This is a genomic window from Planomicrobium sp. MB-3u-38, assembly GCF_002836425.1.
In the GTDB taxonomy this organism is placed as follows: domain Bacteria; phylum Bacillota; class Bacilli; order Bacillales_A; family Planococcaceae; genus Planococcus; species Planococcus okeanokoites.
This window is the reverse complement of sequence record NZ_PJBO01000037.1, coordinates 1-115,343: the sequence shown is the minus strand read 5'-3', so window position 1 is coordinate 115,343 and position 115,343 is coordinate 1. Positions and strand designations below refer to the sequence as shown.

The 115,343-nt window shown below is 46.6% G+C and carries 103 protein-coding genes, 1 tRNA gene, 3 pseudogenes and 2 riboswitches (1 of these 109 running past the window's edge); of the genes and pseudogenes, 36 read left to right on the top strand and 71 right to left on the bottom strand.

Features of this window, described 5'->3' with window-relative positions; translation table 11 throughout:
- A protein-coding gene (locus CXF70_RS08600; RefSeq protein WP_233208584.1) for a catalase crosses the window boundary here: on the bottom strand, window positions 1-184 show its start. 1,439 nt of this gene lie to the left of the window's left edge; only the first 184 of its 1,623 coding nucleotides appear in the window; the start codon lies at window positions 182-184; its stop codon lies off the left edge, out of view.
- A gap of 165 nt (window positions 185-349) precedes the next feature.
- On the opposite strand from CXF70_RS08600, the gene CXF70_RS08595 reads away from it, so the two are divergent.
- Window positions 350-1,537, top strand: a complete 1,188-nt coding sequence (locus CXF70_RS08595) for a CDP-glycerol glycerophosphotransferase family protein (protein WP_101802295.1) — start codon at window positions 350-352, stop codon at window positions 1,535-1,537.
- 40 nt (window positions 1,538-1,577) lie between these two features.
- Here the strand turns inward: CXF70_RS08595 and CXF70_RS08590 are convergent, their stop codons facing one another.
- On the bottom strand, window positions 1,578-2,330 hold the full coding sequence (locus CXF70_RS08590) for an exodeoxyribonuclease III (RefSeq protein WP_101802294.1): 753 nt from the start codon (window positions 2,328-2,330) through the stop codon (window positions 1,578-1,580).
- Window positions 2,331-2,517: 187 nt separating this feature from the next.
- Between CXF70_RS08590 and CXF70_RS08585 the strand changes: the two genes are divergently transcribed.
- A complete protein-coding gene (locus CXF70_RS08585) occupies window positions 2,518-3,798 on the top strand; it encodes an MFS transporter (protein ID WP_101802293.1) in 1,281 nt (426 codons plus the stop codon).
- A gap of 154 nt (window positions 3,799-3,952) precedes the next feature.
- Window positions 3,953-4,894 carry a nuclease-related domain-containing protein gene (locus CXF70_RS08580; RefSeq protein ID WP_158241171.1) on the top strand — a complete coding sequence of 314 codons (942 nt, stop codon included), beginning with the start codon at window positions 3,953-3,955 and terminating at the stop codon, window positions 4,892-4,894.
- 185 nt (window positions 4,895-5,079) lie between these two features.
- Here the strand turns inward: CXF70_RS08580 and CXF70_RS08575 are convergent, their stop codons facing one another.
- Both CXF70_RS08575 and CXF70_RS08570 read right to left on the bottom strand, forming a co-directional pair.
- Window positions 5,080-5,892 (bottom strand): YkuS family protein, encoded by an 813-nt coding sequence (locus tag CXF70_RS08575; protein WP_101802291.1) that lies wholly within the window; start codon window positions 5,890-5,892, stop codon window positions 5,080-5,082.
- A gap of 168 nt (window positions 5,893-6,060) precedes the next feature.
- A complete protein-coding gene (locus CXF70_RS08570; protein ID WP_101802290.1) occupies window positions 6,061-7,191 on the bottom strand; it encodes an ABC transporter ATP-binding protein in 1,131 nt (376 codons plus the stop codon).
- 247 nt (window positions 7,192-7,438) lie between these two features.
- Between CXF70_RS08570 and CXF70_RS08565 the strand changes: the two genes are divergently transcribed.
- From CXF70_RS08565 to CXF70_RS08555, 3 genes are all read left to right on the top strand, one after another.
- On the top strand, window positions 7,439-8,761 hold the full coding sequence (locus CXF70_RS08565) for an ABC transporter substrate-binding protein (RefSeq protein WP_101802289.1): 1,323 nt from the start codon (window positions 7,439-7,441) through the stop codon (window positions 8,759-8,761).
- A gap of 18 nt (window positions 8,762-8,779) precedes the next feature.
- Window positions 8,780-9,691: a carbohydrate ABC transporter permease gene (locus CXF70_RS08560; RefSeq protein WP_233208583.1), complete on the top strand. Its 912-nt coding sequence runs from the start codon at window positions 8,780-8,782 to the stop codon at window positions 9,689-9,691.
- A 114-nt stretch (window positions 9,692-9,805) separates the two neighbouring features.
- A complete protein-coding gene (locus CXF70_RS08555) occupies window positions 9,806-10,618 on the top strand; it encodes a carbohydrate ABC transporter permease (protein ID WP_199172813.1) in 813 nt (270 codons plus the stop codon).
- A gap of 77 nt (window positions 10,619-10,695) precedes the next feature.
- Here the strand turns inward: CXF70_RS08555 and rlmN are convergent, their stop codons facing one another.
- Complete coding sequence (gene rlmN, locus CXF70_RS08550; RefSeq protein ID WP_101802287.1) at window positions 10,696-11,769, bottom strand: dual-specificity RNA methyltransferase RlmN; 1,074 nt, start codon at window positions 11,767-11,769, stop codon at window positions 10,696-10,698.
- A gap of 157 nt (window positions 11,770-11,926) precedes the next feature.
- On the opposite strand from rlmN, the gene CXF70_RS08545 reads away from it, so the two are divergent.
- Window positions 11,927-12,403, top strand: coding sequence for a VOC family protein (locus CXF70_RS08545; RefSeq protein ID WP_084243885.1), 477 nt, complete (start codon window positions 11,927-11,929; stop codon window positions 12,401-12,403).
- Window positions 12,404-12,465: 62 nt separating this feature from the next.
- On the opposite strand, the gene CXF70_RS08540 is transcribed toward CXF70_RS08545, so the two are convergent.
- From CXF70_RS08540 to CXF70_RS08530, 3 genes are all read right to left on the bottom strand, one after another.
- Window positions 12,466-13,980: a succinyl-CoA:acetate CoA-transferase ScpC gene (locus CXF70_RS08540; RefSeq protein WP_101802286.1), complete on the bottom strand. Its 1,515-nt coding sequence runs from the start codon at window positions 13,978-13,980 to the stop codon at window positions 12,466-12,468.
- A gap of 622 nt (window positions 13,981-14,602) precedes the next feature.
- Window positions 14,603-15,247: a LytTR family DNA-binding domain-containing protein gene (locus tag CXF70_RS08535; RefSeq protein ID WP_101802285.1), complete on the bottom strand. Its 645-nt coding sequence runs from the start codon at window positions 15,245-15,247 to the stop codon at window positions 14,603-14,605.
- Between the two features lie 76 nt (window positions 15,248-15,323).
- Window positions 15,324-16,823, bottom strand: coding sequence for a succinyl-CoA:acetate CoA-transferase ScpC (locus CXF70_RS08530; protein ID WP_101802284.1), 1,500 nt, complete (start codon window positions 16,821-16,823; stop codon window positions 15,324-15,326).
- Window positions 16,824-17,187: 364 nt separating this feature from the next.
- On the opposite strand from CXF70_RS08530, the gene CXF70_RS08525 reads away from it, so the two are divergent.
- From CXF70_RS08525 to CXF70_RS08510, 4 genes are all read left to right on the top strand, one after another.
- The gene (locus CXF70_RS08525) at window positions 17,188-18,423 is read left to right on the top strand and encodes an MFS transporter (RefSeq protein WP_101802283.1); all 1,236 of its coding nucleotides are present in this window, start codon (window positions 17,188-17,190) and stop codon (window positions 18,421-18,423) included.
- Between the two features lie 218 nt (window positions 18,424-18,641).
- Entirely contained in the window at window positions 18,642-19,838 is a 1,197-nt protein-coding gene (locus CXF70_RS08520; protein ID WP_101802282.1) for an MFS transporter, read from the top strand.
- A gap of 136 nt (window positions 19,839-19,974) precedes the next feature.
- The gene (locus CXF70_RS08515; protein ID WP_101802281.1) at window positions 19,975-20,877 is read left to right on the top strand and encodes a MerR family transcriptional regulator; all 903 of its coding nucleotides are present in this window, start codon (window positions 19,975-19,977) and stop codon (window positions 20,875-20,877) included.
- A gap of 114 nt (window positions 20,878-20,991) precedes the next feature.
- Complete coding sequence (locus tag CXF70_RS08510) at window positions 20,992-21,573, top strand: hypothetical protein (protein ID WP_101802280.1); 582 nt, start codon at window positions 20,992-20,994, stop codon at window positions 21,571-21,573.
- A gap of 43 nt (window positions 21,574-21,616) precedes the next feature.
- Here CXF70_RS08510 and CXF70_RS08505 read toward each other — a convergent pair whose 3' ends face one another.
- Both CXF70_RS08505 and CXF70_RS08500 read right to left on the bottom strand, forming a co-directional pair.
- Window positions 21,617-21,802, bottom strand: a complete 186-nt coding sequence (locus tag CXF70_RS08505; protein ID WP_084243877.1) for a hypothetical protein — start codon at window positions 21,800-21,802, stop codon at window positions 21,617-21,619.
- 398 nt (window positions 21,803-22,200) lie between these two features.
- Window positions 22,201-23,499 carry an NCS2 family permease gene (locus CXF70_RS08500; protein WP_101802279.1) on the bottom strand — a complete coding sequence of 433 codons (1,299 nt, stop codon included), beginning with the start codon at window positions 23,497-23,499 and terminating at the stop codon, window positions 22,201-22,203.
- A 336-nt stretch (window positions 23,500-23,835) separates the two neighbouring features.
- Between CXF70_RS08500 and CXF70_RS08490 the strand changes: the two genes are divergently transcribed.
- Window positions 23,836-24,795, top strand: a complete 960-nt coding sequence (locus CXF70_RS08490; RefSeq protein WP_233208582.1) for a nuclease-related domain-containing protein — start codon at window positions 23,836-23,838, stop codon at window positions 24,793-24,795.
- Between the two features lie 112 nt (window positions 24,796-24,907).
- On the opposite strand, the gene CXF70_RS08485 is transcribed toward CXF70_RS08490, so the two are convergent.
- From CXF70_RS08485 to CXF70_RS08455, 7 genes are all read right to left on the bottom strand, one after another.
- The gene (locus CXF70_RS08485) at window positions 24,908-25,153 is read right to left on the bottom strand and encodes a hypothetical protein (RefSeq protein ID WP_101802277.1); all 246 of its coding nucleotides are present in this window, start codon (window positions 25,151-25,153) and stop codon (window positions 24,908-24,910) included.
- 359 nt (window positions 25,154-25,512) lie between these two features.
- Window positions 25,513-26,724, bottom strand: a complete 1,212-nt coding sequence (locus tag CXF70_RS08480; RefSeq protein WP_101802276.1) for a NupC/NupG family nucleoside CNT transporter — start codon at window positions 26,722-26,724, stop codon at window positions 25,513-25,515.
- A gap of 209 nt (window positions 26,725-26,933) precedes the next feature.
- Window positions 26,934-28,283, bottom strand: a complete 1,350-nt coding sequence (locus CXF70_RS08475) for a DHA2 family efflux MFS transporter permease subunit (protein WP_101802309.1) — start codon at window positions 28,281-28,283, stop codon at window positions 26,934-26,936.
- 209 nt (window positions 28,284-28,492) lie between these two features.
- Window positions 28,493-31,552, bottom strand: a complete 3,060-nt coding sequence (locus CXF70_RS08470) for an efflux RND transporter permease subunit (RefSeq protein ID WP_101802275.1) — start codon at window positions 31,550-31,552, stop codon at window positions 28,493-28,495.
- Window positions 31,553-31,811: 259 nt separating this feature from the next.
- Window positions 31,812-32,978, bottom strand: a complete 1,167-nt coding sequence (locus tag CXF70_RS08465; RefSeq protein ID WP_101802274.1) for a TraB/GumN family protein — start codon at window positions 32,976-32,978, stop codon at window positions 31,812-31,814.
- Between the two features lie 456 nt (window positions 32,979-33,434).
- A complete protein-coding gene (gene ypfJ, locus CXF70_RS08460) occupies window positions 33,435-34,292 on the bottom strand; it encodes a KPN_02809 family neutral zinc metallopeptidase (RefSeq protein ID WP_101802273.1) in 858 nt (285 codons plus the stop codon).
- A 56-nt stretch (window positions 34,293-34,348) separates the two neighbouring features.
- Entirely contained in the window at window positions 34,349-34,969 is a 621-nt protein-coding gene (locus CXF70_RS08455) for a class I SAM-dependent methyltransferase (protein ID WP_101802272.1), read from the bottom strand.
- A 129-nt stretch (window positions 34,970-35,098) separates the two neighbouring features.
- Window positions 35,099-35,279, top strand: a riboswitch (Lysine riboswitch).
- Between the two features lie 147 nt (window positions 35,280-35,426).
- Between CXF70_RS08455 and dapA the strand changes: the two genes are divergently transcribed.
- The gene (dapA, locus tag CXF70_RS08450; RefSeq protein WP_084243868.1) at window positions 35,427-36,308 is read left to right on the top strand and encodes a 4-hydroxy-tetrahydrodipicolinate synthase; all 882 of its coding nucleotides are present in this window, start codon (window positions 35,427-35,429) and stop codon (window positions 36,306-36,308) included.
- Window positions 36,309-36,365: 57 nt separating this feature from the next.
- Here the strand turns inward: dapA and CXF70_RS08445 are convergent, their stop codons facing one another.
- The 7 genes from CXF70_RS08445 to CXF70_RS08415 all read right to left on the bottom strand — a co-directional run bounded on the left by CXF70_RS08445 (window position 36,366) and on the right by CXF70_RS08415 (window position 44,212).
- A complete protein-coding gene (locus CXF70_RS08445) occupies window positions 36,366-37,211 on the bottom strand; it encodes an STAS domain-containing protein (RefSeq protein ID WP_158241170.1) in 846 nt (281 codons plus the stop codon).
- 119 nt (window positions 37,212-37,330) lie between these two features.
- The gene (locus CXF70_RS08440) at window positions 37,331-38,152 is read right to left on the bottom strand and encodes an alpha/beta fold hydrolase (protein WP_101802270.1); all 822 of its coding nucleotides are present in this window, start codon (window positions 38,150-38,152) and stop codon (window positions 37,331-37,333) included.
- Window positions 38,153-38,302: 150 nt separating this feature from the next.
- Window positions 38,303-39,232, bottom strand: coding sequence for a GGDEF domain-containing protein (locus CXF70_RS08435; protein WP_101802269.1), 930 nt, complete (start codon window positions 39,230-39,232; stop codon window positions 38,303-38,305).
- A gap of 11 nt (window positions 39,233-39,243) precedes the next feature.
- Window positions 39,244-40,041, bottom strand: a complete 798-nt coding sequence (locus CXF70_RS08430; protein ID WP_101802268.1) for an alpha/beta fold hydrolase — start codon at window positions 40,039-40,041, stop codon at window positions 39,244-39,246.
- A 209-nt stretch (window positions 40,042-40,250) separates the two neighbouring features.
- A complete protein-coding gene (locus CXF70_RS08425; protein WP_101802267.1) occupies window positions 40,251-40,886 on the bottom strand; it encodes a YIP1 family protein in 636 nt (211 codons plus the stop codon).
- Between the two features lie 225 nt (window positions 40,887-41,111).
- The gene (locus CXF70_RS08420; RefSeq protein ID WP_101802266.1) at window positions 41,112-42,476 is read right to left on the bottom strand and encodes a copper amine oxidase; all 1,365 of its coding nucleotides are present in this window, start codon (window positions 42,474-42,476) and stop codon (window positions 41,112-41,114) included.
- 275 nt (window positions 42,477-42,751) lie between these two features.
- Window positions 42,752-44,212 carry a SulP family inorganic anion transporter gene (locus CXF70_RS08415; RefSeq protein ID WP_101802265.1) on the bottom strand — a complete coding sequence of 487 codons (1,461 nt, stop codon included), beginning with the start codon at window positions 44,210-44,212 and terminating at the stop codon, window positions 42,752-42,754.
- Window positions 44,213-44,386: 174 nt separating this feature from the next.
- Between CXF70_RS08415 and CXF70_RS08410 the strand changes: the two genes are divergently transcribed.
- Complete coding sequence (locus CXF70_RS08410; RefSeq protein ID WP_101802264.1) at window positions 44,387-44,929, top strand: recombinase family protein; 543 nt, start codon at window positions 44,387-44,389, stop codon at window positions 44,927-44,929.
- 52 nt (window positions 44,930-44,981) lie between these two features.
- Here the strand turns inward: CXF70_RS08410 and CXF70_RS08405 are convergent, their stop codons facing one another.
- Entirely contained in the window at window positions 44,982-45,401 is a 420-nt protein-coding gene (locus CXF70_RS08405; protein WP_084243860.1) for a universal stress protein, read from the bottom strand.
- Between the two features lie 153 nt (window positions 45,402-45,554).
- Here CXF70_RS08405 and CXF70_RS08400 point away from each other — a divergent pair, with 153 nt between their 5' ends.
- Window positions 45,555-46,424, top strand: coding sequence for a patatin-like phospholipase family protein (locus CXF70_RS08400; protein ID WP_101802263.1), 870 nt, complete (start codon window positions 45,555-45,557; stop codon window positions 46,422-46,424).
- Between the two features lie 82 nt (window positions 46,425-46,506).
- Here CXF70_RS08400 and selA read toward each other — a convergent pair whose 3' ends face one another.
- The 3 genes and pseudogenes from selA to selB form a co-directional block, all read right to left on the bottom strand.
- Window positions 46,507-47,919: an L-seryl-tRNA(Sec) selenium transferase gene (gene selA, locus CXF70_RS08395; protein WP_101802262.1), complete on the bottom strand. Its 1,413-nt coding sequence runs from the start codon at window positions 47,917-47,919 to the stop codon at window positions 46,507-46,509.
- A 30-nt stretch (window positions 47,920-47,949) separates the two neighbouring features.
- Window positions 47,950-48,132: pseudogene (locus CXF70_RS18560) on the bottom strand (Rdx family protein); the annotation flags it as partial.
- Window positions 48,133-48,199: 67 nt separating this feature from the next.
- Window positions 48,200-50,098 (bottom strand): selenocysteine-specific translation elongation factor, encoded by a 1,899-nt coding sequence (selB, locus tag CXF70_RS08385; RefSeq protein WP_101802260.1) that lies wholly within the window; start codon window positions 50,096-50,098, stop codon window positions 48,200-48,202.
- Between the two features lie 136 nt (window positions 50,099-50,234).
- On the opposite strand from selB, the gene CXF70_RS18145 reads away from it, so the two are divergent.
- From CXF70_RS18145 to CXF70_RS08360, 6 genes are all read left to right on the top strand, one after another.
- Window positions 50,235-50,331, top strand: a tRNA-Sec gene (locus CXF70_RS18145).
- 566 nt (window positions 50,332-50,897) lie between these two features.
- The gene (locus CXF70_RS08380; protein WP_199172810.1) at window positions 50,898-51,908 is read left to right on the top strand and encodes a glycosyltransferase; all 1,011 of its coding nucleotides are present in this window, start codon (window positions 50,898-50,900) and stop codon (window positions 51,906-51,908) included.
- Window positions 51,909-51,929: 21 nt separating this feature from the next.
- Window positions 51,930-52,979 (top strand): selenide, water dikinase SelD, encoded by a 1,050-nt coding sequence (gene selD / locus CXF70_RS08375; RefSeq protein ID WP_199172809.1) that lies wholly within the window; start codon window positions 51,930-51,932, stop codon window positions 52,977-52,979.
- 116 nt (window positions 52,980-53,095) lie between these two features.
- Window positions 53,096-53,851 carry a phosphonate ABC transporter, permease protein PhnE gene (phnE, locus tag CXF70_RS08370; protein ID WP_084243855.1) on the top strand — a complete coding sequence of 252 codons (756 nt, stop codon included), beginning with the start codon at window positions 53,096-53,098 and terminating at the stop codon, window positions 53,849-53,851.
- Window positions 53,852-53,864: 13 nt separating this feature from the next.
- Window positions 53,865-54,626 (top strand): phosphonate ABC transporter ATP-binding protein, encoded by a 762-nt coding sequence (gene phnC / locus CXF70_RS08365; protein WP_101802258.1) that lies wholly within the window; start codon window positions 53,865-53,867, stop codon window positions 54,624-54,626.
- A 67-nt stretch (window positions 54,627-54,693) separates the two neighbouring features.
- Window positions 54,694-55,302: a polysaccharide deacetylase family protein gene (locus CXF70_RS08360; RefSeq protein WP_233208581.1), complete on the top strand. Its 609-nt coding sequence runs from the start codon at window positions 54,694-54,696 to the stop codon at window positions 55,300-55,302.
- A 286-nt stretch (window positions 55,303-55,588) separates the two neighbouring features.
- On the opposite strand, the pseudogene CXF70_RS08355 reads toward CXF70_RS08360, so the two are convergent.
- Both CXF70_RS08355 and phnD read right to left on the bottom strand, forming a co-directional pair.
- Window positions 55,589-55,795 (bottom strand): annotated as a pseudogene (locus tag CXF70_RS08355) (thioredoxin domain-containing protein); the annotation flags it as partial.
- Between the two features lie 171 nt (window positions 55,796-55,966).
- Window positions 55,967-56,869: a phosphate/phosphite/phosphonate ABC transporter substrate-binding protein gene (gene phnD, locus CXF70_RS08350; protein ID WP_101802256.1), complete on the bottom strand. Its 903-nt coding sequence runs from the start codon at window positions 56,867-56,869 to the stop codon at window positions 55,967-55,969.
- 295 nt (window positions 56,870-57,164) lie between these two features.
- On the opposite strand from phnD, the gene CXF70_RS08345 reads away from it, so the two are divergent.
- Complete coding sequence (locus tag CXF70_RS08345; RefSeq protein ID WP_101802255.1) at window positions 57,165-58,421, top strand: YeeE/YedE family protein; 1,257 nt, start codon at window positions 57,165-57,167, stop codon at window positions 58,419-58,421.
- A gap of 57 nt (window positions 58,422-58,478) precedes the next feature.
- On the opposite strand, the gene queE is transcribed toward CXF70_RS08345, so the two are convergent.
- Genes queE through queC form a run of 3 tightly spaced genes read right to left on the bottom strand, consistent with a single transcriptional unit; the run spans window position 58,479 to window position 60,270 of the window.
- Window positions 58,479-59,186, bottom strand: a complete 708-nt coding sequence (gene queE, locus CXF70_RS08340) for a 7-carboxy-7-deazaguanine synthase QueE (protein ID WP_101802254.1) — start codon at window positions 59,184-59,186, stop codon at window positions 58,479-58,481.
- Window positions 59,183-59,608 carry a 6-carboxytetrahydropterin synthase QueD gene (gene queD / locus CXF70_RS08335; protein WP_101802253.1) on the bottom strand — a complete coding sequence of 142 codons (426 nt, stop codon included), beginning with the start codon at window positions 59,606-59,608 and terminating at the stop codon, window positions 59,183-59,185. Before queD ends, queE begins: the two co-directional genes overlap by 4 nt.
- Window positions 59,605-60,270: a 7-cyano-7-deazaguanine synthase QueC gene (gene queC, locus CXF70_RS08330; RefSeq protein ID WP_101802252.1), complete on the bottom strand. Its 666-nt coding sequence runs from the start codon at window positions 60,268-60,270 to the stop codon at window positions 59,605-59,607. Before queC ends, queD begins: the two co-directional genes overlap by 4 nt.
- A 7-nt stretch (window positions 60,271-60,277) precedes the next feature.
- Window positions 60,278-60,321: riboswitch (PreQ1 riboswitch) on the bottom strand.
- 156 nt (window positions 60,322-60,477) lie between these two features.
- Between queC and CXF70_RS08325 the strand changes: the two genes are divergently transcribed.
- Window positions 60,478-62,346: a heavy metal translocating P-type ATPase gene (locus CXF70_RS08325; protein ID WP_101802251.1), complete on the top strand. Its 1,869-nt coding sequence runs from the start codon at window positions 60,478-60,480 to the stop codon at window positions 62,344-62,346.
- Window positions 62,347-62,578: 232 nt separating this feature from the next.
- Here the strand turns inward: CXF70_RS08325 and CXF70_RS08320 are convergent, their stop codons facing one another.
- The 11 genes from CXF70_RS08320 to CXF70_RS08270 form a co-directional block, all read right to left on the bottom strand.
- Window positions 62,579-63,355 (bottom strand): sulfite exporter TauE/SafE family protein, encoded by a 777-nt coding sequence (locus tag CXF70_RS08320; RefSeq protein WP_101802250.1) that lies wholly within the window; start codon window positions 63,353-63,355, stop codon window positions 62,579-62,581.
- A gap of 58 nt (window positions 63,356-63,413) precedes the next feature.
- Entirely contained in the window at window positions 63,414-63,641 is a 228-nt protein-coding gene (locus CXF70_RS08315) for a sulfurtransferase TusA family protein (RefSeq protein ID WP_101802249.1), read from the bottom strand.
- 307 nt (window positions 63,642-63,948) lie between these two features.
- Window positions 63,949-65,076, bottom strand: a complete 1,128-nt coding sequence (locus CXF70_RS08310) for an MBL fold metallo-hydrolase (protein WP_101802248.1) — start codon at window positions 65,074-65,076, stop codon at window positions 63,949-63,951.
- A gap of 45 nt (window positions 65,077-65,121) precedes the next feature.
- Window positions 65,122-65,517 (bottom strand): DsrE/DsrF/DrsH-like family protein, encoded by a 396-nt coding sequence (locus CXF70_RS08305; protein ID WP_101802247.1) that lies wholly within the window; start codon window positions 65,515-65,517, stop codon window positions 65,122-65,124.
- A gap of 39 nt (window positions 65,518-65,556) precedes the next feature.
- Window positions 65,557-66,126, bottom strand: a complete 570-nt coding sequence (locus CXF70_RS08300; RefSeq protein WP_101802246.1) for a sulfurtransferase TusA family protein — start codon at window positions 66,124-66,126, stop codon at window positions 65,557-65,559.
- 59 nt (window positions 66,127-66,185) lie between these two features.
- On the bottom strand, window positions 66,186-66,482 hold the full coding sequence (locus tag CXF70_RS08295) for a rhodanese-like domain-containing protein (protein WP_101802245.1): 297 nt from the start codon (window positions 66,480-66,482) through the stop codon (window positions 66,186-66,188).
- A 19-nt stretch (window positions 66,483-66,501) separates the two neighbouring features.
- On the bottom strand, window positions 66,502-66,867 hold the full coding sequence (locus tag CXF70_RS08290) for a rhodanese-like domain-containing protein (RefSeq protein ID WP_101802244.1): 366 nt from the start codon (window positions 66,865-66,867) through the stop codon (window positions 66,502-66,504).
- 20 nt (window positions 66,868-66,887) lie between these two features.
- Window positions 66,888-67,367 carry a DsrE/DsrF/DrsH-like family protein gene (locus CXF70_RS08285; protein ID WP_084243838.1) on the bottom strand — a complete coding sequence of 160 codons (480 nt, stop codon included), beginning with the start codon at window positions 67,365-67,367 and terminating at the stop codon, window positions 66,888-66,890.
- A 156-nt stretch (window positions 67,368-67,523) separates the two neighbouring features.
- Window positions 67,524-67,784: a metal-sensitive transcriptional regulator gene (locus CXF70_RS08280; protein ID WP_084243837.1), complete on the bottom strand. Its 261-nt coding sequence runs from the start codon at window positions 67,782-67,784 to the stop codon at window positions 67,524-67,526.
- A 169-nt stretch (window positions 67,785-67,953) separates the two neighbouring features.
- A complete protein-coding gene (locus CXF70_RS08275) occupies window positions 67,954-69,072 on the bottom strand; it encodes an MBL fold metallo-hydrolase (RefSeq protein ID WP_101802242.1) in 1,119 nt (372 codons plus the stop codon).
- A gap of 70 nt (window positions 69,073-69,142) precedes the next feature.
- The gene (locus tag CXF70_RS08270; RefSeq protein ID WP_101802241.1) at window positions 69,143-69,526 is read right to left on the bottom strand and encodes a DUF302 domain-containing protein; all 384 of its coding nucleotides are present in this window, start codon (window positions 69,524-69,526) and stop codon (window positions 69,143-69,145) included.
- A 519-nt stretch (window positions 69,527-70,045) separates the two neighbouring features.
- On the opposite strand from CXF70_RS08270, the gene CXF70_RS18450 reads away from it, so the two are divergent.
- Window positions 70,046-70,255, top strand: a complete 210-nt coding sequence (locus tag CXF70_RS18450) for a thioredoxin family protein (RefSeq protein ID WP_233208580.1) — start codon at window positions 70,046-70,048, stop codon at window positions 70,253-70,255.
- A gap of 39 nt (window positions 70,256-70,294) precedes the next feature.
- On the opposite strand, the pseudogene CXF70_RS08260 reads toward CXF70_RS18450, so the two are convergent.
- Window positions 70,295-70,990: pseudogene (locus CXF70_RS08260) on the bottom strand (aspartate/glutamate racemase family protein).
- Between the two features lie 264 nt (window positions 70,991-71,254).
- On the opposite strand from CXF70_RS08260, the gene ytvA reads away from it, so the two are divergent.
- A complete protein-coding gene (gene ytvA, locus CXF70_RS08255) occupies window positions 71,255-72,049 on the top strand; it encodes a YtvA family blue-light photoreceptor (RefSeq protein WP_101802240.1) in 795 nt (264 codons plus the stop codon).
- Window positions 72,050-72,111: 62 nt separating this feature from the next.
- On the opposite strand, the gene CXF70_RS08250 is transcribed toward ytvA, so the two are convergent.
- The 4 genes from CXF70_RS08250 to CXF70_RS08235 form a co-directional block, all read right to left on the bottom strand.
- Complete coding sequence (locus CXF70_RS08250; protein ID WP_101802239.1) at window positions 72,112-72,837, bottom strand: nucleotidyltransferase domain-containing protein; 726 nt, start codon at window positions 72,835-72,837, stop codon at window positions 72,112-72,114.
- 29 nt (window positions 72,838-72,866) lie between these two features.
- Window positions 72,867-73,460 (bottom strand): kinase, encoded by a 594-nt coding sequence (locus tag CXF70_RS08245; RefSeq protein ID WP_233208585.1) that lies wholly within the window; start codon window positions 73,458-73,460, stop codon window positions 72,867-72,869.
- Window positions 73,461-73,892: 432 nt separating this feature from the next.
- Window positions 73,893-74,765, bottom strand: a complete 873-nt coding sequence (locus CXF70_RS08240; protein ID WP_101802238.1) for an anti-sigma factor — start codon at window positions 74,763-74,765, stop codon at window positions 73,893-73,895.
- Window positions 74,758-75,324, bottom strand: coding sequence for an RNA polymerase sigma factor (locus CXF70_RS08235; protein ID WP_084243828.1), 567 nt, complete (start codon window positions 75,322-75,324; stop codon window positions 74,758-74,760). The genes CXF70_RS08240 and CXF70_RS08235 overlap by 8 nt, the downstream gene beginning before the upstream one ends.
- A gap of 430 nt (window positions 75,325-75,754) precedes the next feature.
- On the opposite strand from CXF70_RS08235, the gene CXF70_RS08230 reads away from it, so the two are divergent.
- The 3 genes from CXF70_RS08230 (at window position 75,755) to CXF70_RS08220 (ending at window position 79,511) form a co-directional block, all read left to right on the top strand.
- Window positions 75,755-77,086, top strand: a complete 1,332-nt coding sequence (locus CXF70_RS08230) for a hypothetical protein (protein WP_101802237.1) — start codon at window positions 75,755-75,757, stop codon at window positions 77,084-77,086.
- Window positions 77,087-77,110: 24 nt separating this feature from the next.
- Window positions 77,111-78,076: a class F sortase gene (locus CXF70_RS08225; protein WP_101802236.1), complete on the top strand. Its 966-nt coding sequence runs from the start codon at window positions 77,111-77,113 to the stop codon at window positions 78,074-78,076.
- Between the two features lie 157 nt (window positions 78,077-78,233).
- Window positions 78,234-79,511: an ATP-grasp domain-containing protein gene (locus tag CXF70_RS08220; RefSeq protein WP_101802235.1), complete on the top strand. Its 1,278-nt coding sequence runs from the start codon at window positions 78,234-78,236 to the stop codon at window positions 79,509-79,511.
- Between the two features lie 78 nt (window positions 79,512-79,589).
- Here CXF70_RS08220 and CXF70_RS08215 read toward each other — a convergent pair whose 3' ends face one another.
- On the bottom strand, window positions 79,590-81,869 hold the full coding sequence (locus CXF70_RS08215) for a putative bifunctional diguanylate cyclase/phosphodiesterase (protein ID WP_233208579.1): 2,280 nt from the start codon (window positions 81,867-81,869) through the stop codon (window positions 79,590-79,592).
- Between the two features lie 339 nt (window positions 81,870-82,208).
- On the opposite strand from CXF70_RS08215, the gene CXF70_RS08210 reads away from it, so the two are divergent.
- The gene (locus CXF70_RS08210) at window positions 82,209-82,820 is read left to right on the top strand and encodes a hypothetical protein (protein ID WP_101802234.1); all 612 of its coding nucleotides are present in this window, start codon (window positions 82,209-82,211) and stop codon (window positions 82,818-82,820) included.
- 396 nt (window positions 82,821-83,216) lie between these two features.
- Here CXF70_RS08210 and CXF70_RS08205 read toward each other — a convergent pair whose 3' ends face one another.
- The 4 genes from CXF70_RS08205 to CXF70_RS08190 all read right to left on the bottom strand — a co-directional run bounded on the left by CXF70_RS08205 (window position 83,217) and on the right by CXF70_RS08190 (window position 85,421).
- Window positions 83,217-83,639: a MaoC/PaaZ C-terminal domain-containing protein gene (locus tag CXF70_RS08205; RefSeq protein ID WP_101802233.1), complete on the bottom strand. Its 423-nt coding sequence runs from the start codon at window positions 83,637-83,639 to the stop codon at window positions 83,217-83,219.
- On the bottom strand, window positions 83,636-84,085 hold the full coding sequence (locus tag CXF70_RS08200) for a MaoC family dehydratase N-terminal domain-containing protein (protein WP_101802232.1): 450 nt from the start codon (window positions 84,083-84,085) through the stop codon (window positions 83,636-83,638). Before CXF70_RS08200 ends, CXF70_RS08205 begins: the two co-directional genes overlap by 4 nt.
- A gap of 16 nt (window positions 84,086-84,101) precedes the next feature.
- Window positions 84,102-84,866 (bottom strand): 3-oxoacyl-ACP reductase FabG, encoded by a 765-nt coding sequence (gene fabG / locus CXF70_RS08195; RefSeq protein ID WP_101802231.1) that lies wholly within the window; start codon window positions 84,864-84,866, stop codon window positions 84,102-84,104.
- Window positions 84,867-85,055: 189 nt separating this feature from the next.
- Window positions 85,056-85,421, bottom strand: coding sequence for a YolD-like family protein (locus CXF70_RS08190; protein WP_233208578.1), 366 nt, complete (start codon window positions 85,419-85,421; stop codon window positions 85,056-85,058).
- A gap of 74 nt (window positions 85,422-85,495) precedes the next feature.
- On the opposite strand from CXF70_RS08190, the gene CXF70_RS08185 reads away from it, so the two are divergent.
- Window positions 85,496-85,810, top strand: a complete 315-nt coding sequence (locus CXF70_RS08185; protein WP_101802230.1) for a hypothetical protein — start codon at window positions 85,496-85,498, stop codon at window positions 85,808-85,810.
- 23 nt (window positions 85,811-85,833) lie between these two features.
- Here the strand turns inward: CXF70_RS08185 and CXF70_RS08180 are convergent, their stop codons facing one another.
- The 8 genes from CXF70_RS08180 to CXF70_RS08145 form a co-directional block, all read right to left on the bottom strand.
- A complete protein-coding gene (locus CXF70_RS08180) occupies window positions 85,834-86,214 on the bottom strand; it encodes a YhjD family protein (RefSeq protein WP_101802229.1) in 381 nt (126 codons plus the stop codon).
- A 116-nt stretch (window positions 86,215-86,330) separates the two neighbouring features.
- On the bottom strand, window positions 86,331-87,302 hold the full coding sequence (locus CXF70_RS08175; protein ID WP_101802228.1) for a LysM peptidoglycan-binding domain-containing protein: 972 nt from the start codon (window positions 87,300-87,302) through the stop codon (window positions 86,331-86,333).
- 45 nt (window positions 87,303-87,347) lie between these two features.
- On the bottom strand, window positions 87,348-87,797 hold the full coding sequence (locus tag CXF70_RS08170) for a DUF4357 domain-containing protein (protein ID WP_101802304.1): 450 nt from the start codon (window positions 87,795-87,797) through the stop codon (window positions 87,348-87,350).
- 172 nt (window positions 87,798-87,969) lie between these two features.
- A complete protein-coding gene (gene glpK, locus CXF70_RS08165; protein ID WP_101802227.1) occupies window positions 87,970-89,493 on the bottom strand; it encodes a glycerol kinase GlpK in 1,524 nt (507 codons plus the stop codon).
- A gap of 13 nt (window positions 89,494-89,506) precedes the next feature.
- A complete protein-coding gene (locus CXF70_RS08160; RefSeq protein WP_101802226.1) occupies window positions 89,507-90,382 on the bottom strand; it encodes an MIP/aquaporin family protein in 876 nt (291 codons plus the stop codon).
- 132 nt (window positions 90,383-90,514) lie between these two features.
- The gene (locus CXF70_RS08155) at window positions 90,515-92,170 is read right to left on the bottom strand and encodes a glycerol-3-phosphate dehydrogenase/oxidase (RefSeq protein WP_101802303.1); all 1,656 of its coding nucleotides are present in this window, start codon (window positions 92,168-92,170) and stop codon (window positions 90,515-90,517) included.
- Window positions 92,171-92,332: 162 nt separating this feature from the next.
- On the bottom strand, window positions 92,333-93,853 hold the full coding sequence (glpK, locus tag CXF70_RS08150; RefSeq protein ID WP_369916931.1) for a glycerol kinase GlpK: 1,521 nt from the start codon (window positions 93,851-93,853) through the stop codon (window positions 92,333-92,335).
- 220 nt (window positions 93,854-94,073) lie between these two features.
- On the bottom strand, window positions 94,074-94,625 hold the full coding sequence (locus tag CXF70_RS08145; RefSeq protein ID WP_101802224.1) for a glycerol-3-phosphate responsive antiterminator: 552 nt from the start codon (window positions 94,623-94,625) through the stop codon (window positions 94,074-94,076).
- A 367-nt stretch (window positions 94,626-94,992) separates the two neighbouring features.
- Here CXF70_RS08145 and CXF70_RS08140 point away from each other — a divergent pair, with 367 nt between their 5' ends.
- The 4 genes from CXF70_RS08140 to CXF70_RS08125 are packed head-to-tail and all read left to right on the top strand — an operon-like array spanning window position 94,993 to window position 99,647.
- Window positions 94,993-95,598, top strand: coding sequence for a TetR/AcrR family transcriptional regulator (locus tag CXF70_RS08140; protein ID WP_158241169.1), 606 nt, complete (start codon window positions 94,993-94,995; stop codon window positions 95,596-95,598).
- Between the two features lie 23 nt (window positions 95,599-95,621).
- Complete coding sequence (locus CXF70_RS08135) at window positions 95,622-96,947, top strand: cytosine permease (protein WP_101802222.1); 1,326 nt, start codon at window positions 95,622-95,624, stop codon at window positions 96,945-96,947.
- Between the two features lie 14 nt (window positions 96,948-96,961).
- Window positions 96,962-98,056 (top strand): S-methyl thiohydantoin desulfurase family protein, encoded by a 1,095-nt coding sequence (locus tag CXF70_RS08130; RefSeq protein WP_101802221.1) that lies wholly within the window; start codon window positions 96,962-96,964, stop codon window positions 98,054-98,056.
- Between the two features lies 1 nt (window position 98,057).
- A complete protein-coding gene (locus tag CXF70_RS08125; protein WP_101802220.1) occupies window positions 98,058-99,647 on the top strand; it encodes a hydantoinase/oxoprolinase family protein in 1,590 nt (529 codons plus the stop codon).
- Window positions 99,648-99,740: 93 nt separating this feature from the next.
- Here CXF70_RS08125 and CXF70_RS08120 read toward each other — a convergent pair whose 3' ends face one another.
- The 5 genes from CXF70_RS08120 to CXF70_RS08100 all read right to left on the bottom strand — a co-directional run bounded on the left by CXF70_RS08120 (window position 99,741) and on the right by CXF70_RS08100 (window position 106,195).
- The gene (locus CXF70_RS08120) at window positions 99,741-100,118 is read right to left on the bottom strand and encodes a hypothetical protein (RefSeq protein WP_101802219.1); all 378 of its coding nucleotides are present in this window, start codon (window positions 100,116-100,118) and stop codon (window positions 99,741-99,743) included.
- A 43-nt stretch (window positions 100,119-100,161) separates the two neighbouring features.
- Window positions 100,162-101,208: a 5-methylcytosine restriction system specificity protein McrC gene (locus CXF70_RS08115; protein WP_101802218.1), complete on the bottom strand. Its 1,047-nt coding sequence runs from the start codon at window positions 101,206-101,208 to the stop codon at window positions 100,162-100,164.
- Window positions 101,195-103,300 carry an AAA family ATPase gene (locus CXF70_RS18355; protein ID WP_199172808.1) on the bottom strand — a complete coding sequence of 702 codons (2,106 nt, stop codon included), beginning with the start codon at window positions 103,298-103,300 and terminating at the stop codon, window positions 101,195-101,197. Before CXF70_RS18355 ends, CXF70_RS08115 begins: the two co-directional genes overlap by 14 nt.
- A 158-nt stretch (window positions 103,301-103,458) precedes the next feature.
- Window positions 103,459-105,876 (bottom strand): DEAD/DEAH box helicase family protein, encoded by a 2,418-nt coding sequence (locus tag CXF70_RS08105; protein ID WP_101802217.1) that lies wholly within the window; start codon window positions 105,874-105,876, stop codon window positions 103,459-103,461.
- Window positions 105,869-106,195 (bottom strand): nucleoside triphosphate pyrophosphohydrolase, encoded by a 327-nt coding sequence (locus CXF70_RS08100; protein WP_101802216.1) that lies wholly within the window; start codon window positions 106,193-106,195, stop codon window positions 105,869-105,871. Before CXF70_RS08100 ends, CXF70_RS08105 begins: the two co-directional genes overlap by 8 nt.
- 149 nt (window positions 106,196-106,344) lie before the next feature.
- On the opposite strand from CXF70_RS08100, the gene CXF70_RS08095 reads away from it, so the two are divergent.
- Together CXF70_RS08095 and CXF70_RS08090 are read left to right on the top strand one after the other, a co-directional pair.
- Window positions 106,345-106,770: a very short patch repair endonuclease gene (locus CXF70_RS08095; protein WP_101802215.1), complete on the top strand. Its 426-nt coding sequence runs from the start codon at window positions 106,345-106,347 to the stop codon at window positions 106,768-106,770.
- Between the two features lie 170 nt (window positions 106,771-106,940).
- On the top strand, window positions 106,941-108,179 hold the full coding sequence (locus CXF70_RS08090; RefSeq protein WP_101802214.1) for a DNA cytosine methyltransferase: 1,239 nt from the start codon (window positions 106,941-106,943) through the stop codon (window positions 108,177-108,179).
- A 29-nt stretch (window positions 108,180-108,208) separates the two neighbouring features.
- On the opposite strand, the gene CXF70_RS08085 is transcribed toward CXF70_RS08090, so the two are convergent.
- The 4 genes from CXF70_RS08085 to drmE form a co-directional block, all read right to left on the bottom strand.
- Window positions 108,209-108,874, bottom strand: a complete 666-nt coding sequence (locus tag CXF70_RS08085; protein WP_101802213.1) for a phospholipase D-like domain-containing protein — start codon at window positions 108,872-108,874, stop codon at window positions 108,209-108,211.
- 1 nt (window position 108,875) lies between these two features.
- A complete protein-coding gene (gene drmB / locus CXF70_RS08080; protein ID WP_101802212.1) occupies window positions 108,876-110,630 on the bottom strand; it encodes a DrmB family protein in 1,755 nt (584 codons plus the stop codon).
- Entirely contained in the window at window positions 110,627-113,956 is a 3,330-nt protein-coding gene (gene drmA / locus CXF70_RS08075; protein ID WP_101802211.1) for a DISARM system helicase DrmA, read from the bottom strand. The genes drmB and drmA overlap by 4 nt, the downstream gene beginning before the upstream one ends.
- Window positions 113,953-115,343: DISARM system-associated protein DrmE (drmE, locus tag CXF70_RS18140; protein WP_233208577.1), on the bottom strand; the 1,391-nt coding region annotated here is incomplete at its 5' end. The genes drmE and drmA, both read right to left, overlap by 4 nt.

The following is a 115,343-nucleotide window of genomic DNA, read 5'->3' as shown; positions in this document are numbered from 1 at the left end:
CTTCACGGTCGAAGTGGGAAATTTTTTCTATGAAATGATAGTTTTCCAATGTAGCCGGACCACGGTTTCCGACAGTCCGTATATTCTGATTGTCTTTAACTGGATGGCCTTGACGGGTCGTCAGAGTTTCTTCGTTCTCTCCGGTTCCCATTTTCCGATGTTTCTCTTCATTGTTTTCCTTCATAATAGAATCCTCCTTCGCATACTTGTATCACCTTATATTCTTCCCATTATTAAAATTATTAAACCTCACTTTGAATGAAAAATGATTATTTGCCTGCAGATGGACAAAGAGCCGAGGATATGAAAAAATTAGGAATAGAACAACCATATGAAAGCAGGGCTGAACATGAGCATCGAGTTGAAAGAAAGAGGGAGATTTGATCCCCTGAAAGTTTTTTTGAAAGTTACGGCAGCTTATTTACTTTCTTTCTTCCCCACCTTCAAAGGTGATAAGAAAATAGTTTTGGTCGGTGGTAACCTTGGAGAGAAGTACGAGGACAATGCGGCCGTCTTCCATAAATACCTGATCGCCAATCATCAGGATAAAGTCACGGCATACTGGATGTATGATCCGAAAAAATCCTACGCACAAGACAAGCAGCTCGCCAACGCTGTCCCGCTCGGAAGTTTCCGGAACTACCGCCTTTTTTTCAAAGCCGATTATTCATTCCATGGCCATTCGCTGATGTATGACATTGCGCCATCCGTCGATAAATTCCTGTTCCTTAACCGGAAAACGATCATCACCCATGTCAGCCACGGAATCGAAGGATTCAAGAAAATATTGATCCAAAAAGAAGATGTTCCTTTATTGGCGCGGACGGATTACTTTAACTGCGCTTCAGAATATGAAAAAGATCTGAAGCTCAATCAATGGAAGATTCCGGAGAATAAACTGATCGTCACCGGATTTCCGCGTTTCGACCGTTTTCAGACAAATCAGCCTGCGCCGCAAGTCCGCAAGATTTTAATGATGATGACTTGGCGTGAATGGCTCTTTGATTTGACTGAAGAGGAATTCGTCGAAAGCGATTATTTCAATAACACGCTTGGACTTGTTAGCCACGAAGGCATACGCCGACTGATTTCCGAAAACGATCTGCATATGCGCGTCGCACTGCATCCGTTCATGCGAAAATTCGAAAAGCACTTTACCGGCCTGGACCATCCGGAGAGCGGCATCGAATTCCAGGATTTCAACCATGCCTCCATTGAAAAAGCCATTGTCGAAAATGACATGCTCCTCACCGATATCACAAGCGTCTCCTGGGATTTCCTTTATCTCAATAAACCCATCATCTTCAATATGTTTGATAAAGAGGAATACATGGCGCGGCGCGGGACTTACCTGAGCCTCGACACAGATCTTTACGGCTATAAAGCCGATTCGCTCGAAGAAGTGTATCAATATCTTAAAAAGATCGTCGAAGAAAATATCACGACGAACGAGTGGTACCCGAAAGCACCGCTTTACATCGATTATTTCGATCAGAACAATTGCGAGCGTTTGGCAAAGCACGTCATAGGGATTTAAATGAAAAGAGCGTCCGGAGAATTTCTTCCGGACGCTCTTTTCATTTAAGTTGAAGTTCAATCGGACAATGGTCGGAGCCGAGAATATCTTTATGGATTTCCGCCTGTTTCATTTTCGGCGCCATACGGTCAGAAACGATGAAATAATCGATGCGCCAGCCGATGTTACGTGGGCGGCAATTGGTGCGGTATGACCACCACGTATAAGCTCCGCTCAAATCAGGATGGAAATAACGGAACGAATCAGTGAATCCGCTTGCCAGAAATTCCGTCATCTTCCCGCGCTCTTCCGGTGTGAATCCAGAGTTTTTCAGATTCGCCTTGGGATTCTTCAAGTCGATTTCCTGATACGCCACATTCAAGTCGCCGCAGAGAATGACCGGCTTCCGGCTATCAAGATCCTTCACGTAATCGAGCACCGCTTCTTCCCATTCAAGGCGGAAATCGAGGCGCAGCAACCCGTGCTGGGAGTTCGGCGTGTAGACATTCACCAAGTAAAACTCTTCGAATTCCAGGGTGATGGCGCGCCCTTCACTTTCGTGATTTACATGGTTGATGCCATATCTCACAGAAAGCGGTTCATATTTTGTAAAGATGGCCGTCCCTGAATAGCCTTTCTTTACCGCGTAATTCCAGAAAAGATGGTATCCGGGAAGATCCATTTCAATTTGCCCTTCCTGCAATTTAATCTCCTGCAGGCAGAATATGTCCGCGTCCGCTGCCTCGAAAAACTCCATAAAGCCCTTTTTCACGACAGCGCGCAGCCCGTTGACGTTCCAAGAAATCATTTTCAAAAGCCATTCTCCTCATTTCGCAATCTTTTATCAGTGTAACGGAATGGAAGGCACGGCTCAAATGATGATATTTTGTTCCCCTTCCGCCTGGAATTATGTAAAATTTCAGTAAATATCTTCAAAAGTGATTCTTTTCCCGTGTAGTTCTTGTACAATGAAATTATCATTCACTAAGGGGAATCAGGAGATGAAAAAGTTCACAAAGACAGAGAAAAGCTGGGCATTGTACGATTGGGGAAGCTCAGCCTATTCGATCATCATCACAACGGCCGTCTTTCCGCTCTATTATAAAGCTGCCGCGACGGATGCGGGAGTCAGTTTATCCGATTCCACCGCCTATCTCGGCTACACGATTGCCATCTTCACATTTATCCTTGCGATGATCGGTCCGATTCTTGGGACAATCGCAGATTATGAAGGAATGAAGAAGAAATTTTTCACCGCTTTCTTCCTGTTGGGTACGTTTTCGACTGCAATGCTGGCTTTTGTCCCGAGCGACAATTGGCTGCTGATGCTGGTCTGTTACATATTCGCTGCACTCGGCGCGACGGGATCCAACCTATTCTATGATGCTTTTATCGTGGACGTTGCAACAGAAAAACGCATGAACCGCGTTTCTTCATTCGGCTACGGCCTCGGCTATATCGGTTCCACCATCCCATTCATCATTTCAATTGCCATTATTTTATTAGCGCAAAACGGTGTGCTGCCGCTATCCGTCACCAACGCGAGCCGCGTTGCCTTTTTGATCACAGCTGTATGGTGGGTCTGCTTCTCGATTCCAATGTTCAAAAATGTCCATCAGCGTTACTTCATCAAACGGGAACCGAATCCGGTCGGGCAAAGTTTCAAACGACTCGGCAAAACCTTGAAGGAAATCAGAAAATACCGCGCCATCGTCCTGTTTTTAGTCGCTTATTTCTTTTACATCGATGGCGTCGGCACAATCATTGCAATGTCGACAGCGTATGGCACGGATCTTGGCCTTACTTCAACCAGCTTGCTGATTGTCCTGTTCGCAACACAGGTCGTCGCTGCACCTTTCGCACTTCTTTACGGCCGTCTCGCTGACCGCTTTACCGGCAAAAAGATGCTGTATGTCGGCATCTGCGTCTACATCGTCGTCTGTATCTACGCCATGTTCATGGAAACGATCGGCGACTTCTGGGTTCTCGCGATGCTGGTCGCTTCCAGCCAAGGCGGCATCCAGGCATTGAGCCGCTCTTACTTCGGCAAGCTCGTGCCGAAAGAGAATTCCAATGAGTTCTTCGGTTTCTATAACGTCTTCGGTAAATTCGCAGCCATTATGGGACCAATTTTGGTTGCCGTCACTGCGCAATTAACCGGCGACTCCCGCTTCGGCGTCTTCAGTCTCGTCATCCTTTTCATCATCGGACTGATCGTCCTGTCGCGCGTGCCGGAACCGGAACCGCACGACTCCGTTGATGAAGTTGCTTTGGATTCTTAAATTTATTATGCACCTGCCCGTTATGGGCGGTGCATTTTTTGTGGCGTAAATTCTATTTTTGGTGCCTATACGGCGATCAAATTTTTATTTTAAATGAAAGGATGGGCACGGATCTGGTTAAGTGCTATGGTCAAAGTAAAAAAGAGGGATGCCGGTGATTCGGAAAGAGCGCGAGGGATCGCGAACCAAAGAAGAGTTGGAAGTATTGCTGCGGCGTTTGCCGAAACGGCATGCCCATTACGGACAAGCCGAAAAGGATCATTACGCGGAAGTTGCCGGGCAAGCCGGCGAAGAGCGTTTTGACCATTATTACGCGGCGAGCCGGGTGACGTTTCCGCATCTGATGCTGCATAATGTCAGATTGAAATCGTTCCGTATATTTCAGATGGATTCAGTGATGATTACCCGGTGGGGCGTAATTGTTTTTGAAGTGAAGAATATGAATGGCCGCATGCTTTTTAACAGCCACCCTGTCCAGATGCTGCAGATGAAAGATGACGGGACCGTCATCGGACGGAAATCGCCACTCGAACAGATGGCTGACAATGAATGGCTGCTGGAAGAGTGGCTGAGAGAGCGGGAGATGTTGTTTCCGGCGCGCTCTGTACTGGTCTTATCCTATTCCAAACAAATCGCTGAAAATGTACCGGCTTCGCAGCCCATCATTTTCTCGCACCAGCTGCCCCGGTTTCTTTACACGCTGCCAGTGGAGAAAGCCATTTTCAGTCTGGATGAAATGAAGGAGCTCGCGGACATGATGATTGCGGCGCTGGTCCATTTCGTTCCGAAGCCACTTTGTGACGATGCAAGATATCCTATCGAGACGATGCGCCGCGGCGTCTGGTGTGCCGCATGTGACCGGATCGGCATGGTGCGGCGCTATGGAGCTTGGGTGTGCCCAGGCTGCGGCGTTTTAGATAAAAACGCTCACATTCGTACGATCCGCGATTGGTTCCTGCTGACCGGCGAGCCCATGACGAACCGGCTGGGGCGGGAGATTTTGTGTGTGGATGATCGAAGATTAGTGACGCGATTGTTAGGTGGTATGGATTTGATAAAATCTGGCTCAAACAAGGGTTCAATATACCGATTATAAGTGAGTTGGGCATATTTCCAGCGAAGTTGGGCATAAAACCTTAAAAGTTGGGCATATATCAACATAAGTTGGGCATATAACGTTACAAGTTGGGCATAAATAAATTTCCACCCTAAAATCAGCCACGCCTCACCAGTCAAACGAAAAAAAACCAGCGCCCCCATCCGGAGGCGCCGGTTTCATCATTACTTCTTATCTTTGCCGGCAGGGTGGATGTTTACATCACCGCTGTCATTTTTTTCGACAGCTGAGCTGCCGAACTCGACGACTTCGATGCCGCCGCTTTCTTTCTTCTCTTCTTTTTCAGCTTTCTTTTCTTCTTTTTCAGCTTGCTTCACAGCTTTTTCATGTTCTTTTTTAGCTTTTTCTTCTTCTTTCGCTTCTTTTTCAACAGCTTTTTGCTGCTTCTTCAATTCTTTATCTTCTTTTTTCTCTTCGCGTTTCGCTTTTAGCTCATCCGCTTTGCCTTTTGCTTTTTCAGTCACGCCGTTTGTTTTTTCTTTCACCTGGCCAAGCTTATCTTTTACTTGGTCCAGTTTGCCGGGACCGGAATTTTCACCGGATTCAGCTTTCGCCTCTTTCTTCTCTTTCATTTCAGCGGCTTTATCTTTCACTGTCTGCTGCAATTCCTTGCCGCTCTTCGGTGCCAGCATTAAACCGGCAGCTGCGCCAATCAATGCGCCAGTTGCTGCGCCGGCGATAAATCCTCCGCCGCCACCAGACTTATTATCAGATGTGATCGGAGATGGAGGCATAATTTTTCCGCTGCGCACCAGACGTTCTTCGACTTCTTCAACGATTTCGAAAAGCGTGCGGCCTTTCGCTTCCACCAATGGAGCATTCATATGGAAGTCGGCAAAATCCTCTTTGTCGCGAACAACGACACAATCATAGCTTGTAGCATCTGTTTTATCCTCAATCATGTCTGCTTTATACCCTTTTTTCACTAATGCTTGCTGCACGGATGTAAACGGTTCTTCAACTGCGATTTTTACCATCAATATCACTGCTCCTTTTCCAAAAATGTCTATTACTTTATTTTCCCTAAAGAATAAAAGTTAAACACTCTCCGCTTTATTGTTAGAAAATTCTTTTAAAAATGGCGAAATATCTCTATGTAATCAATAAAAGCCATTCCACTAAAAGGAATGGCTCAACAAAGGGAATTATACAGTTTCTCCAGCCGCTTGCAGTTCTCCGGCTTTCAAGCGCGCTCCGGTTTCGATATCAAAGAAATGGACGTGCGACATATCAAAAGCCAGCGTGGCGGTATGGCCTGCTTCAATAGCAGTATCCGCGTCCACTCGAGCGATGAATTCCTGATTGGCGTATACGGCATAGAGGATCGTTTCCGCTCCCGTCAGCTCCGACACCGTAATTTCCGCTTCGAATTCACTTGCCGGCACACCGCTCAGGTCTTCGTTGTTCACATGGATGTGTTCCGGACGGATCCCCAGCGCAATCGGTTTGCCGTCATAGCCCAGGTCTTTCAGCAGAGCTGCAGTTTCTGGCGGAATCGCCACTGATTTATCATCGACAAGAAAGTTTCCGTTGGAAATGGTGCCTTCGAAGAAGTTCATGGCCGGTGATCCGATAAATCCGCCCACGAAACGATTGGCTGGAAAATCATAGACTTCTTTCGGCGTGCCCACCTGCTGAATGACACCGTCTTTCATAATGACAATCCGTGTAGCCATCGTCATCGCTTCCGTCTGGTCATGTGTTACGTATATCGTGGTCGTCTTGAGGCGCTGGTGCAGTTTAGCGATTTCCGCGCGCATCTGCACGCGAAGTTTTGCATCCAGATTCGATAAAGGCTCATCCATTAGAAATACTTTTGCGTCCCGTACAATTGCACGACCTAGAGCTACACGCTGCCGCTGCCCGCCTGACAGCGCTTTCGGTTTCCGGTTGAGATAATCTTCCAGCCCCAGGATCTTAGCGGCCTCTTCCACACGACTTTTTATTTCTGCCTTCTTAAATTTCCTTAATTTTAGTCCAAAAGCCATGTTTTCATACACGGTCATATGGGGATATAAAGCATAGTTCTGAAAAACCATCGCAATATCCCGTTCTTTGGGTTCAACATCATTCATGCGCTTGCCGTCGATGAAGAATTCGCCTTCCGTAATTTCTTCCAGTCCCGCAATCATCCGCAATGTTGTTGATTTACCGCAGCCGGACGGTCCGACAAAAACGATGAATTCCTCGTCTTTTATATGAAGATTAAAATCGGTCACAGCTAAAGCGCCTTTATCATATCTCTTGCCCAGATTATTGATCTTTATTTCAGCCATATGCGACTCCCCTTAACTCATTTTTATTTTAATTATAGAGAGTTATTTGTAAATTACAAATCTGGGTTGAAAATGGAAAGAGAAGTACTGTATACTCCTCTTTAATAAGTAAATTGAATTTTTAGTTAATTTGTCATAATTTTCGATAATGGCGCATTACTGTTCTGAAAAGAAAGTCGCAGGACCATCACTTCGGAAGTCGAAGTTTTTCAGATTCCATTTCAAATTAAAAAGGAGTGTCGAGCAAATGAAAAAACTGCGTATGCCTCTGCTGGTTTTGACCAGCACCACCCTTATGCTCAGTGCCTGTGCAGGTTTCCAGACAAATAACAGCAGCGAGGAAGAAACGAATGAGGATGGCAAAACCGTTGTCGACTTCTGGTCATTCTGGGGTTCTGAACTTAGACGCCCGGTCATTGATAAGATCGTAGCCGACTTCAACGCTTCACAGGATGAAATAGAAGTGAAGCACACATACAGCCCTTGGGGTGACATCTGGACCAAGGAGCTTGCGGCGATTGCTGCGGGAAATCCTCCTGACGTCGTCATCAACGACATCAACGCCACCGCCATCCGAGGAAAAGAAAATCAGGCGATGAACCTCTCTGAGTTCATGGATGACAGTTTTTCTGAGAAATTCTACCCTGAGCTATGGAATGCCACCCTTTACGAAGGCGACTCTTACGGCATTCCCTTCAACACGGATACACGGGTTCTTTTCTATAATAAAGACGCGTTTGAAGAAGCCGGCCTTGATCCTGAAGATCCACCGTCAACTTGGGCCGAACTTGAGGAATATGCAGCTAAGCTTGATGTGAAAAACGGCGATGATTATGATCGTCTCGGCTTCTATCCTTTATGGGGCGTCGGCTATGATGTATGGCTCTTAAATGCGAATGGCGAAAACTATTTCGGTGAAGATAATAATGTCGATAACGTAAATATCAATACAGAAACGAATGCTGAAGTGTTGAACTGGCTTAAATCGTGGAGAGACCGTATCGGCGAAGATGTCGTCAATTCATATCAGGCTCAAATCGACAGCCAGCAAGGCAATCCGTTCTTCAGCGGCGACCTGGCGATGCTGGTGCAGCAGCCGACTTTCTATACACAAATCAGTGAATATGCCGAAGATCTGAATTTCGGTGTGGCACCGCTTCCTGAATATGAACCAGGAAACGGCCATACGAGCTGGGGCGGCGGATTTGTCGCAGAAATTCCGGAAGGTTCAAGCGATCCTGAAGCTGCCTGGGCATTCATCGAATATCTGACTGGTGCTGAAGCTCAGGAATATTGGGCAGTCCAAAACTTTGATAATGTAGCGAATATTGAAGCTGCGGAAGCCGCAGCAGAAAACGACGAATTGTCTGAAGAAGGGCAAATGGTCTATCAGATGGCCGTCGAAAGTATGGAAAACACCTTGCTGACGCCGGCGCCGGTGGAAGCTCCAGGATTTTATAATTACATCAACCCGCATGTCGATGAATTCTTCCTCGGGTCGATGACCGCCGAAGAAGCTTTGGCACAGGCACAGGCGGATGTTGAAGATCTGATCCAGAAAAACCAGTAAACAAGGGGGAGAAGTCCTTTGAGGAAAAAAAGATTGACCATCAGGCGTAAGGAAAGCATCTACGGCTATATTTTCATCATGCCGTTCATTGTCGGCTTCTTCGCTTTCACCGCTGGGCCATTATTGTTTTCTTTAGCCGGAAGTTTCACAGATTATAATATTACATCCAGAATGGATTTCGTCGGAGTGGAAAACTATCAAACGCTCATCGTTGATGATGGTCTTTTCAGGACTTCCCTTTGGAACACAATCTATTATGTCGCTTTTTCAGTTCCTTTGACGACACTCGGTGCCATCTTCATTTCAGCGTTGCTGAACCAGGATGTTCCAGGCATTCGTGTTTTTCGGACATTGTATTATCTGCCCGCCGTCCTTTCAGGCGTCGGCGTCTATCTTTTATGGATGCAATTGCTTGAACCGGGGACCGGTATGGTGAACCTGCTGCTTGGGTGGGTCGGCATCGACGGACCCAATTGGCTGTATGATCCGGATTGGACGAAACCTTCACTGATTCTGATGAAACTTTGGAGTGTGGGCGGTTCCATGCTTCTCTATCTGGCAAGTATGCAAGGGGTCTCCAAATCCCTTTATGAAGCGGCGGAAATTGATGGTGCCAGCCGGTGGCGCCAGTTTGTCCACATCACCATTCCAATGATTACGCCCGTCATCTTCTTTGATGTCGTAACCAGCCTCATTGGCGGTTTCCAAATTTTCCAGGAAGCGTATATCATGTCCGGCAACGGTGAAGGCGGCCCGGCAAATTCACTGTTATTCTACAACCTTTATATGTGGAATCAGGCATTTGAAAACTTTGACATGGGCTACGCCATGGCCATGTCGTGGATTTTATTCGTCATCGTTTTCGTGCTTACCCTCATCAACCTGAAACTCGCTCCCCGCTGGGTGCATTATGAAGGGGAGGAGAAATAAATGGCTAAGACAGATGATCGTTCAGATTATTTAACTGGCGCGGAACAAGAGGAAAGCCGATCTGCATTAAATACGAAGCTGCGTTATTGGGAACATCGCGGAAACCGCAACAATATGTGGCGTTTGTTTAATTTCGTTTTATTGGCGGCTGGCAGCCTGCTGATTCTGTCACCGCTCTGGTGGATGTTTGCCACTTCGCTTAAAACGATGGGGGAAGTCATGTCCTATCCCCCTTCCTTCTTTCCGGAATCCTGGGAATGGGCCAATTACATCAGAGCCTGGCAGGCAGCTCCATTTACAACTTATACAATCAACACCATCACTATCACGACACTGGTTGTAATCGGCAGCGTGCTCGCCAACTCTTTTATCGCGTATGGGTTTGCGAAAATCCCATTCCGCGGTAAAGGGATCTGGTTTGCAATCGTCTTGTCGACGATGATGATTCCGGGATTCGTAACACTGATTCCGCAATATGTGCTGTTCGCGAATCTGGGCTGGGTCAATACGTACTATCCGCTGATCGTCCCGCATTTCTTCGGAAGTGCTTTCTATATTTTCCTGCTGCGTCAATTCTATATGACGATTCCCACTGAATTGATTGAAGCGGCGAAAATCGAAGGCGCCAGCCATTTCTATATCTGGTGGAAGATCGGCCTCCCGTTAACGAAGCCAGCTCTTGCTACAGTAGCGATTTTCTCATTCAACGGTGCATGGAATGATTTCCTCGGTCCCCTGCTCTATTTGAATGACGAAAATCTTTATACCCTGCAACTCGGGCTTGCCGTATTCAAAGGACAGCTCAGCACGCAGTGGAATTACCTGATGGCCGGATCGCTGCTTGTGCTGCTGCCCGTCATCCTGCTGTTCTTCTTCTTCCAGAAATACTTTATCCAGGGGATCAACCTTTCTTCTGGAGGGAAATAAAGAAAAGCGCTTCTTATTGTGCATACTAAAAATAAACAGCCCCCGAAAAAATATTCGGGGGCTGTTTTTTCATGCTATTAAACTGTAGCTGGCTTTTTCTCTTTTTTGATTTGCTTGCTTCGAAGCTGACCGCAAGCAGCGTCGATGTCCGCACCTTGCTCGTGGCGCACGCCGCAATTGATGCCTTTTTTCTTCAATGCATCGTAGAAAGCCGAAATCGCTTCCGGTGTGCTTTGCTGATACTGGTCATGTTCGCTGACCGAGTTGTACGGAATCAAGTTGACGTACGAAAGATGGCGTTTGTCTTCGAGAAGTTTCGCCAATTTATTGGCTTCTTTGACATGGTCATTGACGTCACGCAGCAAAATGTATTCAAACGTGATGCGTCGGTTTGATTTCTCCAAATAGTAATCGATGGCATCCATCAATTTTTCGATCGGATACGCTTTGTTGATTTTCATGATGCGCGAACGCAATTCATTTGTCGGTGCATGGATCGAAATAGCCAAATTGACCTGCAGGCCTTCATCCGCGTAATCGTAGATTTTCGGAACGATGCCGCTTGTGGAGACTGTAATATGGCGCGCGCCGATGGCAAGGCCTTTTTGTGAGTTGACCACATGCAGGAAGTCCATCAGGTTCGTGTAGTTATCGAACGGTTCGCCGATACCCATAACCACGATATGGCTGACGCGCTCCTCTTTTTGCTGAGCATCGAAATGCGCTTGCACTTGCATGATCTGTTCGACGATTTCGCCCGCGTTTAAATCGCGGCTCTTTTTCAAAAGTCCGCTCGCGCAGAAACTGCAGCCGATATTACAGCCGACCTGAGTTGTTACACAGACCGAGTTTCCGTATTTAAAGCGCATTAATACAGTCTCGATCAAGTTGCCGTCCTGAAGACGGAACAGGAATTTAATCGTGCCGTCAGCAGATTCCTGTTTCACCGCTTCTTCCAGTGTGCGGATGGCGAAATTATCTTCCAGCAGCTGAATGACTTCTTTGCTCAAGTTGTTCATTTCAGAAAAATGCGATACGCGTTTGATATATAACCAGTCCCATACCTGTTCAGCACGGTACTTTTTCTGTCCATTTTCCAGGAACCATTCTTTTAGTTGGTCTATCGTTAATCCATATATGGAATTTTTCATTTTAGAACCCTCATTTCGGAATTTCACAATTGCTTATTATAATACTAAAAATAGATGTTTACAACAACTATTTTCGTTTAAACAGAAAAGTCTGCCTTTTAGAAGGCTTAAAAGGCTATGCCCGCGGGTATGAAAAATTAAAGAGGAGGTTTTACATATGACTTCTGTAGTCACCCATATCGGCCTGGCGGTGCCTGATCTGGACCGGGCCATCGACTGGTACAGTAAAGTATTCGGCTTCTACGTACTGGCCGGCCCTTTCGAATTCGATGAAAGAAATGAAGAGCTCTTTACGATGACCCAGGATCTGCAAGGACCTGAAGTAAAACAGATGCGTAACGTGCATTTGATGACCAATAGTGGCGTGGGCCTTGAATTATTCGAATTCCAGCAGCCTGAATTCGCTGATGAAAAACCATATCCGCATGCCGGCTTCTTCCATATTTGCCTGATCGTCGAAGACATCGTAGAAACGATTGAGAAAGTGGTGCTCCACGGCGGCAAACAGCGCAGCAAAATTTGGAACATCAATAAAGGCAAGCCGCATTACCTGGTCTATGCCGAAGATCCTTTCGGGCATATCATCGAGCTTTATACCCGCAGCACTGCCGAAATCTATGGCAATAGCCAATAGCAAGAGCCAGCTCCCTTCTATTTAAAAGGGAGCTGGCTCTTTTTTGATTATATATATTCTGCTTACACCAATTGCTCTTTTTCCTGCAGCATTGAACCTTTTTCCGCTAGTGCAGTATGCCAGGAGAATGCTTTTTCAAGGACATGCGGCGTCTGGCCGCCGCGTGTCAGCGCTTCTTCGTAATACTCGCGCATCTGAGCTTTGTAATCCGGATGGATGCAATTTTCGATAATCGTTTCGACACGCTGGCGAGGTGCCAGGCCGCGAAGATCCGCATAGCCCTGTTCAGTCACGAGCACATCGACATCATGTTCCGTGTGGTCAACATGCGAAACGAATGGTACGACGCTCGAGATCTTGCCGCCTTTGGCAATGGACTTCGTAACGAAAATAGCCAGGCGCGCATTGCGGGCAAAGTCTCCGGAACCCCCGATGCCGTTCATCATTTTCGTGCCGGACACATGCGTCGAGTTTACGTTGCCATATATGTCGAATTCAAGCGCTGTATTGATGGAAATTAAGCCGAGGCGTCGGATCAGCTCTGGATGGTTCGAAATTTCCTGTGGGCGCATGACGATTTTATTGCGGTAATTTTCAAATTCACTGAAGACCTGTTTCATTTTCTGTTCGGACAATGTAATCGAACAGCAGGAAGCGAAATCCACTTTGCCTGCGTCGATCAAGTCGAATACCGCATCCTGCAGCACTTCGGAATAGACTTCGAGGTTTTCAAATTCAGAGTCGATCATGCCGTGCAGCACGGCATTCGCAACAGAACCGATGCCGGACTGCAGCGGCGCCAGTTTTTCAGTCAGGCGGCCGGCGCGGATTTCCGAACGGAAAAATTCCAACAGATGATCAGCCATGATCTTCGTTTCCGCATCCGGCGGCACGATATTCGACGGGGAATCCTTCTGTTCCGTAAAGACGATGCCGCGGATCCTCTCCATGTCCACCGGGATGCCGATCGTCCCGATGCGGTCTTCAACAGACGTCAACGGAATCGGATCGCGTTCACCCTGTTTGCCGGTATCGTAGATGTCATGCAATCCTTCGAACAGTTCCGGCTGTGCCATATTGATCTCCACGATAATATTGCGCGCGTGTTTCGCGAAAACAGCCGAGTTGCCGACAGAAGTGGTCGGAATGATCATGCCGTCAGCAGTAATGGACAGCGCTTCAATGATGGCGAAATCGATCGGTTCAATGACATTGGATCGCACCCATTCAGCTGTATGGGAAAGATGATGATCGACAAAGAACATTTCCCCCGAATTGATTTTGCTGCGCATGGCAGGTTCAGCCTGGAACGGCAAACGCTTGCCGACGATTCCCGCTTCCGCAAACAGGCGGTCGATATCCGAACCGAGTGAAGCACCTGTGAATACATTCACTTTAAAAGTTTCAAACTCCGCTCGCTCCACTAACGCGAAAGGAACCGCTTTCACGTCGCCAGCGCGCGTAAAGCCGCTAAGTCCAAGCGTCATGCCGTCCTGTATCCATGAAGCCGCTTCCTGCGGGGAAACCACACGGTCCTGAAGTTCTGCTGCTTTGACCCGGTTATTGTTGTTCGTCATATCAATCACTCTCTTTCTGGAAGGTTTTTTATCTGATAAAGTCCGTCTGCCAATAAAAATAAAGCGTTTTCATTGTATGGAAGAAAATGAAGGCAGATTCCGGCGTTAATTATTAGATAATTTTAAACTATTCAGAGAGCGTTTTGAGTGATTTGTGTATGGATAAGCAGTTATTGCGCTAAAGCAGAAAATCCCTTGCCTGAGCAAGGGATTTTCACAGAATGTCGAGTTAACTTCTTTTTAATACAGATTCATAAAAGATGAACTTATAGAAATCTAGCTTAGATATGGAGTAAAACAGCGAAGACTCCCAGGGGATTAGAAACACAGTTGGCTTCCAACTGTGTTTCGAGCGAAGTGCTGAGATCCACTCGGACGAAGGGTAGCGAGTCCGAGTTAGCTCAGTGCAAGCCAAGCGCGGCCCAAGGTCCTCCGGCCAGCGCTTTGCGACGAAGCTAGCGCAGCGATGCAGGAGCAGCCTAAAAAAATGTGCTCCTGCAGTGCTGCGCACTTCGTCGCAAAGGCATTCTCCGTGCAAGACACGGCTAATGCCTTCGAAGCTGTTTTACGTAATATCGATTATCTTTTTTATTCTCCCCAAACCGAGAAAATTATTTACTTATCAAAACCCAAGCAGCTTCCTGAAATAACTCGAATAGGATTGGCTGACCGGGATGCGGCTGCCGTTATCCATTGCGAGCACAAATGTCGAGTGGGTGTCCGGATAGATTTCTTCTATATGATGGACATTCACGATGAACGACCGGTGGCAGCGGATGAACGTTTCCCGCGGCAGCGAATATTCGAATTCCTGGAGCGAGTTTTTATTGGTGCCTGAAAAGCCCGCGGCATGAACATGTGTCTTCCGGTCTTTGACTTCAAGACAGACGACATCGTCAAAAGGCACCGGCTTCCAGCCATCCGGGCTCTTTACGGTCACCACTGATTTCCCTTCGGTGTAGGAAGGATAAATCGCCAGGACACAGCCCTGCAGTTCCCCATTTTCTTCAAACGGAACAGCCATGCCGTGATAGGGAACGCCGAATACTTCGCGGTCGATGAACTCGGAAGCTTTCTGATTCGTCATCAGCGCTTTATGCGCAATGGTCCCTTCCTTCACCGGATCGCCCGGTTTGATCTTCAGATCGATGCGTTTGCTCGGCCTGTAATAGATATACTGCTCCGTGTCCGCTACTGCAATTGAAATTTCATCAGAGAACAGTTCCCCCATGACATCCAGCAGCGAACCGAAAGTGAATTTTTCCATGTGAATCCTCCTGTCCGAACTGATTGCTTCATTATAATGTATTTTCGGCAATCAAGGGTGCAGAAGGATGCCGAGATTATTTTTCAAGCATGCTACCGGTTTCAGCCAGACGCTGATGCCAGGAGAATGCTTTTTCAAGTACATGCGGCGTCTGTCCGCCGCGAGTCAGCGCCTCTTTGTAATAATTCCGCAATTGATCCCGGTAGGCCGGATCCGCACAATTTTCAATGATCAGACCGGCGCGTTCCCTTGGAGCCAGTCCGCGGAGATCAGCGTAGCCGTGCTCGGTAATAAGTACGTCCACGTCATGCTCCGTATGATCGACATGCGTAACAAACGGCACCACACTGGAGATATTGCCGCCTTTGGCAGTCGATTTTGATACGAAAATCGACAACCTTGAGTTGCGGGCAAAATCACCGGATCCTCCGATGCCGTTCATCATCTTCGTTCCGGATACATGCGTGGAATTCACATTGCCGTAAATATCAAATTCGAGAGCTGTATTAACCGCAATCAAACCGAGCCGCCGTATAAGTCCCGGATGATTCGTGATTTCCTGCGGCCGCAGAATAATCTTATCTTCGTATTTTCGGAAATCAGAATAGACCTGTGCCATTTTCTCTTTGGACAATGTAATCGCTGAACCGGAAGCAAAACGGAGGACATCTGCATCGATCAAATCAAACACTGCGTCCTGCAGCACTTCCGAATACATTTCAAGGTCATGGAATTCGGAACCGATGAGCCCGCGCAGAGCCGAGTTGGCAACCGAACCGACTCCCGACTGGATCGGCGCCAATTTTTCCGTCAGCCGACCAGCACGGATTTCCGATCGCAGCAGCTCCAGCAGATGGCTGGCGATCGCTTCCGTTTCACTGTCAGGCGGAACGATCGTCGACGGCGAATCTACCTGATCTGTAAAAACAATGCCTTTTATCTTTTCCATATCAACCGGAATTCCTGTCGTTCCGATGCGGTCGGCAACATGCGACAGCGGAATCGGATTGCGGCCTTCGTGTGTGCCTGTGTCATAGATATCATGTATCCGGTAAAGGCGCTCCGGCTGTTCCGTATTTATTTCCACAATGACATTCTTTGCGTATTGGGCAAAAATAGCCGAGTTGCCGACAGAGGTCGTCGGAATGATCATGCCGTCTTTTGTGATTGAGATCGCTTCGATAATGGCATAATCGATTGGCGTGATGACCCCCTCACGGATCCATTCAGCCGTGTGGGACAGATGATGGTCGGTATAGAGAATTTCCCCTTCATTGATTTTTCTGCGCATCACCGGATCCGATTGAAACGGCAGCCTTTTGTTGACGATGCCGGTCTGCGCGAACACTGTATCGATATTGGAACCGAGAGAAGCTCCCGTATAGACATTCACCTTGAATTTCTCGAATTCCGCACGTTTCGCCAGCGCCAAAGGCACCGCTTTTGCATCTCCGGCTTGTGTAAATCCACTTAAACCGAGGGTCATGCCGTCCTGTATCCATGAAGCCGCCTCTTCAGCACTGACCACCCGTTCCTGCAATGCTGACGCTTTGATGCGTTCGAATCGTTTATCCATATCTTCATCCCCTTCACTTACTGAATTGAATAGCGTTAGACGGTTTACCTATACCCCAAATAACGCTGTTTAAATAAACTCTTCGGCATCTCCCCTCAATTACCCTTCCCATTCACAAATTCGCAACAACTTTTAAGTATTTTCGTATAACTTAGAGTCCCGAAGAAATCAAAAAAGGCTTGAAATCAAGGTTTCTGAAATTATAAGAAAATTCCTTTTATACAATAATATTATCTATGAAATTCGTGATAAAAATGTGAGTTTTTCTCATTGACTTTACGTTTTTTCTATCATAATATATGAAAAGTTGTCAAAACGATTAGCGTTTGTACAATAATTTTAAATTGAAAGAAGGCTTTTTTAATTGTCTACCAGCCAACGTAAAAAAATGTCCATATTGATGATCAATATGTTTATTGCTATAGCAAGTTTCGGAATTGTTGTCCCTATTCTCCCTGCCTATCTTGTATCTATCGGCCAAGGCGGCACAGCAGCCGGCCTGATGATCGCGATTTTCGCAGGAGCACAGCTCCTGTTCTCTCCGCTTGGCGGAAACTGGGCCGATAAATACGGTCCCCGCAAAGTCATAATCCTTGGTCTTGCGCTACTGACAATCTCGATGCTCATGTTCTACTCGACCGATTCGATCTGGGTCATCTACGCTTCCCGCGTTGTCGGCGGTATCGGTGACGCCTTCCTTATCCCGGGCGTCTTCACTTATGTAGCCGGCATCACCACTGCAGCCCAGCGCGCTAAAGGAACCGGCCTTGTGACGGCTTCCATGTCGCTCGGACTTGTAATCGGACCTGGCTTCGGCGGATTCCTCGCTGACATCAGCTTGAAATTGCCGTTCTTGATCGCCGCCGGAGTGACATTCAGCGCCATGATTTTCTCGTTGATCATGCTGAAGGAAATTGCCCCTAATGCAGAAAGCAAAAAGCAGGCGGAGGAGTTTTCAAAAGACGAGTCGATGCTGGAACAAATCGGCCGCTCCACCCGCATGCCATATTTCATTCCGTTGCTCATCATCTTTATCATGAGCTTCGGCCTTGTTGCATATGAATCTGTTATCGGCATGTACCTGACGACGCAATATGGCTCGACTTCAGCCGATATTGCCATGATGATTACGGCTACCGGAATTGTCAGCGTAACGGTTCAATTCTTTATCGTCGACCGTCTTGTCCGCCGTTTCGGTGAAGTCAAAACAATGATTGCATTCCTGGGTCTTGCAACGGTCGGATTCCTGATTTCACTGACCGCAGGAAGCTATGGCGCTTTCTTCGGCGTCTCCCTTGTGATTTTCCTGGCGATGGCTATCCTGCGTCCGGTTCTTAACATCCTGGTATCGAAAATGGCGGCCGGCGAAATCGGTTTTGCCATGGGTATGGCAACTGCCTACATGAGCCTCGGCAATGTCCTTGGCCCGATTTCCGCAGGCATGCTGTATGATATCAATATCAATTATCCGTTCATCCTGGGCCTTGGTCTTTTGGTAGTCACGCTGTCGATTGCCATGGCTTGGCGCAAAACGAATAATGCGAAATCTGTGGTTATTGACTCCGCCAATGAAACCCCTGAAGCTGAACCTTTGACATAAAGGTTCAGTTTTTTATTTGAACGAGGTCCAAGTGATTGACAACACCATGGAGCCGGCATAATATGTAAAATTGAGTGTAAAAAGTTTAGTGGCAATGAATGATATTCGAGAACCTTCTCCCTTCCCTTTCATACATATGAAATCCGATTCCACGTCGTTCGTTTTGTTGCCGTTCTATATAGGAGAAACTCCACCCATAATAAGAAAAGAGGAACACCATGTCAGCAGATCAACGCAAAAAGATCATCATCCTGATGATCAATATGTTTATTGCCATCGCCAGTTTCGGGATCATCATCCCCATCCTTCCTTCATACCTTGAATCCATCAACCAGGGCGGCATGGCCGCAGGGCTGATGATCGCCATTTTCGCGGCAGCCCAATTCCTGTTCTCACCGATTGCCGGCAAATGGGCGGATCAGTACGGCCGCCGGAAAATGATCATCTACGGACTTATCGGCCTGACCCTGTCAATGTTCGTCTTCTACGCTTCCGACTTTATCTGGGTACTTTACTTTTCCCGTGTCATAGGGGGAATCGGTGCAGCTATGCTGGTGCCTGCCATTTTCGCCTACATCGCTGACATCACGACATTCGATCAGCGGGCAAAAGGCACAAGTCTTGTATCAGCGGCCATGTCGCTTGGAATTGTCGTCGGTCCCGGAATCGGCGGATTCCTTGCCGATTACAGCATCAAGCTGCCATTTTTAGTGTCTGCCCTGGTATCGCTTGGCGCTGTCGTCTTTTCACTTGTGCTGTTGAAAGACAGCGACGCGGCAAACGCGGATGCAAACCTTGCGATCGACATGACCCAAACGGAATCGATGCTGTCCAAAATTGCGTCTTCCACCAAAAAGCAGTATTTCATTCCATTGGTTATCACGCTCGTAATGAGTTTCGGTCTGCTTGCTTATGAATCCGTGGTCGGACTTTACCTGGACAATCAATTCAATTCAACCGCCAAAGACATCGCGTTCATGATAACAGCGACAGGCGTAGTCAGTGTCATCGTCCAATTGTTCATCGTCGACCGGATCGTCCGCCGCTTTGGCGAAGTCGCGATTCTTGTGACGTTCCTGGGCGTCGCCGCCTTCGGGTTCCTGCTGTCGTTGTTTGCGGGCAGCTACGCTATGTTCTTCGGTGTTTCACTTGTCATCTTCCTGGCAACTTCGATCTTGCGTCCCGTATTGAATACGCTGATCTCCAAAATGGCGGACGGCGAAGTCGGGTTCGCGATGGGCATGAACAACGCCTATATGAGTATCGGCAATGTCGCCGGGCCTCTGCTTGCAGGCTTGCTTTATGACGTCAACATCATCTTCCCGTTCATCCTGGGTCTGATCATGCTGATGATCACGATCTCCATTACGCTGGTTTGGCAGCGTTCACGCGCCGTCAAAGCGGCAACAGCTTAATATGGCACAAAGGAGAAAGGGCTTCGGCTCTTTCTCTTTTTTACTGGTTAAAACCCTTGACCCCTAAAGCTTTACGCATTGTATAAGTACTTGTATAATAAATATACAACTAACTTATAGAAATGTGGGTCCTGCCATGTACAATATAAAAGCTGCTGCAAAGATCCTTGATATGCCCAAAGTGACGATCCGCTCTTGGGAAACACGGTATAATGCGATTACTCCAGCTCGCACAGAATCCGGCCACCGCCTGTATTCTGATCAGAATCTGGAGGATTTGAAGTGGCTTAAAATCCAGGTTCAGGAAAACGGCGTCAAAATCAGCGAAGCTGTCAAACAACTCCATGCTTCCCGAAAGAAATTCGTGAAGACCGCTGCTGAGCTGCCTCAATCTCCGGAAGGCTCCATCGAGTACGAGAAGCAGATTGAAGAACTTTATAATGCCGGCGCCGAAATGGACAGTGAACGTTTCCAGTACTTGCTGGATTTGAACTTTTCCATGTTCCATTACCGCACTGTATTCTTTTCCATATTGGCGCCTTTGATGGTGCGGATCGGTGAAGAATGGGAAAACGGCACCATCACCGTAGCGCATGAACATATGCTGAGCCATATGGTGCTGCAGCGCTTCACTCAGTTTTTCCGTATTTTCCCGACGTCAGAAACGCTGCCGAAAACCTTGGCTTTCTGTCCGAGTGGCGAACATCACCAGCTTGGCTTGCTTCTATTTACACTTTTCCTACGGGAACGCGGTTACCCGGTCGCTTATATAGGACCGGACACGCCGCTCGAAGGCCTGCCGGAACTTGTCCGCAAACAGGATTTCAGGTTGGCCTGCATGTCCATTGGCCACGAACGGCTTCTGCCGATCGCCCATGAATATATAGACGCATTGACTGCTGTTAAACCGGAGCTGCATTTCGTCATCGGCGGACGCGGCCTTGGCCACCTTGAAAACACCGCCAACCAATACTATATCGGCACTACGTATGAGGATTGGGAGCGCTGGCTCGAAGATACCCAAAAGTCCAGAAATTAAAATGACCTTGTCAGACTGTATGCCTGACAAGGTTTTTTATGTTGTTTGATACTTTTCTTTTAACTTATGGTAAAATTTAGTTATCAGAATTTTCTGCACCTGAAGGGAGCCCGCATGAAAAAATATGTGAATATGAATACTTTATATCTAGCTGCCGCCATTATTGCAGTCAGTGCTTTTCTGCTGCCGCGTGTCATTGAAGCGGTCCATCTGCACCTGAATGGCATCTCCTATATCGCCGATCAAACAGAAGAATATTACAAAATTACAGAACCCGTTGAAGGGGAATATACGGTTGAACTCGATCTGAATAATTTGGAAAATAATGAAGGCAAGATCCTCTATGATGACGGAGACAGCCAAATTTCCGTAATGAAAGTAGTTGAACAGGAAGAAATGGGGTATGAAGTGGTTTTCCGCTCGCACGCAAAGGAACTTCCTGATGGAGCCGTCCTGGTTTCAGGCATTGCCCATGACTATACTCAGGGTGGTTCAACGCATTCCATCGAAGCGGAAGCAACCGCCGGTAAGGACGCTCAGCAACTGTCCCCATCCACCGCGACCGGATTAAGCTATAAGGACGGGGACCATTTCGGATTTTACCTGGATGCTCCTGCGGAAGATGCTGACAAAGTCGCGGTGACTTTGACGAATCTGCAATTGAATTTATGGATGGAAAAAGCGATTTTCGAGTGAGCTGCAGCGCCGCAGATTCAGCTCATAAAAAAAGACCCGCTCCTTAGAGCAAGTCAAGGTCCTGATAGGCGGACTGATAAGGCCCGTTGTCTGTCACTTCTGAATGGTAAAGTGCTTTCAAAGCGAAATTCTTTTCCAGGTCCATATCCTTCATGAGTGTTTTCAGGCGTTTTTTCAATTCCGGATTTTCACTCACAAGAGTTTCCATCTTCGATTTCGTGTATTTCATAACGTGTCGCTCCTTTCGGTTGCTATTGGTTTTATTGTAACATCTCTAACTCCATTTAATGAAAAAACGCACTTGCTAACGGGCAAGTGCGTTTGTTTTTATTGGACAAGAAAGCAGATAACTTTTCTAGTATGAAAATCCTTAAAAAATGTGTTTCCTTGTCCAGACTCCGGCGACCCAGCTCTTCGAGTCATAAGTCAGCTTAGCTGCGCGGCCAAGGCCACTTCGCTAATCTGTCTTATGCTTTTCAGAGCTAAACGGCTGCCGTCGCTTTTCTAGTGTCCAGTCTCCGGCGACCCAGCGTTTAGGGGGACAAGGCTGCTCCTGCATCGCTGCTTCGTCGCAAGAGATAGGCCCAAACAAGTTTGGGCCTATCTCTTGCCGTCGCTTTTCTTTAATCACCCAATGACCTGGAAAATATAATTCGCGAGGAACAATGCGGCGATCACATAAAGCGCCGGTGTGACTTCGCGCCATTTGCCGAGACCGACCTTCAATAACGGATACATGATAAAGCCGATGGCGATGCCGTCAGCGATACTGTACGTAAACGGAATAAGGACGATGATCAGAAACGCCGGGATGCTCTCGCTCATATCTTTCATATCAAGGTCCTTGATGTTCTGCAGCATCAATGCGCCAATGATGATCAGGATCGGTGCAATCGCACTGTCCGGGATCAATTTGATGACAGGAATGAAAAATGCAGCGCCAAGAAACAGCAAGCCGGTTGTAATGGCCGTCAAACCTGTGCGTCCGCCTGCCGCCATGCCCGCTAAAGTTTCGACACTGGCAACTGTCGGACTGGTTCCAAAAACGCCGGAAGCCATCGAACCGATGGACGTTGCCTGGAATGCACGCTTGTATTTCTCCGGACGTTCAATGAAATTAACCTGTCCATGAACAAGGCCGATGTTCTCAAACACCAGGACCATTGTCAGCGAGAAAACCGCTACCCAGAATCCCATGGTCAGGAAGCTGGTGAAACTTAACGCGCCGAATCCGGCAAACGCTTCTGATGCGCTCATCGCCGGTTCATTCAGCTGACTGAGATCGATCATGCCGAATAAAAAGGCGATCACTGTCCCGGCCACAATCGTGATGAGGAAATTCCCCGGCACATTGCGGATGAACAAAACGATGGCGATTACGAACGTCAAAGCGGTCGACAGCACCAGCGGATCGGAAACCGATCCAAGCGCCAAAATTGAACCTTCGCCATTGATGACGATTCCGCCTTTTTCAAGGCCCAGCAGCATCAGGAATAAACCCAGACCTACTGTAATCGCCTCTTTCAGCGAATGCGGCACCGCAGCACTCAGCACTTTGGCAAAACGCGTAAACGCCACAGCGACAAAAATCGCGCCGGAAACGAATACGACCGCGAGCGCTTCCTGCCAGGTAAGGCCCATCGCCTGCACCAGCGTATACGAAAACAATGCGTTGATGCCCATGCCTGGAATCAGCAGGATCGGAACGTTGCCCCAGAATCCCATGACGAGCGCACCAAAAACAGATGCCCCGATTGTCGCGATGATGGCCGCTTCAATCGGCATGCCGGATTCCGACAGGATCAGCGAATTGACCGCGATAATATACACCACGGTGAAAAAGCCGATCAGCCCTGCCAATAGCTCACGCCTAACCGATGTACCATTTTCTTTAAGACCGAAAAAACGATCCATCCAATTATACATATCGATAACCTTCTATTAAATTAGCCCTCTCCCTACCCGCTCTGCCTGAATAAATTCAGGTAAGCCAAGATAGAAGTGTAATCCAAAAACAGCGTTGCGTCAAGGGTTTGGGGTTGGTCCGAATAAGGCAAAACGCAATAGCCGATTTCCGGTTTTATCGCATTTCGCGCAGTGAAATGCAGGGCATTCGGTGGTTTCGGTTTTAAACGCATTTCACGCAGTGAAATGCCATCCGAGCAACGGTTTCGGTTTGCTTTCAACTATATTTTTAAAGGGGCGATTCATTCTCGCAGACAAATGCTATACTTCAAGTAATATTTGGAAAAGAGGTGTTATATGGAAAAAGAATGCTTGGATTTACTGTGCACGGAAGATGCAATCGGATTTTTGATTGGCCGCTTGACGAATGCACACCCACAGCGCCATTATCTTGCAGGCGAGCAGCGGCAAATTGCAGCAGGTGTCCGAGGAGAAGATCGGATGAGGAAACACTTTGTTGAATTTCATTCGCATGAAGAATTCCATGTACTCTGGGACGTCAGTCTTGCGATGGGCGACTGGAAAATACAGATGGACGGCTTGCTGTTGACCGAACGCTGCGCTATCATCATGGATTCAAAGAACATCAGCGGCAAAATCCATTTTGATGGGCAGACCGGGGAATTCTACCGTTTCGACGACGAAAACGTCAAAAATGTAATGAAGGATCCCCGTATCCAGTTAAACAAGAATATCCGCTTCCTGGCGGCATGGTTCCAGCTGAAGAAAATCAAACTGCCTGTCAGCGGACTTATCATTTTCACCCCGAAGAGCTGTGAATTCATTGTCAGGCCAAAAAGCAAACACATCTGCAAAGTCTACCAGATGCCTGAATATCTATTGCAAATCCTAAAGGCTTTCCCCCTTGAAGCCGAACCGCTGAAACTGCCGAAAATCAAAAAGCAGCTGATCAGCGCGAATTCCCCTTATCTGAGAACCCCTTTATGCAGTAAATATTATATTGAAGCGAATGAAATCCGCCGGGGCATTCAATGTACAGAATGTCAGAAGTACGGCATGAAACGAATAAAGAAAAGCTGGCAATGCGCGGGTTGTGGGCACCGGGATCGTCAGGCGCATAAATTTGCGTTACGAGAATATTTTTCACTGATCGACACCCATATTACCAATCAGGCATTTCGTGAGTGGTGTGGTGTGGAATCGCGATCAGTTGCTACGAGGTTATTGACGCAATATGATTTGGAAACCTCAGGAGAGTCTAAAGCCAGAAAATACAGCTTAAAGAAGAGAGATTAATGTGTCTCTCTTCTTTTTTTCGCCTTTTTTACCGGAACGCGCATAAAATATTTTAATCGCTCGCAAATTTTTTTAATCGTGCATATTCTTTTCTAATCGCGCATATAAATTTTTAATCGCGCGTATTTTTTTCTAATCGCGCATAACCATTTTTCTTACCCCAATCCCACCTCTCACCACCACCCAATAACCCCAAAAAGAAGCTTTTCGCCGAGCGAAAAGCCTCACATCCCCCCTTAAAGCTTCTTCTCATACAAAAAACATCGCATTCCAACCCAATTCTCTTTAAAAAACCCAATTCTCCATCATCATTCCGTCCTTCATCGCATTTCGCCCAGCGAAATGCAAATCCATTCAATCACTTGAGCTTTCCTTTAACATCTCTTCAAAAAAGGAACCTTTTCCAACCCATTCCCCCTAAAAAAACCACTCGCCCATCACCATCCCGCCCTTCCTCGCATTTCGCCCAGCGAAATGCAAATCCATTCAACGGTTTTCGATTTACCCGCACGCCCGCTGAATTCGCCACAATCCACCATCTAATATCGCACACCCAAAACCCTCGAACGGATGCTTTCCGCCACGGCGAAAAGCGAAAAAGCGGGAAACCGAAAAACCCACAAACTTACAAAGTCACTGATCCTGTGATCACTTCCCCAAAATTTCCCCATCAAAAAAACCACACGCAAAAATGCGTGTGGCCGATTATTTTATTGATTAGAAGAACATACCAGCGATCGAAGCGCTCAAAAGTGAAGCGAGTGCTCCGGCAGCTACTGCCTTCATACCGAGTTTTGCGATTTGTGGACGGCGGCTTGGTGCAAGTGCGCCAAGTCCTCCCAGCAAGATTGCCAGGGAACTCAAGTTTGCGAAACCACATAGTGCGAAGCTGACAATAAGGACAGTTTTTGGTGACAAGTCTGCCATTTCCGCAGTAAAGGAAACGTAAGCGACAAATTCGTTCAATACGAGTTTTTGTCCGATGAAGCTTCCTGCCTGGACTGCTTCAGCCCAAGGTACACCGATTGCAAAAGCAAGCGGGGCAAAGACGAAGCCAAGAATTTGCTGGATAGTCAGACCTTCGAATCCGACAACACCTCCGACAAAGCCAAGCAATCCGTTGAGTAAAGCGATGAGCGCGATAAATGCCAAGAGCATCGCACCGACGTTCAATGCTAATTGCAAACCGTCAGATGCTCCGCGTGCGGCAGCATCTACTACGTTTGCAGATTCTCTGTCTTTTTCAAGCTTAAATTCTTTTTCCTCAATTTCCTCTTGTTCCGGAATCATGATTTTCGCCATGATTAATCCGGCTGGAGCCGCCATGAAACTTGCCGCAAGCAAGTATTCAAGAGGAACGCCAAGAAGTGCGTAACCCGCAAGTGTAGAACCTGCGACCGAGGCAAGTCCACCCGTCATAACTGCGAACAACTCTGATTTCGTCATTCCTGCAAGGAACGGACGCACAACAAGCGGTGCTTCCGTCTGGCCAACGAAAATGTTCGCCGAAGCGGAAATCGATTCCGCTTTACTTGTTCCAAGCAATTTCGAAATCGCGCCGCCGAGAAAACGGATGACGAGTTGCATGATGCCAAGATAATACAGCACAGAAATTAAAGAAGAGAAGAAGATGATGATCGTCAGCACTTGGAAAGCGAAGACGAAGCCAAACCCTTCTGTGTCGGCTGCTGGACCGAATACGAAGGCAATCCCTTCCCCCGCGTAACCGATTACATTATTGACAACGTCAGAAAGCTGATTAAGTTTTTCGCGGCCGTATTCCCATTCCAGCACGATGAACGCGAAGCCGATTTGAATCGCTAATCCACCTAAAATTGTCCGTGGCTTAATGGATTTTTTCCCGTCGGATAAAAGGAAGGCAAGTCCCAGAACGACGAAAATGCCGAAGATGCCCCATAATATATTCACAACTTCACCTCATAAATAGTATTTTATCAGAAAATTAGGCTAATAAATGTCTAACTCATCCGTCGTCTGACATCTTATCAAAGCAAATCGAATAAGTAAATGTACATTATGTTACAAAACGATAAATTAACCGTATTTCCAATCGGATGAAAATTCATAATTGAATTGATATATCCCGGGAAATGTTGGCGTTGCCGTCATTCCCGGTTTTATTCGCCTTCAGCTGCCGGCGCTGCTTTCTTAAGGAAAAAGGAAAGAAATACACCGATAAGACTCAGAATTCCAGCTACGATAAAGGAGATATTCACACCACGGATCAGCCCTTGTACCCCGAATTGCTCAGGATCGAGCGCAGTGCTGGTCATGATGGTGACAAGCAAGGCGGTTCCGATCGAACCCGAAACCTGCCTCATCGTATTGCTCATGGCAGTGCCGTGCGGAATGAGCCTTTCAGGCAGCTGATTGAGTCCAGCGGTCGTCACCGGCATCATCACCATGGCAACGCCGAACATCCGGATGGCATGCATCACCGTTAAATAAGTGAATGAAGTTTCAGCAGTCAGCACCGTAAATTGGAAGGTGCTGACGGTAACAATCGAGAGGCCAATGATGGCCAGCCATTTGCCGCCGAACGCGTCGAAAACGCGGCCGGTAATCGGGTTCATGATTCCCATGATGATGGCGCCCGGCAGCAGCATCAGGCCGGATTCGAGCGCAGTGAAACCGTGCATATCCTGCATATAGATCGGCAGGATTGTGGCACTTCCGATCATGGAAATAAAAACGATGACACTGAGGATTGTAGATAACGTGAATATCTTGTATTTGAAGACACGGAATTCAAGAAGCGGTTCCTTCAAACGGCCCTGCCGCTGAATGAAAAGGAACAGTGAAACCGCTCCGATTGCGATTGACACAAGAACCGGTAAACTTCCCCATCCGGTCGTGCCGGCACTTGAAAAGCCGTACAGTATACCGCCGAAACCGAATGTCGACAGCATAACCGACAAAATATCCAATTTAGGGAAAGTCTGCTTCGTGACATTCTTCAGGAAGAAATAAGCAAAGATCAAATCGATCAGGGCAATCGGGATGACAATATAGAATAATGCGCGCCATGGATACTGACCCACAATCCAGCCCGACAACGTCGGTCCGATGGCCGGCGCGAAGGAAATGACGAGGCCGAACAAGCCCATCGCCTGCCCTCTTTTCTCAATCGGGAAAATGACGAAGAAAATGGTCTGGGTCAGCGGCATCATAATACCCGCTCCCGAAGCCTGGATGATACGGCCGATCATCAAAATCGAAAATCCAGGCGCAAATGCCGCTACGATTGTGCCGATGGTGAATAGGCCCATCGCTGTCAGGAATAAAGACCGCGTGGAAAATTTGCCGATTAAAAAGGCGGTTACCGGAATCATGACGCCATTGACGAGCATGAACACCGTCGTCAACCACTGCGCAGTATTCGCGGTAATCTCCAAATCATCCATAATATGCGGCAATGCCGTTGCCAGCAAGGTCTGGTTCAGGATTGCGACAAAGACGCCTGCCATCAGCACCGCAAGCAGCGGCCCTATTTTTATATCTTTTTTATCGTGGACATCGTGCTTACTTGCCAATAGCTTCACCTCTTTGTATCAATAATCCGCTTTTTTTAGTCTAATCCGCGTTCTATTATCCTAGTTACCCTCATCGGTTTCAACTAATCGCCATCGCGAATTAAAAAAGCAGCACAGCCCGTCCCCGGCTGTGCTGCGAAATGTTAAGCTTTCGCGTTCTCTCTACGGTGGCTGATGCGGTAGAACACCAGGTAAAGAGCCGGAATCATCACTAATGTGAATAGACTCGAGAAAGCCAGTCCGGCAATGATTGTAACCGCAAGCGGTTCAAATAACGGATCACCCGACAAGGCGACCGGAATCAATGCAACAATCGAAGTGATCGTTGTCAAAATGATCGGCTTGATGCGCGCGTAACCGGATTCCAAAATCGCTTCTTTAATGGAGAAGTCGCCTGACAAACGTCGTGTCTCCACGAAATCGATCAGCACAACTGCGTTACGGACGACAATCCCCGTCAAGGAGACAATCCCCATGACACCCAGGAAGCTTAGCGGTGTCTGCGTCAGGAACAAACCAAGGATCGCGCCTGAAATTCCGAGATAGACCGCAATCAGTACCAGGAATGGCAAAGCGAATGATTTGAACTGGAACGCGATGACCAGATAAACCAGCAGCAATACAACCAGGAAGAGAATGCCAATTTCCGCAAAGAACGCTTCCTGATCGGAATTTTCGCCGCCCGTGGAAATTTCATACCCTTCCGCTAGGTCAGCCCTTTGAGCATCGACCACTTCCAGCATGTCAGCTTCAAAATTATCCGTGCTCCCGAATGCACGCAATGTAATAGCGCGGTCGCCGTTTTCATGCGGCACTTGGGCGATTGCAGTCGTCTCTTTCACATCCAGCAGCTCATTCAGCGGGATCAATTGCGGCGGCCCTTGCTGCGGAGCTTGTCCTCCAGCTGCGGGTACTGCAAATTCCGAAAGGTCGATTTCTTCCCCTTCCTCTATCCCCGCCTGTTTCAGGACGACGTTATAGAATTCATTGTTCTCATAGATCGAATAAAGCGGAATGCCTTGCGTCAACAGCTGCAGCTGGTTCGTTACAGTGCTGAGCGCAATGCTGTTGCTTTCAAGGACGTCAGTGTCCGGCTGATATTCAATGGCCGGCACAGGATCGCCCAGGTTATCCGTAACGATATCCGCTCCATTATCCAGCATCTGCTCTTTCAATGTATCACGGAGACCTTCAAGTTCCTCAATATCTTCGCCTGTAATAGTGACTGTCACCGGCGCTCCGACTGGAGGGCCCTGGACAATCGTATCAAGGAAAATTTCTGCATCCCGATACCGTTCGCGCAGTTCCGGTTCCCATTTATCGATGAACGCGGAAGCGGATGTGTTGTCGCGATTAACGCGGATCGCAACCTGACCGGTATTTGAACCCGTGTTATCCATCGATGAGGCAAACAGATTCGGCAGCCCGTCACCTGTAAAGATTGCCAGCTCTTTGATATTTTCATCCTCTTCTGCAAGAGTTTCGGTGACATCCGTGATAAATGCGTCCGTTTCTTCAATCGGCGTTCCTTCCGCCAGGCGGACATTCATCGTCACTTCCTCACGGTCAGCTTCCGGGAAGAATTCAAACGGTGTGAACAACGCGAGTGATAATAAGCCTGTCGCAATCACAAGTCCGCCGATCCCGACCCACAATGGCCGTTTCAACACGCCGCGCAATACTTTTTCCGAATAGAATACAGCCAGCTTTTCCAATGGTTTGCCAAGGAATCCCGGTGTATCGGAGATTTTTTTCGCTTTTCGTTTCGTTTTCAAATATTGCATCATCGGCACCAAAGTAATCGACAGGACTGTCGATGCAATGATTGTTGTGATCAGAATACTTGGCAGCGCCTTGATGAATGCTCCGTTGCCGCCTGATAACAGCAATAATGGTGAAAATGTTACAACAATCGCCAAACTGGACGAAATAATGGATGGATAGACTTCACGCACGCCGTTAATCGCTCCTGCACGCGCAGAGTCGCCCAATTTATAACGCCGCTGGATATTATCATTGACGACAATGCTGTCATCCACCAGTATCCCGATGGCGATGATGAGGCCGATGACCGAAATCTGGTTCAAATCGACGCCCATGTAAGGAATCGGAATCAGCCCGATCAATACCGAAGCCAATACCGTCAATGCCACTGCGAAGGCGCCAAATAAAGTAAGGCCCGCGGTCGTGGTGATAAGTACGGCTAAAACAGCTATCAACAATGAAATATAGAGCCCGCTGAAGATTTCATTAACATTATCAGCCTGGGATTCGTATTTATTGGCCTGTACACCGGCTGGCAGATTTTCATTGAACTCTTCAATCACGTCTGTCACACGTTTATCAACAGATGGCACGTCCTGGCCGGTCTGAAGGAAAACGGTATAGGAGATGGCATCTTCTCCTTCAAAAGTGACAATGTCGGAAGTTTCCTGGTCCACGGTTTCAATCACCGCCACTTCACTAAGCGGCACAGCAGCCTGGCCGACCTGCAATTGCTCCAGTTTTTCAATGCCTTCTTCCTGGCTGACCGTCAATACAAGACGCTCATTGCCATTATCATGCGTGCCAAGCGACAGCGGCTGATTGGCCTGCTGCAGCGATTCGAGCACGGCAAATGGCTGAAGATTATTCTCGGCGAGGGCTTCACTGTCCAGTTCGATCAGAATCTGCTGATCGTTCAGTCCTTTGACGGTAGTGCCTGCGACTCCAGACACCGCTTCCACGTCTTCAGACAAATCAGCCAGCGCCTGTTTCATGCCTTCCAGTTCAGTGCGGTCGCCGTAAAACATATACGACACCAGCGGGAATGTCAGATCAAGCTTTTCGACAGAAGTTTCCTGTGCCTGATCCGGAAAATTGCCCGAGGCGCTCTGCGCTTCCTGCTGGATTGAATTGATCAGCCCGTCCGGCTCAACGCCATCTTCAATTTCCAGTGTGATGATGGAAGCCGAATTGGAAGAAATGGATTGGATGGATGAAATTCCATCCACTTTCTGGATTTCGTTTTCCAGCGGCACAGTAATCGACCGCTCCACTTCTTCAGGTCCGGCGCCCGGCAGAATCGTCGACACCAGCACAAGTCCCGGCGGTGTTTCCGGAATTTCACGCTGCGGCAAAGTCAGAAAGGTATAAACCCCCACCAGCATAAAGATGAAAATCAGAAAAATAAACAATTTGCTCCGCTCTAATATGTAATTCATAATATAACCTTCCTTCTTTTCTTGTATAAGTATTGTATAACTTAATCGTTTGAAATGTCCACTCTATAAACTTGAAAATGCTGTAAATGTGCAAATCTTTTTTTCTTCTTCATATGTATATAATCCTTGCATAACCTATTTACATTTGGGACAGCTTTCTTTTCCAATAAAACGGAGAAGTTGGATGTTTGTATTGTTCTCCATTGTTTTTCCACATTAAAAAACCTGCCCGCTGTTAAAGCTGGACAGGTTAGCAGTATCAGATATTCTCAAAAAACAGCCGGATGACATCTGCGCCGCCGATGAACGTTCCAAGGGAACTGCCGAGATTCGTCAGAACAACAACAAGCAGGACACGCGTGACTTTATTGTCCCAGAAACCCTTGAGGGTAAAAACATCTTTTGACAGCGTTTCGAAATCACCGACATTCGGCTTGCGGATCGACGCCTGCGTCAGTCCCGAGAACCAGCCTGCCGCCACAAGCGGATTAAGCGAAGAAATCGGGGCAGCGACAAACGCCGTCAGGATGGCGAGTGGATGGCCGAATGCTATGGTGGCGCCGATTGCGGCCAATGTACCATTCCACAGAATCCAGCTGATCGTCTGGTCAAGTCCTGCTGCGGGATTGGCGACAAAGGTATAAGCGATGATTCCGATGATGAGCAGCGGAATCGCCCACCCGATGATTTTTGGCCATTTCGATTTTGGCGGCACTTCAGAAAGTTTTTCAAGATCATGTTCGTTGTGGATTTCTTTCGTGATCCCCGGCACATGAGCCGCGCCGAGCACTGCGACGATTTTTTTGCCTGGTGCCTCTTTGATTTTCTGCGCAAGATACTGGTCACGTTCATCGATCAACGGCGTTTTCAGGCGCGGGAAGGCTTTCGTGAAATCGTCCATAACTGCACTCAGTGTATCCTGGGATTTCATCTTCTCGAGATCTTCTTCAGAAATCGTTTCTTTTGAGAAGATGCTGAAAAATACCGACGACAGCAGCTGCACTTTGCCCCATAGACCGATATTGCCCCAAATCCGTGAAAACGTCACTTGGATATTGCGGTCTGCCAGCACAAGTTCGGCGCCCGTTTCTTTTGCCGATTCGATGCCCTGAATCATCTCCTGCCCCGGTTTGATGCCGAATTGATCGGCCAACCGGTTCTGGAACGAAGAGATTGCCAGGTTCATCAACAGGAGACTCGATTTCTTTTCTTTGATCACTTTAAAGATATCGGTTTCTTTCCATTTACTGTTGTCCGTGACCGATTGATAGCGCTGGGCATCTAATTCGATGCAGATGGAATCCGGCTGTTCAGCGTCAACCACTTCTTTAACTTGTTCGGCGCTCCGTTTGGAGACGTGGGCTGTACCGATCAGGATCAATTCTTTATCGCCATATTGCAGGCGTGTGATATTTTCTTCTTGCATGGGTTTACTTCCTTCATAGAATTTATTTCTTCTCATATTAACTATATTAAATTAAAACATCATTTAGAATGACGCTTCGGCGCTTAGGACAAGGCTCCCGCAATAAGCCAAGAAGTACACTTGTCTTATTGCTTCGCCCAGTCCAGAGGCGCGCCGGCGCTAGAGAAATCTCTAGAGATATGGAGCAAAACAGCGAAGACGAAGAGTTTGTTCCTGCATTTCCACGACTTAAAAATCGTGCTCCTGTCTCTGCATCGCTGCGCTTCTTCGTCACAAAGACTTAGCCTCGCATGCTTCGGCTAATGTCTTCGTAGCTGTTTTGCGCAATATCGGTTTCTCTAGCCTGTTAATTTAATATATTTAATTAAGAAAAGACTGTCTATTCTATATAATGGATTACTGGGCGGAAAATATCAATCCTGCGCATCCCATTTCAGCAGGTTTCACAAAAGCTTCTTATAATCCGTCTGCGCTGAAGGTGTCGCCTTCATCGAGGTTGCCCGCTTCAAAGCCTTTGTAGAACCATTCCTTGCGCTGTTCGCTGGTGCCGTGCGTAAAGCTTTCCGGCACAACATAGCCGCGAGACCGCATCTGGATAGTGTCATCTCCGACTGCCGCCGCAGCCGTCAGCGCTTCTTCAAGGTCGCCTTCTTCAAGATAGCCCATCTGCTGGGCATGATGCGCCCAGACGCCCGACAGATAATCCGCCTGGAGCTCGAGCTGCACTTGCACCTTATTGTATTCTTCTTCACTCAATTGATTGCGCAGCGGCTGCACTTCCTGCATCACGCCGAGCAGATTCTGCACATGATGCCCGACTTCATGGGCAATGACGTACGCCATGGCAAAATCACCAGGCGCATTGAATTGACGCTGCAATTCACCGTAAAAATCCAAATCGATATAAAGCTTATAATCTGCAGGACAATAAAAAGGACCCACCGACGCACCGGCAGTACCGCAGGCGGACTGTACACTGTCCGTAAAGAGGACAAGTGTCGGCTCTTCATATTGCATGCCTTCTTCTGCAAAAACTTCGGTCCACACTTCTTCCGTATCCGCGAGTACGACAGATACGAAGTCAGCCAATTCTTCTTCCTGTTCGGTCGCCTGATAAGGTTCACCTGTACTGCTGCCGCCGGAACCATTTCCGCCCATACCATCAAGCAGGATGCCCGGATCTCCTCCGAGGAATGTCACGATCAGGATCAGCACAATACCGCCGAGCCCGCCGCCGACTGCCAATCCTTTACCTCCGCCGCTTCCTCTTCTGTCTTCTACATTCGCACTGCCTCTCCGGCCTCTCCACTTCATAGGACCACATCCGTTTCTGTCTCATTTCAATTGTTTATACCCATTTGTAAGATTCGTTAAATCTCTTGCTGAGTATATTTGTAAATTAAAAATTGCTCTGAAGGATCTTTATTGAATTCCGGCAAACCAATTTGTTCCTTCAATTTAAACAGGTTGCCGCGTTCCAGATAGTCGATGTATTCGGTGGAAGGATAATAGAGGATGATTGTCAGATCTCTCGGAAAGTTTTCAGCGGACAATAGAATATTGTCTACGATTTTCATGAATATCTGCTCAGAAAAAGGGTTGAAAAAGTAAAAGACCGTATCTTCCGGTTGAATATGATAGTCCTGAGCTAAGCCTTCACGGAAGTCGATGCGCCCTGCAGCTCTATGATTTTTTCCTTTACGGTTATAAGTTTCGAGGTTTTTCAGCGCCTCCGTAAAAAAGCTGGTATTCAGCTCAATGCCTGTGGAACGGCAGCCGAAGCGGTCGTGCGCATAAAAATTCAGCCGTCCTTTGCCGCTGCCGAAATCCACCAGTCCATCGTCGACGCCAAGAGGATGGCGATTGAATAATTCCTTTAAATGCAAATATGGGGTTGGTTCATACCTGTTGTGGTGAAGTGTGGCTTCAGAAATCCACTGTGTGCCTTCTGTCGCGATATTCAAATATTGGTCGCCTTCAAATTCCTTCATGCTGTTCTCCCCCAATTCTGCTTGCCCTGAGTGCTGGCCTTGTCTTTCAATACCCGATTCTTCTTGCAAATAACAGCGTATTTTGATAAAGTCGAGCTAATTCAATAGTTCTTGCTTCCTTTACAGGGAAGTGAGGATAGAGGCGCAATTATCATCAGTAAGCAGATTGAGGAGCACGGGCTCCGCCGACTTCTGCCGGAAGGGATATTTGCCGAAGCGGCGGAAAGCCCCTGATTTCCGTTGCTGGTCCTGCATTTAAGAGATGCCGGATTGTCATGCGGCTTTTGACGCATGGAGGGCTATCTGACGCACAGCAACACATCCCGTTTGTGTTTGCGCAGCAGCAGCGGCCCTTCGCCGCTGCTTTTTTTATGGCCATAGATAATTTCTGATGTGGCACTAAGCAGATGACCACACCTCGGATCGAACTAAAAAAATTAATAAAGGATGGGATATTATGAACTTCGGAAAAATCATCACTGCGATGGTCACGCCTTTTGACGCAAACGGCGATATTGACTTTCCAGCCACAGAAAAATTGATAGAGCACCTCATCGCCAACGGTTCTGACGGCCTCGTCGTTGCCGGCACTACCGGTGAATCGCCGACTTTGACGGCAGCTGAAAAATTGGCGCTGTTCAAATTTACTGCAGAGAAAGTGAACGGCCGCATTCCCGTCATAGCAGGAACCGGTTCAAACGATACCCGTTCATCGATTGCGTTGACAAAGCAAGCGGAAGAAGCAGGTGTCGATGGCATCATGCTTGTCACGCCTTATTATAATAAGCCCGCGCAAGAAGGCTTATTCCAGCATTTCAAAGCCATTGCCGAAGCAACTCGCCTGCCGATCATGCTTTACAACATCCCCGGCCGCAGCGCTGTCAATATGGCACCTGAAACAATCATCCGTTTGTCCGCTGTCAGCAACATCGTCTCTGTCAAAGAAGCCAGCGGCAACCTTGACGCTGCGTCAATGATCATCGATGGCACGCCGGACGGCTTTACGGTATACAGCGGCGACGATGGTTTGACGCTTCCGCTGATGGCAATTGGCGCGGATGGCATCGTTTCCGTGGCTTCCCATATCATCGGCAATGAAATGCAGGAGATGATCACAAACTTTACAAGCGGCAACATCAAAGAAGCGGCAGCCCAGCACCGCAAACTGCTTCCGGTCATGAACGCGCTGTTTGCAGCACCAAACCCTGTACCGGTAAAAACTGCTTTACAATTACTCGGCGTCGAGACGGGCAAAGTCCGCTTGCCGATGATTCCGTTGAACGACGAAGAAACTGTCACCCTACGTCAGCTTCTCGAAGCCGGCAATATCCGGGCTTAATTCATATGAACGAAAAAAACGCTGGAGCATCGCGCTTCAGCGTTTTTTCGTGTTCAATTATAATTTAGTGAAATCAAGCTTCTCAAGTGTCTGCTTCAAGCTGCCGCCCGTTACGAGTGAACGCGTGTCGATAGCCAATTGGGACAGCGTAATCGCAATTTCTGAACGGATGCCGGTCAAAATCGCTTTAACACCCACCATATTGAGTGCCTGAACAATCTTAATGATTTGTTCAGCCACCATTGAATCCACTTTGACTACGCCGGACAGGTCGATCACCAATGTGGAAATCCGGAGTTTATTGGCAGCTGTCAGTGTTTTCTCAAGGATGAACTGAGCACGGTCAATTTCAAGATCTCCAACAAGCGGCAAAATCGCTACTTTATCAGCGATCGGCACCACTGGAGCGGAAAGTTCGAAAAATTCCTGTCGCGCTGCAGTGAGTCTTTCCTGATATGCATCGATATAGGCGCTGCTGTAAGAATACATAGCGTGATCCAAAAGTGTATGGAAAAATTCCATCCCATCGAACAAAGTCTCCATAGGGATACTTTGAAGTTTCCCTTCACTTCTGATCAATTTCGCCAAATGTTTGCGGTATAAAGAAGATTCAGCAAGAGCTGCGTCCAGCATCATATTCGCTTCCAGGAAATAGCGGCCAGTTGCGAAGCCCCAGGAATCAATGGCTTCGTAAACCTTTTTTTCGTCACAGGAATTTATCAGGGAAGTTCCGAGCAATTCTACGAAACCTGCTCGGGCTTCTATGACCTGCTTGATGAATTGTTCATTTTGGACCATATCGTCAGGTTCCGAATCCTTCATGACTTCTTCGTTGATCAGTTCCGCAATCAGGTATTTATCATCTATGACACGCTGTCCCAAAACTTCATAATATTTATCCATCAGTACCTCCATGAGCTAGCATTCAATGTTATTTGAATTTATTATACCTGTAGAGTGAAGTTCAGTGTACTGCTTTTAGATAAACTCGAAAAAATATTATCTTGTAAAAAGCGAAAGACTCAAGAAACAGATAGGTATTCAGCTATTTTGCTGATGGTTTCTTCCGCATCGCTTACATGCGGGCTATGGCCTTCGGCATCCATCAATTTATACTCGCTGTTTTCAATCCGGCTATGTACGTATTCACCGACAGCTTCAGGTGCGACCGCGTCACCCCGTGTCTGCAGGATCAAAGTCGGCACTTTCACTTTCTCCAATTCTTCACGAACATCCGCCAGGAAAGTTGCTTCCGCAAAATCGCGCATCACTTCCGGATCGTTCGCACACAGCAGTTGTTCAAACTCAGCTGCCAGATGTGGCCGGGCAGCGTTTTGCATGACAACTGGGGATAAGAAACGCGCGAACTCGTTATAGTCACCTTCAATCATCTGCAGCATGCCTTCAATATCAGCTTTTTCAAATCCGCCGTGATAACCGGGTTCATTCAAAAAGTATGGAGATGGCCCGATCATGATCAGATTTTTCATCAGTTCAGGACGTTCGACTGCGGCAAGAGCGCCGATCATACTGCTGACTGAATGGCCGATAAACACTATATTTTCAAGCGACAAGGCATCGCATAATTCCAGAAGGTCCTGTTTATAACCTTCCAATGTCCGGTATCTTTCCTTATTATATGCAGATTTATCGCTTTGACCGGAACCGACGTAATCGAAAAGTACAACTCTATATTTTGTTTCGAAAGCTGGCGCAATTTTATCCCACACATATTGGTCGCAGCCGAAGCCATGGGCAAACACTAGAACTTTCTGTCCTTGTCCCCCAATTTTAACGTTATTCCTTCTGACCAGCTGAGCAGCGGACTCTTTCGTTTCAGTCATTTACGTCATCACCCCTTGCAATAAAATCGCTATTTTCCTTTTACAATGCTAATTTCATACTAACAAACTTAAGACCAATCTCCTAAGATAAGAGCTTAAAAATTATACAAAAATAAAAATAAACCTTGCCACGGTGGCAAGGTTCGACGTTCAGGAAGAAACCGATACACGGTTCCGTCCTGCATTTTTAGAATTATATAAAGCTGTATCCGCTTCATTCAGTAAATCGGGAAAAGAAATACAGTCTGAATTGCTTGCCACGCCGATGCTGACGGTAATCGGCTGATAGGGCCAGTCATGCATTTCCACGTTAAAGCGAATTTTTTCCGCAATTTCTTGAGCCTCGCTCAGCTCCATTTGAGGTAATACGGCAACAAATTCCTCACCGCCAAGACGCGCGGCAAAACCATCATCTCCAATCGTCCTGGTCAGCACTTCTGCTAATTCCTTCAGAACCACATCTCCCGCATGATGGCCGAATGTATCGTTGATCCTTTTAAAAAAATCAATATCGATTATCAATAATGTCAAATTGCTTTCTGCAATGAGACCTGGCAGGAATTCCTCCAGATAACGGCGGTTTTTGAGTCCTGTCAATACATCTGTATTTGTCATTTCCCTCAGCCGCCCATTCATTATATTCAATTCTTCCTGTTTGTATTTCACTTCATCCAGCAATAATTGAAGCTCGCTGTTCGCTTCTGCTGTCGCATGGCTGATTTGTTCCGCTTCCCGTTTGGCGTTCAATAATTCATTTTCATATTCATTTCGGATGGGCACCTGCATAAAGGCACATTCAAAGAGCTCATTCCGTTTACGGGTGTTCATCAATACAGGGATCGGTCCATCAGGGCCTTTCAACCTCAAAAACATTTCACTGACAGCCCCGTGCGTAATGATTGCCGGAATGAAATAAGTTTGAAAGTAGACTCTTGAAGCAATGGTCAGCAAATCATGCATATGAGTGGGAGCGGATTCAACATGGGACATTTCAATCATTGTCCGGTTCATCTCAATAATCTTCAAGTCCTGGTCCATCACCAGATAGCCCACTGGGGCGAAATTCAATTGTTCCTCCATCAACTCATCTCCTAACCAGCCAAATACTCTTTGATGACTGCGGCCGTTTCTGCGGCATCGCTTATGTGCGGGTTGTGGCCCATGGCTTTCATGATGACCAGCCGGCTATCGGCAATATGGTCGTGCACATACTGCCCCACTTCAAGGGGTGCAATGGCATCGAATTGAGTTTGCATGATTAATGTCGGCACTGTGAGTTTGCTGAGCTCCGAACGCATATCGGAAGTAAAAGTCACTTCCGCAAACTGACGGGCGATCTTCGGATCATTTGAACAAAGCAGCTGCTCAAAGTTTTCCGCCAGCTCTGGACGGTCCTCGTTGCTCATTACTACCGGCGCTAAATATTTTGCCCATTCTTTATAATTCACTTCCATCATATCCAGCAGCTCGCTAATATCCGATTTATCGAAGCCGCCCTGATAGCCGGGTTCATTCAGATAATGCGGGGACGGCCCGATCATCACCAGCTTGCTGAATAATTCAGGACGTTCAATCGAGGCAAGCATCCCGATCATGCTGCTGACCGAGTGTCCGACGAAGATGAAGCTATCGTCTTCGAGGGAATCACAGACATCCAGCAAATCCTGTTTGTAACCGTACAAATCACTGTACCGCTCTTGTGAATAAGCTGTTTTATCACTTTGGCCGGAACCGACGTAATCAAATGTGATCACTTTATAATCGTTTTTAAATTGATCAATGACTTCGTTCCACACCAATTGGTCGCAGCCGAAGCCGTGACCGAATATAATCGCTGTTTTTCCTTGCCCCGTAATTTTCACGTTATTTCTTTTAGCAACATCCATCATGCGAGTCCACCCATTCCCTTTATTGTGCACAAATCCTTTGAAACTTTTCCAATGGGACTATCATATCAAAGAAGCCGTTTAAACTATATGAAGAAATTATATATATGTGTATGTATAACCTTAAACAATACTAAATACCCTGGTTCCCTCCGGAACTAATCTTCATAAATACAAGCCTTTCTCCGTTTTGACCGGAAAAGGCTTTATTGTCATAGCGAAAAAATCATAGGCACAAAAATCAGTGATAATAATACAATGACCGCTGCAATTGGAATCAGGATAATGAAAAAGCCTTTCCAGGCAGACAGTCCGTGTGCTTCACCTATCGCTTTGCTCTGGTAGAACAAGGTGCACATCGACAGGACAAATAAAATCACCGATAATACGATATTCAGCCCTAAATCCATTCCGCTGTATTGTTCTTCAAAAGATTTGAAATAGCTTGAAGGCAGAAAGAAAATCCAAATCAGCAACACAGGAATCAACCACATCTGCGGAATTTGGCCAGCAAGCTGGGCGCGGTACATTTCATCAAAAGTGGCGGTCCCTTTAAAAATCTTGCCCACCAGTATGGAAATCAAAGATCCGATTGCAAGACCGATTGCTCCCAGTAAAGGGCTGATGATCAATCCGCCGATCAGAAGCCCAGGGATTCCAAAGGTTTCATCTGCATCAGTATCTAGGGCAGTGGTTAATATAGCCGTGTAGCCTGACAGTACCACCAGCAGAAAAATAAGGCGTGAATTCTTTTCTTCAATCATTTGGCGCACGGTTTGGCGCGGCCTCGTCCATATTGATATAAACGGATTCAAACGTGATTCAGGTGTTTCTTTGGAAAGGTTCATGAATTGTCACCTGCTGTAAATCTGGTTTTCGAATGTTTCTCTCTAATCATCTTTTGGATCCCCCTTGTTTTTCCATTATTTAGAACCTCCTTTAAAATGTCAATAGTTTCTGAAAAACATCCTTTTTTTATCAAAAAAATCCACTCTTTAATTGTCGTCCGAGATTTTATTATCCAAAGAAAAAACCGGCCATCAGCTGGCCGGTTTATAACTTTCTGCTATATATTATTGTTTGCGTGCTCTGAACGCCATAGTTGTTGTCAAAGCTGCAAGCATCAATCCAGCGAAGATCCATAGGTAAGGGATTGTTCCGCCTTCAGCTCCGCCAAGACCAGTTGCAGGCATTTTCTCAGGCATTTCAGCTCCACCGAATTGTTCAGGGAATTGATCCGTGATGGCTGCTGACAATCCAGCTGCCGGCATTGTCATATGTGCATATGCAGAACGCATTTCAGCGTAAGCTGTTTCATAATCACCAGCTACATAAGCATCAAATGATCCAAGCAATTGGCTGACGTGTGTTGTCAAACCTTCTTCCAAAGCATCAGCCGGAACACGTCCTTCTGTTGCTGCATCAAGCAATGCTGCCTGTTCCACAATGTACTCATCAAGATCAGCTTTCGCCTGCTCCTGTGCTTCAGTGTCCCCAGCTCCAGTCGCTTTCACATAATCAACGAAGTAGCCGATATGCGAGCCCCAGATTTCAGCGAATTGTGCTCCTGCTTCTTCACCATAAACCGAAGCTACTGCTGCTGAAAGGTCATCAGCGTTAGCCATCAATGCTCCAGCCGCCTGATCGAAACTTGCTGCGCCATCAGCACCGTCCTGCATAGCCATTACAGCCAGCCCTGCGTGCTCAGTGAATGTGTAATTCAAAGTTGCGCGCAAATCGATTGCCGGAGTATCAGGGTTTGTGCCATCCACCAATTCCGGGAATTGATCAGCGATTGCGATTGATAATGTTTCAGCAAACATGCTCATATGGTGAATTGCTTCACGCTCTAAAGTGTATGCAGTTTCGAAGTCTTCTGTAGCGTATGCGTCAAATGCTTTGATCAGCTGATCAACGTGCATGTCCAATCCTTCTTGAACTGCTGCTGCAGGTAAACGTCCTTCAGTTGCTGTATCGAAGAACTCTGACTGTTTTTTCTTGTATTCTTCAAGTTGAGCCAAAGCTTCGTCTTTTGCAGCCTGGTCATCTGCAGCTGTTGCTTTTACATAGTCAACGAAATAGCCGATATGCGAGTTCCAGATTTCCTGGAATGCCGCTCCGCCTTCTTCACCGTAGACTGAAGCTACTGCTGCTGTAAGATCATCTGAATTTGCCAATAATGCGTTTGAAGCATTTTCGAAGTCATCAGCGCCGTCAACACCTTTTCTCATTGCTTCAACTGCCAGGAAAGCATGTTCCGTAAGAACCGTATCCAATTGGATGCGAAGTTCAGCCGCTGCTGTATCCGTCGCTACAGCTGTTTGCGCTGATTCATTGGTTCCGCTCGAATGTGATCCGTGGCTGTCGGCAAGAGCCGCCGTTGGTACCAACATTGCCAAGCTAAGTGGAAGTGCTACTAAAAGTTTGTTCATTTTCATCATGAATCTCTCCTTTTTCCTGTTTTATTTTTTCGTTCTGACTGTATAACGCAGGCGGATCATTTTTAGATCACATTTTTTTCAATAAAATCTGAAAAAGGTTTTTTCCTGATTGGAATCATGCAGATTTATGCTTGGAGAGAGCGGGACAAAGGGGTTGCGGGCGATTAGCGCAATCCACTCGATTTGCAGATACAGAATTGTCCCTACGCCATTTTTTGCCCATAGAAAAACAGCCTTTCTACTATATAAGAAAGGCTGTTACATAAAGCTATTTAATGTGTCGGCAACTTAGCTGTATCACTCTTGAAGATCGCCAGCTGGTCAATCAGCTGCTGGCTGCCTGTATCGAGTCCGACAATATCGACTTGATTGCCATTCTCCCTGAACTTCAGGACGACACGGTCAACGGCGCCGACGCCAGAATCATCCCAGATGTGGGCATCGGTGAAATCGACGACCACTTTCTCACCCGTGATGCCGTAGTCGAATTTCTCAAGGAAATCTTCGACAGAAGCGAAGAACAATTGGCCTTCCACATGATAATGCGTGGCATCAAGCAATCGTTTCTGCACTTTGATCTTCGAAATTTTGGCCACGAAGAAAATCGCACTCAATAATACACCAGCCAGTACACCCATTGACAGATCGTGGGTATAAACGACAATCGCCACTGTAGCCACCATTACAATCGAATCCGCTTTTGGCGCTTTTCTCAAATAAGAGAACGACTTCCAGTCGAATGTTCCGATCGATACCATGATCATGATGCCGACAAGTACCGGCATCGGAATTTGAATGACAACGTCACCCAATACGATGATCAGGAACATCAGCAAGGCACCGGCGACCAGAGCCGACAAACGGCCTCTGCCCCCCGATTTAACATTGATGATCGACTGGCCGATCATGGCACAGCCCGCCATTCCGCCGAAGAATCCCGTTACGAAGTTGGCTATTCCCTGGCCGCGTGCTTCTTTATTTTTATTGCTTTCCGTATCAGTCATGTCATCGACGATATTCGCCGTCAATAAGGTTTCAAGCAATCCGACAACCGCCAATGCCAATGAATACGGCAGGATGATCATCAAAGTTTCCAGATTAAAAGGCACATTCGGCAATAAAAATGCTGGAAGTGTCTGGCTGATGGTTCCCAAATCTCCCACTGTGCGCATCTCGAAACCCGAATAGATTGCTACAGCTGTAAGCAATACAAGCGCAATCAGCGGTGCCGGAATGGCTTTGAAAAACCGTGGAACGATATAAACGATCGCCAAAGTAATGGCTACAAACACATACGTAATGGTATTGATGCCCAGGAAATGCGGCACTTGCGCCATGAAGATCAGGATGGCGAGTGCATTGACGAAGCCGATCATGACCGCGCGCGGGATGAACTTCATCACTTTTGCGACTTTGAAGACGCCGAACAAAATTTGAATGACCCCTGTCAGGATGGTTGCTGCAAGTAAGTATTCAAGTCCGTGATCCTGCACCAATGGCACCATCAACAGTGCCATAGCGCCGGTTGCTGCTGAAATCATGCCGGGCCGTCCACCGACAAAAGCGATGATGACGGCTATACTGAATGATGCATACAAGCCGACCATCGGATCGACGCCTGCAATGATTGAAAATGCAATGGCTTCAGGGATTAATGCTAAGGCAACGACAGTTCCCGCCAGAATATCGCCCCGTATATTTCCGAACCATTCTTTTTTTAAAGTTTCACCCACGATATTTTTCTCCTCTTGTTGTCTAATTTTGAGTGTTGCCCCGAATTACGGAACTACGATTTCACAATGAGAATAGTGTATCATCCGTAATCCGAAAATGGAACCTTTTTGGTCCTTTCATTTCAAATAAATATGTTATAATGAAAGCAATATGCTAGACGAGGAGTTTTAACCGTGAAGATTGGCTATGCGAGACCCATAGAAGGGGATATTGATTGCGGCAAGCAAAAAGAGCTGTTCACTAATATGAACTGTGCCGAAACTTATGTTGAAAGCCACTCTTCTCCAAAGAAAAGAGAGGAACTGAAAAAGCTGCTGGATCATCTCAAATCTGATGACCAGCTGATGGTGAAAAGCCTTCATGTGCTGGCTGATTCAACGCGTCACCTGATGGAACTGCTGGATTTACTGGAGCAGAAAGGGTGCACATTATATTCGCACAGGGAACAGATCGATACCGATCCGGATAAATTATACAGTTTCCAGAAAATCGTCCAATGCCTCGCGGATTTTCAGAGCGATTCGATCAGTGCCAAAACAAAAGCCGGCCTGACTGTAGCCAAGGAAAAAGGCATGCACGCGGGACGGCCGAGAAAACCGGACGCTAATGTAAAAAAAGCGATTGAGATGTATGAAAGCAAGAAATATAGTCTTGCAGAAATCAAGGAAAAGACCGGCATCAGCAAATCCACCTTATATCGCTACCTGGAAAACTAGACCCTCCAGATTATGAAGAAAAGAGCGCCTCGGCGCTCTTTTTAATCTTCTACTATTTCACAATCAGCACAGGACAGTTTGCGCGTTTCACCACTTTGTGGCTGACGCTGCCCAGCACCATTTCCTGCAGCGAGTTCAGACCGCGGCTGCCGATGACCAGAATATCGAAGCTTTCCGAATTAGCATACTCGACTATAGCCGGCCCCGGACTGCCATGCAAAATCTTCACACGATATTTAATTGCTGCTTCAGCAATTTTTTCCTCCACTGGCTGAAGTTTCTTACGGCGCTGGAGGTCCAGTTCCACTGAACTTCCGCTGTGCAGCACATCGTTTTTTGCATCGTCGTGGTCTGCTACATATACGATGGTGATTTGTGAATCCCCATTGTTTCCCGCAATAGTGATTGCCTCTTTTGCGGCGCGAAGGGAATGGTCCGAACCATCCACCGCCAATAATATTTTGCTGTACATCTGCCAACACTCCTTTTAGCTGCTTCCCTTTTCTTCACAGTGTACCATCAAAATTCCCAAAAAATAACCTTTATAGGAAGAATAAATTATGTGTTATGATGTAGGAAAATAAATGGAAATGCAGATCCGTTAACTTGAGATGGAGGGATCGATATGTACGACAGTGGATTAGTTTTGGAAGGCGGCGGCATGAGAGGGATTTATACCGCCGGCGTACTGGAATATTTCATGGAAAAAGACCGTTATTTCCCGTATGTCATCGGCGTATCGGCCGGCGCCTGCAATGCGGCTTCCTATATCTCCAGACAGCCGGGAAGAAACAAATCGGTGATGGTCGATTTCGTGCGCCACCCTGATTACATTTCACTGCGCAACCTCATGCAAAAAAGAGAGTTGTTCGGAATGGATTTGATTTTCGATCAGATTCCGAACAAACTTGTGCCGTTCGATTTCCCTGCTTTTCATGAAGCAAAAGAGCGGTTTGTCATCGGCACGACGGATTGCGTAACCGGGGAACCGGTTTATTTCGAAAAAAATGGCAGCCCGAAAGACATCCTGTCGATCATCCGCGCTTCCAGTTCCCTGCCTTTCATGTCCAAAGCCGTTACATACAATGGCCATCAGCTGATGGACGGCGGCGTAGCAGATCCGGTACCGTTCAAAAAGGCGCTCGCGGACGGTGTAGAGAAGCCGGTGATCGTGCTGACGAAAAGCAAAGGGTACCGCAGGAAACCTTCGCGCTTCAGAAAAACGGGCCGCTATTTTTACAAGGACTATATGGGACTTACTCATGCACTTGAAATCCGCTGGAAACATTATAATGATCAATTGGAAGAAATCGAACAGCTTGAGCGGGAAGGCAAAGTGTTCGTCATCCGCCCGTCACAGGATATTAAAGTAAAACGGGCAGAGCGTGATCCCGTGAAACTTGATCAGCTCTACCGTCAGGGCTACTCGGATGCGCAGCATGCTTTTGAAGCGATGGAAAACTGGCTCCAGGCGAAAGCTGTGGAATCCAGCTGAATTTGCTGGCCCACTTTACGCATGCGTTTAAAAAACCCCGGTCACTCCACTGTTTTTCAGTGTGAGCTGACCGGGGTTCTTTTTATTCTTCTGCCGCAATAGCAATGAATGCCTGTATGACTTCGTCCATTTCATCTTCACGGACCGTCCGGAAGTCGACACACACTTTTTCATCTTGGATTCTCGCAATGACCGGCGGACGATTTTCTCTGAGACGCTTCGCCAGTTGCTGCGCCGGCATCCCATCATGGCTGATCGCCGCCAGGTATGTCGGAATTTCGACTTCCGGCATGGTGCCGCCGCCGATTTGTGAAACCCCCTTCAGCAAATCCACATTGTAATCACCCGTGCGTGATTCCAGTGCTGTGATAAAACTCCCTGCCTGCCGCTTAATGTCATCTGAATTTCGCATAATATCCCGGACGGTCGGAATTTCTTTTACGGCATCCCCACCAGCCACATAGGCTTTCAGCGTTTCTTCCAATGCGGCGAATGTCATTTTATCGACACGCAGCACGCGCGCCAGCTGATGTTTTTTGAGCTTGCCGATCAGCTCTTTAGTGCCGGCGATGATACCGGCTTGCGGGCCGCCAAGCAATTTGTCACCGCTGAAGCTGACGAGATCCGCTCCTGCAGCAATCACATCCCGCACATGCGGTTCGCTGCCGATACCGTGCTTTTGGAAGTCATACAGCGCGCCGCTGCCGAGGTCTTCATAAAACACCAGCTCCTCGTAGCGATTCTTCAATTCCACCAACTCTTCGGTTTCAACCGTTGCTGTAAAGCCCGACATGAAGAAATTGCTGGTATGGACTTTCATGATCATCGCTGTCTCTTCATTAATCGCGTCTTCATAATCGAATAAATGCGTTTTATTGGTCGTGCCGACTTCACGAAGGTGCGCCCCGCTTTCTTCCATAATGGAAGAAACCCGGAACGATCCGCCGATTTCTACAAGCTGGCCGCGGGATACAATGACTTCTTTCCGTTTCGCCAATGCGCTTAAAATCATAAACACTGCCGCAGCGTTATTGTTCACGACCATAGCCGCTTCTGCCCCTGTCGCCTGTTTGATCAGGTCTTCCAGGATGTCATGGCGCGAACCGCGCTTTCCTTCGGCGATCCGATATTCCAGATTGGAGTAATCACGCGCTGCCCGTGTGACGTGTTCGACTGCCCGTTTGCTCAGGCGCGAACGTCCCAGATTGGTGTGCAGCACCGTGCCGGTCCCGTTGATGACACGCAAGAGCCGGTCTTCATTCCATTCAGCTGCTTTTTCCCTGGCGTTGCTGAAAATCAGTTCGCTGAACTTTTCCTCAGCAGGCGATACATCCGATTTTCCCGCAAGCAGATTTTCACGCAGCACACCCAATTCCTGCTGGATGTACTTCGTACCCTGTTCGGCAGTCAGCCCGAAAGAAGTTAAAAATTCTTCAAAACGCCTGTCTTTCTGCAATTCATGGACGGGCGGTAATAGGCGCAAATATTGCTTCATCGCAAATCCTCCATCTGCCGTGTTGGTAAGCTATTTTTCAATGATCCGGATGATTTCACTGAGCTCCGGGTACTGCCTCGTTTCCAATTTCGAGTGGATTTTTGTTCCATCCACTGTGATTTCGAATGCGCCGCCGGAACTCGGGACGAGTTCAAGCGCTTCGATGTCGGGCTTGAAATGGCTGAATAATTGTTCCGCAAAACTTGCGGCTTTGGGTGCGTAATTTCATTGCATGCAAAACTCGATTACGATTTTCATTGCCATCACACTCCCTTCTGCGCTATTTTCCGGTCCAGCGGCGCTGGTCTTCAGCGCGCTCGGTGATTCCAAGCGAATCGAACAGTTCCAATAATGGAATCAGGTATTTCCTTGATAAATCCAGCGAATCTTTGGCTTCCTTCAAATCGAATGCCGCTTCTGTATTCTGCTTGAGTCTGGCTGCAGCCTCTTCAACTGCGCTGCGGTGAATCATCGTATCCTCCTGCAGCGGGTAAATCTGTTTCATTTCCAATAAATACAACGTCAAATCCGAAATTTCGCTTTTCGGCAGCGGCGAGCCTTCAAAGTACTGCTCCCATTTCTTCACTTGGATGCCGTCCTTTTCAAGTGCGGCAATGATCCCTTCCATCCGCACCTTCCACTGCTTCGGCAAATGCGGTTCGAAAGTGCCGAGCGCGATAAACTGCCCGACTTTCTTCAGGTCTCCTTGATCAGTCAATCGGTTCAGGCTGTACTCAATGAAAGGCTTCGGATAACCGGCACTCAGCGACTGGCTCAATTCCGCCTTGCTCATGCCGGGTCTCATCGGAAAGTCTGTATGATAGGTTTCAACGCGCTCTACGAATTCCCCTGTGATCTTTGAAAAAGTTTTCGCCAGGGTGAATTTCTGCGAACCCGTTTCCAGCAGGCTGCCATTCTCCAAACCTGCCGCAATCGTTTCTTTCAGGACCAGTTCATCCAGTGAAGTTTGCTGGATCAGCTGCTTTAAATCCAGCAGGATATTTTTCGCCAGCGCTTCTTCCACAAGATCTGTTGGTGTCCCTTTCATGACATTCCGCAGCATCTCAATCGTTTCCGTACCGAAACGGTATTTGCCGCCTTTCGGCTGGATCACCCAGCCGCCGCCAAGTGTTTCAACCGGCGTCGGCCGCCGCAGGATGAATCGGTCGCCGCGCCGGACCACGATTTCTTCATCAAGCCGGATCTGGCACATCACTTCTTCATCGGTCTGCTCCAGTTCATTGCGGTCAAAAAAGACGATTTTCCCCATCACTTCCGAAGTTCCCACATGCACTTTCACCGGTGCCCGCTGCTTGAGCGGCGTGAATGAGCCGCCGGTAAGATTCAATACGATATCAATGGTGTCAGTCACCAGAAAATGGTCGGATGCCACCAGCACATCCCCGCGGAATACCTCGGTTTTATCGATTCCGCCCAGGTTGACCGCTGTCCGCTGCCCTGCCCGCGCTTCTTCCCGCTCTTCGTGATGAACTTGGATCTGGCGTGCTTTCACTTTCAGCCCTTTTGGCAATAAAGTCAGCTGTGCCCCTTTTTGGACTGCCCCTTCATAGATTGTTCCGCGGACAACCGTCCCTTGCCCTTGGACCGTAAACACCTGGTCAATCGGCAAACGGAATGAACCATAGGCGTCACGGAATTTTACTGCTTTCAGGCTATCGATAATGGTGGATTTCAATTGATCGACGCCAGTTCCCGACAAGCTGTCGACCAGCACATACGGCGCGCCGTCAAAAATCGTTCCTTCTAGCCGTTCCTGAATATCTTCCTTTACGAGTTCCAGCATGATGTCATCGACACGGTCAATTTTCGTGATGGCCACGATGCAATGTTCAACCCCCAGAAATTGAAGAATCTCCAAGTGCTCCTCAGTTTGCGGCATGACACCTTCATCTGCCGCTATGACAAGAACCACCAAATCGATTCCGGCAACCCCGGCAATCATCTGGCGGATAAACCGTTCGTGCCCCGGCACATCAATGATCGATAATTGCGTCCCGTCTTCCGTCTCGAACGGTGCGTACCCCGGTTCAATGGAAATGCCCCGCTCTTTCTCTTCCTTTAAACGGTCCGTGTCCACATTCGTCAGCGCTTTCGTCAGCGCCGTTTTGCCATGGTCGATGTGACCGGCCATGCCGATCGTGTAATATGTCTTCTCCATTTGCTCACCCGACTTCTCTGTTTGATCATATCTTAACTTTAAGCTTCCATCAGGCGGGTTTCAAGCACAGCGTTCCAATCTCCGTTCTTGCGATTCTCCAAGTTTCCCTATACAATTAAAATCGCTTACAGATTATGGGGTTGGATGAGTGACTGGTGTCTTCCTGGGTCTTCAAAACCCTGAGGGACCTGCGTGCCAGGTCCGGTGGGTTCGATTCCCACACGATCCCGCCAATACATAGAAGATAGAAAAGCGGAAACGGCCGCTCAGCTCCGAAAAGCGTAAGACGATTTGGCGAAATGGCGTCTTTTCAGCCATGCAGTCTCGAAAAGCGGAAGTGCCTGTTCAGCTCTGACAGGTATAAGACGAATCAGCGTAGTGGCGTCTTTTGCCACGTAGCTGATTTGACTTATATCCCGAAGAGCTAGGCACTGGAGACTAGACACGGAGTGGCTTACGACTCGAGGAGTTGGCCGTTGGAGTCTGGACATAGAACCATTTAAATTCAGGCAAATTAAAATTAGTAAGCTAAACTTTTAATTTGTAACAAAAGCCGCCAATTCGGCGGCTTTTTCTATAATAAAGTAGCCTGGCGGAAATTTGCGTGCGATTAGGGTCTGCTTGCGTGCGATTAACACCCTCTTGCGTGCGTTCCGCCCAATTCTCAAAGATTTTATTGAAATAAAAAATTAGCAAGTGGTTAAAGATGACAAAATACACTAGTTTCAGGATAATTAAGTGGAGACATTTAATCCCTGGCTGATTCTATACGCCAAAACGCAAAAGGATTGAACTGACGATGAAAATAGTATTGGCCGCGCCGAATTATCCACAGCCGCGGGGCAACACCGTGACGGTGCGAAGAATTGCAGCGAATTTGGAGAAAATTGGTGTATGTACTGAAATTGTTTCAATTACAGGAGAAAACCGCGCCAACACATTGCCCGAAGCCGATCTGGTGCATGGCTTTCACGCCTATTACTTCCATCAGTTTCTGCAGCAGCTCGATCAAAAACCGAAATCTTATATCATCACGATGACCGGCACCGATTTGAATGCTGATCTCTTCAATCCTGAAAAACGGCCTGGAGTGCTCAGCACGCTGGAAGACGCAGCTGCAATCCATGTTTTTGATGAAGCCGCCAAAAACACAGTGCTGCAGGAAGCGCCGCAATTCGAGGGGAAAGTCTTCGCGATTGCGCAAGGTACGAGTGATTTTTCTCCCGCGAACCATTCACAGCTTGAAAAAAAAGCGGGTACTTTTTTATTCGTATTGCCGGCTGGCATCCGAAAGGTGAAGAATATCCCTTTTGCCATCAATGTTCTCGCCAAACTGCATGAAGCGATTCCGAACATTCGCCTGTGGCTGGCTGGCCCGATTCTCGAACAAGCGGAAGCGGACATCGTGCTCGCTCTGGCGGAACAACATGCCGGCTGGCTGACGTATATCGGTGAAATTCCCCATGCAGAAATGGGTGCTGTTTTCGAAAATGCAGACGTCGTGCTCAATACTTCCCATTCAGAAGGGCAGCCCGCCGCGATTCTGGAAGCGATGGGTTACGGTAAACCGGTTCTGGTTTCCAACGTTCCCGGCAACAAAGGAATGGTTGAAAATGGAAAAACCGGGTATTTGTATAATGACCAAAAGCAATTCCTTGATTACGCAGCCGAGCTGATTAATAATAACGAAGCAAGGCAACGCATCGGCATGCAGGCGAAACAATATGCGGCCGCTCACCATTCCCCTTCCTTCGAAGCGGAAGCCTTGCTGAAAATTTATACTTCAATAACACAGCAGGACATTACTTAATATAGAAAAGAGGCGATCCTAATGACTGAAAAAGATATGGTTAAATTGACTTCTTTATCATCGAAAGGTGGTTGAGGATGCAAAATTGGTCCTGAGGACCTGGCGCAGGTTCTGCGTCATTTACCGAGAAATGCAGAAAACCCTAATTTACTGGTCGGACTGGATACAGCCGACGATGCCGGCGTTTATAAAATCAGCGACGATGTGGCACTTGTCCAAACTTTGGACTTTTTCACACCAATCGTCGATGACCCTTATATGTTCGGACAAATCGGCGCAGCCAACTCATTGAGCGACGTTTACGCAATGGGCGGCAAGCCGCTGACTGTCATGAATATCGTGGCGTTCCCGATCAACACATTGGATAAGAGTATCCTGGCAGACATCCTCGCCGGAGCTTCCGATAAAGTGAAAGAATCCGGCGCCACTTTGGTCGGCGGGCATTCAATCGACGACCAGGAGCCGAAATTCGGATTATCCGTTACCGGCACGATTCACCCTGACCGCATCCGCGCGAACGCAGGAGCGAAGCCGGGCGACCGCTTGATTTTGACCAAACCGATCGGCGTCGGCATCCTTACGACGGCCATCAAGCAGGATTTGCTTGAAAAAGACGATCTTGCAGAAGTGATGGAAGTTATGGCCACGCTGAATAAAAAAGCGGCTGAAGCAATGGAGAACTATACCGTCAATGCCTGCACGGATATCACCGGCTTCGGCCTTCTTGGCCACACGATGGAAATCGCGAAAGGCAGCAGCACAGGCGTCACGATTTACAATGATGAGGTCCCTGTCCTGGCGAGAGCCAAGGAGCTTGCTGAACAGAACATCATTCCAGGAGGCACGCATAAAAACCACAAATGGCTTGCATCTGATATCGATTACGCGGACAATATCAGCAAAATCGATCAGCTCATCCTTTGTGACGCTGTAACTTCCGGCGGATTGCTGATTTCTGTTCCTGAAGCAGAAGCGGATGCATTGCAGCGCGACCTTCAGAGCAGCGGCGTCCACTCTTCGATTATCGGAGAAGTTACCGAAGACAATGCGGGACGCATTAAAGTTATCTAATTAAAAGCGTGAAAGACTGTACAATAAAAACAAGGACTCGCAACGAGTCCTTGTTTTAAAATTACAGGCAATATGATAAGCCGTAGCGGCATCACCAAAGAATAGAGTTGATTTTGATGTGGTTTAAAAAGAGGAGTTTAGTAATATACGCTTTATTGGTTGTGGCGATATTCATCAGCATGCGCCTGACTGAGTTCGATCTGACGAAATTCCGGGATTTCCGGAATATGATCGACTTCCTGTCGCAATGGTTCCCGATGGATTTCACACGCTTGCCTGGTATGCTCGAAGATACCCTGGCCACTTTGGCGATGGCGTTTCTCGGCAGCTTCCTTGGGCTGATCATCGGTTTGCCGCTGAGTTTCCTTGCCGCGCGGAATACAGCACATTCCAAGCCTGTGTTTCACTTTTTCCGGGTGGCACTCAGTTTTGTGCGCTCTGTACCGGAAATCGTTTTTGGTTTGATTCTTCTGACTACACTCGGGCTCGGGCCATTCCCGGCAGTGCTGGCGATTACATTCCATAACATCGGCGTCATGGGCAAACTGATTTCCGAGCTGATCGAAGCGGCGGATACCGGACCCCAGGAAGCGATGAAAGCGGTCGGCGCAAAACGCTGGGTCGCTTCACTCTTCAGCATCCTTCCCCAGATCTGGCCGAATGTCCTGTCCAACTTTTTCTATCGCTTCGAAGTGGCGATCCGCACTTCATTGATATTGGGATTCATCGGCGGCGGCGGTATCGGCCAGCGTCTGTTCAATGATTTCAATACGTTCAATTATTCATCTGTGTCGCTCGATGTCCTGATCATCATGGTCATGGTCATTCTTGTCGACTCGCTCGGCAGTTTTGTCCGGAATCGCGTTATCTAAAGGAGGCATGAAAATGCTTGAACTGAAAAAAGTATCCGTCCGGTACCCGGGAATGAAAGACAATGCCCTTAACCAGCTCAATTTGTCTTTTGAAAAAGACGAGTTTGTCTGCGTTCTCGGAAAAAGCGGCGCCGGAAAGTCGACATTCATCCGCTGCATCAACGGCCTGCAGCAGCCGACGGAAGGCGAAATCCATTTTGACGGCACACCGATGTCGTTTCAAAAAGAAGAGCTGCGCCAGACCCGGCGTGAAATGGGGATGGTGTTTCAGCATTTCAACCTGATCCCCCGCATGAGCGTACTGCAAAATGTGCTGACCGGCCGCTTCGGTTACCGCTCCACGTTTAAAAACCTGATCGGCTGGTTCACATCGGAAGAGATCCAGGAAGCGAAACGCATCATCGCGGAAGTCGGATTGACGGAAATGGAAAACCGCCGTGTCGAAAATTTGAGCGGCGGCCAAAAACAGCGTGTCGGCATTGCACGCGCATTAGTTCAGCATCCGCGAATTCTTCTGGGTGACGAACCGGTGGCCAGCCTGGATCCTGGAACTTCGAACCGAATTTTCTCCTTATTGCAGGAGATTCATGAACGACTGGGTTTATTGACCATCATCAATGTGCATGATATTGAACTTGCCAAACGCTATGCAACGCGGATCATCGCCCTGAAAGACGGCGAATTGATTTTTGACGGCAAGCCCCAGGACTTCACGAGCACTGAATATGAAGAAACTTACGAGGCTGAACAGCAGAACCTGTTCTTCCAGATTTGATACAATCGTCTTAAGGAAGGTGATTTTGATGAGAAAAAGTCCATGAGCAGTCAATTCGTCCAGGGTCGTGTACGACTCTCAAAATCCGGAAATCCTGGCCTCTGTTCCGAACCGGAGCGCGGACAGGAAAACCGTTATTCTCACTTTTGACGATGGTCCAAGCAGGGTCCTGCCTGACATACTTGATGTATTGAAGGCAACCGGGACACCCGCGGTTTTCTTCTGGCAGACACGCCTTCTGCACAAGGAAAGGCCGTGGAAACGGGTCTTGGCTGAAGGCCATCAAATCGGCACCCATACCGTAAACCACAGGAACTTGGCTGACCGAATGACACAGCAGCAGCAATACGATGAACTGAAAAATAGTGTAGATACTCTTGAACGCATCACCGGCAGACCAGTGGCCTTCTTCCGTCCACCCTATGGGCAGTTCAATGATGATACGCTTCGCGCAGCCAATGAGCTGAAGCTCAAAACCGTCATGTGGCGCATCGCTTCGATGGACTGGGAGCTGAAAGACGAGCCGGACCAGATTATAGCGAATATCGTCGACCATCTGGAAGACGGGGCCATTATTTTATTGCATGAGTTAAGCCAAACAGTCAAAGTCCTGCCGCAGCTGATTGCTGCCATTAAAGAGCAGGGATATGAGTTTGCTGTACTGGAAACCGAATAATGTATGAAAAGCTTGCTCCCTTCAATTTGGGCGCAAGCTTTTTTAGGCTTAATACATATTTTTTCGTTTACTCCCAACTTTACCCTGAATACTCCCAACTTCCTTCGGTTTACTCCCAACTTAGGCCAGAATACTCCCAACTTCCCCGCTTTTATTCCCAACTCGCTTAAAACGCCTCGAAATAAAAAACTCTTAACCTGTTTTCTGTCAAAAAAAAAGCGCCTCCAGCTGACAGTCCGCGAATTGCTTCGTGAGACTGACGCTGGAGGCGCTATTTTTATGGAAGTTACGTTAGTGCAAATTCCTTCAACGGTTCTTCCGGCATAAAGCCGACAGAACGTTTTACTTCTTTCCCGTTTTTAACGAGCACTAAAGTCGGGATGCTCATAATGCCGAATTGCTCTGCCAACTCTGGAGCCTCGCTGACAACCACTTTATAAAAATCTACTGAATCAACCTGTTCAGCAACGTTTGAGACCACCGGTCCCAATTGGGCGCAAGGCCCTCAACCATTCGATCCGAAATTCAGGACTGCCGGTCTTTCATTGTTTTCAACAAGATTTGCATAATCTTCTGCCGTGATTGTTTTAACCATGTGACATCCTCCTTTTTCTATACGAACTATATTATAACCGTTTTTTTATAACCGCTATACGTTTCATCTTTATTCTTCGATAATGCCTTCTTTGATCGCTGCCTGTCTGATGCTTTCATAATCTTCCGTAGTGGCTTCAGTAAAACCTGAAGCACCGAAGGCATCCAGGATGACCTGATCTTCTATCGCAAGGAATGCTTCCTGCAGCTTGTCAACCGTTTCTTCGTCGATGCTTTCACGGACTGCCCACGGATATTGGAATAATTCTTCCGATTCCCAGATCGTCTTAATTTGTTCGCCATCGATTTTTCCTGATTCCACCAATTGATTGTAAATCGCGCTGTCGATCGCACCGGCATCCACTTGCTTGTTCAGAACCGACAAAGCAGTGGCATCGTGTGAACTTGTGTTGCGCACGGAATTGAATTCATTTTCCTGCTGTGATTCATAAACACCGCGGTCCTTCAGTTCAATGGACGGAATCAATGAACCCGAAGTGGAGTTCGGATCACCGAAAGCAAAATCGATTTCCTTCGGATTTTCCAGCAAATCTTCAAGAGAATTCCATGGATTATCGGCATGTGTAATGATGTATGAACGGTAGAAAGGTTCGCCGTCCACCAATGATGTAATAATCGCCTGCGCGTTGCTGTTGGCATTCGCGATTACGAAAGTCAATGGCCCAAGATATGCCATATCGATCTTGTCGTAATTCATCGCTTCCACCACACCGTTATAATTCGGATAAACATCCAGTTTCACTTCACGATCCAGCTCTTCACTCAAATAATTCTGGAGCTTGTTCATCGCTTCTTCCATTTCCCCTTCAGTCTGAGCCGGAATAACGCCGATTGTAAAGGCTTCCTCTGAGCTTTCTGTTGCTTGCTCTGTGTTTTCTTCTTCTGCGCTTCCGCAAGCCGCCAAAACGATGGCGAGGCTCAGCAAAATTGCAGTCATCCAAAATTTCTTCATCCATTGCACCTCAACTTCTATTTATTTCCTCATTTCATTCAAATGAAAATAAGATTATGCTGTAGTAATTATTCAACAGACGTTCAATACAATCAAGGAATTAGCCTTGCAATAAATCCAAACGAATTAAGACGAGCCATTCGCCTTCTCGTAAGGAATGGGAGAAACCTCTCATACAATACCGTTCCAATAAGCTTTCTCTTGCCGGAAGCTCAAAGAGTTGACTTGAATTTCCAGAAACATTATCATAGAAAAATATTCCCGACTAAATTAATAGGAAAAGGATGTTATAAATTTGACCACTACACAAGTTCAACCTGTCAACGACACAAAAGGTCCGATTGCAAGAGACAGTCTTGCCCTGAATGATCCGCAAAAAGCATTGATTGCCGGCGGAATAATTGTCGGATTTCTTTTACTCGTTTATCTGCTCGCCACCCAGCATATTTCACAGTCCATGCTTCTCGTGATCGGCCTGCTGCTTGGCTACACTTTATTCCATGCACGCTTCGGTTTCACCTCAGCGTTCCGCCGCATAGCGGCAGTCGGCAATGGCCAAGCGATGCGCTCCCATATGCTGATGCTGGCAGTGGCAGTCTCACTGTTCGCACCGATACTTGCATACGGCACCACCTTTTTCGGCGGTCCGGTTGCGGGATACGTTTCACCTGTCGGCGTCAGCCTTGTTGTTGGCGCGTTCCTCTTCGGGATCGGCATGCAGCTCGGCGGCGGCTGTGCTTCCGGCACACTTTACGCAATCGGCGGCGGACGCACCGTCATGTTCGTGACGCTGCTGTTCTTTATCGTCGGCGCAACAATCGGCGCATACCACTTGCCGTTCTGGACAGAAGAAATGCCTGCGTTCGAGCCTTACTCCCTTGCCACTTCCACGGGTCTGGGCTATGGCGGCGCATGGCTTGTATCGATCATCTTCTTCGTTGTGATTGCATGGATTACACTGATTATCGAGAAGAAACGCAAAGCGCCGAAAATGGCGCCGGTTCCATCTGCAAAAGGCTGGCACCGGATCCTTCGCGGTTCTTGGCCATTATTCGCTGCGGCAATCGCTTTGGCGCTGCTTAATGCGCTGACATTGATGACACGCGGCACGCCTTGGGGCATCACATCCGCTTTCGCCCTTTGGGGTTCAAAAATTGCAGGCGCATTTGGTGTCGACGTGGCAAGCTGGGGTTATTGGCAAGGCGCCAATGCCGCTTCACTTGAAGCTTCCATTTTCGCCGACTCCACTACCGTCTTGAATTTCGGTGTTATCCTTGGCGCGTTCATCGCTTCCGCTGCCGGCGGCTTGTTCAAATTCACACAAGTCACTGCAGGCAATTTCGCCGCTTCTGTAATCGGCGGCTTGCTGATGGGCTACGGCGCCCGCCTTGCGTTCGGCTGCAACATCGGTGCCTATTTCGGCGGCATCGCATCGTTCAGCCTGCACGGTTATATCTGGGGGATCCTGGCGCTTGCCGGCACATTCCTCGCGCTGTACCTCCGTCCGCTGTTCGGACTGTCGGTGCCAAAATCCAATGATTCGGTATGTTGATGAATCCAATCACAAAAGGAGTGTCTGTCAAAATGGCAGACACTCCTTTTTTCTGTTTCAGACACCGCGTTTATTTCCCCATACCAAAGCATGGAGCTGAGGCAGCACTTTCACATCATTCATGATGGTGGAATTCGTGCTGAGATCGATCAGCCATTCATAGCGCTCCAATAAACCCGATACCAGACGGACATCGTCTGTAGAGGTAATATCGTCATTTCCCACCTGCAGAAAAAATGGCACCGCAGGATAGCGGAGATGGACCTGCCCGGCAAATTCAAAATCCATTTCATCGAAAATCACGATTTTCAAACTGGCATTCGAATCCTTCAGCTTTTCCATGTAAGCATCGAGCTTCTCAAAATCAGTAACCATGCCTGAGCTTGGCGGCTTCGGTGAAAGTGTAATATCATCCACTTCCAGCAGCCAGTCCTGCCAGAATGTCGCTTGTGTCTCCACCGCCACTTTCCAGCCTTCCACATGACAAAGCCGGATCAGCTCTCCGATTCCCTTGTGGAGCAGCGGATTCCCACCCGAAATGGTGACATGGGAAAAGCGGCTTCCGCCGATCCCTTTCAATTCTTCGATGATCTCCTGTGGCTGCCGGGAAAAGCTTTTGCCCGTACCGTCCCATGTGAAACTGGAATCGCACCATGAACACGAATAATCACAGCCGGCAGTCCGGACAAACATCGTTTTTTGGCCGATGACCATTCCTTCCCCTTGTATTGTCGGACCGAATACTTCCATTACAGGAATCTTCATCGCAGCCACCCCTGTTCCGGCCGGTAAATCACGTAACTCGTCGGTGTTTCTCTGACAATGACCTGAAGACAAGCCGGTTTATTGTCTCGGGTTTTAAGGATTCCATCAATCGACTGCCAAATCTGTTCCGCCAGCCGTTCCGTGGTCGGGAATTTCCCGTTGAATTCGGGATGATCGTTCAATATCGAATGGTCATACTTTTTATGGATTGCGTCTTTCAGCAATTTGAAATCTATTAAAAAATCAGAAGCATCAAGTTCATTTCCAGCCACCGTTACATTTACAAAATACGTATGTCCGTGCACCGCCTGACATTTCCCTGCTTCCGCATGCGGAATGAAATGCGCTGCTGAGAAGTTCATATCTTTATTCAATTCAAATCGGTAGGCATGCGGGACTGATGGATAAAATTGCTGCATCATTGCGCTGCACCGCCGGTCTTTTCTGCCAGATAAGCTTCCAGACCGTCATTTCTCAACTGGCATGCCGGACATTCCCCGCAGCCGCTGCTTGGTACTCCGTTATAGCAGGTGACCGTTTTTTCCTGCACAAATTCGAGTGCCCCGAATCGGTCAGAAAGCTCCCACACCTGTTTCTTATCGCGCCACATAAGCGGCGTATGAATGACGAATTGAGCATCCATCGCCAGATTCAGTGTTACATTAAGCGATTTGATGAACGTGTCACGACAGTCGGGGTAGCCGCTGAAATCCGTTTGGCTCACACCGGTAATGATGTGCTGTGCCCCGATTGTATGTGCATGAACAGCTGCAAATGACAGGAACAGATGATTTCTCCCCGGCACAAAAGTGGAAGGCAGTTCCCCTTCTTCTTCGCTGATCGGAATTTCGTCACGTGTAAGCGCGTTGGCAGACAATTGATTGATCAATTGCATATCCAGCACTTTAAACGGAACTTCCAATTCTTCAGCAATCTTTCGCGCATGCTCTATTTCCACGGCATGGCGCTGTCCGTAATCGAACGTAACGGTGGTAACTTCCTTAAATTTTGATAATGCCCAAAAAAGACAGGTGGTACTGTCCTGGCCGCCACTGAATACGACGACCGCTTTTTCATTATTCATTCAAAACATCTCCTTAGTTTTTTTAAGAGGGATTTCGCGAACCTCTATAATTTGAACATTTTTCATCGTACCACATATAATGCGGACGCTGTAAAGAACTGAAAATTCGAAGTCGAATGCTGGTTGAACCTTTAAATTTATTGCAAGACAATCCAATACTTTCCATCAGCAAAAAGATCTATAATTAATGTAAAGGGAGATGAGCCCATGAGGAATTGGAGAACGCATATTGAACTGATCGCTGCCATCTTGTCCGGTGTTTTGATCATCATTGCTTATATTCTTGAAACCCAGTCCATCGAATTGTGGTCGGTCATCACCTATCTGGCGGCTTTTTTGATCGGCGGTTATGCTAAAGCGAAATACGGCATCCGCAAGACGATCGAAAACCGGAAGCCGAACGTGGAATTATTGATGGTGCTGGCTGCAATCGGCGCATCCCTAATCGGCTACTGGACGGAAGGCGCCATCCTGATTTTCATCTTCTCCCTCAGCGGCGCACTTGAAACCTATACCATGAATAAAAGCCGCAAGGAAGTTTCGGCATTGATGCAGATCCAGCCGGAAGAAGCGTGGCTCTTGAAAGACGGTGACACGACCCGCGTATCTGTTTCTTCCCTGCAGCCGGGTGACCGGCTTGTCGTCAAACCGGGGGAACGCATTCCGGCAGACGGCCGTTTGCTGATCGGCCATACGGTAGTTGATGAATCCGCCATCAGCGGGGAATCGGTGCCGGTTTCCAAAGATATAGAAGATGAACTGTTCGCTTCTACGGTTAATATGAGCGGCGCTATTACAATGGAAATGACCAAGCCGAATTCTGAAACGCTGGTACAGAAAATCATTGATCTTGTACAGTCGGCACACAGCGAAAAACCGCCTTCCCAGCAATTCGTCGAACGTTTCGAAGGTCGATATGTAAATATCGCTTTGATTGTATTCATCCTTTTATTGTTTCTGCCGCATTATTTGATCGGCTGGGATTGGAACACGACTATTTACCGTGCCATCCTCTTTCTGGTTGTGGCTTCACCATGCGCATTGGTCGCATCGATCATGCCGGCAACGCTGGCGGCCATTTCAAACGGCGCGAAAAGCGGCATCATCTTCAAAGGTGGCGTCCATCTCCAGAACCTTGGTGAAATTCGTGCCATCGCTTTCGATAAAACCGGCACCATTACGCGCGGACGACCGGAAGTCACTGATTTTTCACTGCGGAAAGATATCGACAATGACCGGCTGATGGCCATCATCTCCGGCATCGAAATGCAGTCGAACCATCCGCTTGCCAAGGCGATCACTGAATTTATTCAAGCAAAAGGCATAGAACCATTGAGAAATCTGCAGATCACCGATGTGCCCGGCAATGGATTGAAATCGGTAATTGACGGTGAAGAAATTTTGATCGGTAAACCCGACTTTGTCAACCTTCACGATGCGGAAGAGTTTCAGGGCGGTGTACTGAACCGCTGGGCCGATGAAGGGAAGACAGTGACCTTCGTCCGCGACAGCAAAGGCATCGCAGCCGCCATTTCGCTGAAAGACACGGTTCGGGAAGACGCAAAAGCGACGATTGAGAACCTGCAGAAAGCTGGCATCTACTGCATCATGCTGACCGGAGACAACAAGAAAACCGCTAAAGCCATTGCCGAAGAAAGCGGCATGGACGCTTATATCGGCAGCTGCATGCCTGGCGATAAAGTCGAAGAACTGAAAAAACTGCTGACCGAGCATCAATATGTCGCCATGATCGGCGACGGCATCAATGACGCGCCGGCGCTTGCCATTGCCACGACTGGCATCGCAATGGGCGAAGGCACCGACGTCGCACTCGAGACAGCTGACGTTATCCTGATGAAAAATGACTTGACCCGCATCGCCTATTCCATCCGGATGGCACGAAAAATGCAGCGCATCATCAAACAGAACATCGTTTTCTCAGTCAGCGTCATCATTGTGCTGCTGATCCTGAACTTCATGCAGTCCATCACAATTCCCATCGGCGTCGTCGGCCATGAAGGCAGTACGATCCTCGTGATCCTGAACGGCCTGCGTATGTTGAATCGGAATATATGAACAGTGTGGGGTGACTGCCTTTTCGGTCGGGGTCGGAAAAATACCATTTCTGAAGCGGAAAATTATCACTGCGCAAGTAAATTCCAATCTGTGCAAACAACTCTGAATCTGCGCAAATAAAACTGATTCACCGCAAATAAAATCAATTCTGCGCAAACAAATTTATAAGTTGTTAAATATGAACACAAATAAAACCAGTATCGGCTCCAATCCGCCGATACTGGTTTTATTTTTATAGAATATCCACCCAAATTTTAATGGCTGTGCCGAGGATCAGCAGCGCCAATATCCATTGGAGGTATTTCGTGTTCATCTTCTGGCCAAGTTTGGCGCCAAGCGGTGCGGCGATGATACTTGCCACAATCATGACTGCCGCGGGACCATAAAGGATCTGGTCTGTAACGATTTTACCGAAAGTCGACCCGATGGACGAAATGAATGTGATGGCGAGGGAAGTCGCAATCGTCATCCGCGTCGGGATTTTCAAGACGACCAGCATGATCGGCACCAGGATGAAAGCACCTGCTGCTCCGACGATGCCGGCTGCAATTCCGACGATGAACGCCAAGCCAGCCGCCAGCCATCTATTGAACGTCACCTGATCAAGCGGGATGTCATCGACACCTTTTTTCGGCAGGAACATCATGACAACCGCAATGGTCGCCAAAATAGCATAGACAAAATTGATGGCAGCCTCCGAAAGAAGCGTCGAGCCGTAGCCGCCGATGAAACTCCCGACCAGGATAGCTCCCCCCATATAAGTGATCAGGGTTTTATTCAGATAACCGCTGCCACGGTACGCCCAAACACCGGCGATTGTGGCGAAAAATACCTGGATGGCGCTGATGCCGGATACTTCATGGGCGCTGAACGCCGTGTAGCCGAACATGACCGGAATATACAGCAGCATCGGGTATTTGATGATCGATCCGCCGATTCCGACCATTCCGGAGATGAAGGAACCGATGAAGCCGATCAGGAAAATGACGATAATAAAATCAAAACTCATCTTTTGTCACCTCTTCCAAAAGCGAAAAGGGTATCACAGCGATACCCTCTTGCAACTCTTAGCCTTTCTTGATCCAGAATTTAAGGACGTCGCCCGCTTCTTCAATCTCCAATAGTTCGTGGCCGCCTGATTTTGCCCAGGCAGTCATGTCAGCTATTGCTCCTTTGTCAGTCGCAAGGATTTCCAGGATTTGTCCTGACTCCATGTCTTTCATTTCTTTTCTTGTTTTCACGATCGGCATTGGGCAAGCCAAGCCTTTTGCGTCTAGTACTTTATCTGCGTTCATCAAAATCTCTCCTTTAGGTTTTAATTAATTTGAATTAATAATCGATATTCCGCAAAACAGCTTCGCTTGCCGCGGGCTTGCGTCGAGCTAACTCGGTCTCGTTTCACTTCGCCCGAGTGGATCTCGCCACTTCGCTGGTCCCGCAGGCGTCTACGCTGTTTTGCTGCATATCTAAGCTATTTCTTAGCGCCGGCGCGCCTCAGGAGCAGGCGAATGCCGACGGAGCAATAAGACGAGCGATTTTCTCGGCTTATTGCGGGAGCCTTGTCCAAAGCGCCGAAGCGACTTTTAAACAATTTTTTCTTTATTAACGAACCGCACAACGGTTTGGCCCGATTTCCATTTCACGCTGAACTTCTTCGTCAAGCGTGATTTTACCCATGTTTGTTTTGCGGATGTCCTGATAAGCGTTTGGCTGCGGCGGCAGGTTTTTCGTTACCATGTCGCGGAATTCCTGCTCATCTTCGATATTCAATCCGTGGTTTTCTTTGAAAAGGTCGCCCAATTTTTTCGCGACGCTTCCGTCCTCATTTAACTCATCCATGATCATGAAGTGAGCCGGTAAAACGACAAGTTCATCAGCGAGTTCCGCATAGCGGCTGTAAAGTGATTCACGAAGGTCGCCTACCCAGTCTTCAGCAAGGCCTGCAAGGTCAGGGCGTCCAATGGAATCGATGAACAGGATGTCGCCTGTCATCAAGTATTGGTCGTCAACGATGAATGATGTTGAACCGATTGTATGCCCCGGTGAGTATAATGCTTCGATTTCAATTTTCGCGTCGCCGATAGCCACTTCCAGTCCATTGACCAATTCCGCATAGTCGAATACCACTTCTTCAGCGTCAGCCGGCGGCAAGTAATACGTTGCGCCTGTTGCTTCAGCGATCTGGCGTCCTCCGGAAATGTGGTCTGCGTGCAGGTGCGTATCGAATACGTGCTTGATCTTAGCACCTTTTTCCTGCGCGAAATCCAAGAAGATATCAGTCATGCGTGTTGCATCGATAATAGCGGCTTCACCGTCTGAGATTGCCATGTAAGAAAGGCATCCTTTTCCGATGCGTACGAATTGATACAATTCCCCGCCATTTTTCAAATCGCCGACTTTCACTGGTTCCAGGTGTTCACTCCACGCTTTCATGCCGCCTTCAAGGTACGCCGCGTCGACGCCTTCTTCATCAAGCATTTCCGCCACCATGACAGAAGATCCTTCTTTCGCGCAAACGACAAGAATGTCTCTGTCTTTCGGAAGTTCTGAAACCACTTCTTCGACACCGTCCAATAAATCAAAATAAGGTGTATTCAGATACTGAATGTTGCCGCCTTCGATTTTCCAGTCGGCGAAAGCGTCGCCGTTGCGGACATCAAGGATAAATAAAGGCTGATTTTCTATTACTTTGCGTGCTACTTCTTTTGCTGTCATTGCTTTTACAGTCAATTTAAATACCTCCGTCAGTATATTTTTCGTTGTATTTTTAAGAGATTAGAAAGTTAATGTAACGTCTGCGTCTTTTGCGAATTCAAGGAATGTGACTGCTCCGCCAACATCAATGCCATCGACGAAAGCTTCTTTTTCGAGGCCGAATAAATCCATTGTCATTTGGCAGCCGATGAATTTCACATCAAGTTCCTGCGCCATTTCAACCAGTTCCGGGATTGCCGGTACATTTCCTTTTGCGAATCCTTCAGCAATTTGTTCCTTGCCTTCAGGCAGCGGCAATTGGCCATATGCTTCTTTATTGATCAAGTTCAATCCTTCGAATGTAAAGAAGATTGCCACTTCGTGATCACTTGCCGCTGCTGCTGTTGCGATATTGTATACTTTATAAGCATCGAATAATGTTCCGTTTGATGCGATGATTGCTGTTTTACCTGCCATTTTATAATTCCTCCAGTTAAATTGTTTTTCAATATATGCTTATGCGTTGTTTTGTTCTGTTTCGCCGTCCCATTGGCTCATGCCTTCTACTGCATTTTTTACGCGTCCGAAGCCTTTGTGCGCCAATTGTTTTGCTGCGAAATCACTGCGGTTGCCTGTGCGGCAAATGACGATCACTTCTTTTTCAGCATCCAATTCCTCTGCACGGTTTTCCAGCTCGCCAAGCGGAATGGAAATTGCGCCTTCGATGTGGCCAAATGCGTATTCAGCCGGTTCACGGACATCAAGTACGACTACATCGTCGCGGCCCATCTGTTCTTTCAATTCAGCGTTTGTCACTGTATGCGGAAATTGCACTTCTTCTTTTTCTTCTGACTGATCCGCTTTGCGCAAATAATGCTTCAGCACATCTCCTTCTTCAAATGTTCCGAGGTATTGGTTGCCGCTGCTCTTCGCCCAGGCTTTGATGTCAGCCAAGGACCCTTTGTCAGTTGCCTGCACTTCAATAACCTGGCCCGGCTCGAGTTCAGTCATCGCTTTCTTTGTGCGTACAATCGGCATTGGGCAAGCAAGCCCTTTTGCATCCAGTAATTTATCTGTTTGAATCATTTAATTTCCTCCTAATTACCCCCTGGGGTATATTTATTGTTAAAAAAATATTGGTTTTTTTATTCAGTCGGTCCGTCCCAGGCCATCATACCGCCGTCCATATTGATTACATTGTAGCCACGGCCAGCAAGAATATTTGTCGCCATTCCGCTGCGGCTTCCTGAGCGGCATACCATAATGTGTTCCTGAGATTTGTCGATATCCTGCAGGCGGAACTCGATAAGCCCTAAAGGAATATTCACAGCACCGGGAATTTTCCCTGCCTTCACTTCTTCTGTTTCCCGGACATCAATAATTGAAACAGCTTTATTGTTATTCATATATTCTTGTACTTCTTGTGCAGTCATTGTTTTCATTCGTTATTCCTCCTTCAAATTAAGCGCGGTAGCTTCCCATGCCGCCTCTTACGTTGATCACATCAGTAAAACCATTTTTGTTCAGGATGGCAGCCGCTTTGCTGCTTCGCATGCCGCTCTGGCAAATAACATAGGTTTCTTTATTTGCGTCGAGTTCGCTGACCCGTCCAGGCAATTCATTCAATGGAATGTTTTTAAATTCCTTGATGCGGTTGGCTTTGAACTCGCCAGGCGTCCGAACATCGATGAATTGCTTATCTTTCTTCTTCAATTGTGTTTTCAATTCGTCTGTGGAAATGGATTTTACACCTTTTGCCGGTGACATTGCGCGATAACCGATAAAGACGATTACTGCTCCGATTAAAATTGTCAACCAAGTATCCATGTTTTCCCTCTTTCCTTCTGTTAAATGAACAAGTTTACGTTGCCGTCTTCAGCATCCGCCAGGTAAGCGGCTACTCCTGCATACGTCACACCATCGAGCAGTTCTTCCTGTTTCAATCCAAGAAGGTCCATTGTCATCGTACATGCTACAAGATTGATATCCTGTTCCTCTGCCATTTCGATCAATTGCGGCATTGTCATTGCGTTATGCTTTTGAATGACCTGTTTGATCATTTTCGGACCCATACCGCCCATATTCATATTGGATAAGCCAAGGTTGTCCGCACCGCGCGGCATCATTTTGGCAAACATTTTTTCAAGGCGTGTTTTTTTCACTGCTGGCGGATTTTCTTTCCGTAATGCATTCAATCCCCAGAATGTGTGGAAGATCGTCACTTCATGATCATAAGCCGCTGCTCCGTTTGCAATAATATAAGCAGCCATTGCTTTATCGTAATCTCCACTGAATAATATGATGTTCGTTGTCTTTTTCTGTTCCAATTGCTTGTATCCCCCTTGATAATATACCCTCCGGGGTATATAAAAGTCAAAAAATAAAAAACGCACCGGCTTGAGCAACAGAGAAGTAAAATACCTATAGGGGTATACTAACATCCGAGATAAAAACTCGTCAACCCATAAGTTTGACGAATTTTTTTATCGGCTTTTCACAAGAAGGCTGACTGCATCTTTTACGAGATTGTCTGTGCTTTCACCGTTTTCAAGGCTTTCACGCACACATTGTTCCAAGTTTTCGCTGACGATGACCCCGATAGCCCGATCCACTGCACTTCTTACAGCAGACAATTGTGTAACTACATCACGGCAGTCGTCATTTTCCTCCACCATGCGAAGCACACCTTTCAGCTGGCCTTCAATCCGCTTTAAGCGATTCTGGACTTGTTTGTCGTATTCCATCTTTTTCTTGCCTCCTTGTTGATCTCTTTATTAATACTATAACCCAATTATATACCCCTCAGGGTATAAATTCAAGTAATTGAACTGAGAAGTAAAATGGATAATCCGTTGACCTGTGCCCAGTTTAGGACTAAACATTTCCACGGTCAAGGATTATCCTTTTCTTCTATTATACTGCGCAGTTATTCGGACCGGTCTCCATTTCCTTCGCTTCTTCAAGCGGCGGATGGATTTTGCCCATATTGGTCTGCCGTATTTCTTCGTAAGCATTCGGCTGATCTTTCAGATCTTCCGTCACCCGTTTGATAAATTTTTCTTCATCGTTAATCTGCAAGCCTTCATTGTTCTGATACAGGACAGACAATTTTTCGGAAACACTGCCATCTTCGTTCAATTCGCTGACGTCCGCGTAATGGGCCGGAAGCACAAGCAGATCATCCGCTAACTTTTTATAACGGTCATACAGGGTCTCATAAAGATCATCAGCCCAGTCTCCCGCCTTACCGGCAAGATCCGGACGACCGATGGATTCAACAAACAGAATATCACCGGTCAGCAGGTATTTATTGTCGACAACGAAAGTTGTGCTGCCGATCGTATGCCCCGGAGAGTATACGGCTTCGATCACCGCACTGCCGACTTCCAGTTTCATGCCGTCTGTTATCGGTTCAAAATCGAAAACGACTTCTTCTGCATCGTCCGGCGGTAGATAGTAGGTGGCATCCGCTGAATCCGCCAGCTTTTTACCGCCTGAAATATGATCGGCATGCAAATGCGTATCGATTACATGCGTGATTTTCAGCCCTTTTTCCCGGGCGAATTCTTCATAGGATTCTGTCATGCGGCTGGCATCGACAATGGCGGCCTCTCCGTCAGATTCGATCAAATAAGACAGGCAGCCTTTGCCCAGGCGCACGAATTGATAAAGCGCACCGCCGGCCACTTCGCCGATTTTGACTGTTTCAAGCTGTTCACTCCAGGCAGCCATACCGCCTTCGATCGAGTACACATTATCGAAACCATTTTCCTGCAGGAATGCGGCAGCTTTCTGTGAAGTATTCCCTTTCCCGCAAACCGTATACAGTGTCTGATTCTCCGGCAGTTCTTTCAGGTCGGATGAGTCGGAATTACTCAACTCTTTGAATGGTATATTGATAAATTGAACGTGATCGCCTTCAATTTTCCAGTCTTCCGCTTCCTCTGGGCTGCGGACATCCAATACATAAATGGGTTCATTGTTAAAAACCTGACGGGCAACTTTCTTGGGTGATACGGATTCTACTGTCATATACAATTCCTCCTTGCCTTTGATTCATTTATTACCATAGGGGGTATATGGGCCGTTAAAAAAATTTATCTTAAACGGTCTTATCGATGCAGCCGATCAATCTTTTCTCAATATCCACCGCGATTTCTTTGATCGAATCATTTTCAACCATCTGAATCAGTGCGCTTGGCTTCGGCATGCCGATTTTCGTAGTGCCGCCCTCTTCGTAGACAACAATTTTACATGGAAGGAAATAGCCGACCATTAGATCTTCCGACAGAACGCGGTTCGCTTCCTGCGGGTTGCAGACTTCAAGTATCGTATAAGGTGTACTGAAATCAGTTCCTTTTTCCTGAAGCTTTGCCGTCAAATCGAAATTCCAAAGCACCCCGAATTTCTCGTCTTTCAAGTTCGCTTCCAGGTCCCGGACTGCTTCGTCCTTGCTCTTGCTTGTTTCTACTGTGTAATCAAACATGTGTATTGCTCCTCTCTTTTAAGTACTCATTCTTTTGGTAAATTTCCCTCATTGATGCATATAAAACATTTTTTATCGAATTAAGCCGTTAATACTGAGTAATAATAAGGAATAACAGAAACGCGATTCCTGCCAGGAACGCAAATTTTTGAGATGGTCACAAAGCCGTCCAAAGGTCTTTCATATGGGCTCCTTTCCTCATGCAAATTTGCTGTGATGCCTTCATTATTTTATACCCCTGCGGGTATATATACTAAAAGGATACCGCGATTGATTTTATTAGACAACTGATTCGACTTGGCTTCAAAATGGTGCGCTGTTGTTTGAAAAGGCTGCCGGCGAGGGAATGGAATAGGTAAAACCTGAATGGTGGAAAAGTCAGGAGTGAAAGTAATGAAGGAACTCATTTCAATGGAAGAAGTAACGTCGTTCAGCGAAAAGCCAGGATTGCAGTTTCTCTACGTTTTAACGACGAGTTGAAGCGTATGCCATGGTTTACTTCCTCAGGTCGAGGAAGCGATGAATGATTTTCCGCGTATTCAAACCAGCGTTGCCAATGCGGAGGAAATCCCCGAGATTGCCGGTCATTTCTCCATTTTCACAGTGCCGGTCCTTATTTTATTCGCGGACGGAAAAGAGATGCTGCGAGAGGCAAGGTTTGTCCATGTAGAAGAGTTTAAAATGAAAGTCAGTAAAATATATGAAGGCTTCTATTCTTCAGACCAATGAAAACGGCGGGCGATTTTTCCGTAATCGCCCGCCGTTTTATCAGTTATTATCCAATGCCTGATCAACGGCTGCAGCCGCGTGGATTTCGGTTGTGTCGAAAACCGGCACCTCCGCGTCTTGCGGCTTGATCAATTAACCGATTTCCGTGCAGCCGAGGATGATCCCTTCTGCGCCATCAGCCACCAGTTCGCGGATGGCCTGCTGGAAAGTCTCCTTGGAGCTTTGCCGTAAGTCACCTGCAACCAGTTCTTCAAAAATGATGCGGTTAATCTCACCGCGCTGCTGGGCTGGCGGCACCAACACGTCGATGCCATGTGATTCGATGCGCGAGCGGTAGAAATCCTGTTCCATCGTATAGCTGGTGCCGAGCAAACCGACTTTCACCAAATTCTGTCTGCGGATTTCCGCAGCGGTTGCGTCAGCGATGTGAAGCACCGGAATTGAAATCTTTTCTTCAATCTGTCCGACAACTTTATGCATCGTATTTGTGCAAATGACGATAAATTCCGCACCTGCCTGTTCCAGTTTTTTCGCTGTGTCCGCCAGCTGTTCACCCGCTTTCTGCCACTCACCCGCTGATTGCAGCTGTTCAATCTCGTCAAAATCGACGCTGTACAGCAGACATTCTGCCGAATGCAAGCCGCCTAGCCGCGCATTCACTTTCTTATTGATCATCCGGTAGTATTCGAGCGACGATTCCCAGCTCATGCCGCCGATTAAGCCAATTGTTTTCATGAAATTGCCTCCTTCATTTCTTTTATTTCAATTCGATGAAATCTTGACTGTTGTTTTCTAACTTTTCGTGAATAAAGCCCCATATTTCTGGACAAGGTGAAGACACTATCGGTAAACTGAAAACTGAGAAATACACACGACCGCGATTAACCAATATTAACGGAGGCTTCAATTTATCTGATTCTCCGGTCATGCCATGCTTTTGAATGGGAGCAGCCGCGACTGGCTGCTCCACTGACTACCTAACAGACTGGAGAAATCACGATGAAACATTTAAGCCCCGATACCCAATCCGCCCTTTTTGAGGCAATGCTTGATGGAAGCCAGGTTGCGACCACCGTAACAGATCCGCAGCAGCCGGATAATCCCATCATTTATACAAATCAAACTTTTGAAAAACTGACCGGTTACAGCCGCGAGGAAGCTATGGGCAGAAACTGCCGTTTCCTGCAAGGGGAAGACACCAGCCAAAGAGCCGTTCAACAACTGAGGGACGCTATTGCGAATAAAGAAAAGACGACTGTCACCCTCCGCAATTTCAAGAAAGACGGCACTCCGTTCTGGAACCGGTTGAATATCGAACCGATGACAGTCAATGACCATCTCTATTTCATCGGTACACAGACGGACGTTTCCACCGAAGAACGCCAGCGTCTGCTGCTCATCGAGAAAGAAGATGAGATCAACCGCCTGATGCTGCCGATCCTGTCCATCCATAATAACCTGGGTGCAGTGACACTCGTCGGCAAGATGAATGAAGAACGGTTCTCCGCGCTGACGGAAAAACTGAGTGAGTATGTACAGAAAAATGCTGTCCAGCACATCATCATCGACATTTCCGGTGTCATCTGGGAAGGCGATTCCTTCATCCACCGCCTCTTGATGATCCAGGATGTGCTCCGTTTGATGGGCGGCAAATTATATGTGACTGGCATCAACGCGAAAACAGCTATTGAAATTTCCGGTTTCCAGATGCACCGCCAGTCCCTGATGACATTCTCCACTGTCCAACAGGCCATCGAATTTTCAAGCGGCATCAGCCTGGACTCCCCCGATTGACAAATCGCTTTATAAGAAGACATTCACCCTCCAGTAACTCAGTTTCTGGAGGGTTTTTCTGTTCATCCTTTTTCTTTCCCCATCGAGAACCCTTCAAACAAACGTCCTCCATGCGGCTGCAAAACCGTGTCAGCGAGTTCGATGACGCTTTCTTTATTGCCATGACGGTAATAATGGTCGAATGCCTCTACAAAATGTTCGGCGAACTGCCCATCGTACTGCTTCAAAGAGCGAACGATCCATTTGGATGCGCCAATCCAACGGCCATGCGTCCGCAGCTCGAACTCAGCGATGCCTTCAGCCAAAGCACCTGCGATGAAGATGCCTTCCGCACGGTCGGTGCAGCCGATAAAGTCGTCCAGCGTGTCGGTCAGGAAATAGCGCTTGGTGCGGATGGCGGCATCCGTCCATTCTTCCGGTCCATTCTCCAATAAGTTTTGCGCTTCCACTTTGATGGCGTCGATCACACCCGTATCCCGGAGCACAAGGCCTTCAGATACCATGCGCGGCATCGACGGCCGGGCCCGCTCAGCATCATCCCGGAAAAACACCTGATACGATGTCAGGTTATGGACGAACACTTCGACTGGCCAGCCGGACGCCATCAATGACTCCCGGTAGGAAGACGGGACTTTGCTGTCGAACACGACAATGTCCAAATCTGATGTGGCGGTCGCTTCCCCGCGAACCGCGCTGCCGGCCAGCAACGCGCCGTCGCAATCCGGAAAATTTTGGTCTATGAACTTTCGCGCCGCTTCGAGCGGCGCTGTTTTATCGGTTGTTTCCATGTATCTCTTCTCCTTTTATGTATCTGCCGCTAATTCCGGACAATGAAATCCGCGTGGCTTTGTGGGTTTTGTGACTTCAGATAATAATCTTCGGCTTTCCAGTAGCGGTTTTGGAATTTTTCAATATTCCGCTTGGCTTCTGCGGATTCGCGGTAGAAACGCTGTTCCTGCGCACTGTCGACATAGACGACGTAATCACAGAGTCCGCGCCACTCGCTCCGCTGTAGAAAAACGCCTTCGATGATGATAATGCCGGTTTCAGGAAGCGCAACTTTCCGGCTCTCCCGGCGATCCATTTGCGGATCGTAAAATGGCAGCGCCAGTTCTTCGGCGGTTTTCAGTTGCCCGAAAAAATGCTCGCGCAGCCATTCCGTTTCCCATTGCAGCTGGTAGTATTCATACCATTCCGCTTTGCCCGTGCCGTAGCGCCGTTCCCTTTCAACAATCAGATCATCAAGATGAAAACTGATCACCGGTATATTTTCTTTTTCGTAATTCGCCAGCAGCTTCGCCGTAAGCGTCGTCTTCCCCGACCGGCTCAGTCCATCGATGCCCACCACCAGCCGGATGCCGCCGCTGATTGCCGGCAGGCGCTCCGTAATTTGAGTAATCAGCTCTTCCATTTCCATCTTTCCTTTCAGCCTCTCCTTTACTGTTTCGATTGTCGCGCTGCGATTTCCTTCAAAGATCCGGATTGATGCGAATAAATTCTGGGATGAGTAAAGGAGTGTTTTTGCCGCGTTTTTTCTCATTTTAGTTGATTTCTTTACAGAAAGACTTGCTGTTTGGGGAGTTTGGGTTTTATTTTGTTGATATTTGCTCGATTTGGAGTAGCCATCGAGGCTTTGAAAAATTATATCGGCGTTCAGGAAATTATATCGGCGTTCAAAAATTTATATCGGCGCTCAGGAGATTAAATCGGCGTTCAAAAAATTATATCAGCGCTCAGACAATTATATCGGCGTTCAGCCAATCCGGCGGCAAAATTGCCGACTCGCCATTCAAAAAACCATCAAAAAAACCGGCTGCACTCGGCAGCCGGCTTGCTTTCAAATCTATATCCCCGCGCTCAGCACTACTTCGCCCTGCGGCAATTCGTTGCCGGCTTGCGGTTCCAAGGTGATCGCGATGGTATCCCATTCTTCGGTGTTATTGTCGATATTGAAATACGTTGCGCCTTCGCCGTTCGCGTTGGTCGTGAATGCGCCGGCTGGAATCGGGTTGTCGCCTTCGATGAGCCAGACCTGGTAGACCTGGTCGCCTTCAAGCGCGGCAAGCTGCTCTGCTGTCACAACCAGATTGAGCGCCCCGTTTTCTTCTTCAATAACGGCGGCAGTTGCGTCACCGCCAAAGCCTTCGCTCGGCTGCAAGTCAACTGACTGGAAGGCCGTCTCCGGCGGAGTTGGTGCCGGTTCCGGCGCCGCCTGCTCAGGTTCTTCCTGCAATTGCATATATGCAAACACGTTGCCAAGCAATGAAACCAGCAGCACTGCCGCAATCAGCGGCGTCACCCAATTCCGTTTGCGGCCACGGCCGGTCATCGGCACCACATTCGTCCGTTCATCATTGCGCGGCTTTCGATCTGACGTTTCAGACTCAGCGTGTGAAGCACTCGATGCCCGGTTGCCGACGGCAGCTCCTGCCGCGGCGGACGATGCTGATGAAGCACTCGACGCCGAATGTGAACTCCGGTTTTCCGGTGCGCCTTCACTTTCACTTTCTTCTGCGAAAACATTCGACAGGATCCGTGATTTCATTCCCGCAGGTGGTTCTGCAGGGTCTGAAAGATAAGGGAGCTGCCCGGTTGCGTCCGCGATTTCCCGGCATTCGTCGCATGTCTTCAGGTGTTCTTCGAATTGGCGGTTTTCTTCGGCGGATAATGTGCCGTTCAGGTAGTCGACCAATTGATCACAATGTTCGTTATTCATCGATAGCCCCCCTTTCCTGCATCCCGTGCAGTGTTTTCTTTAGCTTGCTGAGTGCCAGTCGGATCCTGCTCTTGACGGTTCCGAGCGGTATCCCGCATAATTCGGCGATTTTTTCGTGTGTATGGCCTTTAAAGTAAAACAACTGGATCATCTCCTGCTGTTCAGCTGATAACTGCGAAACCGCAGCCTGGATATGTTCTTTTTCTTCCTGCCATTCAGCCGTCTGCTCGACACTGGATTCGCCGCTCGGCATTTCAGCGACTTCATCCAGCGGCACAGTCGCCTTCTTCCGTTTCCGGATCAGGTCGATCGCGGAATTCTGCGCCATCCGGAACAGCCAGGAAGTGAACTTCCCTTTGCTGTCGTCGTATTCGCCGACGCCCCGCCAGATTTTGATGAACACTTCCTGCAGGGCTTCCTCCGCCAAGTCGCGGTCCTGGGTCATTTTTAAGAGAAACGAGAATAGGATCTTTTCGTACCGGTCGTACAAATATTCCAGCGCATCTTTGTCTTTCTCACGGATGCGCGAGTAAAGCAGCGTATCGGAACTTTTCTCCATGGATGTTCTCCTTTGTATTCGTGTGTCATAGTACTAGCTTACTATACCCTGCCAGATTGGAGATAGTCTCGGCCGGTATTATTTTTTGTAAGCTTATCTATCTAACGTGCAAAAGGCCGATTTAGATCAGTTTTGCAATAAATAATGTGTCGCTTCCTTATTATGAAAGAATTGATAAACGATATTTCGCAAAACAGCTCGCTTGTCGCAGGCTCGCTTCCAAGCCTCCTCGTCCGCATTCGCTCCCTGCGGGGTCTCGGCAGTCTCGCTGATCTGCAGACGTCTTCGCTATTTTGCTACATATCTTAGATAGTTTTTAGTACACAGCATCTTCGTTCAAAAAATCTTTGTATTTTTATAAAAAAACTGATCTAAATCCCAACTCTCTCCGTTATACCTGTATGAAACAAAAAACAAAGGAGTGTTGAGGATGAAATACGGAAAAATTTTAGCACCTATTTTAGGGGCAGCTTTATTGGTGCCAAGCATGGGCATGACAGTAAGCGCAGATGAAATGGCACCAACAGAAACGAGCGGTGTCGAGCTGCGGGCCACATTGGATTCATTGTTATCCGAGCATTACGCACTGGCAGTCGATTCGATGATGAAAATCTATGACGGCGACGAAGCCGCTGAAGCAGCAATGGCCGCACTTGACGCCAATGCAGCAGATATGGAGCCGGTGATCGCTTCTGTATACGGTGAAGAAGGCGGAGCCGCTTTCACTGAGATTTTTGAAACACATAATACCGGCACTGATGAATATGCCATGGCCGTGAAAGCAGGCGACGAAGCCGCACAGGAAGAAGCATTGGCTGAGATCCAGTCTTTCGTCGATGAAATGGGCGCATTCCTCGGAACTGCCACTGAAGGCAATCTTCCGGAAGACGGCGCGACTGAAGCACTTCGCGCACATGAAGATTTCGTGCAAAATACCTTTGACCTTTATGCAGACGGTGATTACGAAGCAGCTTACACATCTTATCTTGAAGGCTTCAAACAGATTTTCGGAGCCGGCGGTGCCATCAGTGGCGCAATCGCTGCACAGTTCCCGGATAAATTCACTGACCCGAATACACCAGCCGGCGACTTCCGTTCAACGGTCAGCCGTATTGCAGCAGAGCATTTCGCTTTGGCGCAGCTTAGCATGACAAAAGGCTATAACAATGCGGCAGATTTTGATTTTGCCGATTGGGCACAAGATCAGAACACAGAAGAATTCAGTGCAGCCATCGCTTCATTTTACGGTGAAGACGCAGCCACTCAATTCGCGACTCTTTGGAACAACGAACACATTTCGGTACAAAGTGATTTAGCTGCTGCACAAGCCGGCGGCAATGAAGAAGAAATTCAGCAGGCGCAAACAGCGTTGATTGAAACATTTGCATCAGAATTGGCTGCATTCCTGAGCACTGCAACAGAAGAACGTTTGCCGCAGGAAGAATTGACAGCTAATATTGCAGCACATGAGCAATCGGTAATTGATACTTTCACTCAATATGCGACCGGCGATTTCGAATCATCTTATAATACGTACCGTGAAGGCTACACAATTGTATTTGCAATCGGTAAAGGCTTAAGCGGCGCGATCGTTGACCAGTTCCCTGAAAAATTCGAAACAGCTGTTCCTGACAAAATGCCTGCTACCGGCCTTGGCGGTTCAGCAAACCAGTCAAACACGATGATGATCTGGGTTGCAATGAGCACGCTGATCCTATTGGCAGCTGGAACAATGACGTTTCGTCAAAGAAAGCAGCAATAACCAAACTGGAAAGGAGCATGGGCGATGAGACAATTTTGGACAATGGCAACAGCGGTCATCCTCTGCGGGGTGCTATTCGTTATCTTGAAACCCCTTGCGGATGAACCGACATTTGAAGAAGACATCGCTCAGCTCGACCTTCCGGAAGTGACCGAAGAAGCGCCGGCTGAGCTGCTGGCTTCGGGTGAAGACATCGATAAAATCGCGGAATTCCCGATTAAACCGGCACAGCGCGAAAAGCTGCAGGAATTGCAGAAACAGCGTCAGCAAAGCATCCAGGGCATGGTTCCTGCAAGAGTGGCCATTCCTTCCATCGGTGTGGACGCGGCTATCGAAGCGACCGGCATTCTGGAGAACGGTGAAATGGGTGTACCGGAAGACATTAACCAGGTCGGCTGGTTCGAACCCGGCTTTAAAGTCGGCGCCAAAGGCCATGCGGTCCTCGCGGGACATGTCGACAGCTATACCGGACCAGCGATTTTCTATCATCTGAAGAAAGTGGAAGCAGGCGAAAAAGTAATCGTAACGGATAAAGACGGCCGTGAAATGGTCTATGAAATCCAAGAAAAAACAAGCTATGTGACAGACGAAGCGCCGATCGAGGAAATCTTCGGCCCTTCCGACAGCCGGATGATCAATTTGATCACCTGCACCGGTACTTTTAACCGGGATACAGGTTCCCATGAAGAACGCCTCGTTGTCACGGCAAAATTGATATCAGACTCGAGCGTCCAGGATAAACAGCCTGAAGCGCCGATGAATGTCACGGCAACATCATTCAATGTTTCCTGGCATGCGGTTCGCGATGACGCGATCATCGGCTACCGCGTATACGAAGAAGATATCGAGACGGGTGAAATGACGAAGGTCGCCACTGTATCGCTGTTCGACCGCAAGAAAGTGGAAATTACAGCAGATGATGCAAAACGCTATTATGTGTCTTCTGTGGATGTCGATCTGAATGAGTCGGAGAAAACACCGGCCGAATAATGAAGCAAGGGCAGTTGGAGAAACCTTCCATTGCCCTTTTTTCTAATTTATCTAATTATTCAGAAAACCATTGACAATAAAGCCGCTGATTGCTAGTTTCAATATAACAGGCTTCACGTTAGCTGGATGTGCACGAATTCAAAGGGGGAATCAGTTTATGGAAGCTCAGCAAAAAAAGATCCTGCTGCTTAGCGGCATCGCCCACATGGTCGATGTCGTCAAAACAGCCCAGAACATGGGATACTACGTCATCGTCACCGACCGCGACGCCGGATCTCCGGCCAAAAAAGCCGCTGATAAAAGCTATGAAGTCAGCACGGCCGATATCGACAGGCTCTTGGAAATCGCACAGGCCGAAAAGATCGATGGCGTCTTCAACGGTTTTGACGACGTCAATACATGGAACGCGCTGGCTCTTTGCGAGCGTCTCGGCATCCCTTATTACGCCACCTATGAACAGCTGGAAATCTGCTCCAATAAAGACCGCTTTAAAAATCATTGCCGAAATTTTGATGTGCCCGTTGTCGAAGAATACAATCTGGACAACGGGCTCACAGAAGAATTGATCGGCAGCCTGCAATTCCCCGTCATCGTCAAACCGGTCGACAGCTATGCCAGCCAGGGCATTACCGTGTGCTACGGACCGGAAGACGTAAAAGCAGGTTATGCCAAAGCACTGGAGTATTCGAAATCCGAAACAGCAATCATCGAGCCGTTCATCGATACCCCATACGGTTTAATGATGTACTATACCGCCTATCAGGGTGATATCGTCTTGTCAGCCGTGACGGACCGCCATGTCCATAAGCATTTTGCCGAACATCCGCCACTGCCGATCGCCGTCATGTTCCCTTCCCGCCACCGCGAACAATATCTCGCGGAAGTCGATCCGCAGGTGCGTGCCATGCTGCGCGGCATGGGCATCCAAAACGGTGTGCTCCTGATTCAGGCACTATACGATAATGGCCGCTTCTATCTTTATGAAATGGGCTTCCGCATCAGCGGTTCACAGCATTACAATATCATCGAAAAGCAGACCGGCATCAACCTGCTCGAAATGATGCTGGATCTTTCCGTCGGCAAGGACATCAGCAAATACGATACCCGCCATTTCGACGACAGCTATATCCCGCATCCTTCCTGCAACCTGCCGATCTTGATGCACAGCGGGACCATCGCGGACATCCGCGGCATGGAAGAGATTCTGGCCATGCCGGAAATCCTGACCGCTGTCGTCAACCGAAAAGCGGGCGACACGGTTGCGCCTTCAGGTTCCTATGCACAGATGTTCGGCCGATTCACCATCGTCGCCGACTCTGCCACCGAACTGAACCGGGCCATCGATGCCATCTATGACACACTCGAAATCCGCTCAACTGAAGGTGAGGATATGCTGCTGGTCCGTTTTCATCCGGAAGAAATCATCAAAGCCTGAAGGGTTTTAAATCGCTCAACCAATAAAGACCTTCCCCATTCATCAAAATGCGGGAAGGTCTTTATTGATATCAGTCATTCAGCGGACAATGCCATGTTCGAGTTCTTCCGCCAGCATTCCGGGAATTTGCATCAGTCCCTCGAAATCTTCCGGCGCGACCGGCTTCGAAAACAGGTAACCCTGGCCGATCGTGCAGCCGTGTTCGATGAGGACGTTCATCTGGTTTTCGGATTCGATCCCTTCCGCGACCAGTGTCATGTCCAGGTTGAGGCCAAGATCGATGATGGCTTTTACCATCGGATTCAACTCGTCAATGTCCAGTTCATCCACGAATGATTTGTCGATTTTCAAGGTATCGATCGGCAATTTCTGCAGGACATGCAAAGACGAATAGCCGGTCCCGAAATCGTCAATGGATATTTTAATGCCCATCTGCTGCAGGCTTACAAGAATCTTTTTGCTTTCCTTGATGTTCTGCATGATGCTCTCGGTGATTTCCAGCTCCAGATAGCGGGTATCAAGCCCCGTTTTACCCAAAATCCGCTCGACCGTTTCAAGGAATTTGCCATGCTTGAACTGCAGCACTGATACGTTGACCGAAATGTTCAGGGGCGGATAACCCGCGTCCTGCCATTGCTTGTTCTGGCGGCAGGCTTCTTCGAGCACCCATTCCCCGATGGCAACAATCTGCCCGGTTTCTTCAGCCACCGGTATGAATTCAACCGGCGATACCCAGCCAAGGTCCGGATGCTGCCAGCGAAGCAAGGCTTCCATACCGATGATTTTCCGTGTGCCGAGCACGACTTTCGGCTGGTAATAAAGGATAAATTGATCTCTTTGGATGGCTTTCTTCAAAGCATTTTCAATCGTCATTTTGCGTGATTTCTCCTGGCTCAGCTCTGCATTGAAAAAACTGTAGCCATTCTTGCCTTTTTCTTTCGACACATACATTGCCGCGTCCGCATTTTTCATCAAATCTTCCGGCGTATAGCCATGCTCCGGATATTTGCTGATGCCGATGCTCGGCGTGATGTTGATCTGATATTCATCCACATCGAGTGATTCATTGAAATTTTCCAGGAGTTTATTGGCGACAGCTTCACATTTTTCATCGGTTGCATCCAGAACGACAATGATGAACTCGTCTCCTCCGAGGCGGTACAGCAGCATATCGGGGTCCAGCGCCGCCTGCAGCCGTTCAGCCGTTTTGACGAGCACCAAATCCCCGATGTGGTGGCCCATCGTATCGTTCACCACTTTGAACTGGTCTAGGTCAATCAGCAGCAGCGCCATCTGTTTGGTCGGATAATCCGCAAGGAAATGCTCGATTTCCTCATTGAAACTGCTTCGGTTGCGTAAATCCGTCAGCTGATCATGATATGCCAGATACCTGTATTGCTCCACCAACTGGCGATTTCTCAACAGCACCTGCAGCTGGCGGCCGAGCACCATAATGAAGATGATCAGCAAACCGCTGCTGAGCCCGTTGAAGTCAAACTGATAACTATGCATGACCAGCATCAGCAGAATCAGGATGCTTACATACGGAAAAGCGGTTCCTTTATCATTCGCTGTACTTTTCAGCTTCCATAATTCATTTCTCTTATCGGATTTGGAGTAATAGCCCGAAAAGCCGAACAGCAGCACTGACAGCAGCCAGAGCATGTCTACCAGATGCCCCGGCTGGTAACTTTCTTTGTAGGATACATAGACATAAAGAAAATCAGCAGCAATCTGAATAAAAAATCCAATCAGCAAAAACAGCAGCACTTCCTGTTGTTTATTCTTCCGGATCAGATAGTATAGAATGCTGACCACCAATAAGATGGTGATGTCCGCTACCGGATAAATGATGGCGGTCATCGTGATCAGCCAGGATTCTCCGGACAATTCCAGCACCGGCTTGATGAGGTAATGAAAGCTGATCGAAGCGACGGTGATGATGAAAACCGCGATATTAAACAGATAGGAGTTTTCGCTGAACTCATTGCTCAATTCGCGGGTTTTGAAAATCAGTGCCACGAGGAAAATCAGATAGGAACTGAGCCACACGACAGAAGAAAGAATCGTGGAATTCTCCGTCCCTTGGCTAAACTGGACGATCAGCCAGATCCAGTTGCCGGCTGTGTACAGAATCAGTGCCAGCTGCAACAGCAGCCAAAAAGATTTATGTTTTGTATCGGCACTGCGGTAAGCCTGGTACAGCCAGATGGAACTGAGTGTCCCGGCGAGAATTTGCAGCACATTGGTCCCCGTCGTCACCAGCCACGGGTCTCCCTGGAATGTCAGTGTCCAGCTATAGAATAAGGCGATTGCCAATGAAAGTATTGTAATGGGAAAAAGCATCTGCTTTAACAAGGTTGTTCCCCCTAGGTGTCAGAAATTGAATGGACTGCAGACTCCGCTTAGCCAAATATGATTTCACCTGCGGAAGTGAAATTACAGCAATAACTTAGTAAAAACAGTATAACCGTTATTATGACAAAAACATAGAACTTTTATCACATTTACAATATAAGGAATTAAAGTCTAAGGACCTACTCATTTCGAGAAACGAAGAATCGGAATACCCTTCGCTACGCCCGTAACATTACGTCCTTATCCTCCTTTATCGGCAAATCTCCGTAAAAATTGACTTCTTTTTTCGACATTGCTACGGTCAATATAAGCTTTTAGCGCAAAAAACGAGGTGAAGAAATGATTTTCTTACTCATCTGGCTGCTGCTGATCGGTTACGCTGTCTACATAGCTCCCGGCACAGGCGCCAATAACCCGATTTTCCCTGAACTGTTCAACGGCAATATCGGTGACATCGACCCGCTCGTCTTTGCCGTATTCAATTCGCTCGGCATTTTCCCCATGGTCTTTCTGACGATTCTTTTGCTCAACGACAAACAGCGCTGGCCTGCATGGCCGTTCGCCCTGCTGTCATTCGGCATCGGCGCCTTTGCGCTGCTCCCGTATTATGCATTCGGCATCCGCCCGTCCGACAAGAAACTGCACACGCCGCGCTGGCTCGTCCGCTTCCTCCGCTCCCGCTTCTGGCTCATCGCCCTCATCATCATGTGGGTTGGCAATTGGCTGACGCTCCTGCAGGGATTCTCATTCGCCGCTTATGTCGATTATTTCTTCGCCTCGAGTCTCGTGTCGGTCATGACCGTCGACTGGTTCGTGCTGTACGGCCTGTCCATCTACACCGTCCACCGCTTTTATCCGGACGCCCGCTTCAAAGGATTGGCCTGGGTGCCGATCATCGGGCCGGTGCTGGTGCTATTGATGAACAGAAATCTGACTGGCAATAAAAACTAGCGTTTTGAAATGGTTTTTTCTATACAAAAAGAGCGCACAGGATTTCTGTGCGCTCTTTTTCGCTTTTCGCCCGCGAAAAGCATGCATTTTGGCTTTTGACCTTTGATTTTAGAATGATATGGAGTGAAATTCTTCCTTTCACCGGTGTCTTGTGCTGTTTTTCCGTTCTCGAATTCGGGATGCCGGCGTATATCAACGTTCAGCGAAATATATCAACGTTCAGGAGATTATATCAACGTTCAAAAAATTATATCGACGCTCAGGAAATTATATCAACGCTCAGAAAAATATATCAACGTTCACCTTAATCAGGGCCCTCACCCATTTTCTCCAAAACTAAAAGAGCACACAATTTCTGTGCGCTCCTTTTCGTGCGAGTCCCCTTTTATCGTTTCTTCATTTATCCGTAAAACTTTGAATCGCCAGCGAAAAAGCCACTTGGCCACTCAGCACCCGTTTCCCGTCCTGATTGGCAGCCGCAACTTCAAAAATCAGCCTGCCGCTTTCCTTCTCTTTCAGCTCCGCCTGCAGCGAAATGACATCACTCAGAAACACCATGCCTTTAAAGCGGATCGAATAAGTCTCAATAAAACCTTCATCCAAATAAGGGGTGAACAGTTTCGCCAGATTCCCCATCGTCCACATGCCGTGCGCGATGATGCCCGGAAGTCCGGCGCGCTCCGCTTCCTCGTCAATCGTATGTATGGGATTGAAATCGCCGGAAGCTCCGGCATACTTAATAAGATCCAGCCGCGAGACGGGCTCCAGCCCAATTACAGGCAGCGTTTCCCCTACTTCTATCTGACCGATCCGGCTCATTTCCGCATCTCCTTCCGCGCAGCTTCATTGATGATGATCACACGTTCTTCCGAAAAGAGCAGCTCCCCCTCTTTGTCTTCCCCGTAAAGAACGACAATAAGAAAACCCATCTTCCCGAAACTGCCGGTCCGCTCGTAATAATCCTTCACTTCGATCCAGCAATAGACTTCTTCCCCTATAAACAGCGGACGCGTATAGGCATACTTCTGCTCGCCGTGGATCAGCCCTTTCGAAGGCAAGTCGAGTCCCGGAATCGACCCGCTGTCGAAAGTCACCGGGAACGTCGTCGGCGCAATGTTCCTGCCATAGACAGACTGCTTTCCCGCTTCTTCATCTGTGAACAGCGGCGAAGTGTCCCCTATCGCTTCCGCAAACTTTTTGACCGCACCGCGTTCAATCACATTTTTCGTTTTCTCTGACCGTCTGCCAATCATCTCTTTCAGCATCCGCGCATCCCCTTTCTCAGTCCTTCGGTCCGCCCGCGACATACAACACTTGTCCGGATACAAATGAAGAACGTTCATCCGCGAAAAATGCTACGGCGTTCGCGATGTCTTCCGGCTTGCCACTTCTGCCGACAGGAATCATCGCCACGTTCGCTTCGACAAAGCCGTCAAACGGCACACCCATACGCTCCGCCGTCGCTTTTGTCATATCCGTTTCAATGAAGCCCGGCGCCACCGCATTGGCCGTTACCCCGAACTTGCCGAGTTCAATCGCCAGCGTCTTCGTGAAGCCCTGCAGCCCCGCTTTGGCTGTCGCGTAATTCGCCTGCCCGCGGTTGCCAAGTGCCGAAGTGGACGAAATATTGATGATTCTGCCGTATTTCTGATCGATCATGTATTTCTGCGCTGCACGTGTCGCATAAAACGCGCCTTTCAAATGCACGTCCATGACCGTCAGCCAGTCTTCATCCGTCATCTTAAACAGCATATTATCCCGGATGACGCCTGCATTATTCACAAGGATGTCGATGGAGCCGAAATGCTCATTCACTTCCGCCACCGCACCTTCCACCTGCTCTTTCTCCGTGACACTCGCCACTTTCGCATAAACGGAATAGCCTTTTGCCTCCAGCTCCTCTTTCGCCGCGGCCAGCGCTTCTTCGTTGATATCAATGATCGCGACATTCGCCCCTTCTTCCGCAAAGCGTTCGGCGATCTGCCTGCCGATCCCTCTGCTCCCTCCTGTCACCAATGCTGTGCGCCCTTCAAAATTCTTCGTCATGCCCATTCCCCTCTCTGTGTAAATAAAAGCATTCATTATCTGTTTAATTTTTCTGACAATTAATTACTTTTTCAATATACAGGAAGCGTTTGGGCCAGTCAATTGAGCACCCAGTCCGGCGCTCAATCAAAAAAGAACTGCCTGGCAGGCAGCCTCCAAATTACACAGCTATCCAATTTGCCTTCCCGCTCAATCGATCAGCGTAACCCCCACAATCTCTTCCAGACTCAGCCGCTCCATCCCGAACGGACTCTCATAAACCAGTTCCCGGTGCGCCACATCGATGCGCTCGATGACGCCGCGATGCTTGAACAGCTGCTTTTCCCGCCAGGTTTCAATCAGCACTTCGCATTTCCGCTTTAACGCGATGTCCAGCTCTTCCTGAATCAGCTGCAGATCGAATTCATCGAGCTCCGGCCGCTTCACTTCCTCATCTTCCTTATACCATTCGCGCAGCATCTGGATATGCTCCGGCAGCATCAGCCCCTGCCATTTGATATTCCCCCGGTCCTTGATATCGCCTTGCATCTTGAATTGATTGTTCATCTTCTTCATCAGAACCACCCCTTTCTAAAAATAAGAACATTTGTTCTTATTCTATACCACGTAAAAGAGGGCGGCAATCCTTTATGGCAAATAAAAACCGGAAACAACTGCCTCAGCCGTTACTCACAACAATTGGTCAATCAATATGCAAAGAAAGGATTGGCAAGTTCTTCCTCTTTGGCTATACTATTCAAAATACCTTATTGAACGGAGACACTATGAACCATTTTAAGCGTAAGACAAAAGATAAAAACAAAAGCAGCAAAGACAATGTGTTTCTTGATTGCTTTGCTGAATTCAGCTTTACGCTGGTATTCGAACTGTTGATAAGCATCGTATGGAATATCATCTTATTCATTCCCAGAGTCCTTATTCGAGCGTTGAGCAATATATTTTAACAAGACAAAAACCCTTTTCCTGATTACGGAAGAGGGTTTTCCACTGGCCCAGTCAACGACAAGTACATACCGATTAATTCTTCGGTTCGATTGCGTAATTGAAAATGCATATACTTGCGGTGGTCTTCGTAGCCATTGTAGTAAAACACATACTCTGTAAACAGATCGTCTTTCTTGCCCTTAAGTATTCGATACTGCTGTCTTTTCATATAAATTCTGGTGGTTCTCAAATCGTTTTCAGCGCATTTTATCGCTTGGTCAACCATCTGCAGGTAAGGACGTTTTAATTTAAAGGGCATCGTGTCAATCATCTCCCTGTCTTTATGCAAAATGGTGAGAACAAAAGGCAGGTAAATCATATTCTCGAAATGAACGATAAGGTCCTTCGACATTAAAGGAGTCATGTAAACCCTCCTAACATAAGAACGTTTGTTCTCATATTATACTATATATATACAAATGGCAATCCTTTCCGCCAAATAAAAAAGCCCCTCAGCTGAAAATGAGCGGCTTTCCATCCTTATCTCATAAAAATCTTGGCACCAGTCGACGGCGCGACATAAATATTCCGATGGCCTCTGCCCGTTTCAATCGTCGCAATATGCGCTTGCGGATAGCCCAGTATCTCATATTCCAGTCCTCCAAACTTCGCCGGCGTCAAACTCCAGTCGCTGTTCTTCGCAACTGGCGCCACGTCCAGCTGGTAGGTCTTCCACGTCTTTGCTGTTTTCGGCAAGTAAACAAATTCCTTCATGGCGAGTTGCCGCTCCGGCACCGGTTTCTCTTTTAAAGCGGCTCCTTTCGCTTCACCCAGTTTAATGACCTGGCCAATCTGCAGGGTCCTGCTGTCGACACCCGGATTCGCCGCCTCCAGATCCGCCACCCGGATGCCATCCATATTATTCGCGATGTTCCAGAACGTATCGCCTTCCTGGATGGTATACGTCGCCGGCACCGGCTTGACCAGCGCCTGCTGGTTCAGGAATGTGAAAGCCCCTTTATAGTCGAACACGCAGCACGCTTTCCAGCTGTAGCCCGGCATTTCGTGATGCGATTTATCTTCGCGGCCGACGCCGTCCGCTACCAGCGCCGCCTGCAATTCATCGATCGTCTCTTTGACGAAATCGCGCATCCGTTCATTGCGGTAATCGCCTGCCACACAAATGCCGAGCGAATAATCGTTGGCGTTGCCGGCGTGGTACGTGCGCCGGTCAAAATCATGCGCCCAGACAATGCGCGCCCGTTTGCCGCGCGGCGTCTTCAGCACGTTTTTCGGCTCGATGATGATCGCATACGCAACTCCTGGCCAGCCGTTCGCTTCTACATGATAACTTGCAAAACTTTCGGCGTCGGACCCTGGCAAATGCGACAGCGTCAGCGAATGATGCCAGACGCGGGTGGTGATCTTCTTGCTCCGCGCGCCGTAATGCTGTTTCTTCGGCAAACGGCTGCGCATATCTACAACATTCGGCAATGCTAAAAAGTTTTTCATGACTACCCCCCTGTTTTAGTTTGATCTTGTAATGCACTGCGCGTTTTATTTCTTCCCTTTCCAGCCATGCGGCCCTTTGCACCAGCCGCCAATCACTGTGCCCATAGCAATCACCGGATTCTCGAACGTGTAATCTTCCAGTAAAAACAGCTGGTTATGCAGCGGAATCAGCAAGCCTTCCAAAACCAGCTTTTCACGCAGCTTCACGTAATTCTTCGGGCATTTCGCCGAAGTCGATGCGGCGAACTTCGACCCTTTCCGCACCACAAACTGCTCGCCGGCGAAATAGCCGCTGGCATCCGCTCCCCGTCTTGAAGAGATCATCAGAATCTCCGGCAGCACTTCCACTTCTTCCCCTTCCGCCATCAGCAGAAGCCCCGCCTCGAACGGATCCAACGACGTTTCTTCCAGCGTCGCTCCATCCACTTCGTAAAACTGGTAAAGCTCGCCGTAATCAGGATGCGTGATCCGTTTTACAAACTGTGTTTTCGTCATTTTTTCATCTCCTTTTTTAGGCAGGATTCCCAGCAAAGGGGCCTATACTCCCTATATAGCGAATCAGGCCATAACAGGATACTTTTCTCCGAATAAAAAAAAGACCGAATCACATCCGCAGAATAAAATCTGCAGATGGACTCGGTCCGTTGAATTCTATAGGCGCCGCTTATTAAGCGATCGGCGCTTTTCGTGCTGTTTTCTGTTTGAACGTTCTGGTCGATTCGACCGCTTGCTGCCAGCCGGCGTAGAGCTCTTCGCTCTGTTCGGCAGGCATTTCACGGTTATAGGTTTTTTCAACTTGCCATTGCTTGGCGATTTCTTCTTTGTCCTGCCAGAAACCGACGGCGAGTCCAGCGAGATAAGCCGCACCCAATGCTGTCGTTTCCTGGATGACCGGACGTTCCACCGGCACATCCAGGATGTCGCTCTGGAATTGCATCAGAAAATCATTCGACACGGCTCCGCCGTCCACGCGCAAAGTTTTGAGCTCGATCCCCGCATCTTTGATCATGACATCCACGACATCTTTTGTCTGGTAAGCGAGGGATTCAAGCGTCGCCCGGACAAAATGCGCTTTCGTCGTGCCGCGCGTCAAACCGAAAACCGCTCCGCGCGCATCGGTATCCCAATACGGCGTGCCGAGTCCGACGAATGCCGGCACCATATAGACGCCGTCCGTCGATTCGACCGACGTGGCGAGCCCTTCGCTTTCCGGTGCCGTTTTTAAGATTTCCAGACCGTCCCGCAGCCACTGGATCGCGGAGCCCGCGACAAAGATGCTGCCTTCGAGTGCATATTCGACTTTGCCGTCGACGCCCCAAGCCAGGGTCGTCAGCAAGCCGTGATCGGAAACGACGCCTTCTTCGCCCGTATTCATGAGCATGAAGCATCCCGTACCGTAAGTGTTTTTCGCCATGCCTTTATCAAAGCAGGCCTGGCCGAACAATGCCGCCTGCTGGTCACCCGCGATGCCCGCAATCGGCACGTTGTGGCCGAAGAAATGATAGTCGACGGTTTCCGCGTAGACTTCAGACGACTGGCGCACTTCCGGCAGCATGCTTTTCGGCACCGTCAGAATCTCCAGCAATTCGTCGTCCCATTCCAAATCGTAAATATTGTACATCAGCGTACGCGACGCGTTGCTGTAATCCGTGATATGCGTTTTGCCGCCTGACAATTTATAGACGAGCCACGAGTCGATCGTCCCGAACATCAAATCGCCGTTGTCCGCTTTTTCGCGAGCGCCTTCCACGTTGTCGAGAATCCATTTGACTTTCGTGCCGGAGAAATAAGCATCAATCAACAAGCCCGTTTTCTTGCGGAACAATTCCTCGTGCCCCTGCTCTTTCATATCCTTGCAGATTTCACTGGTTTGGCGCGACTGCCAGACAATCGCTTTATAGATCGGCTTGCCGGTGTTGCGGTCCCAGACGACCGCCGTTTCGCGCTGGTTCGTGATGCCGATTCCGGCGATCTGGCTTGGTTCCACATCCGATTTGCGCAAGACGCCCGCCATACAAGCGAGGACAGATGTCCAGATTTCATTGGCGTCATGCTCCACCCAGCCCGGCTTAGGAAAGAATTGTTCAAATTCCTGCTGGGCCGTTTCGACGATTTCCCCTTTATGGTTAAACAGCACCGCCCGTGAACTCGTGGTCCCCTGGTCGATTGACAAAATATAATCTTTGCTCATTGTGAATTCCTCCTCAAATGGATTTTTCTGCAACGCGATTGTTCTGTCTTCTTTTGTCATCTGTTAACGTGTCTTCGATTTCATTGGCTGCGGTATGGCCTTTTTTCAGTTCAGCACTGGCTGCGCCGAATAAAATCACGGCCATCACTGCGCTGAGCACCCAGAACAGCACATTGTAATCGCCCGTGAACACGGCGCTGTAGAACACCGCGCCGTAAATACCGCCGAACACCGGACCGGCTACCGGAACCCAGGCATAGCCCCAGTCGGAACCGCCTTTCCCTGGAATCGGCAGCAGCGCGTGTGCGATGCGCGGCCCGAGGTCCCGTGCCGGGTTGATGGCGTAGCCGGTGGTACCGCCGATCGACATCCCGATCGCGATGATTAACGCGCCGACGATCAAGGGGTTCAAGCCTTCCGTAAATTCGTTCGCGCCGATGAACAACAAGCCCATCACGAGAACGGCCGTACCGATGATTTCACTCACCAAATTCGAAAACGGGCTTCTGATGGCCGGAGCTGTGGCAAAAACAGCCAACTTCGCGTCTTTGTCTTCTGTCCGGCTCCAATGCGGCAGGTAATTCAAAAAGACGATGGCAGCCCCGATGATGGCGCCGATGATCTGCGCCGCAATATAGACCGGCACTTTTGTCCACGGAAGTTCGCCGATGGCCGCAAAGCCCAAAGTCACAGCCGGATTTAGATGCGCCCCTGAAAAATTGCCGACCGCGTAAACGCCCATGGTGACCGCCAGCCCCCAGGCAATCGTGACGACAATCCAGCCGCCGTTTTCCGCTTTCGAATCTTTCAATACCACTCCTGCCACGACACCGCCGCCGAAAATAATCAGGATCATGGTGCCGATCAATTCTGCCAAAAATTCTGACATTCCAAAACACTCCTTTTCAGTTTAAAGCAAACACACTGGAACACAAAAAAATCCGCAATCAATGAGGTTTCTCCTCTCTGACAGAAGGACTCATTGATGTGCGAATCTCAGGTTTCCAGCACTGCCGCCCGTTTATCCGACTGGATGCGTCGCTTCGTGCAGCAGCACATCCAATTCTGTTGTATAGCTTTGCGTTTGTTGCGCTGTCCAGCCGAAGCTTTCCGCCATATGCGCGATGGCCGCTTCTTTGAATTTATAGACAAACTGGATATCGAACAGCAAAGCACCTGTCCGGCGGACGAAAAAGTCGACCGGTTTATACGCCGCTTCGTATTCCATCGCGTAACGCAGCATCGCAAACACCAATGGATCCAAGCTTGCCTGTGCCGCTTCCTGCTGTCTGCCAGAGAATATCCCCAGCACCTGGTCGACATTGGCGCCGTAACGGCTTGTCAGCATCTCCGCTGTCTTCTGGTTTAAGCCCATGGACAGCGCCTGCTGCTCACGGTCCAGACGGAACGTTTTGAACCCTTCCGAGCCGCCGACTTCACCGCCGGAAATCGGCAGATGCTTCGTCGAAACTTTCTGGAACCGCAGTCCCTGCTCTTTTGCTAATTGCTCAGTCACCAAGTCGACGATGCTTTCGCCCATTTTGCGGTAGCCGGTCAGCTTGCCGCCTGCAATGGAGATCAAGCCGGAATCCGAGATGAAAATTTCGTCTTTGCGCGAAATCTCCGAAGGATCTTTGCCTTCTTCGTGGATCAGCGGACGCAGCCCTGCCCAGCTCGATTCGATATCGTCTTCGCTAATGGCCACTTCCGGGAACATGAAATCGATGGCGCGCAGCACATAATCACGGTCTTCCCGTGTCATCGTCGGGTGGGCGATGTCGGCTTTATAGACGGTATCGGTCGTCCCCACATACACCTTGCCTTCACGCGGAATGGCGAATGCCATCCGGCCGTCCGGCATATCAAAATAGATGGCTTGTTTCAGCGGGAAACGGCTGCCGTCGAAAATCAGGTGGATGCCTTTTGTCAGCTGCAGCGTTTTGCCTTTTTTCGAATGGTCTTTTTCACGCAAAGTGTCGACCCATGGGCCCGCTGCGTTGACGATCCGTTTCGCGAAAATCTCGTGGACTTCGCCGTTCGTCTGGTCTTCCAGGCGGATGCCGATCACTTTGCCGCCGTCATAGATGAAATCGATGACTTTCGCGTAGTTCAGCGCAAGGGCCCCTTTTTCAACCGCTTTTTTCATCACTTCAATGGTCAGGCGCGCATCGTCCGTCTTGTATTCCACATAATAGCCGCCGCCTTTTAAGCCTTCTTTCTTCAATAAAGGCTCACATTTCAATGTTTCTTTGCGGCTCAGCATCTTTCTGCGCTCTTCCCGTTTGACGCCCGCCAAAAAGTCATAGACGCGCAAACCGACGTTGGTGCTCAAAGGACCGAACGTACCGCCTTTGTAAAACGGCAGCAGCATCCATTCCGGCGTCGTCACGTGAGGTCCGTTTTCATACACGATCTCGCGTTCCTTGCCGACTTCAGCCACCATCTTCACTTCAAACTGCTTCAGGTAACGCAGGCCGCCGTGCACGAGTTTCGTTGAACGGCTGCTGGTGCCCGCCGCGAAATCCTGCATCTCCACCACTGCCGTCTTGACGCCTCTGACACTTGCGTCCAAGGCGATGCCGGCGCCCGTAATCCCTCCGCCGATGACCAATAAATCGAGTGGCGCGTTTTTCATGGCATCAATTGTTTCGCTGCGTTTCAAACTGGAAAATTTCATCAAAAATCTCTCCTCTTTATTAAAATGAATTTGCATGGTTTGCGCTGCACCTGCAATCTCCATAAAAAAAGAGAGACCACGGCACAGCTGCAGAATTTCTTCTGCTGAACTGGCTTGGTCTCTCATTATCTCCGGCCTGTGATATTAACTTGTAAGGTTGTGTTACTTTACCGGTTTGAATGTGCGCGTTGACGCCACAGCATTTTGCCAACCGGTATAAAGTTTCTCGCATTGTTCTTCCGCCATCGTGCGGTTGAACGTCTTCTCGACTTGCCATTGCTTGGCGATTTCTTCTTTGTCTTTCCAGAATCCGACCGCTAACCCTGCCAAATAGGCAGCGCCGAGTGCTGTCGTTTCCTGGATGACCGGGCGTTCGACCGGCACATTCAGAATATCGCTCTGGAACTGGATCAACAGATCGTTGCCGACGGCTCCGCCGTCCACTCGCAATGTTTTGAGTTCAATCCCTGCATCTTCTATCATAACATCTACGACGTCTTTTGTCTGATATGCGAGCGATTCGAGCGTCGCCCGGACAAAATGCGCTTTCGTCGTGCCGCGCGTCAAACCGAAAATCGCCCCGCGCGCATCGGTATCCCAATAAGGCGTCCCGAGCCCGACGAACGCCGGCACCATATAGACGCCGTCCGTCGAATCGACCGATGCTGCCAGCGCTTCGCTTTCCGGTGCGCGGTCGATCAGCTCCAATCCGTCACGCAGCCATTGGATAGCGGAACCGGCGACAAAAATACTGCCTTCCAGCGCGTATTCCACTTTGCCGTCGACGCCCCAGGCCAATGTCGTCAGCAAGCCGTGATCCGACTGGACCCCTTGCTCCCCGGTATTCATCAGCATGAAGCATCCCGTACCGTAAGTGTTTTTCGCCATGCCTTTGTCAAAGCACGCCTGGCCGAATAAAGCGGCCTGCTGGTCACCGGCGATGCCGGCGATCGGCACGTTGTAGCCGAAGAAATGATAGTCGATGGTTTCCGCGTACACTTCAGACGATTGGCACACTTCCGGCAGCATGCTTTTCGGCACTGTCAGGATGTCGAGCAGTTCATCGTCCCATTCCAGATCGTAGATATTGTACATCAGTGTGCGGGAAGCATTGCTGTAATCGGTGACATGCGCTTTGCCGCCTGATAATTTATAGACGAGCCACGAATCGATCGTGCCGAACATCAAATCGCCGTTGTCCGCCTTTTCGCGTGCGCCCGGCACGTTGTCCAGGATCCATTTCACTTTGGTCCCTGAGAAATAAGCATCGATCAACAGCCCCGTCTTGTTGCGGAACAGCTCTTCGTGGCCCTGCTCTTTTAAGTCCTTGCAGATATCATCCGTCTGGCGCGACTGCCAGACAATCGCTTTGTAGATCGGCTTTGCCGTGTGGCGGTCCCAGACCACCGCCGTCTCGCGCTGGTTCGTGATGCCGATTCCGGCGATCTGGTCGGGCGTGATTTCCGACTTGCGGAGCACATCCGCGATACACGCCAATACGGACGTCCAGATTTCATTGGCGTCATGTTCCACCCAACCCGGTTTCGGGAAGAATTGCTGAAATTCCTGCTGGCCCGTTTCAACGATTTCCCCTTTATGATTAAACAGTACGGCCCGTGAGCTTGTCGTACCCTGGTCGATCGATAAGATATAGTCTTTCTTCAAGTCGCTCTCCTCCAACATCTATGAAACCGCGGTTTCGTCTAATCGCCCTGCATTGCGGCGGCTTCTTCCCAGTTCTGCGCCGGCCGTCCAGAAACCTGAAAAACAGAAAAAACCCGCACCGAACGGACAAATCCCAATGAGGATTTGTCCGTACCAGTGCGGGTCTCTTCTTCTCTTGCACAGCGCTTAACTTGTCACTCTAAATTTATCAGCTTTTAAAAACGCGGTCAATAGATTGCTACCGCTGCAAATCCCACAGATCGGAATCCGACGTCGATACGGCAAGAGCCCCTCCGCTATAGGCGAGCTCCACGTCTTCCGGCGTGCGGATCAGCCCGCCGGCGATGATCGGAATACCGGTCTTCTGATGCACTTCCTCGATCACCGACGGAATGATGCCCGGCAGCAGCTCGATATAATCCGGTTTGTTCTGGCCGATCAGCTTGATATTATGCTCCAGCGCCTGGCTGTCCAGCAAAAACAAGCGCTGAATCGTCAGCAGGTTGTTCTTCTTCGCCAGCGTGATCACATTGCCGCGCGTCGAAATGATGCCGTCCGGCTTGATCTCCCTGACCAGAAACTCAAAGCCGTAAGCATCCGTCTTCAGTCCCTGGATCAAGTCGGCATGCAAAATGACTTTCTTCCCCGCCTTTTTCGCCGTCCGCACCAGCACCTGCAGCTGCGCCAGCCGCACCTCCAGAAAAATAATATACGGATGATGGCTCTCCAGCAACCGCTCAAAATCCTTCATATTCCGCAACACGGGCAAGACGCCCTGCAACTCCGGCATTCCGTTTTCCTCCTCAGATGTTCTGCGCTCTCAACTCAATCGTTTCTAAGTTTGATGATGCTACTATTTGATGGATTAATCAAGGGGGAAGTGTTTGGGGATTGAAAGAGAAAACTTTATTCAGAATGATAATTACGAATTTCTAAAAATTACATTTAATCAATATGAAGAAGAAACAGCTTAAGCTATAAAATTATTAGCTGATTTTTAAAAATAAATATTTTTCTCCAGCCCCCGGCCTTTCTGGAATGGAATCGCTTTCAATTAGTCAGTTTATTTTAACAATTCATTTTTTTCTAAAAAAAGTCTTGCAATACTGAAAATTCAACCATATAATTTCACCTAATACTTGTTAGGTGGTGAAGACGTGAAAAAGCAAGAAATCTTAACAGCAGCGATTCTTCAATATTCAAAGTATGGCTACCAGGGAGCGACGATGAAAAGAATTGCCGATGAGGTCGGCATTAAACCGGCATCCATCTACTTTTTTTTCGAGAATAAAGAAACTCTCTTTATCGCGGCATTCCAGGAAATTTTGGAGAATCACCATAACGCCATGGAAAAAGTTCTGGAAAATCATATTCATGAGCCAGTGAATCGTATTTTTTCAGCGATGCTCCGAGGAATTGTCGGTCATCACACGTTCCACCAAGCAGAAACTTCTGCTTATATCTCTTTAGTCACTGCGCCGATTCCCAGTATAAAAACCCACATCCAAAAATATATGCTGGATTTCGATAATTGGATGCTGCAATCGCTGGAAAGCGCATTGTTGAAAACATATCCCTCTATCCAAACGATTGAAATGGACAGCATCATTAAACAATTTGTACTTCTTGCCAACGGTGTCTTCTGGGGAATAAACATATACGATTCCGATTATTTGGAGGAACAGGTTCAAGCGGCGGATGAAATCATCCAGTCGATGTTCCTTCAATTGAATCGGAATTATGGTCATCCCCAGTTAAAATAAAAAACATTTGAGGAGGAAATGAAATGGAAAACAGATTCGCGAAAAATTTAGTTCAGGATTTCGAACGTGAACCCGTCCCTCAGGAAAAACGGAAAGGATGGCTGAAACTTTCAGTTGTCTGGATGGGAGCAGTCATTGCATTATCAGCTACAGTTCTTGGCGGCTCGCTGGGCACCGGCTTATCAATGACTGGTGCGGTAATTGCAACACTGATCGGCTGTTTTCTATTGGCTGTTGTCAGCGCCCTCTGTTCTGTCGTCGGCGCACAGACCGGATTGTCCACTTCATTTGTATCCAGATTTTCACTTGGCAAGTACGGTTCCTACGCTGTGTCGGCAATTATAGCCATTGCTTTATTCGGCTGGTTCGGTGTTCAAGTGGATTTGTTCGGCGCCAGCCTCCACACTGTCCTGCTCAATGTTTTCAATATTGATATCCACCCTAAAATCCTGGTTGTGATAGGCGGAATCCTGATGACCACTACAGCGTTTTTCGGTTATAAGGCCATTGAGAAATTCAGCCTTCTTGCAGTCCCGCTTCTTGGCATCCTTTTGGTCGCTTCATTGATCCGTGTGATGAGCAACCAGTCATTAAGTGAAGTTCTTAGTGTCCCAGCTGCAGGAGACCCCCTGACGATCGGCCTTTCCGTATCATTGATCATCGGCTCTTTGGCGGTCGGCGCCATCATCGGCCCTGATATTTCCCGGTATGCCAAGTCGACCAAAGATGCTGTCATCTCTTCTTTTGTCGGATTCTTCGCCGGCTTCAGCGCCGTCCTGTTGATTGCCGCTGTATTGGCGAAAGCCACTGCACAGACTGACATTGTGTCTATTCTGCTTGGACTCGGCTGGGGAACAGGTGCCATGCTGATCCTGATTTTGGCCCAATGGACTACGAACGACAACAATCTTTATTCTTCTGCACTCGGCTTTTCGGTAATCTTCAAGAATACACCTAAATACGTTTTAACCATTGCAGCCGGTATTATCGGTACAACTATGGCGGTGGGAGGAATCTACACGCATTTCATCCCATTCCTGATTTTCCTGAGTGCTTTAATACCACCGATTGGCGGCATCTATGTCGCTGATTACCTGATGAACCGCAAGAAATACACATTCAGCAATCTCGACGCCCAGCCTAATGTAAATTATGTCGGTGTCAGTATCTGGGTTATTGCTTCACTGGTCGCTTTTGCCACAACCCCCGCTCCTAACGGTTTCGGATTATTTACATTGACCGGCGCTTCCGGATTTGACGCCTTTCTAGTGGCATTCGCTGTGCAATTGGTTGCCAGCAAAGTACTGCAAAGCAGCAGACAAACTGATTTGGTCTTGACTAAAAACTAAAGGAGGAATTTCTCTTGAGACTACTTGGAAAAGAAGAAATCGAAAACATCGCCATTGGCGCAGCCTTACTCGGCACCGGAGGCGGCGGCGATCCATATATCGGCAAACTGATGGCGATTCAAGCCATTGAAGAACACGGCCCGATCCGGCTTCTCGATCCGGATGAAGTTCCGGATGACGCGCTGATCGTCCCATCCGCCATGATGGGTGCACCGACAGTCATGATTGAAAAAGTGCCGAACGGAGAAGAAGCCATCGCTGCATTCAAGTCGCTCGAAGAGTACCTCGGCAAAGAAATCTATGCCACTATGCCAATTGAAGCCGGCGGAATCAATTCGCTGCTGCCTCTTGCTTTAGCCGCAACCCTTGGTTTGCCGGTTGTCGATGCTGACGGCATGGGCCGCGCATTCCCGGAACTGCAGATGGTCACCTTCTATCTGGAAGGTGTTTCTGCAACTCCGATGGTTTTGTCTGATGAGAAAAAGAACAGTCTGCTGCTGAATACGATCGACAGCGTTTGGGCTGAACGGATCGCCCGCACTGCCACCATCGAAATGGGCGGTTCAGTGATGCTTGCCATCTATCCGATGGAAGGCCGTGTCGTGAAGCAATCAGCGATCAAAAACATCCTGACGCTTGAAGAAAAAATAGGAGCAGAAATCCGGACGGCAATGAAAGCGAACGAAAACCCTGTAGACCGTATTCTTGGTTTGACGGCTGGGCGTGTCCTGTTCCAAGGCAAGGTTACTGACATTAACCGCAAAACTCAGGATGGCTTCGCCAAGGGAACGGCAACCATAGAAGGATTGAATAATAATAAAGATGAAGAATGCAAACTGCATTTCCAGAATGAGCATCTGCTTGCTCAAGTCGACGGCCGGACGGTCTGTGTAACGCCTGATCTGATTACCGTACTCGATTCAGACACCGGAATGCCAATTACGACAGAAGGGCTTCGGTACGGATCCCGCTGCACAGTCATCGGTATGCCATGTGATCCGAAATGGCGCACTGAAAAAGGGATTGAAGTGACCGGTCCCCGCTACTTTGGCTATGATCTCGATTTTCAACCGCTCGAAGAATTGCTTTTAGTGAAGGAGGAAATTTAATATGGCGAGTTACCGCATAGGGATTGATGTTGGTGGAACCCATACCGATGCCGTACTGTTAGATGAAGCATATAACGTCATTTCAGAAGTGAAAGCTACAACAACCGAAGATGTCAGCTCCGGGATTTATCAAGCCCTGAAAAGAGTCGTCGCAGCCAGCGCTGTGCCGGTCGAACAGATTGACTATGCAATGCTCGGCACTACGCATTGCACCAATGCCATCGTCGAACGGAAACGTCTGAATAAAGTGGCGGCCATCCGCATCGGCGCCCCCGCCACTACTGCGATCAAGCCACTCGTTGGTGTGCCTGACGATCTGCGCTCTATCCTTGGGAAACATTTATATATCGTACGCGGAGGCAATGAATTCGATGGAAGTGAAATCGTGCCGCTCGACGAAGAACGGATTCGAGAAATTGCAGAAGAAGTAAAGGGACAGGTCGATTCGATCGCCATTACTTCCGTCTTCTCACCCGTTTCAACAGAACATGAAACAAGAGCTGGAGAAATCGTGAGAGAAGTGCTCGGCGATGAAGTCGCTGTTTCCTTATCAAGTGAAATCGGCAGTGTCGGTTTGCTCGAACGTGAAAATGCAACCATCCTCAACGCTGCAATCGTCGATGTGGCGACTTCCACTGCCAATGGATTCATCAAAGCGCTTGAGCAAGAAGGAATCCATGCCGATATTTTCTTTGGCCAAAACGACGGCACGTTGATGTCCGTTGAATATACAGTGAAGTACCCGATTCTCACAATTGCCTGCGGACCCACCAACAGTCTGCGCGGTGCAGCTTATCTGACTGACCACCCCGATGCACTCGTCGTCGATGTCGGCGGAACAACAACAGATGTCGGCGTACTGGTGGCATCGTTCCCCCGCCAGTCGTCTCTGGCAGTTGAAATCGGCGGCGTCCGGACGAACTTCCGGATGCCGGATATCGCTTCCATCGGATTGGGCGGCGGCACGATAGTTACATTGAATGGTGACGGCAGTTTCCAGATCGGACCGGAAAGCGTCGGCTATCGACTGATTGAGAAAGGCCTCGTCTTCGGCGGTGATACGCTCACGACCACTGATGTCGCTGTAGCTTTAGGCGTCGCTGAACTCGGTGACCCATCCCTGGTTGCACACCTTGATAAAGAAGTGCTGAAAAAAGTCTATGCAAAAATGGTCGACATGGCAGAAGAGACGATCGACAAGATGAAAACCAGTTCAGATCCAGTTCCCGTCATTCTGGTCGGTGGAGGGAGCATCCTGTTCCCAACCGAACTCAAAGGCGCATCCAAAGTCATCAAGCCTGAAAATTCAGGAGTCGCCAACGCCATCGGCTCTGCCATTTCCCAAGTCAGCGGTCAAATCGAGAAAATCTTCAAAACCGATGAACTCGGACGCGAAGAAACATTGGCATTGGCCAAGAAAATGGCTTTCGATGAAGCCATACAAGCCGGCGCCGATCCCGATGATTTGGTCATCGTCGATCTGGAGGAAGTTCCGCTCTCCTACCTCCCAGGCAATGCCACGAAAATTCGTGTCAAAGCTGCCGGCGGCTTGCTGAGTGAACGGAAATTGACTGGCGCAGTGAATTCATAAGATTGAATGTATAGAAAAAACCAGTTGATTTGTGGTCAGCTGGTTTTTTGTGTTCTCAAACTTTTTCTTCGTATCTAAAATTATTTTCCGGGATTACGCCTTTACCTGTTCCATCATTTTAGTGTATTCAAGAATCTCTTTATCTGTGAAGACGTTTGATGCCAATCTCTTCACCTTATCCCAGTATTCCGATTTAAACGGGGCATAATCCAGACCTTGTTCAGCGATAAACTCTTTTATACTTCCGCCAGTAAAGAAAACATGCGTTTTCGGATATTTAGCGTCCCAATAGATGTTTCCTCTGAGTCTTAACTCATTGTCAGTTCCTTTAACTCGGATAGTCAGTGTAACAGCACATCTTAGCCTCGGCTCTCCTCTATCGTGTCCCTGCCCTTTTCCAGTTATGATCATTCTTGATGCATATTGCTCGTTTTCGAATTGCATTTCTTTTTCTGTGATTTTGAATTCCATTTTTGTTCCCCCGATTTATTTCGTATCAACCGAACATATAAAACTAAGCAAAAAACTGATCAGCCTGTGCCAACAAACTTTCCTTAATGCCCACAAAATCCTCCTGCAAATCTAGAGTAGCCACAAAAATCTGTTTACCCTTAATATTGTAAACATGGTTAGGTTGATTTAACGCGGTTGTTTTCGCATAAAGCAACATACCCGCAACTGTTTCATCCGGACCCTTTTCCCAATTGTTTATGTAAGTAAATATTTGATAAAGATTGCCCGACTTCTGTTTTGCAGCTCCACCTTCAAACCTCGCTGCCATATTCTCTGAATAAAATTTCGCATCTACAATCAATGTTTTATTCTCTTTCTGGAGTATGAGATCTGTCTGCATAATCGGCAATGCATCTGCAAAGCCATCATCAACATTCCACTGAATTTGGGAACGGGACACTTTATAATTTGTTTCGCGTTTAAAAAATGCATATATGAACTTTTCATATAAGGATGACAATCTTTGTTCATCTTGAAGCTCTTTCATTATCTGAGATGCAGAACTTTCATCAAATAATAACTGCTCATATAGATATCTACATACATCCACAATAAACTGATAGCGAATATTTTGGCGGTTATATTCAACTTTCTTCCATAGATTCAAATCCAGCTCTACATCTGATACCTCTGTAAAATAAGGCAATAATCCGTAAAACGATTTACGCATTTTACGATTTATTTTATTTGAGCGCGCCAGGTAAAGGAGCGTTGCTTTAATGATTTGGTTCAACAAAATATCTTCAGAGAACTCATCATAAACTACTGCAACTTTCTTATTTACCAATGTATTTTTCTTTATCGTAGAATTAATATCAATTTTCCCTTTAATGACATTAGAAGTCTCTTCAACACTTATATAATCTTTACTTAATCCTCCACGAATCAAAACTGGTATGCCAATCGATAAAATTTCCGCGTAAAGCTCTTGGACGTTCTCAAAAACTTCTGTTCCGATTTCCTTATACTCGGAAAGATTCAACGTTTGATACGCATAAGAAAGCATATAGTAAATATTGCGAATTGGAATATTACTATTTCTCTCCATCGTAACAACCTCTTAGTCGTCCAGCCCAATCGTTCGCTTTCTGTTCATTATCAAACCAATACTCGAATAGCTGTGGAATAATTTCATATTCAATTACTTCGTCTAAGCGATTTACAGTATCCACTTTATAAGCATCGCCTACGAAATAGCTATGCCCAATTTGAAAACCTGTCCCCAGCTCTTCGGTTATCTGGTTGTTTAAGCTCTTAATCTCATCAACCACACGATTTAAAGCATCTGGATTATCTAATCCGTTTACATACGAATTGAATGTATCATTTTGGAAAGCCGGTTTAATTTCAAAGAACGAAAATCTTCTTCTAAGTGCATAGTCTAATAAAGCCAAGCTTCTATCTGCCGTATTCATCATCCCGATGATATATAAATTAGGCGGCACAGAAAACTTTTCATTAGAATAAAGAAGGTTAATTTGCTCGCCTCGCTTGTCAGCCTCGATAAGCATCATTAGTTCTCCAAATATCTTACTCATATTACCGCGATTGATTTCATCAATAATAAAGAAATAGGATCGTTCCGGATCACGTGCAGCTTTTCTGGCAAACTTTACAAACGGTCCCTGTTTCAGCTCAAATCCGTCTCCCTCAGCTTTTGGACGGAATCCTTCAATAAAATCCTCATAACTATAGCTTTGGTGGAACTGCACCATTTGAACACGCGTTTCATCTTTTTCTTCCATCATTGCATACGCTAAACGCTTGGCAATATATGTTTTACCTACTCCCGGTGCGCCTTTCAAAATAAGATTCTTCTTATTTTCAAGCAGGGAAATCAGCCGTCCAAGATCTTGCTTTTCGATAAAAACATCTGATAGAAAATCTTCCACTGTAAAAGGTTCGTTGTCTATAATTGTAGGCTTAGATTCAGCATATCGAATATAGTAGTCAATTGAACTCCCCGCTACGCCTTTATAACTCTGATATGTATCATCTGATATAACAACATCTTTCAACTGCTTCAGTTCCTCGATATCTGTTTCACCAAAAATTGAAGTATCGAAGTGCTGCTCTATATTCTTTAGCGCACTTATTTTTTGCGTAATCGTTTTATCATTCAAGCTGGCACCTGTATCAGTAACTTGATTGGATAACCAATTTCGGAATTCATTTACTTCAGCATCTTTCGGATCGATAAAATCTTCATTCATTACTTGATCAATTTCTTGAATAAGGTTTGGATAATTATTTAGACATGTTAATGTTTTCTGAGCAAAAGTCTGATGAATATCCCATTTTCCGACTTGTTGCCACTCCACTTTCCTTCTATGTTTATACTCTGTTGCTTTATCATCAAAGTAATAATCTCCCATAACAATTCCACGGGCTAAAATTCTTTTAATTCCTTCTTTCACGTATATAGTATCTCCCGTTTGAATTTCATGATAGAAATCCCAAACAGCTTTTGTATCATTTATAGGGCGTACCCCATCCGCCCTTTGTTCTGTCATTTTACGTTCAACAGCTTCCTTGGAATCATAGTTTTTCATATCCCCTAAATAATCCCAACCTAGTGCAATCATATTTCCTACAAGGAAGTTATCCCACAATCTAGAATTTTCCCCTGGAGAAACCACCCAATAATTAACGCTCTTATCAATTTCATCTTCCTGACCTATAATTTTCTTCTCTTTTTTCGGGTAAATGAAAGTTGGATTCTCGTCATAATACAAAAATATTAAATACGAACGCATTAATACGCCCCAATCGGGTATCCCACCTAAATTATCAGGTTTACTTCTAATGCCACGATTATATTCATCTTCTGCAATTTTATATCTAAATTGAACTCTTTTGGTCCCGTATTCTTCTGGATACCGTGGTGTACCTTTCCCGCTTACATATCTCTCAATATCCTCATCACTTTGTTCCGTCATCTCTTGATAAATATTCTTAAATTCCGAATAGGATTGATATTCAAAGAAATTTTCTTTATAGCCAACAGCTAATCCATATTTTTCTAAAAGGTGTCCAAGTTTTTCAAGATATGGAGCGTACCATATGCCTGTCTTTTCCCCTAAGTTTTCTGTAACCCAAGCATAGTATTTTTCTTTTTGAGTATTCAAAGAATTATTCATTATGTACCTCCAAAAAAGAATTTATTGCCTTATATTATAGCATTGTATTTTATTGAAAATGCATTTATTTCCATTTCTCTATTAAATCCACTTGGTAAATCTATTTCTTAAATAAGTCCAGACAAAAAAACAGCCTCTCGGCTGCTTTTTTTATTGCTTCAATTCAACGATTTCCTTTCAAAGTAATGGTGTAATCTATACTTTGCAATCTCTGAAGTCCATGAATATAAAATATCACTGCCTTCATTTCCAGAGTTTAAAATCAAATTCAATTTAAATATACCTTCCTTAAAACTCACTAATCCTTCTTTCGCACTCCCACCCCACTTAGTCATCGGCATACGGGCAATCAAATCACTGACAGCTTTTTCGTTATACTCTCTCAGTCTCTTGCCTTGAGCATCACTGAAGTCCGTTTTCAAACGATAGTCTTTTTCTGTCAGGTATTGATGGAAGTATGGTGCAGCTTCCTGTGGAGTAATCGGATCCAGCCAATTGTCTTCACCTTTAGAGAGCATATAACTGAGAACGACCATCTTATAACTCTTCGTCATTCCTGTTCTTTCCACTTCAATCAGCCAGTCTTTGTAATTCAGCCACACCTCTTGCTCCGCTTCATCCAATTCCCCTGCATATGCCAGCAGACCGAACCAGCTCTTGAACTCTTGCTTCACAATCCTCGAATCGGTATTGGCATACAAATGAAATTCCAGATAAGTTGGTCTTCTGCCGAATTCCCGCTTCAGCTCTCTGTAAGCCAGAACCACAGCTTCTTTTCGCGGAGCCCGCTTTTTGTTCAGTTCTTTCAACAGGTCGATTACCTGAATATCCAAATTGAATTCACAGGCAGCAGGAACAAGAGGTTCGATGAGGTTACTGGCACCGGCATTCCCTGCCTTATCAAATACCGATAGTTTCAGGTCGGCATTCCGATAATTCCCAATGAAGTCGATGATGACGCAATGTGATTTTCCATCCGCAATTCGCAGACCACGTCCGATTTGCTGTGTATAAACCGTCAGCGATTCAGTCGGCCGAATAAACAAGAGCGTATCGACCTTTGGAATGTCGACTCCTTCATTGAATAGATCCACAGTGAATATAACTTCAAGTTCACCCGTTTCCAACCGCACTCTTGCCGCTTTCCGCTGATCAGGCGGTGAACCGCCGTGCAACGCAATAGCACGAACTCCATTCTTCTTGTAAAACTCGCTCATAAAAATCGCTTGTCTGACAGATGAACAAAAAACAATCGTCCTCGTTTGCTTATGCTGTTTCCATGCTGCCAGAATCTTGCCGGCGAAATCTTCCTGCAATTGAACTTGCATTAGTTCTTCCTCATCGTACCGCGTTCCTAACCAGCGAATAGCCGAGTAGTCGGTATCATCATAGACGCCGTAATACTGAAAAGGCGAAAGCCAATTACGTTCGATGGCGTCCAGAAAGTGAATCGAAATTGCTACGTTGCCATCACATAACGCATAGACATCTTTATTGTCCATCCGGTCCGGCGTTGCTGTTATACCCAGCAGAAATTTCGGTTCGAAATGTTGCAAAAGCCGTTCGTAAGTCGGAGCTGCCGCATGATGAAATTCATCCACAACGATTAAATCGAAAGCATCCGGTTCGAAGCGGTCCAGGTGATATTGGCTGCCCAATGTATATATAGAAGCAAAGATAAAATCCGCATCTGTTTCTTTCTTCGAAGCGTTATAAAAAGCATTGGTTCTATCCGGATGCACATGCTGAAACGACTGCTTCGCCTGGAACAGAATTTCTTCCCGGTGCGCAACAAATAAAACCCGCTTGAATTTCTCTGCAAAAAAAGCGGCGAGATAAGTTTTTCCGAGTCCAGTAGCTAAAACGACCATTGCCCGGCTATATTCTTCATCCATAGCATTTTCCAGAGCTTCGAGCGCTTCCTGCTGAGCCGGTCTCGGAGATATATCTTTAGTATATATTGCAGGCGGCTCGCTTATCTCCTGCGGCTGCGCTGGACCTACCGTCATTTCAACTTCTTCAGCTTCAGACCAAACCGGACTGATCGGTCGCTTGATATTGGCGTTCTTATGTAATTCGGTATATTCAGCAAGAGTCTCATGATTCAGCGGAATTGTCTGTTCCCCATAGAAATAAGTATGAAACTGCTTTACAGCTTCTTCAAAAACTTCATTGTCTACTGAAGTAGGAGCGATCAAATTCCATTCCACTCCCCGTTTTAACGCGGAGGCGGAAAGATTTGAAGAACCTACGATCAAATGAGAATTTTCAGTTCCGCGAAACAGATACGATTTTGGATGAAATGAAACTCCTCCGCTTTTCCAGAGGCGCACTTCGGCCTCAGGCAATTGTTCAAGCAGCAGCTCCAATGCGCCAGGCTGAGTAACAAATAAATAATCCCCTACCAGCAGTTTAATCGGCACTTTCCGTTCTGCGGCTTTCTGTAGAAACGGAAGTATTAATTTGATACCTGATTTCATCGCAAAAGCCGTAATCCAATGTATTTCCTTTGCTTCTTTCGAAAGCTTCTCCAAATGTCCCAAAAGTTCAGAGGTGACTAATTCCAGCTTAGTCATCTTCAACCTCGACCAGAAAAATTCTTTTTTCGAATCCACCACGTTTTTCTGCTTTCGCGCGGCGGACCTCTTCAAGCTGTTCAATAGTAGCTCCATGTATTTTTACAGCGGCATGCATGAGTTCAAGAATATCCGCCAGCTCTTCCACGGCTTCTTCATTTGTGGTTGCCTCTTGATACTCTTCGAGTTCTTCATTCATTTTTTTCTTAACTTCGACCATGTACTCTTCTTTCGAAAGAATTCGGGTAGAGAATTGTTTGTTGGTTTTCTCGATTACTTGAGGGATATTGTCTCGGACGAGTTTGTTGTAAATTGGCATTTTCTTCTCCTCCACCTTTAATCAATAAGATAGAATTACTTTATGAACTCTTCTAACGTTATATTATAGCTTAACTAGTTTCCTTTCATATCCTTCATGAATAATTTTTTTAAAACACGGGTATCCCCATAGTATGTGGGGTGATACTATTGGGAGAAAAAATTACTAAAGAACAAAGATCAAAAAATATGAGTGCCATTCGTTCTATTTCTAAACTAGAAGACAAGATTTCCAAAGCTCTCTGGAATCGAGGACTTCGCCTTAGAAGAAATGTAGTGTCACTATACGGAAAACCTGATTTTGCTCTAAAAAAGTATAAAGTCGTAATTTTCATTGATTCCTGCTTTTGGCATTCTTGTCCTGAACACGGAAATAAACCTAAAAACAACTCGGAGTTTTGGGAAAAAAAACTTAATCGTAACGTTGAAAGAGATAAGGAAGTCACGGATTACTACATCAATCACGGATGGAATATTTTAAGAGTTTGGGAACATGAATTCAAATTTAACTTCGAAGATGCTATAACAAAAATAGAAAAGTTTTTAAGAAATTTGCGTAATAAAGAAAAAGCGTAAATACCTCAGTATTCAAAATAAAATCTCACCAAAATTTTCATAAGCATTTAATGTTTTAAAATAAATTTCGGTAATAATGCTTCATAAAAAATAAACCTCCTTAAGTTTCTTCATTAATGTATTTTATGAAAAACTCCTGGTATAATCATGTAGAGGAGTTGGACTATGTAATGAATGTTATCGATTTATTTGCTGGCGCTGGTGGTTTGTCTGAAGGATTTCGACAAGCTGGTTATAATATTATTTCTCATATTGAAATGGATAAAAGCGCTTGTAATACTCTCAGAACCAGAGAGGTTTATTATCATTTAAGAAAAACTGGAAATCTACAACCTTATGAAGATTACTTAATGAAAAGAATTTCCAGAGAGCAACTTTACAGTATAATTCCTGCAAATATATTTGATAAAGTTATTGAGACTGAAATAGGAGATGAAACTTTCCCGAAAATTACCTCTAAAATCGATGAACAATTAGCTTCTCAAGGAGAAAGTGAGATTGATATAGTAATTGGCGGTCCTCCTTGCCAAGCATTTTCTACCGCTGGAATCTCAAGAGATCCTAACCGCATGAGAAATGACCCGCGTAATTTTTTATACAAACAATACATCAGATTTATTATACGCTACATACCAAAGATGTTTATTTTTGAAAACGTAAAGGGAATTATAAAAGCTCAGCAAGGTAGTATATTAGAAGGCTTACGTCAAGAGTTACGTGAAGCAGGATATAAGATTGAATATCGAGTTCTTAATGCAAGAGACTTTAATGTATCTCAAAACAGACAAAGGGTTGTTTTAATTGGTTGGCGAGAAGAATTTAACTTGTCTTACCCTGACTTCGAGCATATCTCTAATGGAGTATCTATCCGCGATTTATTTAATGACCTTCCGCATTTAAATAGCGGCCAATCTATCGATGGAAAAAGAAGCTACAGAAGAAATGCCAGAATCGCCAATCCATTCATTAGAGAACGAGGATGGAATATATTAACCCAACACATTTCTAGACCACATAATGAGAATGATTTACTCATTTACAGATTAGTTGTCGGAAATTGGGACCAACGACAATACTTATTAAAATACAATGAATTGCCCGAAGAAAATCAAACACATAATAATCGCAAAATATTCTTGGATAGGTATAAACTAGTTCCCTATGATGGTATTTCTCACACTGTAGTAGCCCATATTTCAAAAGATGGGCATTATTATATACACCCCGACATTCAACAAAATCGATCAATTACTGTTAGAGAAGCCGCCAGAATCCAATCATTTCCAGATGATTTTTACTTTGAAGATTCGCGTACAGCAGCCTTCCGGCAAATCGGAAATGCCGTTCCCCCTCTTATGGCATTTCACATTGCACGACAATTAAAACCTATATTAGAGGAGTTAAATTAAAAGACAGGCTTAATAGCCTGTCTTTTAATTTAATAAACTCTATAGAAATATTCTTTTGCTATAAGCTCATTAAAAATTTCTTTAAATTCTTCAATGGCTTTACCAGTTATAACGGCTCCAATTTCCAAATTATTAACTATACCATTGTAAGAAAGATTTGATGAAGAAATAAAGGCAGTTTCATCGTCAAGAATAATTATTTTTGCATGCATACTTGAAAACTCTTTTGAACTCTTATATTTATAAAGCTCGAAGTTTGGGGTAGATATCGCTTCTTGAAATTTTGTAGGATCTACATTCTTGTCGATAAAGAATTTTACTTTAATCCCCATTCTGCTTTTTTCAATTAACAAATTTATAATTTCAGTGGCAAATTCAGATACTGAATAACCCGTAATTAAGATAGTCCGATTTGCATTCTCAATAGATTCTCTTAAGACCCCTATTGTTCTCCGTTGATTCAGCACTTCAGGAGGCGCGGTAACGACCACTTCCATTTGCACCTTTTGCACCGTTTCCAATTCGTGTTGAATTTCCATCAAAGCAAAAAAGCGTTTTAAATCTTCATCTTTTACACTAGGAAAAACTTTCTTTAAATTTTGTAATAACTGATTTTTATTGTAGAGCCTTTTATTTTCAAACTGTAAACCTAACTCCTCAGCAAGTACATATAATCGAGATGTTTCTAAATTCATATTATACTAATCCTTTAAAGAAAGGAGTTACTTCGCTTTCCATTGTGTCGATCAAAAATGAACGACTTAATAATATATTCCCTGTTTCACAGGCCGTCTCTGGAAGCATCGTACAGGCAAAGCAGGATGCTCCGTTCAAATAATTTTTTTCTGAGGGCTCTTGACCTGAACATGAAGGATCATTTGAGCAAAACTTTGCTTCATCCAAAGCATTGACTAAAATTTTTCGGAATCGGGATATTTCGCCCATCTCCACTAAGCCTCCCAACGATCCCTCTTGATCGGTATTTCCTGTATAAAGCAGAATACCTGTCATCTTTTCACTATAATAAATGCGCTCTTTAATAGCTGTAGAGGAATAGCCGGACTCAAGACTTAGTTGCTTAATTAAGAGATGTGACAGCGTATGTAGCAAGACATAAATTACATCTTTTTCGCTTTGATGATCCCATCCACGACTTTGCAAATATTTTTGGTATAAAGACTTGTATTTTGTAGAACTATTAAGTACTTTTTCGTTTTTTTTGATCCAAGATTCAACCGTGTCTCTGTTCAACTCGAAAAAGATTCCTTCACCAAAAATTTCAACTGCAGGTAACCAATCTATATTGGAATTTCCTAATCTTACGATATCTTTTACCTCTTTTACTTCAGGCTCCGGACTGTCAATCCTTGTAAATCCAAGTAATACAAGAACTTCTTTAAGTCTCTGAGCTTTCACTATTCGTGAGAAAAAGTGTTGGAGATCACGAGGAACTGGCTCGACTTCCGCCTTAAAATCTCCCCCTTTTTCCTCGTGATCCTTGAAATTTGTAAAAGCTTCATATTCGATTTCTTTAATTTGTTCATATCTCCCTGTCTCTTCTTCAGCAACTGATTGGTTCTTCTCGTACAACTTCAATTCTACTTGAAATTCTTCATATGTCGAAAAAATGTCAAGCTGTTTTAATTTTTTATGGAATAACCTCTTAATACCTTCTTCTCCAAGTATTTCTTCAAATTCTTTTATTTTCTCGATATTCTCTAAAATTGTCTTTTGTTTATCACTTTCCTTCTCTGGAATTGATATAGCACTTCTTAGTACAGGAAAATATACATTTGAGGCTCCCCTTTGCAATGGAACAATCTCCTGACTTGCACAATTTTCCTTCTTAAGTCTATGTGGATGATTCCCTGTACATTTAAGGTCTTTAAAAGAGCCTTTCTGGGTTGCTCCACCCATATTATTACTGGCTCCACATTTAGAACATGATACCTTCATAGAAGAGAGTCCGGAATTTTGTCCAGAACTGGTTAATTTTAACTTACCATCACAGTCATGATTTCCTTTATTTTTATGAGCCCACCATTGCCAAGGAAAATCATCCAGATGATTTCCCTCTGCACATGAAACGATAAACCTTGCAGGATAGGCTTTTTTTCCACAACTTGGACAGATAGGACCGTTTTGCAAATATTTACCTATAGTAAATTTTTTTCTGATATCAAATATTTCTCTACAATTTAAATCTGAACAAATATGAGAATACGGGAAAGGGATCGATGGTAAATCCATCTTTCCTTTTACAGGGATTTTTTTGAAATAATTTTTCTTTAAAAACCCTGCCAATCTTTTATCATGTATGGTTTCTAAATTTTGATCCCAATAATTGATGTCCATAATCATTAGCGAATCATTGACAGCATCCATAATTGCCCCAGGACCGTAGGTAGTAATTAATTGTCCCGGCCGAACTTCCCCTACCTCATTTTTCATTTTTTCTCCCAACCTTCATAAATAAATATTTTCGATGTGCTTTCAATCTGTCTCATAGAGTCTAGTGTATCGTACTCGTTGTTATTTTTTGGTTTTAAATCATTGAATCGGGATAGCAGCCTATAATACTCTTCAGGTACTTTGTTATTCTTCGGAAAAACATAATATTGCAATGCCGGATAGTCTGTACTTAACAATCTCCACTTATCTACAAAGTTCTTTAGATCTTTCATAGTATCTTTTTTATTCTTTACATCTGAAACAGTGACTCTCTTTTCAACAGCTTCATATAACTCCTTCGTATTAGCACTATTTATCATTGAAGCTTTTTTATTTGAAGCTGCATCTTTATTACTCAAACGTATAATACTTACCGCTAAAGCATGTAACGCCCGATCTCTCGCCCTTGCCGCATATGGTGTGGCAGTAGTACCCTCTACATAATTATAGAGCCTACTATGATATCCTTTGAAATTCTCATAGTGTGATAAATCTCTCGCTCTGTATGGATTATATATGGTCACTACTAATCCCGGTTTACTCCGGCCGATCCGGCTTGAAGCCTGAATATATTCTGATGTTTGCTTTGGTTGCCCTGTGACTACCATCATTCCCAGTCGGTCTACATCCATACCTACTGATATCATGTTAGTAGCTAAAGCGACATCAATCTCCTTATTTCCTATTTGCTTCTCCAATAGCTCCAGCACTTTAGGAATCCGGTAAGAAGGAATTCGGGATGTTAATTCTTCTGTATTATCAAGGTATCTGGCCTTAGTATATCCATATCTATTCTTTAAAAATTGTATTCTTTTCTTTATATCATCATCCAATAACCTGACGGTACCACCCAGTTCTCTTACACTATTGAAATATCCAATTAAGGTTCTATATGGATCTACAAAGTCTTTATACTTTGAATACTCCGACGAAGTATTCAGCGTTTCTGTTACTTGAAGTAAAACTGCATATACTCTCAGTAAAACGGTCTTCATAGAATGACCACTTACACAAATACCTGTATAAAGTCTGAAAGGAAATTCATTTACATTTACTTCCCTTCCATAAAATGAGTCTTCAATACTTAAACCCGGAGGCGGAAACTGACTCACAGATTCTCTACCAAACACTTTCTGAACTTGTTCTTCAGCATTTTTAATTGTTGCAGTTGCAGCAATGTATTTCGGTTTAATTTTCTCACCATTTATATACGCACTTGACAGCTCTTCTATTGCTGTTTCATATAATCCATAAATAGTTCCCAAGGGACCTGTAATCAAATGAAGTTCATCCTGAATAATAAGTTCAGGCGGATAAAAGGGTTTCACCTTCTTAACCTTAGCGGATGGTTTACGGTGAAATTCTGCATGGTCCTCTCCCTCTGCAATATATCCGCAACGTTCACAATAGCGATCAACCTTACCGAAGATAGAACCTGTTTTTTCATCCCAAGCTATTCTGGCGAACTTATCAACTGTAGAAATTATAATAGTGGGTGCTTTTTTGTAAATTTCTTCATCTATTAAATATATTGGCATGTGATTTTCATAATAATAACAAGAACTGTTGCGACACTTTATCTCTACACCTGTTTTTTCAGTATTATATTGTTCATTTGGCAAAAATTTATATGAAGGATCTTTAGTACCACAACATGGACATTCTATTACTTGTTTCCTGATCTTGTTATATTCATTCTCAACTTGACTTGCTGTTTTGTAAGGAGCTTCTTTTAAATCACTGAACTTATTTGCAGTAACTTGTCCTCCAACCCAAAATCCAATAGAGATCTCTTTTTCACCCAGCCCGTTGGGGTTTGTGGCTCTAATATACTCTGCTGCGGCAATCAGTCTCATCAAGCGGTCTCTCTGTTGCGTTGTAAGCAGACGAAGGGTATACCTTAAAATTACAGTGACGCCCCCGTCCTTTTCATATGAATTTTTACTATCGTTTGTTAATCTTCTATAAGCCAACAGAAAAGCTATTATGCCTAGATATGCCTCCGTTTTCCCCCCACCGGTAGGAAACCATAATAAATCTACTAATTCTCTGTCAGGAGATTCTTTATCAACGACTCCTTCTATATTCAACAAAATAAAAGCCAATTGGAACGGACGCCAATTAAAATTTTCCTTTCTCAGTTCATCTACTAATGTCGTATTTTGATTATTCTTCGCATAGTTTTTCATACTGATTTGGGTATGCATAACTTCGTTCATAAATTTAAAAGCTTTATACGCTTTGGGATTGTTTTCAAGAATTCTTATGCCCGATCTGATTCTTTTTAATGTTGAGTAACAGTTGTCGAGTATATTTTGAGCAGAGTTATGATCTTCAACTTTATTTATAGGCAATCTCTTTATCCAATTTTCATATCTTTCAGCCAAATCATAAAGACTGGTAATAAGTACTTTTGAATCTTCTTCTTTTGCCATACTTCTGATAGAAAAGTTTGCTTCTAAGAATACCCCACTTTCAAGGTCATCAGGAAGTTCTGTGCTCATACTTTCAATTTCATGAGAAGGAATGAAAGCCGTTTTTAGGCGGGAAGCACCTTTGGAATCAAAGTTTTCCCATTCCACTGCACATCCGTATCCTTTAGCAAATACCGGTTTATTCCTGTACAAAAACTCTTGGAAGTCGTCTTGTTTTAGTCTGGCACTATTTTCACTTAGAAAAATCTTTGTATCATTTACTCCGGATACTTCCATACTGCTTTGAAAAATTGATTTTTGATTGGTTTTATCTACATTTTGATTTACTAGAAACAATGAAACAATATAATTGGAAGTGTCTTTGATTTTTCTTTTATCAAGCACGAAGTAAATGTTACGTAAATGATCTTTTGTGTTCTCATCTATTAATTCCAACTTTTTTCTTGAATTCCTCAAATCAACCTCCATACTATGAGTGATGATTACCCTTTCCCACGATTGGCTCTTCTTTCCTGTCTTTTCGTCTTTGACAACTACTTTTTTGTATTCTCCCCACTTTATTTTAACGTTCACTTTCTCTGTAGTTTCAGCTACAAAAAACCTCATGCCAAGTGATGATTGTTTTTGCTGTGTAATTTTTATTGCATTAGGATTTTCCTCTGAAGTTTCGTCATCAACACTGCTTTTACTATCCCCTTCTCCTGAATAAATATCCTCCAATAGCTCTTCTTCTTCCACTTCTGCTTCCAAGGGATAGAGAATGCCGGTAATATAGGCCTGTGTAGGTGTTTCTACCAGAATATCTTCTTCTATATAATCCGGTCCTATCAAATCTCTTTTCAATTCTTTTAATATAATGCTTCTCACTTCTGAATACATTTCTCGACTCACTCAATTTCCTCCTTTTGATTAAAGATTTCCCCAATTTCTGTAGGCTTAACGCTGTACTCCTCTATTGAAATGTGCTTTACCTTCTTGATGTGCACAGCAGATTGAACTTCTTCAATAGTAAGCTGGTATTTATTTAAAAAGGCATTATCGTTTGAGTTAATCTTTTTCTCAGTGTAGTAAATAATTTTATTCAATAGTCTTGCTGCCACTCTGGCTTCGGTCCTAATATATCGCATTGAATTAAAATAGTATTCCTGATTTTTGATGAATTCAGTAATATTTAAAGAAAGCCCCAATATTATAATGTCTTCCTGATCTCTCGGACCATAACTATAACCCGTTCTCCAATTCCCCAAAATTCCTTTACTAGTTTTGTTCCATCCATTTAACTTCATTAAAGTAAATAATTCGTTATCGTCAAGTTTCAGATATACAAATTTATCTTCATACAATTCACGCCATTTTTTTACTACTTCATAATGCTTTTTACTGGTGTTTCCTGAGTTGACATTTTTGATGAATATATTATAAAGATCTTGCCTTACATCTCCGTCAATTAATATTAGATCATCTCCTTCTTCCAAATCTGCCATCACTTTGGTTTCTGCTTTACTTCTACCTTCTTTTCTGACGTTTACGTTATCAGTCAATTTCAAGAAAGTGCAAAATTCGTCCTCGAATACTACCAGTTTTGCTGTTACTGCATTGTTTCCTTTATAAGGTTTTTTTAATCTGTGACTGTAACTGTTAGGTAAACTGAGAATACTGTTTGAAACGTCAGTAATACTTAAAGATGCCATAGCTCCTCTGTCACTATCTGCAGAGCGAAACTTGCTATAAAGCTTTGTGTAAATATTTTCTTCCTCGCTACTCACCCCCGTGTCAATTAACCTGTTTTTCACTTCCCGTAAAGTGTTTAAAGTTTTCTTAATCTCTCTCAATTCTATTTCGTATAATATTATGTCCACTTTTTTATACATTCTTTTTTCAAGAATATTGAAATCTTTAATATTGATTAAAGAAGTGAGCAATACTTCATCATAATTATTCTCATTCATTAAAAGTGCATTTTGATAGCTGGCTACTTCAATATTTATATTTTTTAATTCTGAAATATCTACATTAAATTTCATTGCTAATTTTTCGCGGAGTCCTATTGTCTCAATCTTTCCATCAATTAAAATTAGCATACTACTTTCTCTTTTTAAGCCTTTTTCAATCCACTTTTCTATTTCCAAATACTTTGGTGATTCCCGATCTAAATTATATTTATTATATATATCTTCGATTATTTCTATTAGATTTTCAAAGTCAGTATTCTCAAACCTATGCTCACTTTCTATCAACTCTTTAAGCATATCCTTGACGGTTTCTTGATTGTAATCAA

Bases quoted from the DNA above. Each gene is read 5' to 3' on its own strand.
- CXF70_RS08305 (WP_101802247.1), bottom strand. From the start codon at position 65,517: ATGGCAGGTAAAACAGCAATCATCGCATCAAACGGAACATTATTCGAT.
- CXF70_RS08440 (WP_101802270.1), bottom strand. From the start codon at position 38,152: ATGACTGAAACGAAAGAGTCCGCTGCTCAGCTGGTCAGAAGGAATAAC.
- CXF70_RS08585 (WP_101802293.1), top strand. From the start codon at position 2,518: ATGAAAAAGTTCACAAAGACAGAGAAAAGCTGGGCATTGTACGATTGG.
- CXF70_RS08295 (WP_101802245.1), bottom strand. From the start codon at position 66,482: ATGAAAACAATGACTGCACAAGAAGTACAAGAATATATGAATAACAAT.
- CXF70_RS08505 (WP_084243877.1), bottom strand. From the start codon at position 21,802: ATGAAATACACGAAATCGAAGATGGAAACTCTTGTGAGTGAAAATCCG.
- CXF70_RS08490 (WP_233208582.1), top strand. From the start codon at position 23,836: ATGGAAAAAGAATGCTTGGATTTACTGTGCACGGAAGATGCAATCGGA.
- CXF70_RS08325 (WP_101802251.1), top strand. From the start codon at position 60,478: ATGAGGAATTGGAGAACGCATATTGAACTGATCGCTGCCATCTTGTCC.
- phnC (WP_101802258.1), top strand. From the start codon at position 53,865: ATGCTTGAACTGAAAAAAGTATCCGTCCGGTACCCGGGAATGAAAGAC.
- CXF70_RS08470 (WP_101802275.1), bottom strand. From the start codon at position 31,552: ATGAATTACATATTAGAGCGGAGCAAATTGTTTATTTTTCTGATTTTC.
- CXF70_RS08270 (WP_101802241.1), bottom strand. From the start codon at position 69,526: ATGTTTGATTACACAGTAGAAACAAGCAAGAGCAAGGACGAAGCAGTC.
- CXF70_RS08240 (WP_101802238.1), bottom strand. From the start codon at position 74,765: ATGAATAACGAACATTGTGATCAATTGGTCGACTACCTGAACGGCACA.
- CXF70_RS08125 (WP_101802220.1), top strand. From the start codon at position 98,058: ATGGCGAGTTACCGCATAGGGATTGATGTTGGTGGAACCCATACCGAT.
- CXF70_RS08455 (WP_101802272.1), bottom strand. From the start codon at position 34,969: ATGAAGGAATTTGAAGGCGACCAATATTTGAATATCGCGACAGAAGGC.
- CXF70_RS08595 (WP_101802295.1), top strand. From the start codon at position 350: ATGAGCATCGAGTTGAAAGAAAGAGGGAGATTTGATCCCCTGAAAGTT.
- CXF70_RS18355 (WP_199172808.1), bottom strand. From the start codon at position 103,300: ATGAATAATTCTTTGAATACTCAAAAAGAAAAATACTATGCTTGGGTT.
- CXF70_RS08210 (WP_101802234.1), top strand. From the start codon at position 82,209: ATGATTTTCTTACTCATCTGGCTGCTGCTGATCGGTTACGCTGTCTAC.
- CXF70_RS18450 (WP_233208580.1), top strand. From the start codon at position 70,046: ATGAATGATTTTCCGCGTATTCAAACCAGCGTTGCCAATGCGGAGGAA.
- phnD (WP_101802256.1), bottom strand. From the start codon at position 56,869: ATGAAGAAATTTTGGATGACTGCAATTTTGCTGAGCCTCGCCATCGTT.
- glpK (WP_101802227.1), bottom strand. From the start codon at position 89,493: ATGAGCAAAGATTATATTTTGTCAATCGACCAGGGGACCACGAGTTCA.
- CXF70_RS08420 (WP_101802266.1), bottom strand. From the start codon at position 42,476: ATGAAAATGAACAAACTTTTAGTAGCACTTCCACTTAGCTTGGCAATG.
- selA (WP_101802262.1), bottom strand. From the start codon at position 47,919: ATGAAGCAATATTTGCGCCTATTACCGCCCGTCCATGAATTGCAGAAA.
- CXF70_RS08175 (WP_101802228.1), bottom strand. From the start codon at position 87,302: ATGAAAAACTTTTTAGCATTGCCGAATGTTGTAGATATGCGCAGCCGT.
- CXF70_RS08230 (WP_101802237.1), top strand. From the start codon at position 75,755: ATGAAATACGGAAAAATTTTAGCACCTATTTTAGGGGCAGCTTTATTG.
- CXF70_RS08280 (WP_084243837.1), bottom strand. From the start codon at position 67,784: ATGGAATACGACAAACAAGTCCAGAATCGCTTAAAGCGGATTGAAGGC.
- CXF70_RS08155 (WP_101802303.1), bottom strand. From the start codon at position 92,170: ATGAAATTTTCCAGTTTGAAACGCAGCGAAACAATTGATGCCATGAAA.
- CXF70_RS08200 (WP_101802232.1), bottom strand. From the start codon at position 84,085: ATGCTGAAAGAGATGATTGGCAGACGGTCAGAGAAAACGAAAAATGTG.
- selB (WP_101802260.1), bottom strand. From the start codon at position 50,098: ATGGAGAAGACATATTACACGATCGGCATGGCCGGTCACATCGACCAT.
- CXF70_RS08120 (WP_101802219.1), bottom strand. From the start codon at position 100,118: ATGGAATTCAAAATCACAGAAAAAGAAATGCAATTCGAAAACGAGCAA.
- CXF70_RS08530 (WP_101802284.1), bottom strand. From the start codon at position 16,823: ATGGATAAACGATTCGAACGCATCAAAGCGTCAGCATTGCAGGAACGG.
- CXF70_RS08515 (WP_101802281.1), top strand. From the start codon at position 19,975: ATGTACAATATAAAAGCTGCTGCAAAGATCCTTGATATGCCCAAAGTG.
- CXF70_RS08405 (WP_084243860.1), bottom strand. From the start codon at position 45,401: ATGTACAGCAAAATATTATTGGCGGTGGATGGTTCGGACCATTCCCTT.
- CXF70_RS08435 (WP_101802269.1), bottom strand. From the start codon at position 39,232: ATGGAGGAACAATTGAATTTCGCCCCAGTGGGCTATCTGGTGATGGAC.
- CXF70_RS08380 (WP_199172810.1), top strand. From the start codon at position 50,898: ATGAAAATAGTATTGGCCGCGCCGAATTATCCACAGCCGCGGGGCAAC.
- CXF70_RS08235 (WP_084243828.1), bottom strand. From the start codon at position 75,324: ATGGAGAAAAGTTCCGATACGCTGCTTTACTCGCGCATCCGTGAGAAA.
- CXF70_RS08160 (WP_101802226.1), bottom strand. From the start codon at position 90,382: ATGTCAGAATTTTTGGCAGAATTGATCGGCACCATGATCCTGATTATT.
- CXF70_RS08085 (WP_101802213.1), bottom strand. From the start codon at position 108,874: ATGAATTTAGAAACATCTCGATTATATGTACTTGCTGAGGAGTTAGGT.
- CXF70_RS08290 (WP_101802244.1), bottom strand. From the start codon at position 66,867: ATGGATACTTGGTTGACAATTTTAATCGGAGCAGTAATCGTCTTTATC.
- CXF70_RS08300 (WP_101802246.1), bottom strand. From the start codon at position 66,126: ATGATTCAAACAGATAAATTACTGGATGCAAAAGGGCTTGCTTGCCCA.
- CXF70_RS08100 (WP_101802216.1), bottom strand. From the start codon at position 106,195: ATGCCAATTTACAACAAACTCGTCCGAGACAATATCCCTCAAGTAATC.
- CXF70_RS08275 (WP_101802242.1), bottom strand. From the start codon at position 69,072: ATGACAGTAGAATCCGTATCACCCAAGAAAGTTGCCCGTCAGGTTTTT.
- ypfJ (WP_101802273.1), bottom strand. From the start codon at position 34,292: ATGAAGTGGAGAGGCCGGAGAGGCAGTGCGAATGTAGAAGACAGAAGA.
- CXF70_RS08185 (WP_101802230.1), top strand. From the start codon at position 85,496: ATGGCAAATAAAAACCGGAAACAACTGCCTCAGCCGTTACTCACAACA.
- phnE (WP_084243855.1), top strand. From the start codon at position 53,096: ATGTGGTTTAAAAAGAGGAGTTTAGTAATATACGCTTTATTGGTTGTG.
- CXF70_RS08315 (WP_101802249.1), bottom strand. From the start codon at position 63,641: ATGAACGCAGATAAAGTACTAGACGCAAAAGGCTTGGCTTGCCCAATG.
- CXF70_RS08540 (WP_101802286.1), bottom strand. From the start codon at position 13,980: ATGACGAACAACAATAACCGGGTCAAAGCAGCAGAACTTCAGGACCGT.
- CXF70_RS08225 (WP_101802236.1), top strand. From the start codon at position 77,111: ATGAGACAATTTTGGACAATGGCAACAGCGGTCATCCTCTGCGGGGTG.
- CXF70_RS08145 (WP_101802224.1), bottom strand. From the start codon at position 94,625: ATGCCGGAGTTGCAGGGCGTCTTGCCCGTGTTGCGGAATATGAAGGAT.
- CXF70_RS08535 (WP_101802285.1), bottom strand. From the start codon at position 15,247: ATGGAAAAATTCACTTTCGGTTCGCTGCTGGATGTCATGGGGGAACTG.
- CXF70_RS08465 (WP_101802274.1), bottom strand. From the start codon at position 32,978: ATGCAAGAAGAAAATATCACACGCCTGCAATATGGCGATAAAGAATTG.
- drmB (WP_101802212.1), bottom strand. From the start codon at position 110,630: ATGAAAAATGAGGTAGGGGAAGTTCGGCCGGGACAATTAATTACTACC.
- CXF70_RS08220 (WP_101802235.1), top strand. From the start codon at position 78,234: ATGGAAGCTCAGCAAAAAAAGATCCTGCTGCTTAGCGGCATCGCCCAC.
- CXF70_RS08105 (WP_101802217.1), bottom strand. From the start codon at position 105,876: ATGACTAAGCTGGAATTAGTCACCTCTGAACTTTTGGGACATTTGGAG.
- CXF70_RS08510 (WP_101802280.1), top strand. From the start codon at position 20,992: ATGAAAAAATATGTGAATATGAATACTTTATATCTAGCTGCCGCCATT.
- CXF70_RS08570 (WP_101802290.1), bottom strand. From the start codon at position 7,191: ATGGCTGAAATAAAGATCAATAATCTGGGCAAGAGATATGATAAAGGC.
- queD (WP_101802253.1), bottom strand. From the start codon at position 59,608: ATGATGCAGCAATTTTATCCATCAGTCCCGCATGCCTACCGATTTGAA.
- CXF70_RS08180 (WP_101802229.1), bottom strand. From the start codon at position 86,214: ATGACTCCTTTAATGTCGAAGGACCTTATCGTTCATTTCGAGAATATG.
- rlmN (WP_101802287.1), bottom strand. From the start codon at position 11,769: ATGAAAAATTCCATATATGGATTAACGATAGACCAACTAAAAGAATGG.
- CXF70_RS08400 (WP_101802263.1), top strand. From the start codon at position 45,555: ATGTACGACAGTGGATTAGTTTTGGAAGGCGGCGGCATGAGAGGGATT.
- CXF70_RS08545 (WP_084243885.1), top strand. From the start codon at position 11,927: ATGACTTCTGTAGTCACCCATATCGGCCTGGCGGTGCCTGATCTGGAC.
- CXF70_RS08445 (WP_158241170.1), bottom strand. From the start codon at position 37,211: ATGGATAAATATTATGAAGTTTTGGGACAGCGTGTCATAGATGATAAA.
- CXF70_RS08500 (WP_101802279.1), bottom strand. From the start codon at position 23,499: ATGTATAATTGGATGGATCGTTTTTTCGGTCTTAAAGAAAATGGTACA.
- CXF70_RS08090 (WP_101802214.1), top strand. From the start codon at position 106,941: ATGAATGTTATCGATTTATTTGCTGGCGCTGGTGGTTTGTCTGAAGGA.
- CXF70_RS08575 (WP_101802291.1), bottom strand. From the start codon at position 5,892: ATGGTAAAAATCGCAGTTGAAGAACCGTTTACATCCGTGCAGCAAGCA.
- CXF70_RS08190 (WP_233208578.1), bottom strand. From the start codon at position 85,421: ATGAAGAAGATGAACAATCAATTCAAGATGCAAGGCGATATCAAGGAC.
- CXF70_RS08320 (WP_101802250.1), bottom strand. From the start codon at position 63,355: ATGAGTTTTGATTTTATTATCGTCATTTTCCTGATCGGCTTCATCGGT.
- CXF70_RS08520 (WP_101802282.1), top strand. From the start codon at position 18,642: ATGTCAGCAGATCAACGCAAAAAGATCATCATCCTGATGATCAATATG.
- queE (WP_101802254.1), bottom strand. From the start codon at position 59,186: ATGAAGATTCCTGTAATGGAAGTATTCGGTCCGACAATACAAGGGGAA.
- ytvA (WP_101802240.1), top strand. From the start codon at position 71,255: ATGAAACATTTAAGCCCCGATACCCAATCCGCCCTTTTTGAGGCAATG.
- queC (WP_101802252.1), bottom strand. From the start codon at position 60,270: ATGAATAATGAAAAAGCGGTCGTCGTATTCAGTGGCGGCCAGGACAGT.
- glpK (WP_369916931.1), bottom strand. From the start codon at position 93,853: ATGTTGGAGGAGAGCGACTTGAAGAAAGACTATATCTTATCGATCGAC.
- CXF70_RS08170 (WP_101802304.1), bottom strand. From the start codon at position 87,797: ATGACGAAAACACAGTTTGTAAAACGGATCACGCATCCTGATTACGGC.
- CXF70_RS08250 (WP_101802239.1), bottom strand. From the start codon at position 72,837: ATGGAAACAACCGATAAAACAGCGCCGCTCGAAGCGGCGCGAAAGTTC.
- CXF70_RS08430 (WP_101802268.1), bottom strand. From the start codon at position 40,041: ATGATGGATGTTGCTAAAAGAAATAACGTGAAAATTACGGGGCAAGGA.
- CXF70_RS08555 (WP_199172813.1), top strand. From the start codon at position 9,806: ATGTGGCGTTTGTTTAATTTCGTTTTATTGGCGGCTGGCAGCCTGCTG.
- CXF70_RS08475 (WP_101802309.1), bottom strand. From the start codon at position 28,283: ATGGCAGGCGTCTTTGTCGCAATCCTGAACCAGACCTTGCTGGCAACG.
- fabG (WP_101802231.1), bottom strand. From the start codon at position 84,866: ATGACGAAGAATTTTGAAGGGCGCACAGCATTGGTGACAGGAGGGAGC.
- CXF70_RS08115 (WP_101802218.1), bottom strand. From the start codon at position 101,208: ATGGAGAGAAATAGTAATATTCCAATTCGCAATATTTACTATATGCTT.
- CXF70_RS08205 (WP_101802233.1), bottom strand. From the start codon at position 83,639: ATGAGCCGGATCGGTCAGATAGAAGTAGGGGAAACGCTGCCTGTAATT.
- CXF70_RS08245 (WP_233208585.1), bottom strand. From the start codon at position 73,460: ATGGAAGAGCTGATTACTCAAATTACGGAGCGCCTGCCGGCAATCAGC.
- CXF70_RS08425 (WP_101802267.1), bottom strand. From the start codon at position 40,886: ATGAACCTTTCCAAAGAAACACCTGAATCACGTTTGAATCCGTTTATA.
- CXF70_RS08135 (WP_101802222.1), top strand. From the start codon at position 95,622: ATGGAAAACAGATTCGCGAAAAATTTAGTTCAGGATTTCGAACGTGAA.
- CXF70_RS08565 (WP_101802289.1), top strand. From the start codon at position 7,439: ATGAAAAAACTGCGTATGCCTCTGCTGGTTTTGACCAGCACCACCCTT.
- dapA (WP_084243868.1), top strand. From the start codon at position 35,427: ATGAACTTCGGAAAAATCATCACTGCGATGGTCACGCCTTTTGACGCA.